General features: G+C 64.4%; 107 protein-coding genes and 2 pseudogenes (1 of these 109 cut by a window edge). 46 read left to right on the top strand and 63 right to left on the bottom strand.

The window, feature by feature from the left end:
• The 5 genes from E8M83_RS08490 to E8M83_RS08470 form a co-directional block, all read right to left on the bottom strand.
• Nucleotides 1-994: the 5' portion of a type II toxin-antitoxin system HipA family toxin gene (locus E8M83_RS08490; protein WP_137172933.1), read on the bottom strand. Its footprint begins 302 nt before the window's first position; only the first 994 of its 1,296 coding nucleotides appear in the window; its start codon is at nt 992-994; its stop codon lies off the left edge, out of view.
• 2 nt (nt 995-996) lie between these two features.
• The gene (locus tag E8M83_RS08485) at nt 997-1,245 is read right to left on the bottom strand and encodes a type II toxin-antitoxin system Y4mF family antitoxin (protein WP_137172932.1); all 249 of its coding nucleotides are present in this window, start codon (nt 1,243-1,245) and stop codon (nt 997-999) included.
• Nucleotides 1,246-1,382: 137 nt separating this feature from the next.
• Nucleotides 1,383-3,278, bottom strand: coding sequence for a gephyrin-like molybdotransferase Glp (gene glp, locus E8M83_RS08480; RefSeq protein ID WP_137172931.1), 1,896 nt, complete (start codon nt 3,276-3,278; stop codon nt 1,383-1,385).
• Nucleotides 3,279-3,289: 11 nt separating this feature from the next.
• Nucleotides 3,290-4,402, bottom strand: a complete 1,113-nt coding sequence (gene moaA, locus E8M83_RS08475) for a GTP 3',8-cyclase MoaA (RefSeq protein WP_137172930.1) — start codon at nt 4,400-4,402, stop codon at nt 3,290-3,292.
• Between the two features lie 134 nt (nt 4,403-4,536).
• Nucleotides 4,537-7,773: an Rne/Rng family ribonuclease gene (locus E8M83_RS08470; protein WP_137172929.1), complete on the bottom strand. Its 3,237-nt coding sequence runs from the start codon at nt 7,771-7,773 to the stop codon at nt 4,537-4,539.
• Between the two features lie 658 nt (nt 7,774-8,431).
• On the opposite strand from E8M83_RS08470, the gene E8M83_RS08465 reads away from it, so the two are divergent.
• From E8M83_RS08465 to E8M83_RS08450, 4 genes are read left to right on the top strand one after another with little or no spacing between them, the layout of a single operon-like run.
• Nucleotides 8,432-9,415, top strand: a complete 984-nt coding sequence (locus E8M83_RS08465; protein WP_170976737.1) for an RluA family pseudouridine synthase — start codon at nt 8,432-8,434, stop codon at nt 9,413-9,415.
• 59 nt (nt 9,416-9,474) lie between these two features.
• Entirely contained in the window at nt 9,475-10,134 is a 660-nt protein-coding gene (locus E8M83_RS08460) for an HAD-IIIA family hydrolase (protein WP_137172927.1), read from the top strand.
• Nucleotides 10,135-10,150: 16 nt separating this feature from the next.
• Entirely contained in the window at nt 10,151-10,528 is a 378-nt protein-coding gene (locus E8M83_RS08455; protein ID WP_137172926.1) for a Rieske 2Fe-2S domain-containing protein, read from the top strand.
• A gap of 24 nt (nt 10,529-10,552) precedes the next feature.
• Entirely contained in the window at nt 10,553-11,554 is a 1,002-nt protein-coding gene (locus E8M83_RS08450) for a S49 family peptidase (RefSeq protein WP_137172925.1), read from the top strand.
• Nucleotides 11,555-11,942: 388 nt separating this feature from the next.
• Here E8M83_RS08450 and E8M83_RS08445 read toward each other — a convergent pair whose 3' ends face one another.
• Nucleotides 11,943-12,389: a hypothetical protein gene (locus tag E8M83_RS08445; RefSeq protein ID WP_170976732.1), complete on the bottom strand. Its 447-nt coding sequence runs from the start codon at nt 12,387-12,389 to the stop codon at nt 11,943-11,945.
• A 213-nt stretch (nt 12,390-12,602) separates the two neighbouring features.
• On the opposite strand from E8M83_RS08445, the gene E8M83_RS08440 reads away from it, so the two are divergent.
• The 3 genes from E8M83_RS08440 to E8M83_RS08430 all read left to right on the top strand — a co-directional run bounded on the left by E8M83_RS08440 (nt 12,603) and on the right by E8M83_RS08430 (nt 15,635).
• Nucleotides 12,603-13,319 carry a pseudouridine synthase gene (locus E8M83_RS08440; RefSeq protein ID WP_137172923.1) on the top strand — a complete coding sequence of 239 codons (717 nt, stop codon included), beginning with the start codon at nt 12,603-12,605 and terminating at the stop codon, nt 13,317-13,319.
• A 152-nt stretch (nt 13,320-13,471) separates the two neighbouring features.
• Nucleotides 13,472-14,608, top strand: coding sequence for a phospholipase A (locus tag E8M83_RS08435; protein ID WP_137172922.1), 1,137 nt, complete (start codon nt 13,472-13,474; stop codon nt 14,606-14,608).
• A 37-nt stretch (nt 14,609-14,645) separates the two neighbouring features.
• Entirely contained in the window at nt 14,646-15,635 is a 990-nt protein-coding gene (locus E8M83_RS08430; RefSeq protein WP_137172921.1) for a fumarylacetoacetate hydrolase family protein, read from the top strand.
• 75 nt (nt 15,636-15,710) lie between these two features.
• Here E8M83_RS08430 and E8M83_RS08425 read toward each other — a convergent pair whose 3' ends face one another.
• Nucleotides 15,711-16,913 (bottom strand): hypothetical protein, encoded by a 1,203-nt coding sequence (locus E8M83_RS08425; RefSeq protein WP_137172920.1) that lies wholly within the window; start codon nt 16,911-16,913, stop codon nt 15,711-15,713.
• Between the two features lie 293 nt (nt 16,914-17,206).
• Between E8M83_RS08425 and E8M83_RS08420 the strand changes: the two genes are divergently transcribed.
• The 9 genes from E8M83_RS08420 (at nt 17,207) to E8M83_RS08380 (ending at nt 27,299) form a co-directional block, all read left to right on the top strand.
• On the top strand, nt 17,207-18,460 hold the full coding sequence (locus E8M83_RS08420; RefSeq protein ID WP_229491457.1) for a glycosyltransferase: 1,254 nt from the start codon (nt 17,207-17,209) through the stop codon (nt 18,458-18,460).
• Nucleotides 18,461-18,586: 126 nt separating this feature from the next.
• A complete protein-coding gene (flhB, locus tag E8M83_RS08415) occupies nt 18,587-19,762 on the top strand; it encodes a flagellar biosynthesis protein FlhB (protein WP_137172918.1) in 1,176 nt (391 codons plus the stop codon).
• A 20-nt stretch (nt 19,763-19,782) separates the two neighbouring features.
• The gene (gene flhA, locus E8M83_RS08410; RefSeq protein ID WP_137172917.1) at nt 19,783-21,897 is read left to right on the top strand and encodes a flagellar biosynthesis protein FlhA; all 2,115 of its coding nucleotides are present in this window, start codon (nt 19,783-19,785) and stop codon (nt 21,895-21,897) included.
• 325 nt (nt 21,898-22,222) lie between these two features.
• Entirely contained in the window at nt 22,223-23,617 is a 1,395-nt protein-coding gene (flhF, locus tag E8M83_RS08405) for a flagellar biosynthesis protein FlhF (protein ID WP_137172916.1), read from the top strand.
• A complete protein-coding gene (locus E8M83_RS08400; RefSeq protein WP_137172915.1) occupies nt 23,610-24,431 on the top strand; it encodes a MinD/ParA family protein in 822 nt (273 codons plus the stop codon). Before flhF ends, E8M83_RS08400 begins: the two co-directional genes overlap by 8 nt.
• Before the next feature lie 50 nt (nt 24,432-24,481).
• Nucleotides 24,482-25,210 (top strand): RNA polymerase sigma factor FliA, encoded by a 729-nt coding sequence (locus E8M83_RS08395; protein ID WP_137172914.1) that lies wholly within the window; start codon nt 24,482-24,484, stop codon nt 25,208-25,210.
• Entirely contained in the window at nt 25,192-25,935 is a 744-nt protein-coding gene (locus tag E8M83_RS08390; protein ID WP_137172913.1) for a flagellar motor protein, read from the top strand. The genes E8M83_RS08395 and E8M83_RS08390 overlap by 19 nt, the downstream gene beginning before the upstream one ends.
• A gap of 11 nt (nt 25,936-25,946) precedes the next feature.
• Nucleotides 25,947-26,702 carry a flagellar motor protein MotD gene (gene motD / locus E8M83_RS08385; protein WP_137172912.1) on the top strand — a complete coding sequence of 252 codons (756 nt, stop codon included), beginning with the start codon at nt 25,947-25,949 and terminating at the stop codon, nt 26,700-26,702.
• Between the two features lie 93 nt (nt 26,703-26,795).
• Nucleotides 26,796-27,299: a hypothetical protein gene (locus E8M83_RS08380; RefSeq protein WP_137172911.1), complete on the top strand. Its 504-nt coding sequence runs from the start codon at nt 26,796-26,798 to the stop codon at nt 27,297-27,299.
• Between the two features lie 66 nt (nt 27,300-27,365).
• On the opposite strand, the gene E8M83_RS08375 is transcribed toward E8M83_RS08380, so the two are convergent.
• Complete coding sequence (locus tag E8M83_RS08375; RefSeq protein WP_137172910.1) at nt 27,366-28,415, bottom strand: M35 family metallo-endopeptidase; 1,050 nt, start codon at nt 28,413-28,415, stop codon at nt 27,366-27,368.
• A gap of 322 nt (nt 28,416-28,737) precedes the next feature.
• Here E8M83_RS08375 and E8M83_RS08370 point away from each other — a divergent pair, with 322 nt between their 5' ends.
• The 5 genes from E8M83_RS08370 (at nt 28,738) to rfbC (ending at nt 35,040) form a co-directional block, all read left to right on the top strand.
• Complete coding sequence (locus E8M83_RS08370) at nt 28,738-31,296, top strand: EAL domain-containing protein (RefSeq protein ID WP_229491456.1); 2,559 nt, start codon at nt 28,738-28,740, stop codon at nt 31,294-31,296.
• A gap of 330 nt (nt 31,297-31,626) precedes the next feature.
• Complete coding sequence (gene rfbB / locus E8M83_RS08365; protein WP_137172908.1) at nt 31,627-32,703, top strand: dTDP-glucose 4,6-dehydratase; 1,077 nt, start codon at nt 31,627-31,629, stop codon at nt 32,701-32,703.
• Nucleotides 32,700-33,605 carry a dTDP-4-dehydrorhamnose reductase gene (gene rfbD / locus E8M83_RS08360; protein WP_137172907.1) on the top strand — a complete coding sequence of 302 codons (906 nt, stop codon included), beginning with the start codon at nt 32,700-32,702 and terminating at the stop codon, nt 33,603-33,605. Before rfbB ends, rfbD begins: the two co-directional genes overlap by 4 nt.
• Nucleotides 33,602-34,495: a glucose-1-phosphate thymidylyltransferase RfbA gene (gene rfbA / locus E8M83_RS08355; protein ID WP_137172906.1), complete on the top strand. Its 894-nt coding sequence runs from the start codon at nt 33,602-33,604 to the stop codon at nt 34,493-34,495. Before rfbD ends, rfbA begins: the two co-directional genes overlap by 4 nt.
• A complete protein-coding gene (gene rfbC / locus E8M83_RS08350) occupies nt 34,495-35,040 on the top strand; it encodes a dTDP-4-dehydrorhamnose 3,5-epimerase (protein WP_137172905.1) in 546 nt (181 codons plus the stop codon). Before rfbA ends, rfbC begins: the two co-directional genes overlap by 1 nt.
• A gap of 31 nt (nt 35,041-35,071) precedes the next feature.
• Here the strand turns inward: rfbC and E8M83_RS08345 are convergent, their stop codons facing one another.
• The 14 genes and pseudogenes from E8M83_RS08345 to flgA all read right to left on the bottom strand — a co-directional run bounded on the left by E8M83_RS08345 (nt 35,072) and on the right by flgA (nt 49,637).
• A complete protein-coding gene (locus tag E8M83_RS08345) occupies nt 35,072-35,671 on the bottom strand; it encodes a bifunctional 2-polyprenyl-6-hydroxyphenol methylase/3-demethylubiquinol 3-O-methyltransferase UbiG (RefSeq protein ID WP_137172904.1) in 600 nt (199 codons plus the stop codon).
• Nucleotide 35,672: 1 nt separating this feature from the next.
• Nucleotides 35,673-36,638 carry a hypothetical protein gene (locus E8M83_RS08340; RefSeq protein WP_137172903.1) on the bottom strand — a complete coding sequence of 322 codons (966 nt, stop codon included), beginning with the start codon at nt 36,636-36,638 and terminating at the stop codon, nt 35,673-35,675.
• On the bottom strand, nt 36,635-37,543 hold the full coding sequence (locus E8M83_RS08335) for a hypothetical protein (protein WP_170976731.1): 909 nt from the start codon (nt 37,541-37,543) through the stop codon (nt 36,635-36,637). The genes E8M83_RS08340 and E8M83_RS08335 overlap by 4 nt, the downstream gene beginning before the upstream one ends.
• A gap of 146 nt (nt 37,544-37,689) precedes the next feature.
• Nucleotides 37,690-38,670, bottom strand: a complete 981-nt coding sequence (locus E8M83_RS08330) for a hypothetical protein (protein ID WP_137172901.1) — start codon at nt 38,668-38,670, stop codon at nt 37,690-37,692.
• A gap of 113 nt (nt 38,671-38,783) precedes the next feature.
• Nucleotides 38,784-41,138 carry a glycosyltransferase gene (locus tag E8M83_RS08325; RefSeq protein ID WP_137172900.1) on the bottom strand — a complete coding sequence of 785 codons (2,355 nt, stop codon included), beginning with the start codon at nt 41,136-41,138 and terminating at the stop codon, nt 38,784-38,786.
• A gap of 15 nt (nt 41,139-41,153) precedes the next feature.
• Nucleotides 41,154-43,100 (bottom strand): glycosyltransferase family 2 protein, encoded by a 1,947-nt coding sequence (locus tag E8M83_RS08320; RefSeq protein ID WP_137172899.1) that lies wholly within the window; start codon nt 43,098-43,100, stop codon nt 41,154-41,156.
• A gap of 98 nt (nt 43,101-43,198) precedes the next feature.
• Nucleotides 43,199-44,236, bottom strand: coding sequence for a DUF4214 domain-containing protein (locus E8M83_RS08315; RefSeq protein WP_137172898.1), 1,038 nt, complete (start codon nt 44,234-44,236; stop codon nt 43,199-43,201).
• Nucleotides 44,237-44,664: 428 nt separating this feature from the next.
• On the bottom strand, nt 44,665-46,029 hold the full coding sequence (locus tag E8M83_RS08310) for a chloride channel protein (RefSeq protein ID WP_137172897.1): 1,365 nt from the start codon (nt 46,027-46,029) through the stop codon (nt 44,665-44,667).
• A gap of 80 nt (nt 46,030-46,109) precedes the next feature.
• Nucleotides 46,110-46,541, bottom strand: coding sequence for a hypothetical protein (locus tag E8M83_RS08305; protein ID WP_137172896.1), 432 nt, complete (start codon nt 46,539-46,541; stop codon nt 46,110-46,112).
• A gap of 135 nt (nt 46,542-46,676) precedes the next feature.
• Nucleotides 46,677-46,982, bottom strand: a complete 306-nt coding sequence (locus E8M83_RS26245; protein ID WP_307721852.1) for a diguanylate cyclase domain-containing protein — start codon at nt 46,980-46,982, stop codon at nt 46,677-46,679.
• Nucleotides 46,983-47,067: 85 nt separating this feature from the next.
• Nucleotides 47,068-47,229: pseudogene (locus E8M83_RS26525) on the bottom strand (GGDEF domain-containing protein); the annotation flags it as partial.
• Between the two features lie 787 nt (nt 47,230-48,016).
• Nucleotides 48,017-48,487 (bottom strand): flagella synthesis protein FlgN, encoded by a 471-nt coding sequence (locus E8M83_RS08295; RefSeq protein WP_137172895.1) that lies wholly within the window; start codon nt 48,485-48,487, stop codon nt 48,017-48,019.
• 3 nt (nt 48,488-48,490) lie between these two features.
• Nucleotides 48,491-48,805 carry a flagellar biosynthesis anti-sigma factor FlgM gene (gene flgM / locus E8M83_RS08290; protein ID WP_137172894.1) on the bottom strand — a complete coding sequence of 105 codons (315 nt, stop codon included), beginning with the start codon at nt 48,803-48,805 and terminating at the stop codon, nt 48,491-48,493.
• A gap of 130 nt (nt 48,806-48,935) precedes the next feature.
• Entirely contained in the window at nt 48,936-49,637 is a 702-nt protein-coding gene (gene flgA / locus E8M83_RS08285; RefSeq protein WP_137172893.1) for a flagellar basal body P-ring formation chaperone FlgA, read from the bottom strand.
• A gap of 170 nt (nt 49,638-49,807) precedes the next feature.
• On the opposite strand from flgA, the gene flgB reads away from it, so the two are divergent.
• From flgB to flgL, 11 genes are all read left to right on the top strand, one after another.
• On the top strand, nt 49,808-50,224 hold the full coding sequence (flgB, locus tag E8M83_RS08280) for a flagellar basal body rod protein FlgB (RefSeq protein WP_137172892.1): 417 nt from the start codon (nt 49,808-49,810) through the stop codon (nt 50,222-50,224).
• 14 nt (nt 50,225-50,238) lie between these two features.
• Nucleotides 50,239-50,640, top strand: a complete 402-nt coding sequence (gene flgC / locus E8M83_RS08275; protein ID WP_137172891.1) for a flagellar basal body rod protein FlgC — start codon at nt 50,239-50,241, stop codon at nt 50,638-50,640.
• Between the two features lie 13 nt (nt 50,641-50,653).
• A complete protein-coding gene (locus E8M83_RS08270; protein ID WP_137172890.1) occupies nt 50,654-51,370 on the top strand; it encodes a flagellar hook assembly protein FlgD in 717 nt (238 codons plus the stop codon).
• 41 nt (nt 51,371-51,411) lie between these two features.
• Complete coding sequence (locus E8M83_RS08265) at nt 51,412-52,947, top strand: flagellar hook protein FlgE (RefSeq protein ID WP_137172889.1); 1,536 nt, start codon at nt 51,412-51,414, stop codon at nt 52,945-52,947.
• 156 nt (nt 52,948-53,103) lie between these two features.
• Nucleotides 53,104-53,844 (top strand): flagellar basal-body rod protein FlgF, encoded by a 741-nt coding sequence (flgF, locus tag E8M83_RS08260; protein ID WP_137172888.1) that lies wholly within the window; start codon nt 53,104-53,106, stop codon nt 53,842-53,844.
• Between the two features lie 64 nt (nt 53,845-53,908).
• Nucleotides 53,909-54,691, top strand: coding sequence for a flagellar basal-body rod protein FlgG (gene flgG / locus E8M83_RS08255; protein ID WP_071361654.1), 783 nt, complete (start codon nt 53,909-53,911; stop codon nt 54,689-54,691).
• 10 nt (nt 54,692-54,701) lie between these two features.
• A complete protein-coding gene (locus tag E8M83_RS08250) occupies nt 54,702-55,349 on the top strand; it encodes a flagellar basal body L-ring protein FlgH (protein WP_137172887.1) in 648 nt (215 codons plus the stop codon).
• Nucleotides 55,350-55,361: 12 nt separating this feature from the next.
• Nucleotides 55,362-56,486, top strand: a complete 1,125-nt coding sequence (locus tag E8M83_RS08245; protein WP_137172886.1) for a flagellar basal body P-ring protein FlgI — start codon at nt 55,362-55,364, stop codon at nt 56,484-56,486.
• 19 nt (nt 56,487-56,505) lie between these two features.
• Nucleotides 56,506-57,483, top strand: a complete 978-nt coding sequence (flgJ, locus tag E8M83_RS08240; RefSeq protein ID WP_137172885.1) for a flagellar assembly peptidoglycan hydrolase FlgJ — start codon at nt 56,506-56,508, stop codon at nt 57,481-57,483.
• Nucleotides 57,484-57,573: 90 nt separating this feature from the next.
• The gene (flgK, locus tag E8M83_RS08235; protein ID WP_137172884.1) at nt 57,574-59,562 is read left to right on the top strand and encodes a flagellar hook-associated protein FlgK; all 1,989 of its coding nucleotides are present in this window, start codon (nt 57,574-57,576) and stop codon (nt 59,560-59,562) included.
• 26 nt (nt 59,563-59,588) lie between these two features.
• Entirely contained in the window at nt 59,589-60,818 is a 1,230-nt protein-coding gene (flgL, locus tag E8M83_RS08230; RefSeq protein WP_137172883.1) for a flagellar hook-associated protein FlgL, read from the top strand.
• On the opposite strand, the gene E8M83_RS08225 is transcribed toward flgL, so the two are convergent.
• Nucleotides 60,819-62,846, bottom strand: a complete 2,028-nt coding sequence (locus E8M83_RS08225; protein WP_137172882.1) for an AsmA family protein — start codon at nt 62,844-62,846, stop codon at nt 60,819-60,821.
• Between the two features lie 191 nt (nt 62,847-63,037).
• Here E8M83_RS08225 and E8M83_RS08220 point away from each other — a divergent pair, with 191 nt between their 5' ends.
• Together E8M83_RS08220 and E8M83_RS08215 are read left to right on the top strand one after the other, a co-directional pair.
• Nucleotides 63,038-63,919, top strand: a complete 882-nt coding sequence (locus E8M83_RS08220) for a CPBP family intramembrane glutamic endopeptidase (RefSeq protein ID WP_170976730.1) — start codon at nt 63,038-63,040, stop codon at nt 63,917-63,919.
• Nucleotides 63,920-64,000: 81 nt separating this feature from the next.
• Entirely contained in the window at nt 64,001-64,957 is a 957-nt protein-coding gene (locus E8M83_RS08215; RefSeq protein WP_137172880.1) for a bifunctional helix-turn-helix transcriptional regulator/GNAT family N-acetyltransferase, read from the top strand.
• On the opposite strand, the gene fliR is transcribed toward E8M83_RS08215, so the two are convergent.
• The 13 genes from fliR to fliF form a co-directional block, all read right to left on the bottom strand.
• Nucleotides 64,954-65,799: a flagellar biosynthetic protein FliR gene (fliR, locus tag E8M83_RS08210; RefSeq protein ID WP_137172879.1), complete on the bottom strand. Its 846-nt coding sequence runs from the start codon at nt 65,797-65,799 to the stop codon at nt 64,954-64,956. The two genes, E8M83_RS08215 and fliR, sit on opposite strands and share 4 nt — an antisense overlap.
• 66 nt (nt 65,800-65,865) lie before the next feature.
• On the bottom strand, nt 65,866-66,135 hold the full coding sequence (fliQ, locus tag E8M83_RS08205; RefSeq protein ID WP_005665867.1) for a flagellar biosynthesis protein FliQ: 270 nt from the start codon (nt 66,133-66,135) through the stop codon (nt 65,866-65,868).
• Between the two features lie 9 nt (nt 66,136-66,144).
• The gene (gene fliP, locus E8M83_RS08200; protein ID WP_137172878.1) at nt 66,145-66,882 is read right to left on the bottom strand and encodes a flagellar type III secretion system pore protein FliP; all 738 of its coding nucleotides are present in this window, start codon (nt 66,880-66,882) and stop codon (nt 66,145-66,147) included.
• The gene (gene fliO / locus E8M83_RS08195) at nt 66,872-67,624 is read right to left on the bottom strand and encodes a flagellar biosynthetic protein FliO (protein WP_373995039.1); all 753 of its coding nucleotides are present in this window, start codon (nt 67,622-67,624) and stop codon (nt 66,872-66,874) included. Before fliO ends, fliP begins: the two co-directional genes overlap by 11 nt.
• A 131-nt stretch (nt 67,625-67,755) precedes the next feature.
• Nucleotides 67,756-68,196, bottom strand: coding sequence for a flagellar motor switch protein FliN (gene fliN, locus E8M83_RS08190; RefSeq protein ID WP_137172876.1), 441 nt, complete (start codon nt 68,194-68,196; stop codon nt 67,756-67,758).
• Nucleotides 68,197-68,298: 102 nt separating this feature from the next.
• Nucleotides 68,299-69,282 (bottom strand): flagellar motor switch protein FliM, encoded by a 984-nt coding sequence (gene fliM / locus E8M83_RS08185; protein WP_137172875.1) that lies wholly within the window; start codon nt 69,280-69,282, stop codon nt 68,299-68,301.
• 24 nt (nt 69,283-69,306) lie between these two features.
• The gene (fliL, locus tag E8M83_RS08180) at nt 69,307-69,831 is read right to left on the bottom strand and encodes a flagellar basal body-associated protein FliL (RefSeq protein WP_137172972.1); all 525 of its coding nucleotides are present in this window, start codon (nt 69,829-69,831) and stop codon (nt 69,307-69,309) included.
• A gap of 218 nt (nt 69,832-70,049) precedes the next feature.
• Complete coding sequence (locus tag E8M83_RS08175; RefSeq protein ID WP_137172874.1) at nt 70,050-71,360, bottom strand: flagellar hook-length control protein FliK; 1,311 nt, start codon at nt 71,358-71,360, stop codon at nt 70,050-70,052.
• Between the two features lie 7 nt (nt 71,361-71,367).
• Nucleotides 71,368-71,811 (bottom strand): flagellar export protein FliJ, encoded by a 444-nt coding sequence (gene fliJ / locus E8M83_RS08170; RefSeq protein ID WP_137172873.1) that lies wholly within the window; start codon nt 71,809-71,811, stop codon nt 71,368-71,370.
• A 36-nt stretch (nt 71,812-71,847) separates the two neighbouring features.
• Complete coding sequence (fliI, locus tag E8M83_RS08165; protein ID WP_137172872.1) at nt 71,848-73,263, bottom strand: flagellar protein export ATPase FliI; 1,416 nt, start codon at nt 73,261-73,263, stop codon at nt 71,848-71,850.
• Nucleotides 73,263-73,997: a flagellar assembly protein FliH gene (gene fliH / locus E8M83_RS08160; protein WP_137172871.1), complete on the bottom strand. Its 735-nt coding sequence runs from the start codon at nt 73,995-73,997 to the stop codon at nt 73,263-73,265. Before fliH ends, fliI begins: the two co-directional genes overlap by 1 nt.
• The gene (gene fliG, locus E8M83_RS08155) at nt 73,997-75,001 is read right to left on the bottom strand and encodes a flagellar motor switch protein FliG (protein WP_137172870.1); all 1,005 of its coding nucleotides are present in this window, start codon (nt 74,999-75,001) and stop codon (nt 73,997-73,999) included. Before fliG ends, fliH begins: the two co-directional genes overlap by 1 nt.
• Entirely contained in the window at nt 74,994-76,694 is a 1,701-nt protein-coding gene (fliF, locus tag E8M83_RS08150) for a flagellar basal-body MS-ring/collar protein FliF (protein WP_137172869.1), read from the bottom strand. The genes fliG and fliF overlap by 8 nt, the downstream gene beginning before the upstream one ends.
• A gap of 189 nt (nt 76,695-76,883) precedes the next feature.
• Between fliF and fliE the strand changes: the two genes are divergently transcribed.
• A complete protein-coding gene (gene fliE / locus E8M83_RS08145) occupies nt 76,884-77,261 on the top strand; it encodes a flagellar hook-basal body complex protein FliE (RefSeq protein WP_137172868.1) in 378 nt (125 codons plus the stop codon).
• Between the two features lie 15 nt (nt 77,262-77,276).
• On the opposite strand, the gene E8M83_RS08140 is transcribed toward fliE, so the two are convergent.
• Both E8M83_RS08140 and sugE read right to left on the bottom strand, forming a co-directional pair.
• The gene (locus E8M83_RS08140) at nt 77,277-77,489 is read right to left on the bottom strand and encodes a DUF4287 domain-containing protein (protein ID WP_137172867.1); all 213 of its coding nucleotides are present in this window, start codon (nt 77,487-77,489) and stop codon (nt 77,277-77,279) included.
• 99 nt (nt 77,490-77,588) lie between these two features.
• A complete protein-coding gene (sugE, locus tag E8M83_RS08135; RefSeq protein ID WP_137172866.1) occupies nt 77,589-77,909 on the bottom strand; it encodes a quaternary ammonium compound efflux SMR transporter SugE in 321 nt (106 codons plus the stop codon).
• Between the two features lie 107 nt (nt 77,910-78,016).
• Between sugE and E8M83_RS08130 the strand changes: the two genes are divergently transcribed.
• Nucleotides 78,017-78,919, top strand: a complete 903-nt coding sequence (locus E8M83_RS08130) for a LysR family transcriptional regulator (protein WP_137172865.1) — start codon at nt 78,017-78,019, stop codon at nt 78,917-78,919.
• A gap of 140 nt (nt 78,920-79,059) precedes the next feature.
• Nucleotides 79,060-79,482 carry a hemerythrin domain-containing protein gene (locus E8M83_RS08125; protein ID WP_137172864.1) on the top strand — a complete coding sequence of 141 codons (423 nt, stop codon included), beginning with the start codon at nt 79,060-79,062 and terminating at the stop codon, nt 79,480-79,482.
• Between the two features lie 38 nt (nt 79,483-79,520).
• Here the strand turns inward: E8M83_RS08125 and E8M83_RS08120 are convergent, their stop codons facing one another.
• Nucleotides 79,521-79,970, bottom strand: coding sequence for an Rrf2 family transcriptional regulator (locus E8M83_RS08120; protein WP_137172863.1), 450 nt, complete (start codon nt 79,968-79,970; stop codon nt 79,521-79,523).
• Nucleotides 79,971-80,117: 147 nt separating this feature from the next.
• Between E8M83_RS08120 and E8M83_RS08115 the strand changes: the two genes are divergently transcribed.
• Complete coding sequence (locus E8M83_RS08115; protein WP_137172862.1) at nt 80,118-80,744, top strand: response regulator transcription factor; 627 nt, start codon at nt 80,118-80,120, stop codon at nt 80,742-80,744.
• A gap of 1 nt (nt 80,745) precedes the next feature.
• Here the strand turns inward: E8M83_RS08115 and E8M83_RS08110 are convergent, their stop codons facing one another.
• From E8M83_RS08110 to E8M83_RS08085, 6 genes are all read right to left on the bottom strand, one after another.
• Entirely contained in the window at nt 80,746-81,345 is a 600-nt protein-coding gene (locus E8M83_RS08110) for a hypothetical protein (RefSeq protein ID WP_137172861.1), read from the bottom strand.
• On the bottom strand, nt 81,346-81,990 hold the full coding sequence (locus E8M83_RS08105) for an SCO family protein (RefSeq protein ID WP_137172860.1): 645 nt from the start codon (nt 81,988-81,990) through the stop codon (nt 81,346-81,348).
• The gene (locus tag E8M83_RS08100) at nt 81,968-82,561 is read right to left on the bottom strand and encodes a cytochrome c (RefSeq protein WP_137172859.1); all 594 of its coding nucleotides are present in this window, start codon (nt 82,559-82,561) and stop codon (nt 81,968-81,970) included. Before E8M83_RS08100 ends, E8M83_RS08105 begins: the two co-directional genes overlap by 23 nt.
• Entirely contained in the window at nt 82,558-83,160 is a 603-nt protein-coding gene (locus E8M83_RS08095) for a cbb3-type cytochrome c oxidase subunit II (protein WP_137172858.1), read from the bottom strand. The genes E8M83_RS08100 and E8M83_RS08095 overlap by 4 nt, the downstream gene beginning before the upstream one ends.
• 16 nt (nt 83,161-83,176) lie before the next feature.
• Nucleotides 83,177-84,835: a cbb3-type cytochrome c oxidase subunit I gene (locus E8M83_RS08090; protein ID WP_137172857.1), complete on the bottom strand. Its 1,659-nt coding sequence runs from the start codon at nt 84,833-84,835 to the stop codon at nt 83,177-83,179.
• Nucleotides 84,836-84,996: 161 nt separating this feature from the next.
• The gene (locus E8M83_RS08085) at nt 84,997-86,433 is read right to left on the bottom strand and encodes a PLP-dependent aminotransferase family protein (protein ID WP_137172856.1); all 1,437 of its coding nucleotides are present in this window, start codon (nt 86,431-86,433) and stop codon (nt 84,997-84,999) included.
• A 241-nt stretch (nt 86,434-86,674) separates the two neighbouring features.
• On the opposite strand from E8M83_RS08085, the gene E8M83_RS08080 reads away from it, so the two are divergent.
• Nucleotides 86,675-87,226, top strand: coding sequence for an EF-hand domain-containing protein (locus E8M83_RS08080; RefSeq protein WP_137172855.1), 552 nt, complete (start codon nt 86,675-86,677; stop codon nt 87,224-87,226).
• Nucleotides 87,227-87,230: 4 nt separating this feature from the next.
• Nucleotides 87,231-87,554: pseudogene (locus tag E8M83_RS26520) on the top strand (transcriptional regulator); the annotation flags it as partial.
• Between the two features lie 54 nt (nt 87,555-87,608).
• Here the strand turns inward: E8M83_RS26520 and E8M83_RS08070 are convergent.
• Both E8M83_RS08070 and E8M83_RS08065 read right to left on the bottom strand, forming a co-directional pair.
• Nucleotides 87,609-89,117 carry an HD domain-containing phosphohydrolase gene (locus E8M83_RS08070; protein WP_137172854.1) on the bottom strand — a complete coding sequence of 503 codons (1,509 nt, stop codon included), beginning with the start codon at nt 89,115-89,117 and terminating at the stop codon, nt 87,609-87,611.
• A gap of 30 nt (nt 89,118-89,147) precedes the next feature.
• Complete coding sequence (locus E8M83_RS08065) at nt 89,148-89,606, bottom strand: carboxymuconolactone decarboxylase family protein (RefSeq protein ID WP_137172853.1); 459 nt, start codon at nt 89,604-89,606, stop codon at nt 89,148-89,150.
• Between the two features lie 243 nt (nt 89,607-89,849).
• On the opposite strand from E8M83_RS08065, the gene E8M83_RS08060 reads away from it, so the two are divergent.
• The gene (locus E8M83_RS08060) at nt 89,850-90,665 is read left to right on the top strand and encodes an SDR family oxidoreductase (protein ID WP_137172852.1); all 816 of its coding nucleotides are present in this window, start codon (nt 89,850-89,852) and stop codon (nt 90,663-90,665) included.
• Nucleotides 90,666-90,676: 11 nt separating this feature from the next.
• On the opposite strand, the gene E8M83_RS08055 is transcribed toward E8M83_RS08060, so the two are convergent.
• The 12 genes from E8M83_RS08055 to E8M83_RS08000 all read right to left on the bottom strand — a co-directional run bounded on the left by E8M83_RS08055 (nt 90,677) and on the right by E8M83_RS08000 (nt 103,472).
• Entirely contained in the window at nt 90,677-91,426 is a 750-nt protein-coding gene (locus tag E8M83_RS08055) for a flagellar brake protein (RefSeq protein ID WP_137172851.1), read from the bottom strand.
• On the bottom strand, nt 91,419-91,778 hold the full coding sequence (locus E8M83_RS08050) for an EscU/YscU/HrcU family type III secretion system export apparatus switch protein (protein WP_137172850.1): 360 nt from the start codon (nt 91,776-91,778) through the stop codon (nt 91,419-91,421). Before E8M83_RS08050 ends, E8M83_RS08055 begins: the two co-directional genes overlap by 8 nt.
• Nucleotides 91,771-92,904: a flagellar hook-length control protein FliK gene (locus tag E8M83_RS08045; RefSeq protein WP_137172849.1), complete on the bottom strand. Its 1,134-nt coding sequence runs from the start codon at nt 92,902-92,904 to the stop codon at nt 91,771-91,773. Before E8M83_RS08045 ends, E8M83_RS08050 begins: the two co-directional genes overlap by 8 nt.
• Before the next feature lie 15 nt (nt 92,905-92,919).
• Nucleotides 92,920-93,249, bottom strand: a complete 330-nt coding sequence (locus E8M83_RS08040) for a flagellar protein FliT (RefSeq protein ID WP_137172971.1) — start codon at nt 93,247-93,249, stop codon at nt 92,920-92,922.
• Nucleotides 93,250-93,263: 14 nt separating this feature from the next.
• The gene (fliS, locus tag E8M83_RS08035; protein WP_137172848.1) at nt 93,264-93,716 is read right to left on the bottom strand and encodes a flagellar export chaperone FliS; all 453 of its coding nucleotides are present in this window, start codon (nt 93,714-93,716) and stop codon (nt 93,264-93,266) included.
• Nucleotides 93,717-93,738: 22 nt separating this feature from the next.
• On the bottom strand, nt 93,739-96,363 hold the full coding sequence (gene fliD / locus E8M83_RS08030) for a flagellar filament capping protein FliD (RefSeq protein WP_229491453.1): 2,625 nt from the start codon (nt 96,361-96,363) through the stop codon (nt 93,739-93,741).
• A gap of 182 nt (nt 96,364-96,545) precedes the next feature.
• The gene (locus tag E8M83_RS08025) at nt 96,546-96,911 is read right to left on the bottom strand and encodes a flagellar protein FlaG (protein WP_137172847.1); all 366 of its coding nucleotides are present in this window, start codon (nt 96,909-96,911) and stop codon (nt 96,546-96,548) included.
• An 86-nt stretch (nt 96,912-96,997) separates the two neighbouring features.
• Nucleotides 96,998-98,467 carry a flagellin gene (locus E8M83_RS08020; protein ID WP_137172846.1) on the bottom strand — a complete coding sequence of 490 codons (1,470 nt, stop codon included), beginning with the start codon at nt 98,465-98,467 and terminating at the stop codon, nt 96,998-97,000.
• 254 nt (nt 98,468-98,721) lie between these two features.
• Nucleotides 98,722-99,954 (bottom strand): flagellin lysine-N-methylase, encoded by a 1,233-nt coding sequence (gene fliB / locus E8M83_RS08015; protein WP_137172845.1) that lies wholly within the window; start codon nt 99,952-99,954, stop codon nt 98,722-98,724.
• A gap of 62 nt (nt 99,955-100,016) precedes the next feature.
• On the bottom strand, nt 100,017-101,552 hold the full coding sequence (locus E8M83_RS08010) for a GGDEF domain-containing protein (protein WP_229491452.1): 1,536 nt from the start codon (nt 101,550-101,552) through the stop codon (nt 100,017-100,019).
• A 178-nt stretch (nt 101,553-101,730) separates the two neighbouring features.
• A complete protein-coding gene (locus E8M83_RS08005; RefSeq protein ID WP_137172843.1) occupies nt 101,731-102,378 on the bottom strand; it encodes a response regulator transcription factor in 648 nt (215 codons plus the stop codon).
• Entirely contained in the window at nt 102,375-103,472 is a 1,098-nt protein-coding gene (locus tag E8M83_RS08000; RefSeq protein WP_137172842.1) for a sensor histidine kinase, read from the bottom strand. The genes E8M83_RS08005 and E8M83_RS08000 overlap by 4 nt, the downstream gene beginning before the upstream one ends.
• A 101-nt stretch (nt 103,473-103,573) precedes the next feature.
• Here E8M83_RS08000 and greB point away from each other — a divergent pair, with 101 nt between their 5' ends.
• Both greB and E8M83_RS25895 read left to right on the top strand, forming a co-directional pair.
• The gene (gene greB / locus E8M83_RS07995; protein ID WP_137172841.1) at nt 103,574-104,140 is read left to right on the top strand and encodes a transcription elongation factor GreB; all 567 of its coding nucleotides are present in this window, start codon (nt 103,574-103,576) and stop codon (nt 104,138-104,140) included.
• A gap of 28 nt (nt 104,141-104,168) precedes the next feature.
• On the top strand, nt 104,169-104,753 hold the full coding sequence (locus tag E8M83_RS25895; RefSeq protein ID WP_170976729.1) for a biliverdin-producing heme oxygenase: 585 nt from the start codon (nt 104,169-104,171) through the stop codon (nt 104,751-104,753).
• 28 nt (nt 104,754-104,781) lie between these two features.
• Here the strand turns inward: E8M83_RS25895 and E8M83_RS07985 are convergent, their stop codons facing one another.
• The 4 genes from E8M83_RS07985 to E8M83_RS07970 all read right to left on the bottom strand — a co-directional run bounded on the left by E8M83_RS07985 (nt 104,782) and on the right by E8M83_RS07970 (nt 109,115).
• Nucleotides 104,782-107,022 (bottom strand): bifunctional (p)ppGpp synthetase/guanosine-3',5'-bis(diphosphate) 3'-pyrophosphohydrolase, encoded by a 2,241-nt coding sequence (locus tag E8M83_RS07985; protein WP_137172840.1) that lies wholly within the window; start codon nt 107,020-107,022, stop codon nt 104,782-104,784.
• Nucleotides 107,023-107,100: 78 nt separating this feature from the next.
• A complete protein-coding gene (gene rpoZ / locus E8M83_RS07980) occupies nt 107,101-107,304 on the bottom strand; it encodes a DNA-directed RNA polymerase subunit omega (protein WP_056443456.1) in 204 nt (67 codons plus the stop codon).
• Between the two features lie 84 nt (nt 107,305-107,388).
• A complete protein-coding gene (gene gmk / locus E8M83_RS07975; protein ID WP_137172839.1) occupies nt 107,389-108,036 on the bottom strand; it encodes a guanylate kinase in 648 nt (215 codons plus the stop codon).
• Between the two features lie 191 nt (nt 108,037-108,227).
• Nucleotides 108,228-109,115 carry a YicC/YloC family endoribonuclease gene (locus tag E8M83_RS07970; protein WP_137172838.1) on the bottom strand — a complete coding sequence of 296 codons (888 nt, stop codon included), beginning with the start codon at nt 109,113-109,115 and terminating at the stop codon, nt 108,228-108,230.
• Nucleotides 109,116-109,209: 94 nt separating this feature from the next.
• Between E8M83_RS07970 and E8M83_RS07965 the strand changes: the two genes are divergently transcribed.
• Genes E8M83_RS07965 through rph form a run of 3 tightly spaced genes read left to right on the top strand, consistent with a single transcriptional unit; the run spans nt 109,210 to nt 111,888 of the window.
• Nucleotides 109,210-110,205, top strand: a complete 996-nt coding sequence (locus E8M83_RS07965; protein WP_137172837.1) for a serine/threonine-protein kinase — start codon at nt 109,210-109,212, stop codon at nt 110,203-110,205.
• Nucleotides 110,206-110,207: 2 nt separating this feature from the next.
• Nucleotides 110,208-111,134 carry a PP2C family serine/threonine-protein phosphatase gene (locus E8M83_RS07960; protein ID WP_137172836.1) on the top strand — a complete coding sequence of 309 codons (927 nt, stop codon included), beginning with the start codon at nt 110,208-110,210 and terminating at the stop codon, nt 111,132-111,134.
• A 22-nt stretch (nt 111,135-111,156) separates the two neighbouring features.
• A complete protein-coding gene (gene rph / locus E8M83_RS07955) occupies nt 111,157-111,888 on the top strand; it encodes a ribonuclease PH (RefSeq protein WP_137172835.1) in 732 nt (243 codons plus the stop codon).
• The last annotated feature ends 181 nt before the right edge of the window (nt 111,889-112,069 follow it).

The following is a 112,069-nucleotide window of genomic DNA, read 5'->3' as shown; positions in this document are numbered from 1 at the left end:
TCGCCATCAGGTCATAGAACGGGGCGAGCCGCATACCTTTTCCGCTGGCGATCATCGACAGGTTCTTCGCGTGCGAGTCGTTGTTGCCGGTGTAGAGATTGAAAAAGAGCCAGCGCAAGAGATTCTGCCGGTCAGGCGCTGGCTGCGTGGATTGGCCCAGCAGGTCGAAGCAGTCCTTGAATCCGGGACCACCATCATGTTCGTATTTGATGGTCGACGCAATGCCAAGCAGTTGGCAAAAGTCGGCTTGCCAGATTCGCCGCAAGCGGCCATTGGCGAGTGGAATCCGGTCGTAGCGAGTGACCAGGCAGGACCGCGTCACGGGTTCATAAGTGACCGCTGCGACCGGCAGCCCGCACCAGCGCGCCAGCGTCATCATGATGGCTTCGTTAGCGGCCGATGCAAACACGCGGATATCGGTCCTGACGATATCCGGCTTCAGGATATGGGTCGAGGGAGAACTGCCCATGGGACGGTGCGGTGTCCCGTCGGCAGCGATGTACAGCAGCAGCTTGTGCTGCGCTCCAGATATCGACATGCGCGGCGTGGGCAGTCCGCGCGCGTCTCGCTCGATCTCCGCCAGTTCCTTGGCCTGCTTGCCGTCATTGTGGACAAGCGCGTTGACCTGCTGCCAAGTCAGTGCCTGGTAGATCGGTTCCTGTGGTTGCTCGCCTTGGGGCAGCAAGACGACCGATCCCGCGCTTTCCCCACCTACTTTGGACAGCAGTCCGTAGACGCTCGAGACCTGTTCGCGCATCGTGATGAGCTTGCGCTGATCGCCTTCGGGCAGCAAGTTTTCAAAGAACGCGGTGACGTAGCGAGAATGGCTGCGTCCTGGCTGCATTGGAATGTCCGGGTGTAGTGGCGCAGACTCGGAATTTCCCAGCCATTCTTGGCAGTAGGAAAAACTCAAGGGCTCGCCTGGATACAAGATCCCGATCTGTCCCTGCGGACCGAATACGGAGAGCGTGGGAGGCAATGCGGACTTGGCCACGGTCAGCGCTTCCGTATGATGAGCTCAAGGCCCAGCAAGTGAAGAACGTCGATCACCTTTTGTGCTTGGATCGTTTCCTTGCCGTGCTCGAGATCGATGATGAAGCGGTTGCCAAGTCCCGCCAGGCCAGAGATGTCTTGCTGGGTCATCTTCTGGCTTTTTCGCGTTTGACGAATCAGATTGCCAATCTCGCGTACCGAAGTGATGGCAATCTCATTTTCAACCCGCTCGGCAATTCGCGCGTTTTCCATTGCACAGTCCCTTCAGCCCGATCGGTAAGATTTAATGAAATTATGCCTGAATGACAGGCAAAAGTCACCGATCGGTAAGGATTGCAAGGAAATTCATCAAAGCTTGGATAATAGTACCGATCGGTAAGATCGGTAATTCAGAACAAGCCCTCGAACGGGAGAATGTCGACCATCTCCCCCGCCGCGACATTGCCCTGCCCATCATGCAGCACCACCATGCAATTGGCCTCCGACATCGAGCGCAAGATGCCCGAACCCTGCGATCCGGTAATGCGCACCTCGGGCTCCCCGTCATCCCCACGCGCGACGATCCCGCGCTGGTACTCGGTGCGCCCCGGCTTCTTGCGGATCGGGCTGTTTGATCGCGCGCGCAGCAGCGGCAGTGGCGCCTCGGCGCCCATCATCTGCAGCAGCGCCTCGCGCGCGAAGAAGTAGAACGACACCATCACCGCCACCGGATTGCCCGGCAGGCCGAATAAAAAGGCGCTGCGGCCGTTGGAGGACACGCGGCCGAAGGCCAGCGGCCGGCCCGGGCGCATGCCGATCTTCCAGAACGTCACATCGCCCAGCTGGCCCATCACCTGTTTGGTGTAGTCGGCCGCGCCGACCGAGACGCCGCCCGAGGTGATGATCGCGTCGGCGTTCTCGCAGGCGGTGCGCAGCGCTTCTTCGAGTGCTTCGGGGCTGTCGCCCACCACGCCCATGTCGATGATCTCGCAGCCCAGGCGGGTCAGCATGCCGTAGATCGTGTAGCGGTTGCTGTCGTAGACGCAGCCTGCGTCGAGCGCCTGGCCGATCGAGCGCAGCTCGTCGCCGGTCGAGAAGAAGGCGACCCGCAGGCGGCGCTGCACGGGAATCTCTGCAAAGCCGAGCGAGGCGCACAGGCCCAGGTCGGCCGGACGGATGATGCGGCCGGCCTTCAATGCGGCGCTGCCGGCCTTCAGGTCTTCGCCCGCCAGGCGGCGGTTGTCCCCTGGACGGATGGCGCCCGCGCGCAAGGTCACGGTGTCGTCGGTGGTGCTGTCGGCGAATTCCTGCGGCAGCACGCTGTCGCAGCCGGCCGGCATCACGCCGCCGGTCATGATGCGCACGCATTCTCCGGGCCGGATCGCAATGTCCAGCGGCTTGCCGGCATAGGCGATGCCGGCCACCCGCAGGGTCACCGTGCCTTCTGGCGGCAGGTCGGCGCCGCGCAGCGCGTAGCCGTCCATGGCCGAGTTGTCGTGCGCCGGCACGTCGATCGGCGAGACCAGGTCGCGCGCCAGCACGCGGCCGAGCGCAGTGCGCAGCGCGACCATCTCGACGGCGCGTACCGGCTGCACGAAATCGCGGATGATGCGCTGGGCGTCCTGCACGCGCAAGGCGTCCGGGTCGTAGCCGTTGATGCAGCTGGCCACCTGGGCCAGGCTGGCGGGGAAGGGCGGGGGAGCAGGAGGCGAGGAAGCGTCGAGGCCGCGCAGCTCGTCCAGCGTATTGATGTTGCGGAAGGCGTCGGCGTCGTCGAAGATCACCTCGACCGCCTTCAGGTCGCGGTACCAGCCGTCGACGCGGCGGCCGCCTTCACTCAGATACGAGGACAGCGCCGGCAGCCGGTCGACACGCACCAGGCAGAACACGGGATGCGGCTGCGCGCGCATGCCCGGCTCCTGGGTCGCGGCGTAGGCGACGTCGGCATCGGCCTCTTGCAGCGCGGCGGACAGGCGCGCTGCCAGGTCGGATGGCAGGAAGGGCGAGTCGCAGGGCACGGCCAGCAGGTAGGGCGTGGCGCAGTGGCGCAAGCCGGCTTCAAGACCGGCCAGCGGTCCCGGGAATGGCTCCAGCCCGTCGGCGATCTCGTCCGGCAGCACCATCACATCGAAGGCGCGGTAGGTATCGAGATTGCGGTTGGCGCTGATCGCCACCGGCCCGACCTGCGGGCGCAGGCGCGCCAGCACGTGCTCGACCATGGTGCTCGACCGGAAGGGCTGCAAGCCCTTGTCGACATTGCCCATGCGCGAGCCGCGACCGCCCGCCAATACCAGTCCGCTGATCATCCCTTGTTCCATCATCCGCCTATATAGGACATTTCAACCTTGCGTGCGCCGTCGCGCTGCCCGATGCCGGTCTCCGCCGTGCGGGTCTCGGAATAGCGGTCGGCCCGCCCGCGCCACAGCTGGGCGATGGCGCCGGACAGCTCCAGGTCGCTGCGCCCGGCGCGCAGCAGCGCGCGCAGGTCGTGGCCGCGGGTGGCGAACAGGCAAGTATACAGCTTGCCCTCGGTCGACAGGCGCAGGCGCGAGCAGTCGCCGCAGAAGGCCTGGGTGACGCTCGAGATCACGCCGATCTCGCCGCTGCCGTCGAGGTAGCGCCAGCGCGAGGCGGTCTCGCCGCTGTAGTTGGCCGCCACTGGCGCCAGCGGCAGCTCGGCCGAGATGCGCCGCACCACTTCTTGCGACGGCACGACCTCGCGCATATTCCAGCCGTTGGAGGCACCGACGTCCATGAATTCGATGAAGCGCAGGATCGTGGGCGAGCCCTTGAAGTGGCGCGCCATCGGCAGGATCTGGTCGTCGTTGGTGCCGCCCTTGACCACCATATTGACCTTCACCGGCCCCAGGCCGGCCGCGTGGGCGGCGTCGATGCCGTGCAGGACGTCGGCGACGGCGAAGTCGACGTCGTTCATGCTGCGAAAGACCTTGTCGTCCATCGCGTCGAGCGACACCGTGACGCGGTCCAGGCCGGCGTCCGCAAGAAGCTGCGCCTTGCGCTTCAGGATCGAACCGTTGGTGGTGAGCGTGAGGTCGAGCGGACGGCCGCTTGGCGTGGGCAGGGCGCGCAGCATCGCGACCAGGCGCTCGAGGTTCTTGCGCAGCAGCGGCTCGCCGCCGGTCAGGCGCAGCTTCTCGACGCCATGCGCCACGAACAGCCGCGCCACGCGCGTGATTTCCTCGAACGACAGCAGGTCGCCGTGCGGCAGGTATTGGTAATCCTTGTCGAACACTTCCTTCGGCATGCAATACACGCAACGAAAGTTGCAGCGGTCGGTGACCGAGATGCGCAGGTCGTGCAGGGGCCGCCCGAGCGCGTCGCTGAGCAGGCCAGTCGGGGCGTCAAGCACGGCCGGGACCTGCAGCGCGGATGAGCGCAGGTCATTGATCAGAATGATTTTTTCAGCCATTTCAGTACGATAGCACGGGGCCGATGAAGCTGCCCGTATCAGATCCAAATGGAAATACTGTTGCTTAATATAGTCCAATAAAAAACGCCGTTCCCGTCTGTGCGGGAACGGCGTCGGGTCTTGCCGGCTAACGCTTACTGACGCGTCGTATCGACCTGCACCAGCGGCTCATCGACCGGCGCCACCACCGGCTTGCGGGCACGGCCCAGGCGGACCGGGGTTGCCACGGCGGCTTCCTGGGCGGCGCGCAGTTTTTCAGGGTCGGTCGACGCCAGTTGCAGGCCGGCCTGGGCCAGCACGTCGTCCAGCTTGGCCGGTGCTTCGGCCGCAGTTGCCGGTACTTCGGCCGCAGTTGCCGATGCTGCGGCTGGCGCTGGCGCTGCCGGTGCGGCTGGCGCCGCAGCCAGGGCGGCGCCCGGCGCCGGTGCGCTGGCCTCAGGAGCGGCGACCGGCGTCGGTGCGACGGTGATGGCCGGTGCCGCTGCCGGCGCGGTCTCGACCGCCGACGCTGTAACCGGTTCCGCCACAGGCGCCGCTTCGACCACAAGGGCTGGCGCCGGAGCAGCCTGCGCCGCCGGCGCCTGCTCGACCGGAGCCGGAGCCGGAGCCGGAGCCGGGGCAGGTGCCGGCGCTGGCGCCGCTTCGGCAGCGGCAGCAGCACGTGCGGCAGCGACCGACGCAGCCGTTGGGAACATGTTCTGCTCGGCAGCAACCGAGGCTGCGGTCGGGAACGGGATCGCGTCGGCAGCAAGCGCTGCCGGTGCGGCAGGTGCCGGAGCCGGAGCGGCAGGCGCCGCAGCCTTCTCTTCGGCCGCCTTCGCAGCCGCCACCGACGCCGAGGTCGGGAATGGCCACGCATCGTGCGCCGCAGCGCGTGCCGGCTTGGCCTTGGCAGCCTTGGCGGCGGCAGCGACCTTGGCCGCTTCTTCATCGGCTACCGGGGTGAAGGCCGGTGCGTCGTCCGCACCTTCCAGCGTCTCGCCGCCCTCGACCTGGTCGCGGTCGCGACGGTTGCGGTTACGGCCGCCACGACGGCGGCGGCGGCGCGGCTCGTCGCCGTCGCCGTCGATTTCTTCGCCGTCCGGGCCGATGGTGGTCACCGACTTGATGACTTGCTGCACGACTTCTTGCGTGCCTTCGGGGCCGGTGGTGCTCACCGCGATGGTCTCGCTGGCCACGACCTGGCTCACGCTCACTTCATCGAGCTTGGCTTCGATGGCCTGGGTGGTGCGCTCGAGGCGTTCGGTACGCTCGCGCGGCTGGCGTGGCTGGCGCTCCTTGCGCTCGCCGCGCTCGGGACGCTCGGCGCCCTCGACGCGTGCTGCGCCTTCGACCAGTTCGCGTGGCTCGCGTGGTTCACGCGGCTTGCGTTCGCGTGGCTGGCGCGGCTGGCGGCCTTCGCGGGCTTCCTCGCCCTGCGGCGCCTTGGCGATTTCTTCGCCAGGGGCGCCCTTGGCGACGGCGTCGCGTTCTTCGCGCTCACGGCCCGGCTTGGCGCCACGTTCGCCATTGCGGCCGCCGTTGCGGCCACCCTTGTTGCGGTTGTTGCGATCGCCGCGCTCGGCCGGCGCAGGCGCGGCCGGCTTCTCGACCACGACTGGCGCTGCGACGGGCTCTTCCGGTGCGCCGAAGATGAAGTCGCGCAGGCGGGCGAAGAAACCTTTTTCGGCCGGCGCCGGCGCCGGGGCGGCGACTGGCGCGGCTGCAGGCTTGGCCGCAGCGGCTGCCGACTTTGCCGCTTCGCTGCGGTCGACCACCGGCGCCGGCTGGGCCGGGGTGATGGTCTTGACGACGGCTTCCTGGCGCGGTTTCGCTTCTTCTTTCTGGCGCTTGGCGTAGGCCATGTCGGTGTCGGCGGTCTCGGCCATCGCGTAGCTGGCGTGCGCGTCTTCGAGGCGCGGATCGTCGTGCTTGATGCGCTCGAGCTTGTAGTGCGGCGTGTCCAGGTGCTTGTTCGGGATCAGGATCACGGTGATGCGGTGGCGGTTCTCGATCTTGAGCACTTCGCCACGCTTTTCGTTCAGCAAGAAGGCGGCGACGTCGACCGGCACCTGGACGTGGATCGCGGCCGAATTTTCTTTCATGGCCTCTTCCTGGATGATGCGCAGGACTTGCAGGGCCGACGATTCGGTATCACGGATGTGGCCGGTGCCCGAGCAGCGCGGGCAGGTCACGTGCGAGCCTTCGGACAGCGAAGGACGCAGGCGCTGGCGCGAAAGCTCCATCAAGCCAAACCGCGAGATCTTGCCCATCTGGACGCGGGCGCGGTCGTGGTGCAGGGCGTCCTTGAGGCGCTGCTCGACTTCGCGCTGGTTCTTGGCCACTTCCATGTCGATGAAGTCGATCACGATCAGGCCGCCCAGGTCGCGCAGGCGCAGCTGGCGGGCGACTTCGTCGGCCGCTTCGCAGTTGGTGTTGAAGGCGGTGGTCTCGATGTCCGAGCCGCGGGTGGCGCGCGCCGAGTTGACGTCGATGGAAACCAGGGCTTCGGTGTGGTCGATCACGATCGCGCCGCCCGATGGCAGCGGCACGGTGCGCGCGTAGGCGGTCTCGATCTGGTGTTCGATCTGGAAACGCGAGAACAGCGGCACGTCGTCGCTGTAGCGTTTTACACGGTGCGCCATGTCCGGCATCACGTGGCTCATGAACTGCTGGGCCTGTTCGTAGATGTCGTCGGTATCGATCAGCACTTCGCCGATATCGGGCTGGAAGTAGTCGCGGATGGCGCGGATGACGAGCGACGACTCCTGATAGATCAGGAAAGCGCCGGCGGCCGATTTGCCGGCGCCTTCGATCGCGCGCCACAGCTGCATCAGGTAGTTCAAGTCCCACTGCAGCTCTTCGACGTTGCGGCCGATGCCTGCGGTGCGGGCGATCACCGACATGCCTTGCGGCAGGTCAAGTTTGTCCATCGTTTCGCGCAGTTCCTGGCGTTCTTCGCCTTCGACCCGGCGCGAGACGCCGCCGCCGCGCGGATTGTTCGGCATCAAGACCAGGTAGCGGCCGGCCAGCGAGATGAACGAGGTCAGGGCCGCGCCCTTGTTACCGCGTTCCTCTTTCTCGACCTGGACCATGATTTCCTGGCCTTCCTTGAGCGCCTCTTTGATCGTGCAGTTGCGCACGTCGACGCCCTCGCGGAAATACGAGCGGGCAACTTCTTTGAAGGGGAGGAATCCGTGGCGGTCTTCGCCGTAGGAGACGAAGCAGGCTTCGAGGGAGGGTTCGATGCGGGTGATGACACCCTTGTAGATATTGGACTTGCGCTGTTCGCGACCGGCAGTCTCGATATCGATGTCGATCAGTTTTTGACCGTCGACAATCGCTACGCGCAGCTCCTCTTGCTGCGTAGCGTTAAACAACATGCGTTTCATTTTTATAAACTCCGCGACCCGTGGGCCGTGTGATGGCTGCCCTCGCGGGCGGCGCAGCTACAGGGATGTATGCGGGGAAGGGAGATCAGGAGGGGGTATGCCCGGGCGTGCGAACCAGCGAAAACAACCGCTGTCGCAACAGGGCGCTGTGGGGCCGAACGTCATTGTCTACACACGCCGCGACCTCGGCCGGCCGATTGCCACCACGTTGGGGTTGGCACAGCGGCGAACGAAGGGGGCGTGCTAACAGCCAGCCGGACCGATGCCAGCAACCGTCCAGGACCTGGAGGCGAAGAGACAGCCTTGCTCAAGTCGTGAGGATGGTCCTGCATCGAGCCCGGCGAAAAACGACAAGCGTTATCGACACCATCACCCGACAAGCAAGATCTGCTTGCCGGTACTTATCCTTAAGAATCCTGACAATCCAATCCTGCATCTTTGCGCACAACCCGATTACAACTGCAGGTGCAACCCTGATCGGCGCAAGGATGTGCGTACACATTTCTTTCCATCGAATTTGCATTGAGCGGGGCCGATGGAGCGCGCCCCTGTGTAAAATATCGTTTTAATTCTTACACCAGCAGAGGTTTGACCGCCGCCTGTCGATTATATATTCAAAATGAAGGACTTACAGAGAATTTCTGGGAAGACAGAGCGAATGGCGACCCAAAACGATGTTGTTTCCCCTTCATCACAACAGGCGCTGCAGGCACAATTCGTGACAATCGGCGAAGAAGACGCCGGACAGCGCATCGATAACTACCTGTTGCGTGTCTGCAAAGGCGTTCCGAAGAGCCATATTTACCGCATCCTCCGTTCGGGTGAGGTGCGTGTCAACAAGGGCCGCATCGACCAGTTGTACCGCCTGGCCGAAGGCGATACCGTGCGCATCCCGCCGATCCGCATCGCCGAAAAAGCCAATAACGACACCGTGCCTGGAACCGAGTTCCCGATCGTGTTCGAGGACACGCACCTACTTGTCATCAACAAGCCGGCCGGCGTGGCCGTGCACGGCGGCTCCGGCGTCTCGTATGGCGTGATCGAGCAGTTGCGCGCCGCGCGTCCGCAAGCCAAGTTCCTGGAACTGGTGCACCGGCTCGACCGCGAGACATCGGGCCTGCTCTTGATCGGCAAGAAGCGCACGGCACTGACCAACCTGCACGACCAGATGCGCGACGGCACCACCGACAAACGGTATTTCGCCGCGGTGAAAGGCGACTGGCACAACAAGCGCCAGCACGTGAAATTGCCGCTGCATAAGTACACGACGGCGGATGGCGAAAAGCGCGTCGTGGTCCAGGCTGGCGGCCAGGAAGCGCATACCATTTTTAATTTGTTAAAAAAATGGCAAAATTTTGCCTTGCTCGAAGCCGAGCTCAAGACGGGGCGCACGCACCAGATCCGGGTCCACCTGGCATCTTCCGGCTTTCCGATCCTGGGCGACGAAAAATACGGCGACTTCGCGTTCAATAAACAGTTACACAAGGCGGGCGAGGGCCGCGGGGCGCTCAAGCGCATGTTCCTGCACGCGCACCAGATCACGTTCACCCACCCGGACAGCGGCGAGCGGATGACCTTGCGCGCGCCGATGCCTGAGGAATGCGAGCGGTTCTTGCTAAGCTTGAGGCAGCCGAGCGCATGACCGCACGACGCGCCAACAATCCATGGAGACCGGCGGCTGATGCCGCTGCTAAATAATTAATGGCAAGAAAACAATTTGACCTGATCGTGTTCGACTGGGATGGCACGCTGATGGATAGCACGGCGGCCATCGTCAAGTGCATCCAGGCGGCGGCGCGCGACCTCGGCCTGCCGGTCCCGAGCGATACCTCGGCCGCCCATGTCATCGGCCTCGGCCTGGCCGAGGCAATGCAGGCCGTGATGCCCGACATCCAGCCGGCACTCTACCCGCGCATGGTCGAGCGCTACCGCTATCACTTTTTGACGAAGGACCACGAACTCGTGTTGTTCAAGGGCGTACGCGAGATGTTGGCCGATCTTAATAATGAGGGCTATTTTTTGGCGGTGGCCACCGGCAAGAGCCGCGTGGGCCTGAACCGGGCCCTGAATGCGACCGGCCTGCTGTCGATCTTCGATGCCACCCGTTGCGCGGATGAGACATTCTCGAAGCCCCATCCCGCCATGCTGCAAGAACTGACCCGCGAGCTGGGCCAGGACTTGCGGCGCACCGTGATGATCGGCGACACCACCCACGACCTCATGATGGCGAACAATGCCGGCGCGTCCGGCATCGCGGTCGAGTTTGGCGCGCATCCGGTGGCCCAGCTACAAACCTGCAATCCGCTGTTCTCGGCGCGGACGATCCCCGAGCTGCATGCCTGGTTGCTCGAGCATGCCTGAACCCCGGGGCGTGTAAATGACGGAAGATGCCCGTTTGTTCGTGTGTGATGCCGACGCATTAGTCGATGCGGGCCGCGGCGTGCGCTTTGCGCTGCAGGCCTTCGGCCAGCCGGCGACCGGCTTCGCGGTCCGCCACGGCGGGCAAGTCTATGGCTACCTGAACCGCTGCGCCCACGTTCCGATCGAGCTCGACTGGAACGAAGGCGAATTCTTCGAGTCCGGCGGCCAGTACCTGATGTGCGCCACCCACGGCGCGGTGTACGAGCCAGACACCGGCAAATGCGCGGGTGGTCCTTGCCGCGGCGGGCGCCTGCATCCGATCGCGGTACACGAAGACGCGGGCAAGATATACTGGTTGCCCGACGAGCGGTTCCGCGCGCCTGCGCAGGGATAGCGCTCGCCCTCGACCATCCGACTTATGAGTGACCAAACGAGCCATGACCATCCCGGCGACAGCCGGCTCGCAGCAAATCCGACGGTAGGCAACTGGGAGCGCGAGACGCTCGAGAAGCTGGTGTTCGCCACCGTCCAGGAACGGCGCCGCGCGCGCCGCTGGAGCATCTTCTTCAAACTGAGTTTCCTCACCGTCGCCCTGCTGGCGCTGTGGGCGTACTACGACTTCAATTTCGGTAGCGGCGACACCGAAAACCTGGGACGTCATACGGCGTTAATCGAAATTAACGGCGAGATCGAAGCAGAAGGCAGCGGCGCGGCCGATACCGTGATCCCTTCGCTGAACAAGGCGTTCTCGGACCCCGGTTCGGCGGCGGTGGTGCTGCGCATCGACAGCCCGGGCGGCAGCCCGGTCCAGGCCGGCATCATCGTCGACGAGATCATGCGCCTCAAGCGCGGCTATCCCGACAAGCCGCTGTACGTGGTGGTGGACGAGATCTGCGCCTCGGGCGGCTATTACATCGCCTCGGCGGCCGACCGCATCTACGTCAACAAGGCCTCGATCGTCGGGTCGGTCGGGGTGCTGATGGACAGTTTCGGCTTCACCGGCACCATGGACAAGCTGGGCATCGAGCGGCGCCTGCTGACGGCCGGCGAGAACAAGGGTTTCCTCGACCCGTTCAGCCCGCAATCCGGGAAACACCGCGAACACGCCCAGGAGATGCTGGACGAGATCCACCAGCAATTCATCGCGGTGGTGCGCGCCGGGCGCGGCAAGCGCCTGAAGGAAACCCCTGAGACCTTCTCCGGCCTGTACTGGACCGGCGCCCGGGCGGTGGACATGGGCCTGGCCGACGCCTTCGGCACCGTCGACACGGTGGCGCGCGACATCGTCAAGGCCGAGGACATCGTCGACTACACGGCCCACGAAGGCCTACCAGAAAGAGTGCTCAAGAAATTTGGCGCGGCGGTCGGCGAAAGTGCGGTGAAGGCGGCGTATCACGGAGCCGTGCCGAAATTGCGCTGAGAACCTACCGGCTAGGTTCCAAGCACTTTGTCCTTGCATACAGACGCCCAGCGGCTATAGTGGAACGGTAGCGCGAATGGCAAGGGACGAAAGAGGCAGCCGCTTCGATCAACCGGGACCGCGACACGCTATCCCACTGCACGCTGTGCGGTTTTCGAGAGAATTCCATTCCTCATGGTAGTACGTCCCTGGGAGGCTTGCCAAGCATGCCTGCCGCAGGAACGGAAACGACGGCCTTGGCCGTCGTTTCCATTTATACGTTTCCATTTATACGTTTCCATTTATACGTTTCCATTTATACCGCTGCCTGCCATTGCCTCGTTTTTCCGTCAGCCTGTTCCCGGTCTCATCGGATGCCCCCGGCGTCCTGCCGGAAGGCTGCGCCGGTTCAGGTGCAAGTGCCGCACTGCCGGGCATCGCCATCGCGATCCGGGCGGCAGGGAGGCTGCGAATTCTGCTGCGAGTTTTGCTGGGAATGTTGCTGGGTACGGTAGTGGTTGTTTTGTTGAGAAACCTGCAATCCCGGTTGCAGTGCGCTGGCTGGTGGCGCTTGCCACATGGCCGGCTTTCGCAAAGGCGCCAGCTCGTCGTGCTGCGCAAAGCCGCCGCGGTCGAGCCAGGCCTGGTGGTTGCGCATGGTGCGCGCATACCAGGCGGCGCGCAGCGGCGGGTGACCGGGGTGCAGGTGGGGGAGGCCGCCGCCGCGCCAGCGCGCCATGGCGAGTCGGGTGGGAAAAAGCGCCGCCTGGTCCTTGGCGAGCCGTTGGCGCGCGCAGTACGCTTCTTGGGCGGAAAGCTTTCCATTTGCTGTGTCGAGATCGTCGTTCACGTTCATTCCTATCCTCTGGCTATGGCCACCCAGTGTCGCATGGCCGTAGGTGCCGTTAGGCGGATTCCTAACGTGTTGAAGTCTATCAATGCGAATTTCGAAAGGCTTGACGCTGCTCAAATGAACGGCTGCATGCAAAATGGGTCCGAGGTAACGCTACCATTGCCAGTATGATCGTGCTTTCCCAAGCCATCGGCGCATCTGGTAAAGTCTCGCCCCATGAGTAAATTGTCCCTAGACCGTATCCTGCAATCGCAGGGATTCGGTACCCGCAAATACTGCCGTGCGCTGATCGAGGACGGCGACGTCGCCGTCAACGGCGCGATCGTCGACAGCTACAAGGCCACCTTCGACACCGAGGGCCTGGTCCTGACCGTGTTCGACGAGGAGTGGCCTTACCGCGAACACGCCTACATCGCGCTCCACAAGCCGGCCAACTTCGAATGCTCGCGCAAGCCCAGCCACCATCCTGGTGTGCTGACCTTGCTGCCAGAACAGTTCACCTGGCGCGAGGTGCAACCGGTCGGCCGGCTCGACCACGACACCACCGGCATGTTGCTGATGTCGGACGACGGCCCCTTCATCCACGCCCAGTCCTCGCCCAAGCGCCACGTGCCCAAGGTCTACCAGGCCACCACGGCCGAGCCGGTGACCGACGAGCTGGTCGCCCACATGCTGGCCGGCGTGCAATTGAACGACGAACCGGCGCCATTGAAGGCGGTGTCCTGCGTCCAGCGCGGCGAGCACACCCTCGAGATCGTTTTGGAACAGGGAAAATACCACCAGGTCAAACGGATGCTGGCCGCTGCCGGCAACCATTGCAGCGCCTTGCACCGCTCCCAGATCGGCGGCCTGACCCTGGAATCGCTGGGGCTCGAAGAGGGCGAATGGTGCTTCCTCGACCAGGCCCAGCTCGACCTGCTGGTGCCCGCCTGACCGGCCGATCGGGAAAGTCCAATGGGCAGGGCGAACCAGCGCATGCCTGAATGCAATACGTGCGACATCGTTAACGAATTTCCGCGACACTTCGTCGCGATGACAACTGGGTAGCAGTTGTCGCACGAACGTTTTGATGTAAAACAATAAATATGCACGCTAATCGCCCAAGACTCCCCCATACCATCGCCCTGATTCCCCTCTTGCTGGCCCTGCCGGCGCTGGCCCAGACCGCACCGCAGACACTGGCCGATTGCACCGCCATCGTCGACGGCACGCAGCGCCTGGCCTGCTTCGATGGCGTCGCCACCGCCCAGGCGGCCGCTGCCGCCAGCACCGCGCCGGCCGCCGTGGCCGCGGCCACGCCGGCGAACCCGGCCGCCGTCGCGCCGGTGCCGACCACGGCGCCGGTCGCCGAAGGCGCCTTCGACGCGCCGCGCACCAGCGCGGTGGACCGCACCGCCTCGGTCGATCCGGTCGTGCAGGCGGCGTCCCAGTACACGCTGAGCAGTCACTGGGAACTGGACTCGCGCGACAAGCGCGGTGTGTTCAAGTTCCGTCCGCACCACCCGAGCTACCTGATCGCGACCCGTACCCATCGTCCGAACGAAGAGCCTTACCGCGATTTCTGGGAGGCCGATCCGGATGCCGAAGGCTTGTCGAAGGCCGAGCTCGAATTCCAGCTCAGCTTCAAGATGAAGCTGGCCGAGACGCTGTTCGAGATGCCGGTCGACGTCTGGTTCGGCTATACGCAGAATAGCTTCTGGCAGGCAGCCAATCACGAGGCCTCCAGCCCTTTCCGCGAAACCAACTACCAGCCCGAAGTCATGGCGGTGACACCGCTCGACTTCGCGCTGGCGGGTATCAATGTGCGCTTCCTGAACCTGGGCTTCGTGCACCAGTCGAATGGCCAGTCGTCGACCCTCTCGCGTAGCTGGAACCGTTTCTATGCCCAGGTTGGCCTGGAACGCGGTCCGTTGAGCATGACAGTCAAGGCCTGGAAGCGGGTCAACGAATCGGCCGAAGACGATAACAACCCGGACATCATCGACTACATGGGCCGCTTTGAACTGGCCGGCAATTACCGCCTCGGCGGCGGTCATGAGCTGTCGGCCCTGGTGCGCCGCAACTTCAGCACCGACAAGGGCGCGGTCCAGGTCGGCTGGGCCTTCCCGCTCGCGGGCCCGGTGAAGGGCTATATCAATGGTTTCGCAGGCTACGGCCAGAGCATGATCGACTACAACTACTTCCAGCGCAGCGTCGGCGCCGGTGTCATCGTCAAATATTGACCTGTAGAATGGCGGGCTCGATTCCCGGAACCCGCCCATGAAACTCGCCACGCTCGACGACGGCACCCGCGACGGCCAGCTGGCCGTGGTGTCGCGCGACCTCAAGATTGCCCACGTCGCCGACGGCATCGCGCCCAGCCTGCGCGCCGCCCTCGACGACTGGGCCTTTATTGCGCCCCAGCTCGATTCCCTCTATCGCCAACTGAACGAGGGTAAGGCGCGCCGTCCCTTCGACTTCGACCCGGCGCGCTGCATGGCGCCGCTGCCGCGCGCGAGCGAGTGCGTGGTCGGCGCCGCCTTCTTGCACCATCACGAGCTGGAGCGCCGCGCCGCGGGCGGCGAACTGCCTGCCGCCTGGCGCGAGACGGCGCAGCTGGCGCGGGCGGCGAGCGACGGCTTTGTCGGGCCGCGGCAAGACCTGGTGCTGGCGCGCGAGGAATGGGGCATCGACTTCGGCGCCGAACTGGCGCTCGTGAGCGGCGACCTGCCGCAAGGGGCGACGGCCGACGAGGCGCATGGGCACATTCGCCTGCTGTTGCTGGCCAACGATATCACCCTGCAGAACCTGGTGGCCGATGAGCGCGCGCTGGGCCTGGGCCTGCTGCGGGCAAAGCCGGCGACGAGTTTCGCGCCGGTGGCCGTGACCCCGGACGAGCTGGGCGAAGCCTGGCGCGGCGGCAAGGTCGAGTTGCCCTTGCGGGTGGTGTGGAATGGCAATCCGGTCGGGACGCTGGAGGCGGGCGAAGACATGGCCTTCAATTTCCCGCAACTGCTGGCAGCACTGGCCGGCAGCCGCAGGGTGACGGCGGGGACGATCGTCGGCGCGGGCGTGGTATCGAACCGCGCGACGCGGCGGCATACGCCGGGGTATGCCAGCATTGCGGCGCAGCGCTGGCAGGAAATCGTCGATGGGGGCGAGGCGGTGACGCCGTTCATGCGCTTTGGCGACACGGTGCGCATCGAGATGCTCGATGGGAACGGCAAGTCGCTGTTCGGTGCGATCGAGCAGACGCTCAAGGCACCGTAGGGCTGGCGGCTACGCCGCCGACGCGGTGATGGTTGGCGGCGAGATCATCCGGCACGAGATCGGCGCCGATAGCGATCACCGCGTCGGCGGCGAACCCGCCGACCCTACCTGCCAGAATGCGCCATCTGCCCCCTCACCACGCAACTCCACCTCCACCGGCCGGCTGACCCGGCGCAGCGCATCGGCGCGCAGCAGCCGGCCATCCGGCTCATGCAACCGGTACCAGAGAAAGGCCACGCCGGACAGGGCGAGGCGCTCGCCGCCGAACAGGTTGCCGCGCACCAGGCTCAGGCCCTCCAGCCGCAGATCGACGTCCAGCACCAGGGCGCCGCTGCTGCGCTCGGCCTGGCCGAGGTAGCGCGCCGCGGTGAACAGGGGACTCTTGTCGCTGGCCTCGCCCGCGCGCAGCCCTTCGGTGAAGGCGTCGACCGCCTTCAGCTGGGCCCTGGCGGCGGCCTCGACGGCCTGCAATTCCTTCTTGAGCTCGCCCTTGGCGCCATCGGCCAGCACCTCGAGCCGGGCGGCGTGCTGGGCCAGCACCGAGCGCTCCGTGCCCACCAGCCTGACCCGCTCGAGCAGATAAGCATGGCGCGCGGTGTCGAGTTCGCCCATATAGCCGCCGCTCAGGCCGGCCAGGCGCTCGGGGCAGCTGCGCGCCAGCGCGCTGGCGAACAGGGCGCGCGCGCCGTCGCCATAGGCGATGCCGGTCAGGGTGGCGTCGCTCTTGAACACGCCGGCAAGGTCGGCGCCGGCGCGCAGCAATACCGTGGGCGCCGTGAGCCAGATGAGCGGTATTACGCCGCGGCGGTCAGCCGATTCCGGGGTATGCGCGTTAATGTAGCGTTGCAGCTCGATATTACGCTCGGCCAACTCCTGCGCCGTGCGTCCGAGAGCGCCGTCGACGGTGCGCGCTGCCACCACGCCCTGGCTGACGATCGGGTCGTAGAGGGTGACGCGGCGCCCTGGCGGCAGGCTGGCGCAGACCTCGCCCGCCAGTTCCAGGGCCAGGTCGAAGGCGCGCGCCAAGCCGGCGGCGCCGAATTTGGCGGCCTCGACGTTGCCGGCCAGGGCCTTGGCCTGGGTGGGCGGCAGGCGCGCCAGCAGCTCGGCGCGCTCGGCTTCGGCCAGTGCCTGGCGGGTTTCCGCTTCCAGCAGGCGGGCGCGGGCTTCGAGTAATTCGGACGAGGATTGGGACCGGACTGGTTCGGAATAAAGAGTTATCAGGCATAAAACAATGCCGAAAATGAAAGGTTGGCGCTGTCGATTATGTTCTGCCATGGCTCCACCTTATTTGTGAACTGGAAATAAATCGATCCAAATTCCACTGCGGAAAAGTGTAACAAATTGTGGAGAAATATTAGGAGAAGTTTCAGGGCGATTGATTGGCTGATCGCAACCTCCCTAGAATCGTCGAATTGTTCTTGCACAATCAATGGCTTGCATTGCGGAACAGAGCATTTGTGACATTACGATAGAATCCCCGCCCAGGCACGTTTGCCGGATGATCAACGAGAAATGCGATAGAATTGACGAGTTAACAAAGTGGTTCTATGAGTATTAATAACCTTCCCATGGCCGGTCTCGAAATCGGCTTTCTCACATCGCTGATCTGCTCGCTCCTGCTCGTGTTCACCACGCGCTGGCACGGGCGCTATTCGCTTGACGCGACGCGCGGTGTGCAGAAGTTCCATATCACCCCCACGCCGCGCATCGGCGGCGCCGCCATCATGATCGGCCTGTGGATGGCGTTGGGCGTCTTGCCGCAAGCGCAGCAGGAATTGCTGCTGCCGGTCCTGGTGGCCGCCTTGCCGGCCTTCGTGTTCGGCCTGGCCGAAGACCTGACCCGTACCGTCTCGGTGCGGGCGCGCCTGCTGGCGACCATGGCCAGCGGCGCGGTCTGCTGGTTCCTGACCGGCGTCACCCTGCAGTACACCGGCCTGGCGCTGATCGACGGCCTGCTCGGCTGGCTGCCGTTCTCGGTGCTGTTTACCGCCTTCGCGGTGGGCGGCGTGGCCAATGCGGTCAATATCATCGACGGTTTCAACGGCCTGGCCAGCGGCACGGTCGTGATCGGCCTGGCCACCCTGGGCGTGATCGCCCTGGGCGCTGGCGACGTCCACCTGGCGCAATTGTGCTTCGTGATCTGCGCCGTGACCGCCGGCTTCTTCGTCGTCAATTTCCCATTTGGTAAATTGTTCCTTGGGGATGGCGGCGCCTACCTGCTCGGCTTCCTGCTGGCCTGGCTGTCGGTGATGCTGGTCTACCGCAATCCGTCGGTCTCGGCCTGGGCGCCGCTGCTGGCCTGCGCCTATCCGGTGTTTGAAACCGTCTTCACCATCATGCGCCGCCTGTGGTGCCGCCGCCATCCGGGCCATCCGGACAGCTGGCACCTGCACAGCCTGGTCAAGACGGCGATCACCGCGCGCTACCTGCGCATGCTGCCGGCGCCGCTGCGCAATGCCTGCGTCTCGCCGGTCTCCTGGAGCATCGCCCTGGTGCCGGCCGTGCTGGCCGTCAACCATGCGGGCTCGCCCGACGTGCTGATGCAGGGCGTGGTGGCCAGTTTCGCGCTCTACCTGGTCGTGTACGGCCTGGTGGTGGCTGCCTGGCGCGCACGCCGCCGCCATGGCCCGGTCGTCACCGCGCCGCTGGCGCCGGCCACCGTGGTTGCCGCCAAGGCATCCAAGCCGGTGGTCTCGCCCCTGGTCGCTCCGGTCATCGTTTCAGCCCGCGTCGCCAAGCCCGCCGCAGCCAACCAGGCCGCGCCGCTGGCCGACCTCGCCCGCGAACAGCCGGCCCCGGTCTTCGTCCGCCGCCGCATGTGATCTTCCCGGTCGCAGAACAGCGGCCGGTTTTCCTTCCTGCTTTCGATCTAGCCGCACGGAAATTCCGGCGATAATCTCTTTTGCGCGGTACAAAGGCGCTTGTGACATTGATTTGGCGGAGTAGGCATGTCGGAAGATAGCGACGCAGAGAAGACAGAAGACGCATCGCCCCGGAAGATCGAGAAGGCGCGCGAGGAAGGCGACGTTCCCAGATCGCGCGAACTGGCCACCTTCACGGTCCTGATGACCGCCGGCGCCTGCCTGTGGGCGTTTGGCGGCATGCTTGTCGGAAAACTCAGCCTGGCGCTCAAGTCAGGCCTGACGCTCGACCGCGAACAGGTCTTCAATCCCAACATCCTCTTCGAGCGCATCCTGAACGACCTGGTCGGCGTGCTGCTGGCCTGCCTGCCGATCGCGGGCGCCATCATGGTCATTGCCCTGGTCTCGCCGCTCCTGATCGGCGGCTGGCTGTTCTCGTCCAAGGTCTTCATGCCCAACTTCGGAAAGCTGAACCCGATCAAGGGCATTGGCAATATGTTCTCGAAGAATGCACTGGTCGAGCTGGTCAAGGCGATCGCCAAGACCCTCGTGGTGGGCGTGGTGGCCTATATCGTGGTCAGCGGCCAGAAGGAGGCGATGCTGGGCCTGGCGGTCGAGCCGCTCAACGAAAGCAGCGCCCACGTCGGCGAGATGATCGGCAAATCCTTCCTGTTCATGGTCGGCGCACTGGGCTTCATCGCCCTGATCGACGGTCCTTATCAGTTGTGGCATTGGAAAGACAAATTGAAAATGACGCGCCAGGAAATGATCCAGGAATCCAAGGAATCGGACGGCAATCCTCAGATTAAGGGGAAGATTCGCCAGATGCAGCGCGAAATGGCCCGGGGCCGGATGATGCAAAATGTCCCTACTGCTGATGTGATCGTAACCAACCCGACCCATTATGCAGTGGCGCTGAAGTATACAGATGGCAAGGGCGCGCCGCGGGTGGTGGCCAAGGGCATCGACGACGTGGCGGCCAAGATCCGCGAGCTGGGCCAGGAACACAAGGTCATGCTGATGGAAGCCCCGGCCCTGGCCCGCGCCCTGTACAAGCATACCGATATCGATGACGAGATCCCGGAAAAGCTGTACTCGGCGGTGGCGGAAGTGCTGGCCTATGTCTACCAGCTGCGCGCGTACAAGAAGGGCGAAGGGGACTACCCGGATCGCCCGACGAAGTTGAAAGTGCCTGACGAGATGGACCCGCTGAACCCGGCGTCGCAGCAGCAAGCGCCGCCCCAGCCAGGGGGACCGAATTGAACTGAACACGGAGTGAATGAATGACCAACAGCATGAAACTGCCAGCCTGGATGAGCGGCCTTGGTGCACAAGGCAGCAAGGCGGCGGCGCCGATCCTGATCATCATGCTGTTGGCGATGATGATCCTGCCGCTGCCGGCGTTCGTGCTGGACGTATTTTTCAGTTTCAATATCGCGCTGTCGATCATCGTGCTGCTGACCGCGCTGTACACGGTCAAGCCGCTCGACTTCCTGGCCTTCCCGGCCATCCTGCTGGTTTCCACGATGTTGCGCCTGGCGCTTAATGTGGCTTCCACTCGCATTGTGTTGACCGAAGGCCACACCGGCTCCGCAGCCGCCGGCAAGGTGGTCGAGGCCTTCGGCCACTTCCTGATCGGCGGTAACTACACCGTCGGTATCGTCGTCTTCATCATCCTCACCATCATCAACTTCTCGGTCGTGACCAAGGGCGCCGGTCGTATCGCCGAGGTTGGCGCACGCTTCGCCCTGGACGCAATGCCTGGCAAACAGATGGCGATCGATGCCGACCTGAACGCCGGCCTGATCGGCGAAGCCGACGCCCGCAAGCGCCGCCAGGAAGTCGCGCAAGAAGCCGAATTCTACGGCGCCATGGACGGCGCCTCGAAATACGTGAAAGGCGACGCCGTCGCCGGCATCATGATTACCGTGATCAACGTGGTCGCGGGCCTGATCGTTGGTGTGGTGATGCACGACCTGGCGGTCGGCGAAGCAACCAAGATCTACACCTTGCTGGCCATCGGTGACGGCCTGGTGGCCCAGATTCCTTCGCTGATCATCTCGATCGCGGCCGGTATGGTCGTGTCGCGGGTCGCCAACGACGAAGACGTCAGCTCGCAGCTGACCAACCAGCTGATGGCGCGTCCCGAATCGATGTACATCACGGCCGCCATCATCGGTGGCCTGGGCCTGATCCCGGGCATGCCGAACCTGGTGTTCCTGCTGCTGGCCGCTGCGCTGGCGGGCGCCGGCTACATGATCTCGAAGCGCCGCAAGGGCGCCCCGGCCAAGGAAGAAGCCGAGGCCGCGGCCGCCGCCGACGCCACCGCCGCGAAGCAGGCGCCAGCCGAGAGCGAAGAAGCGACCTGGCAAGATGTGATGCCGGTCGACACCCTGGGACTGGAAGTCGGCTACCGCCTGATCCCGCTGGTCGACAAGAACCAGGGCGGCGAGCTGCTCAAGCGCATCAAGGGCATCCGCAAGAAGTTCGCGCAAGAAGTGGGCTTCCTGGCGCCGCCGGTGCACATCCGCGACAACCTGGAACTGAAACCGTCGGCCTACCGCATCACGCTCAAGGGCGTCGAAGTCGGCAGTGGCGAAGCCATGAACGGCCAGTTCCTGGCGATCAATCCGGGCATGGCCAGCGGCACGCTGCCGGGCCTGGTGACCACCGATCCGGCCTTCGGCCTGCCGGCCACCTGGATCGAAGCCGGCCTGCGCGACGAAGCGCAGAGCATGGGCTATACCGTGGTCGACGCCGGCACCGTGGTCGCGACCCACCTGAACCACCTGATCACGCTGCATGCCTCGGAACTGCTGGGCCGCATGGAAGTGCAGGCGCTGCTGGACCACATGGGCAAGGAAACGCCGAAGCTGGTCGAAGACCTGGTGCCGAAGGTCGTATCGCTGTCGACCCTGCAGAAAGTGCTGCAGAACCTGCTGGTCGAAGGCGTGCACATCCGCGATATGCGCTCGATCATCGAGGCGCTGTCGGAACACGCGAACATGACGCAGGATCCGTCGGAACTGACCGCCGTGGTGCGCGTGGCCCTGGGCCGCGCGATCGTCCAGCAGCTGTTCCCGGGCGAGAACGAGCTGTCGGTGATGACCCTGGACAACCGCCTCGAGCGACTGCTGATGCAGGCGATGGGCGCCGGCGGCGACGGCACCGGCATCGAGCCGGGCCTGGCCGACACCATCGCCCAGCAGGCGGCCAACTCGGCCAACCAGCAGGAGCAGATGGGCCACACCCCGGTGCTGCTGGTGCCGGCACCGCTGCGCGTACTGCTGTCGCGTTTCCTGCGCCGCGCCGTGCCTCAGCTCAAGGTGCTGTCGCATGCGGAAGTGCCGGAGACTAAGACGATTCGGGTGACCAGCCTGGTGGGTGTGCCGATGTAATCCTGGTCTCCTGGCGTGCAAGCGCCCGCTGGTCGGGTAGGGTGGACGGCTCAGCCGTCCACGCGTTCAGGCAGACACCGCCATAACGCACTCTCGATGCGGATGCATGGACTGCCAAGCCTCCGCCTACGCGCGTCCTCCACGCGTCGTCCCAGAAATTCCTTGTCATTCAGTTAAAGAGTTTCGCTTTTACTGATTTCGGCGAAATAGACCCTTTTCCCCTTCCTTTTCCCTTGATGGTTTCCTGAGGGCATCGTCAATAATGCTTCCTATCGACAGGCATCGTGCCCGTCATGCAGAACCAGATTGAAGCGCGGAGAACCAGATGAAGGTTAAGAAATTTACGGCAGCAACTTCCCGGGACGCATTGCGCAAGGTGCGCGAAGCCCTTGGGCCGGATGCCGTCATCCTCTCCAACCGTCCAGTCGACGGCCAGGTCGAGATCCTGGCGCTGGACAACGATGACGTGGCCTCGCTGGCCGCCCCGGCCGCCGATTCGGAAATGGCCCAGCCGGCGCCGCAGCTGCAGCACCTCGACACGCCGGCCCCGGCGCCGTTCTTGTCGCGCCGCCTGCAGGATGCCGCGCCAGCCGCCGCACCGGCCTTCAGTGCACCGGCCGCTGCCGCCGCAGCCGCCTACGCCGAACCTGCCCCGACCTACGCCGAGCGCCGCGCCCCGGCCCCGGAGCCGACCATCGACATGACCGCCATGACCTCGATGATGAGCGCCGCCATCGCCCAGGCCAAGGAATCGGCCGCCGCCGAAATGAGCGGCATGATGAACGAGATCCGCGCCATGCGCGGCCTGATGGAAACCCAGCTGGCCGAGCTGTCGTGGAACGCCACCGCCCAGCGCGAGCCGCAAAAGGCCGCCGTGCTGCGCGAGATGCTGGCCGCCGGTTTCTCGGCCACCCTGGCGCGCTACCTGCTCGAAAAAATGCCGGCGACGAAAAATTCCGTTGACGCCATGCGCTGGGTAAAGACCGTGCTGGCCCGTAACCTGACCACCATCGGCAGCGAAGACGCGCTGCTGGAGCAGGGCGGCGTGTACGCCCTGGTCGGCCCGACCGGCGTCGGCAAGACCACCACCACCGCCAAGCTGGCCGCGCGCTGCGTGATGCGCCACGGCCCGGACAAGCTGGCCCTGATCACCACCGATGCCTATCGTATCGGCGGCCACGAGCAACTGCGCATCTACGGCAAGATCCTGGGCGTGATGGTGCACTCGGTGAAGGACGAAGCCGACCTGCGCATCGCCCTCAAGGAGCTGCGCAACAAGCACACCGTGCTGATCGACACCATCGGCATGTCGCAGCGCGACCACATGGTGGCCGAGCAGGTCGCGATGCTGTCCGGCTCGGGCGCCGACGTCAAGCGCCTGCTGTGCCTGAACTCGACCTCGACCAACGAGACGCTGAACGAAGTGGTGCGCGCCTATCAAGGCAGCGGCCTGCACGGCGCCATCATGACCAAGATGGACGAAGCCGCGTCGATTGGCGGCGTGCTCGACATCGTGATCCGCCAGAAGCTGAACCTGCACTACATCTCGAACGGCCAGCGCGTGCCGGAAGACCTGCACGTGGCCGACCGCAACCTGCTGGTGGACCGCGCCTTCCGCAACCGCGCCAACGCTATGAATGAAGCCGACCTGCCGCTGATGATGGCTGCAGCCGGCGAGGCAGCCCACGCCACCGGCGCCCGCGAGGTGAACCTTGGCTAGTTTCGATTTCGACCAGGCCGAAGGCCTGCGCCGCATGCTGCAAGGCCCGCGTCCGCGCGTGGTCACGTTTCTTTCCGCCACGCCCGAGGACGACAAGGGCGCCATGCTGGTCAACCTGGGCGCCTCGCTGGCCCAGGCCGGCAACGACGTGCTGATCGTCGATGCCTGCGAAGTGGAATACGGCGTCGCGCGCCGCCTCGGCATGAACCGCAGCGCCTCGCTGCTGCAGGTGGCGCGCCAGGAAAGCGCGCTGAACCAGGTGATCCGCCCGGCGCCGCAGGGCTTCTCGGTGGTACCGATGGGGTCGCCCGAAACGGCCGCCGATGCGCGCCGCCTTGGCAATACCTTCGATGTGCTGGCCACCCAGGCGGGCATCGTGATCGTCGACGCCGAACTCGGCCCGGACGGCGAGTTCCCGCTGGCCGCGATGGCCGGTTCCGAGATCGTGGTGCAGGTCTCGACGGGCGCGACCTCGATCACCAATGCGTATTCCCTGATCAAGCGGCTGTCGATGCACCTGGGGCGGCGCCCCTTCGGCATCCTCGTTACCGGTGCGACAGAGGCAGAGGCCAAGGTGGTATACGATAATATGTCAGCAGCAGCAACACGCTACCTTGCCGTCAAGCTCAGTTTCATGGGCTCGGTGCCGGCCGACGAATACCTGCACCGGGCCGCGCGCCTGGGCCGGGCCGTGGTCGACGCCTTCCCGCTGGCCGGCGCCTCGGTGGCGTTTCGCCAGCTGGCAGGCAAGTTCGCGCTGCACGCCATGCCGCAGTTCGGCCAGCAGGGGAGCGCGGCCCACTTCGGTTCTTGATCGACAACGGCAACACATAGCACACGCACAGAGAAAAGACTCACACCAGCATGTACACGGTCAAAGGGAAAGCGGACAAGAATTCTTTGCTGACGGAGCATATGCCGTTGGTAAAGCGTCTTGCCCACCACATGAAGGCCAAGCTGCCGCCTTCGGTGGAAGTGGATGACCTGGTGCAAGCTGGCATGATCGGCCTGCTGGATGCGATCAACCGCTACGAAGACAACCACGGCGCGCAGTTCGAGACCTATGCGGTGCTGCGCATCCGCGGCGCCATGCTGGACGAATTGCGCAGCAGCGACTGGATGCCCCGAAGCACGCGCCAGAACATGCGCAAGGTCGAGAGCGCGATGCACGAGCTGCAGCAGCGCCTGGGCCGGCCGCCGAGCGAATCCGAAGTGGCGAAATCGCTCAAGCTCTCGCTCGAGGATTACCAGGACATCCTGGCCGACTCGGGCGGCCACCAGCTGGTGTATTACGAAGATTTTCGCGACGACGATGGCGACGGTAATTTCCTCGACCGCTATGCGGTGGACGACAGCGATCCGCTGCGCGGCCTGATGGAAACCGACTTCCGCCATGCGGTGATCGAGGCCATCGACAACCTGCCGCCGCGCGAGAAGCTCTTGATGGGCCTGTACTACGAAGAAGAGTTGAACCTGAAGGAAATCGGCGCCGTCATGGGCGTTTCTGAATCGCGGGTGTCGCAGCTGCACACCCAGGCCGTCGCGCGCCTGCGCACCACCTTGCGGGAGCATATATGGACTGGGCCAGCGTAATCGGCCTGGTGCTGGCGATGGCCGGCATCTTTCTTGGCTACACACTCGACGGCGGCAGGTTTGCATCGCTGATGCAGCCGGCCGCCTTCGCCATCGTCGTCGTCGGCACCTTCGGCGCCGTGCTGCTGCAGAGCGAGTCGCGCACCTTCTTGCGCGGCCTGGGCATGCTGCGCTGGGTGTTCGTGCCGCCCAAGAATGGCCGCCTGAAGCTGTCGCGCGACATCACCCTGTGGAGCCAGACGGCGCGCCGCGACGGCCTGCTGTCGCTCGAACAATTCATGACCCGCGCCGATCCTTTCGTCGCCAAGGGCTTGCGGCTGGTGGTGGACGGCATCGCGCCCGACAAGCTGCGCAGTTTGCTGGAACACGATATCAACGGCTATGAATTCGCCCAGCGCCAGGCGGCGCGGATCTGGGAATCGGCGGCCGGCTATGCGCCGACGATCGGCATCCTGGGCGCCGTGCTGGGCCTGATCCACGTGATGGAAAACCTGTCCGACCCGGCGCGCCTGGGTTCCGGCATCGCCATTGCCTTCGTGTCGACCGTGTACGGCGTCGGCCTGGCCAACCTGTTCTTCTACCCGGTCGGCAACAAGCTCAAGGCCATCGTCAACGACAGGGTCTCGCAGTACGAGATCCTGGCCGAAGTCTTCGCCGACCTCGCCAGCGGCGACCATGGCCGCGTGGTCGACGAGCGCGTCGCCAGCCTGCTGGCGCGCCACTGACAGGTCAGCCCATGGCCCGCAAGCGCTACGACGACGACGTCCCGCAAGAGCACCACGAGCGCTGGCTGATCTCCTACGCCGACCTGATCACCCTGCTGTTCGCCTTCTTCGTGGTGATGTATGCGATCTCGATCGTCAACGAGGGCAAGTACCAGGTGCTGTCCGACGCCCTGGGCGACGCCTTTGGCGGGCGCGGCGCGGCCACGCAAGTCAATACCAATGTCGAGCCGGTGCTGCCGCTGTCGCACATCATCAACCGCAAGCGTAACGAGGCCGCGCGGCGCGAGCAGGAGCGCATGGGCGCGATGGCGCGCGAGCTGTCGGCGACCCTGCTGCCGCTGGTGAAGTCGGGACAGGTGCGGGTGACGCAGAATGCGCGCGGGATCAGCGTCGAGATCAATGCCAGCGTGCTGTTCGAGCAGGGCCAGGCCGCGCTCGACCCCGAGGCGCGCGAAGTGCTGGGCGCGGTGGCCGGCCTGCTGAAGGACGATACCCACCGCATCGAGGTCGAGGGCCATACCGACGACCTGCCGATCGCCAGCGCAATCTATCCGTCGAACTGGGAGCTGTCGACCGCGCGCGCATCGAGCGTGGTGCGGCTGTTCGTCGACAGCGGCCTGCAGCCGGCGCGGCTGTCGGCGATCGGCTTTGCCGACACGCGGCCGGTGGCGCCGAACACGGACGTAGCCGGGCAGACCCGCAACCGGCGGGTGGCGGTAACCATCCTGGCGGCCTTGCCTGAAACAGGCGGTAACATACTGCCCTGAACGGTTTTGCGAGTCGTGTCATAATCGCATGGCGACCGCCGCACAGGCAGCCGCTCGATCGAACCACATGGCCCCGTGTCGGAAGGAGTAGAGATGCATGTCAAACGAAGCATGCCGGCGACCGCGCTGGCAACGCTGCTGGCGCTGGGCGGACTGGCCGGCGCCGTCAAGGCCGTGGAGGCCAAGGTGAACGTGCATCACCGGCTCGAAGTCGAGACCGGCGCCACGTCGGTGAAGGTGCGCGTGCTGATCGAGAACCGCGGCGACCAGTCGGTATGGATCCCGCGCGAGATCGCGCTGGGCGACGACCTGACCGCCCCGCGCTTCAACCTGCGCACGCCCGAGGAAGAGGTGGCCTACACCGGCCGCATGGTCAAGCGCGCCGCGCCGGGCCTGGCCGATTACCTCGAGGTCAAGCCGCAGACCACGCACCTGAACACGATCGACATCACCCAGTCCTATGCCTTCAAGCCGGGCCAGCACAGCTACGAGATCCGCTACGCGGGGCCGTGGCTGGCCAATCCGGGCAAGCTCGATGCGGCCAGCATCAAGAGCAGTCCGGCGATTCCGGTGAAGTTTTCGTTTACGCAGCGGTAAAACCCGGTTCGCCTGGACCGCAGGGTCGGCGGCGTAGCCGCCAACCCTGCGCGTGTCACGTCACTGTTATTGCTGCACCGGCGTATTCTCGCCAAAATACTCATGTGAATCGGCGTTGTTGATCGCCCGTTCCGGCGCCGAGCGCGCCAGTTCGGCCGCGCCGGCCTGCCCATACACATGGTCATCGGTCGCCGCCACCACATCGAAATGGCTGAGCTCGTGCAGCAGGGTGCCGCCGCGCGAGTCGGTGCCGGTCACGGCCGCGGCCCAGAACGCCCGGCAGACCCACACGGTATAGGGCCGCGCCGGATACACATAGGCGAAATACGGCTCGTCGCAATCGCAATCGATCTTGACTGGCTTACTCTCGAGGGCATCCTTGATGGCGGTGAAATTGCTGGTGACCCTGGCGCCGCGGGCGGCGTCCAGCGCCCCGAACCAGGTCGTGTAGCGCTCGCCATACTGCTTGCCAGCCGTCAGGTAGGCATGGCTGTCAACGGTCATCGCGCGGCCCGCATCCATCGCCGTCGCCAATTGCTCCTGCTGGGCGTTCGAGCAGTTGGCGTAGCTGAGGCCGGCGCCGCCCGGCTCGGGCGCCATGGCGGCCGGCTTGCTGCCGCGCGCCAGGCGGCCGTTGACCCAGATGCTCACCGGGCTCGAAACCAGCTCGCCCACCACTGCCTGGACACCGGCGCCCGGCGCCGGCATGGCCGGGCTGCGATAGCGGATCGTATAGCTCCCGGTCACGCTCATTTCGTACAGCCTGGACAACTCGACCGTCTTGCTGAGCGAGGCGCCGGGATCGAGCCGCACATAATCCGCCGGCCCCGGCGGCGCGCGCTTGATGCGCCGGCCGAGGTAGCGCACCGGCTGGCCGTCGCGGCGCACCTCGAACAGGGGCGACTCCACCCCGTCGAGCGGTGTGCGCCAGCGCAGCAGGTGCTGGGCCGTGCTGGACGAATTGGTCAGCGTGACGCGCACCATCACATCGTCGCCACGCTCGACGGTCGGCTTCTCCGGGGCCACGGTGACGTCGACGGCGGCCGCCGCGATGGCGGACCAGGACAGGACCACGGCCGCAAGCGCGGCCCGGGGAAGAAGTGGACGGAGGGACATGGGAGACTCCTGAAGGGATGGCGATTCCCCACTCTCACCCCATCCATGCGCCGCATTTTGCGGTCGTGCAACGTCTATCGCTTCTGTTCTTAAACCAGGTTAATTAGCCGGCAGACACTAGGGCAAATAAACAACAGACGCGGAACAAGTGCCAGACTCTGCATAGTGAATTTGCTATCATGCAACTAAAATATCCAGATGGTTATTAATTCTTGGTCAAGTGACCAGTGGCGTTTCCGATGAATACCCAGAAGAGAAGTGGTACGACCCAGCCCATGCAGTCTCTGCAGCCAGGGGAGGCGGCATGAGGGAAACGCGGGAAATGATCGACGCCCTTGCGCGCGAGATCGGGCTGGACGAACAGGAAATCGCGGCGCGCAAGGGCTTCCTGCAATTCGGGGAACGCGATGCCGCCGTATTGCGCGAGGTGCACGCGCTGCTGGAGCAAGACGGCGCCGCCTTCGCGGACAGTTTCTACGAGCACTTGCTTGCCTTCCCGCGCATGCGCGAACTGCTGGGCGACAGCGACGCCACGGCCCGCTTGCGGCGTGCGCAAGCGGGGTATTTCAGCAGCCTGACCGCCGGCGACTACGACGACGCCTATATCCGCGAGCGCCTGCGCGTGGGCGCGGCGCACCAGCGCATCGGCCTGGATCCGAAATGGTATATCGGCGCCTATCGCAAATACCTGTCCGAACTGTCCAGCATGCTGTGGGACAAGCTGCATGGCGAGCCTGCGCGTTTCATCGAGGCTTGGGATGCAGTGCTGAAAGTGGTTTGCTTCGACATGGGCCTGGCGCTGGACACCTATGCCCACGCCGACCAGCGCAATGTGCGCCAGAACCGCAATTATCTTGAGCAGGTGATCGATGGCATGCCGGCCGGCCTGGTGGTGGTCGACGCCAACCGCAAGGTGCGCTCGATGAACCGCACCATGGCCGACCTGATCGGCGCGCCCGACGAAGCGATCGCGGCCGGCCATCCGCTCGAGCAATTGCTGCCCGACCCGGAACTGGCGGCCCGCGTCGACGAGGCGCTGCGCACCGGCGCGCCGCAGGACAATGTACTGGTGACGCTGGACGGCCGCGCCGACGGCGTGCGCTACGTCGAGTTCAACGTGCGCCGCACCCAGCAGGATGGCGGCCACATGCTGCTGTTGATCGGCCAGGACATCACCTTCCGGCGCAAGGCGCGCCTGCGCCTGCAGGAGAGCGAGGAATTCTTCCGGCTGACCTTCAGCCAGGCCGCGGTCGGCATCGTGCTGCTGGGCCCGGACGGGCGCCTTCTGCGCGTGAACCGCAAGATGGCGCAGATCCTGGGCTATAGCGAAGTGGAGCTGCTGCAGCGCTTCTTCCAGCAACTGACGTTTGAGGACGACTTGCCCGACGAGCTGGCGCTGGTCAAACGGCTGCGCGCCGGCGAGATCGGCGACTACCAGCGCGAGCGGCGCCTGCTGCGGCGCGACGGCACGTCGATCTGGGTGAATGTGAGCGTCTCGATGATGCGCGACGCCAACGGCAACCAGCGTTTCATCTCGGTGGTCGAGGACATCTCGCGCCGCAAGGGCGCCGAGGAAGCGCTGCTGCGCATGGCCAACCACGACGCTTTAACTGGCCTGCCGAACCGGGTGCTGCTGCAGGACCGCCTGGCGCAGGCGATCGTGCACGCCCACCGCGCCGGCACGCAGGTGGCGGTGATGTTCATCGACCTGGACCGCTTTAAACACGTCAACGACAGCCTGGGCCACGACGCCGGCGACCAGATGATCGTCGAGATCGCGCGCCGCTTGTCGTCCAGCCTGCGCGAGAGCGACACGGTGGCGCGCCAGGGTGGCGACGAATTCGTGGTGGTGCTGCCCGAGCTGGCCGGCGAGGGCGACGCAGCGAAGGTGGCGCACAAGCTGCTCGACAACCTGTTCCAGCCGCTGCTGCTGTGCGGGCAGGAAGTCTTCCCGACCGGATCGATCGGCATCGCGATGTACCCGCGCGACGGCCTGGACGCCGCGACCCTGCTCAAGTGCGCCGACAGCGCCATGTACCAGTCAAAAGGCACGGGCGGCAACCACTACAGTTTCTACGCGGCCGACATGGGTGCGCAATCGGCCGAGCACCTGCGGATGGAGGGCGCGCTGCAACGCGCGCTGCAGCGCCAGGAATTCCTGCTGCACTACCAGCCGGTGGTCGACATCGCCACCGGCAATGTGAGCGGCGTGGAAGCGCTGCTGCGCTGGAAGCCGCATGGCGGCCCGATGGTGGCGCCGGCCGACTTCATCCCGCTGGCCGAGGAAACCGGCCTGATCGTGCCGATCGGCGACTGGGTGCTGGAAACCGCGATGGCGCAGCAGCGTGCCTGGCTGCGCCAGGGGCTGCCGCCCTTGCGCATGAGCGTGAACCTGTCGGCGCGCCAGTTCCTGGGCCAGGACGTGGCCCAGCGCGTGGCCGCGCTGCTCGCCAAGACCGGCTGCGATCCGCGCTACCTGACCCTGGAAATCACCGAGAGCGTGTTGATGCAGAACCCGGCCGCCGCCGCCGAGACCATGGCGCAACTGGCGAAGATGGGCGTGCAGCTGGCGATCGACGATTTCGGGACCGGGTATTCGAGCCTGGCGAGCCTGAAGCGCTTTCCGATCCACAGCCTCAAGATCGACCGCAGTTTTGTCAGCGACCTGACCCGCGATGCGGACGACGCGGCGATCGTGAACGCGGTGATCGCGCTGGCGCATTCGATGAAGCTGAACGTGATCGCGGAAGGGGTGGAGACGTCGGAGCAGCTGGCGTTCTTGCATGAGCATGGGTGCGATCAGATGCAGGGGTATTGCTTCAGCAGGCCGGTGGAGCCGCAGGGGATCGAGGCGTTGTTGAGGGCGGCGAAGGCGGCGTGAACCCGGGTGAAAATCCGAGCATTTTCATGCGCTGACATTTGACGGGGTGGGAATCTGCGCATTTTCATGCACCTGACATTTGCTAGCATGTAGAGTGGACGGCTCGGCCGTCCACGCGGTGATAGTTGACGGTCGATATGCCGGACTCGAAAACGACGCCATTCTCTATGCGACAGCTTGGCGGCCCGATCACTCTGCAAACACCGCGCCCGCGTAGCCGGCACATTGACAATCCGGCCAGATCACGCCGAAAATGGTGCGGTAATCCTCGGGCTCGGGTATGCGCCCTGGCGCTACCGACCATCAATACATCTACCAGGAAACGCAGGAATGACCATCCTCGTGACGGGCGGAGCGGGCTTCATCGGCTCAAACTTCGTCATCGACTGGCTGGCCCACCACGACGAGCCAGTCGTCAATCTCGACAAACTGACCTACGCCGGCAATCTCCAGAATCTAGCCAGCCTGGAAGGCAATCCACGCCACCATTTCGTGCGCGGCGACATCGGCGACGGCGCTCTGGTGGCGCGCCTGCTGGCCGAGCACCAGATCCGTGCGGTACTGAACTTCGCGGCCGAAAGCCACGTCGACCGCTCGATAGAAGGCCCCGGCGCCTTCATCCAGACCAATATCGTCGGCACCTTCAATTTGCTAGAGGCAGTGCAGGCCTACTGGAACGGCCTGGCGCCAGAAGCGCGTGCGGCATTTCGCTTCCTGCATGTGTCGACCGACGAAGTGTACGGTTCGCTGTCGGGCGAGGCGCCGGCGTTTGACGAGCAGCACCGCTACGAGCCGAACAGCCCATATTCTGCCAGCAAGGCGGCATCCGACCATCTGGTCCGCGCCTACCATCACACCTATGGCTTGCCGGTATTGACGACCAATTGCTCGAACAATTACGGCCCCTATCACTTCCCCGAAAAACTGATTCCCCTCGTGATCCACAATGCCTTGGCCGGAAAGCCGCTGCCGATCTATGGCGACGGCCAGCAGATCCGCGACTGGCTGTACGTGACCGACCACTGCAGTGCGATCCGCCGTGTGCTGGCCGAGGGCCGCCTGGGCGAGACGTATAACGTCGGAGGCTGCAACGAGAAGGCCAATATCGACGTGGTGCGCACCTTGTGCGCGATCCTCGACGAGTTGCGCCCGCGCGGCGATGGCGCGCCGTATGCGGCGCAGATGACGTTCGTGAAGGACCGTCCCGGCCATGATCGCCGTTATGCGATTGATGCCGGGAAGCTGGAGCGCGAGCTTGGCTGGCGTCCGCTTGAAACCTTCGAGACCGGCATCCGCAAGACGGTTGCGTGGTACCTGACTAATGGCGAGTGGGTGCACAACGTCACCAGCGGCGCCTACCGCGAGTGGGTCGACAGGCAGTATGGCGATGGACGGGCCGGCGCATGAAGATCCTGTTGCTCGGCAAGGACGGCCAGGTAGGCTGGGAGCTGCAGCGCGCGTTGGCGCTGTTGGGCGAACTGCGCGCCTGTGCCCGCAACGATGCCGACTTCACCGATCCGGAATCGTTGCGTCGACTGGTGCGCATGGAGGCGCCCGACGTCATCGTTAACGCCGCCGCTTACACGGCGGTGGACAAGGCTGAGGGCGATAGAAGCACTGCACATGCAGTCAATGCGGCCGCGCCCGGTGTGCTGGCCGAGGAAGCAGTAGCGTGCGGTGCCTGGCTTGTACATTACTCGACCGATTATGTATTCGACGGATCGAAGGAAGGCGCGTGGGTCGAGACCGACACGGCCAATCCACTGTCGGTGTATGGCCGCAGCAAATACGAGGGCGAAGAGAAGATTCGCGCCAGTGGCGCGCATCACCTGATCCTGCGCACCAGCTGGGTATTTGCTACGCGCGGCGGTAATTTCGCCAGGACGATGCTGCGCCTAGCGAAGGAACGCGACGCCTTGGACGTGGTCGCGGACCAGCATGGCGCGCCAACCGGCGCAGAACTGCTGGCCGATGCAACCGCGCTGGCGCTGCATCGTATCGCGGCGCTAGGAGCGGACGGGCGCGGCTTATCCGGAACCTATCACCTGGCGGCTAGCGGCAGTACCACTTGGCATGCCTACGCCCGGCACGTGTTGGTGCTCGCTCAGCAGCATGGGGCGCTCCTGAAAGCGGAACCGGAAGAGGTGCGGGCGATTGCCTCCAGTGCTTTCCCGACGCCAGCGATGCGGCCGGCGAATTCGCGCCTCGATTGCAGCAAGTTCTGTAAGAATTTCGGCCTGGTACTGCCCGACTGGCGCCATCACGTGGGCCGTTTGATCGCCGAGCTGGCGGCGCAAGGAAACCTATGAGTGAATCCACAAAACGCAAAGGCATCATTCTCGCGGGCGGCAGCGGCACCCGCTTGCATCCGGCCACGCTGGCAATCTCGAAGCAGTTGCTGCCGGTGTTCGACAAACCGATGATTTATTACCCGCTCAGTACGTTGATGCTGGGCGGGATTCGCGACATCCTGATCATTTCGACGCCGCAGGATACGCCGCGTTTCCAGCAATTGTTGGGGGATGGCGCTCGCTGGGGCTTGAACCTGTCGTATGCCGAGCAGGCATCACCGGACGGCCTGGCGCAGGCCTTCCTTATCGGCGAGCGGTTCCTTGGTGATTCGGCTTCTGCCTTGGTTTTGGGGGATAACCTGTTTTACGGGCACAGCCTCAACACTTTGCTCGACAGCGCGGATGCACGGACTGATTGCGCAACTGTCTTCGCGTATCACGTTCAGGATCCAGAACGGTATGGCGTGATCGAATTTGATCGCGAAGGCAAGGCAGTGAGCCTTGAGGAAAAACCGGTGGCGCCACGTTCGAACTACGCGGTTACTGGCCTATATTTCTATGACGAGAACGTGGTGCGGATGGCGCGCACGCTCAAGCCATCCGCGCGCGGAGAGCTCGAAATCACGGACTTGAACCGGCTGTACATGGAGATGGGCAAGCTACATGTCGAGATCATGCGGCGCGGATATGCCTGGCTCGATACTGGTACCCATGAGTCGTTGCTCGATGCGAGCCAGTTTATCGCGACGATTGAACATCGGCAGGGCCTGAAAGTGGCATGTCCGGAAGAGATCGCCTTCCGTAAGGGGTGGATCGATTCCTCCCAACTGGAAATGCTGGCTGACCCCATGAAGAAGAACGGCTACGGTCAATATCTGTTGCGTGTTTTGAAAGAACCGGTATTTTGATGAAAATTACCCGCTTGGCCATTCCTGATGTATTGCGTATTGAACCGCGTGTTTTCGGCGACGAACGCGGATTCTTCTTTGAGAGTTTTCATCAAGCACGATTTGAGGAGGCAGTTGGACGAGAGGTTACTTTCGTGCAGGATAACCACTCTAAATCGGCGCACAACGTACTGCGGGGTCTACATTATCAAATACGCCAGCCGCAAGGCAAACTAGTACGCGTCGTCGCTGGCAGCGTATTTGATGTAGTGGTGGATTTACGTAGGTCGTCCCCGACCTTTGGTCATTGGATAGGCGAGGTTCTGAGTTCAGAAAATAAAGCGCAAATATGGGTGCCGGAAGGCTTTGCTCATGGTTTTATTGTGCTATCGGAATCAGCTGAGTTCGTTTATAAGACGACTGATTATTATGCGCCAGAAAACGAGCGTTGCATAATTTGGAATGACATAACCTTGGCGATCCCTTGGCCAGGGTCCCCGTCCCCTATTGTATCAGTCAAGGACGGAAACGGTTCATCGTTCGAATCAGCTGAGATATTTGATTAAGCTGCAGTTTCCACATCGGAATTCCCAGCTGTTATTTTTTTAATATGTTACTTTCCGAGAATATAAGTTGCCCCGATTTTTTCGTTCCCTTGACAATTGAGACATTGCTCTCTGGCAAGGATAAATTGTGCTTAGCGAAAAAATCTGCATTCTTTATTTTATGCACCCAAAGATAGCAAGCAGCATCATTTTTTAATAAATTTGTAATATTACCGAGGGCGACCCCAAATCTCGGAGCATCAAGGTGCTCAAAAACATTTATTGATACAATAATGTCAAATTTCTTTGTTATATCTTGAATATTTGAAGTAAATAATTTCGGTTGCCGAGGAAACATCTCTACACGTTTTCCTTCTGCATCAGACTCGGTAATGCACTCTGGCACAGGGTCATAGCCGTATACCTCCCCAAAAATCATAGAAAAGAAACGAGCGACCCGCCCAGTGCCACAACCGTAATCCAGGAGGCTCATCCCACGCGCTTTTCCAGCCGATATATCAGAGGCCCGCAGGAATTCCGAAAAGAGGATTCCTGCATGATAAACGTAGCCGTAATCATCATCTGCGAAACGATTGGCAATTGTTTTTCTTGGTGAGCTCCAGTGACCTTCTTTGAAAAAATTCATCGCCATATTACTTTCCTTCGATATAAGGTTTCAGAGCTGCCAAATGCATTTCTGCCAAGCGTCTCTCTGATAGATACTTTTCTGCATATTGATGAGAAAGCGCTGAATGCTTATCAATTGTCTCATGTAAATATCTGCTTGAGAAGAGTTCTGCAGCCTCATCCATATTCGAAACTGACAAGAATGGCGGTGGTGGGGCGCCGATCGCGTCGCAGAACTGAGAGATTGCTGAAATATCAGCACCGGATAAGACAGCACATCCAGCCTTTAACCCCTCTAGTGCACTTTGGTGAAAAAGGCCAGTGTTAATATCGTCGACGACAACACGAACGGAATGCATGAACATCCACACTTCTGTAGGTGTTACGCTATCGCGCCCGAACGCAGTTTTAATATCCTTAAAAGTGAAGCTCTTCCTAGCTGCCAACGCCCGAAGAGTCACTTGGTCTTCCGCGGAGAGCTTACTAGACCATCGATGCTTCGTAACGCGCATGTGTGGAGCAAAGACAACATCTTTTCGCTGTATCTTTACCGGAAATTTAAAATCGGGAACGATGTTAGGTACCGGGATGGCGTTTTCGATAAACCGACAATGCCCCTGCGCAACCCCCAGTATCCCATCAATTTTTTTATGATTTAGTGCGTAATAGTCAAACTGTGGAGGCTCCATAGGAGGTGAGTGAAACTGATACAGAAGCGTGGATTCTTCTCTCTTGCTTCCAGTGATGAGGTCGAGCAATCCCTGATTCACAATGTTATGAATGATAATCGTATCAGCTTTGTGTACAGCCTCCGCAACTATTCCTTCCCATCCTGGAATTGCACCGATCGAACCACATCTCGGAGAAAACGCGTTATTTGGATAATTAGAGCGAATCAGAGCGTAGCATTCAATACCGGTGAGCTGTTCGATCCAATAAGCGATTCGATCGACTGTGCCGGCTACTGGGGTTTCTGCTAATAGTAAAATCATTCGCCATCCTTGTTGATTATGGAAATGCGAATGCCACGCATTAACGCAGTCTTAATCAAGTGCAAATTTGATTCATTCATTGCATCAAGAATATATTTCAAAGCGTTGAGACGTACAAATGTTACACAATTTTGATCATTAATCTGGTTCAAATGAGAAATTTTTATATTCTCTTTTGTGAAAATTAATATATCTGAGCTATTGGTGCGCTCAATGGCTCTTCTTACTCGTTCGCGCATCCAAATCTCAGTACTGCCGGAATGATAGGTGTATAGCAGATTTTGGGAGTCGAAAAAAAGATCGGAATAAGTTACAAACGTAGTGAAAAATCGTAACATCCAAATTGCATCCGTTGTTGCAAATCTGGCGTCGGGCGGCATGAGTGAGTTGGCCACACTGAAAATCCCCGAAAAATCGCGGCCGTTCGTACTTTCGCTAAGGATTGCATGATCCCGATTGCATAGGATGGAGTTCGAGATTTTGTAATCGCGATACGCATTGTCTTCTATAAGGAATATGTGATCTCCTTTGCCGACCGAAAAGCCACCTTTTTGTATTTCGCCAGAACTCAAAAATGAAAATGAAACTCCAGATGAGTAACCTTTGCTGAAATAGTTTGAGTTCCAGTTATGAATCTTCGAGATTGCTCTGTGAAGCCAACTTTCAGGCGTGTAAATCACGACCACTTCACGGCTTCCTCTTTGGTTAAGAAAGGGGGTGATTTGAATTTCAGATGCTGCGCTGATGCTTGACGTGAATGTACAGTAATCCCATACAATATTACCTTCATGGATTAGTGCATAGTCATCTGGAAGGTCATTTAGTTCGTCGCTTAGATTAATCCGAAATCCAACGTTTGCTTCTTTTGGTAAATTTGCAGCCGTATTCACGTCTTGACGGCTCACTGCTCTCACTGCCACCTCGGTGGAATCCCTCTTGTTGAGAAGGCGAAGGTTTGGGAACTCTTGAGTTTTGTGGTCTATAGCCCAGCCGAAGATAGTGGTTCGCGACGCAAAATCAACGATTAATGTGATATTTGATGAGGTAAGCATTATAAGTAATTTAGATTTGATTCTGCGTCGAGAGCTTCAAAGTTAATTCTAAATTTTCTTATCTCTTCCATAGCTCGTCTGGCATTTTTTAATTGTGTGGCGTGCACATATTCTGGCATATGGTTACTTCCATCGATGCGAGCATAAGATTTCGGTGGTGATAATAATACTCCACAAGACTTAATGTTTTCATAATTCAGTGTATAAGAGCAAGCTGTCTGAAGGGCTGTGAAGAAAACAGAGCACCCATGATAGACCTCGCCTAATTCCCGGCTAAAGCCATCTCGACCGAGCGATTTTAAGACGTAAGCGTTGATTTTCTTTTCTCTAATTGGATCAAGATTTACAGTGTCGATCGTGATAAGGTCGCAGCAGGGCGAGGAGTTAATTTCACTGCGTCGTTTCTTCAGGAATCTGCTGTCGGTGACTACTGCTGCATCAATTCTAATTCCATGTTGTTCTACGTGCATCCAGGCATCGTTCAGGGCCCATATGTCTCCATCGAATTTTTTAATCAATTCCATGTGATGGGTTAATGTAGGAGCACTACCCACAATGAGTAGTTCTTTTTTCTTTGAAACGATGTTTCGTAATGTTTCAATCTCAGGTAAAACTAGGTTGCCCTGCGGCGTATTTGTTGTTTTTCGGTGCGGAATTTTTAGCTCGTGGCGCCTCATTCGGGAGGGTGCACCTGCTTCAAAAATTAACACTGATTCGATGCTTTGAGAAACTGGATAGCTAATCTCAAAGCCAAATACCTCTAGCTTCGATGTTAACTTTAGGCTTTCGCTAACATCGGGACGTAGATGTGTACTCACTCGCGGCTGTGCGTTTGTCTTCGTGAGTGATATTTTTATCTCGCCGGCTTTCCAGCCGGTAATTTTCACATCGTCGGTGATATATATGGACTCGATCATGAAGGCCGTAGATATTTCTCCGGATTCGGTGTAATCAACGATTGGTTTAAAAGCCAAATTCACGATATGTTCTCTAGAAATTTTTTATGTAAAAGATGCGAACTGATCAGTTTGAGCGAAGTCAGGATATGAAGAGACATACGCATGCCAATCTCTGATTGGCATGCGGAACGAGCTCAAGTATTTTTAAATTGTTTTTTGGGAAGATTTCCGTTGCGGGGAAGTCTGGTGCGAGGCGGTAAAGCAAAACCGTTGAATGAATGGGAGTTGGGATCCAAATTTAAACTGGGGTGATAAGCTGGATCATGTGTTAATATTGAATCCCAGCGATCGCGTAATTTTTCAACCTCGCGTAAAGCCCGAGCACGTTTTTGAGCAGTGTCTTCCAGGCCTCGGCTAGCGGATTCTGCATGCAATAATTTTGCACTCGGGGTCCAAACAACCGCTTTGCCCGCAGCGCGTATTTTCAAACATAGATCGACGTCGTTGAAAGCGACAGGAAACTCAGCAGAATTCATCCCGCCGATGTCGAAAAAGTCTTGCCGGCGTAGGAAGAGGCATGCGGCCGTACAACCGCTTACCTGCTGTGCCAGTTGATTCCGTCCATGATTGCCCCAATCTCCGTCGGCCAATCGGTTTCCGAAATGCCCAGCTACATTCCCCACGCCTAAGAGCACTCCACCATGTTGCACCATGCCATTCGGCCAGAGCAATTTCGCACCGACTGCTCCTACTTCTGGCCGGAGTAACTGCGCCACGATTTCTTCCAGCCATCCTTCATGCAGTGCTTCGATGTCGTTATTGACTAAGCCGACAATCTCGCCGCTCGCCTGCGCAATCGCTCGGTTGTTCAAATCCGCATAGTTAAACGGCCCTGGCATCGGCAATACACGCACACCTTGCCGCGCGATTTCGGCAAAGTACGCGTGGGTCGCTTCATCCACCGAACCGTTGTCGATCACGATAATCTCGAGTTTCGACCATGCGGTGAACTGCTGGATCGTGCTGATGCAACGCTGCAGCAAATCGACCCGATCACGGGTTGGAATTACCAGGCTGACGGTCGTCTCGCGCAAACTCTCCGGCAGCGGATAGCGCACGCGGCGAGCAGCATGCGTCACGCCCGCCGGCAGCTTGTCCAGCTCTTCGATATGCGCCTGCGGTTCCACAGCAGACAAGGCGCGCGATACTGCGGCAAAACGCGCAACGCGCTCATCTGCGCTCAGTGGCGACAGCATCCGGTACAACACACGCGGCACATGGATCACGCTGGTCGCTCCCTGTGACCACACTGAGGCCAGCGCGGCCCATGCGAAATCGGCAGGCGTGTGCACTTCTTGCAAACCCTGCGCCACGTTGCGGCGAACCAGCAGCAATTCGAGTGGATAGTCGCTGGCCAGTGCATAGTCGGGATTCCACGCAGGCTTGAACCACGGCGTGTCCTCGTTTTCGCTGTCGGTATACACCACCTGCGCCTGCGGCAGCGCGAAACCTTCCAACGCCCAAGCCAATGCATGCGGCGCCAGCGTGTCCCCAGCGCGCACACAGCAAACCACGTCGCAGTTTGATTCCAGCGCCTTTGCCAACAGGGCAGCGAACGGCTGCCCGGAGAACGCCCGCACGGTCATGCCTTGCTGCGATTCCAGGCTGGCAAGCGTACGCTCCAGCGCAGCCACATCCGAATCACCCGTCACAATCACAGCGGTGGTCAGTGCAGGCAGCACGGCCGGCCCTTCGCTATCGAAATGCGCCTGCCATTCCGGCCAGGCCGACATCGGCAAACTACGCGGCAAATGCCGCTGATAGATATCTGCTACCTTTACCAGCAGCTCGTCCGCATCCTCCGGCAACAACCCAGCCAGGCCATCCATCGCGCAGCAAATCGTCAACGGACTCCCATTCAACGGCCGTCCTTCATCATCCACCACGCGCACGCTATGCACCGCGCCATCCGCCAGCGACGCCGGCAAGGCCAGGTCAAAGCCATGCGCACCATCCACATACCCGCGCATCGACGGATGGATGATATTGGCGGCGGCCTGCGCCACCATCTCATTGCCGACAAAGGCACGTACCGTCACGGTCCGTTTCGCATCTGCAGGATCGAGCGCCCAGCCATGCAGGCGCAGGCCGCCGTCGCCAATGACGGTATTGATGGCCGCCGCGGGCGGCGACCTCGGCTCATCCAGCCGGAAGCTGCCGGCCAGCGTGATCCCGGTGTTGGCCACGCGCGCCGATATCACGCCCCCCGATGAAGAGGGAAGCGCGCCGAGATCGGCGACAAAGCCGTGGCACACGTCTGGCGCCCCAAGCCTCTCCAGCTCGGTCGCCAGGTCGGACCGCGCCACATCGGCCAGGATGCAGGCGAATGGCATGTCGTCGCGGCAAATCTCCACGATGACGCGCGCGTCGGGATGCGTGCGATCGAGCGCCCAACCGTACACCAGCTGTTTATGGATGCCATCGACGGCGCCATGCCAACGCGCGGCGCCGACAGTCGCCTCATCAAGAATTTCGGATTCGTTTTTCATTCAGCAGAGCAGGTATCAGGCGGCCTTGCCGCCTGCGTTGCGGGTAAGCCAGTCATTCAGCCAGTGAGCAGCATCAAAAGCAGGGTCGAGCAGTACAGGGCGCAGCTTGGATGGCAGGCCGGCCGGATCATCAGTCAGTACGGTGCGGCAGCCAGCGACCTGCAGCAGGCGCGCATCGTCCAGCAGCGGCAGCGCGTCGCCGTCGAGTTGCGGCACGTGGTCGACCACGCCAGTGTGCAGCAGCGCGTCGCTCGCGCCGCCAATGACCAGCAGCCGCAACCGCAGCTGCGGACGGCTGGCCAGCATGCGCGCCAGCGAAAGCACTTGTTGCGCCGCCGGGGACAGCGGATCATGCCGCCAGACGGCAATGCGCTGCGATGCCGATGGCAACGCCGGCAAGGTCGCCGGCAAGGGTTTTTTCGCCACGGTCTGCGGCAGGGCGGCGGTATGCTGCGCCGCATCGGCCTTGCGCAGCCAGCCGGCCGCTTTCGACTTGTCCAGCGCATCGCGCAAAGACGCGCGCGCGCCGGCCAGCGGATCGCTGCGCTGGAACGCGGTAAATTCGGCGTAATAGTCGGGATAGCGCGCCACCACCACGCCGCGATTCTGTGCGACGCGCAGGGTCTTTTCGGCGCGGAACGACACCGTGCCCTCGTGGGCAACGAACACGCCGGTCGCTTGCAGGTGCCGCCAGCCAGCCGCGCGGGCGCGCATGCACCAGTCGACTTCCTCGCCGTAGCCGCGGATCAGTGTCGTACCGTCGAGCATGCCGATGGCGTCGAGTACCGTGCGCCGGATCAGCATCGTGAAGCCGCAGCACGACGGCAGTTCGATGTCGGCGCCCCCCGGCGCGGCGCGCACTTCGGCGGCGACCTGGTCGAGCAGCGCGAGCTCGCGCGTGTCCGGGGCAGGCGCGGCCTGGCTCATCACCGGGAAACTGCTGATCTCGCCGTTATTGGTCCACGGCGTCACCGAGGCGATATCGGGCGTCGCATACAGCGCGCGCGCCAGGCGGTCGATCCAGTCGCCGTGCACCTCGGTGTCGGCGTTGAGCAGCAGCACGTCGTGGTCCGCGAACATGCGCATGCCGCGGTTGACCGTCTCGATGAAGCCGAGATTGCAGGCATTGCGCAGCAGCGTGATGGCGCCGGCAGCGGCCTCTTTGTCGAGCCAGGCCGACAGGGCGGGCTCGGGGCTGCAGTCGTCCACCACCACGATCCGGGCCGGGGTGCGGTTGAGCGGCAGGCTGGCCTTCACGCTCTCGATGCAGGCGCGCACCAGCGCCAGCTCGCGGTAGACAGGGATCACGACCGATACCGGCCGGATGTCGGTATCGGCGGCGTTCGTCGCGGCCGGCTCCGCGCCGGCGCGGATGGTTGGCGTCTCGTGGAACGCCAGCGGAGAGCCGGGCAGCAGTTGCCGGCGTCCGTCGGGTTGCAGCAGCGTGATCGACCACACGGCGCCGGGGCGTGGCGGCGTCAAGCGTACACGGCTGCCGTCGCCGGGCAGCTCGAACTGGTATTGGGTGGTCTCGTCAGACAGCAGCAGGGTGGCGCGTGGCGCCGTGCTGCCGGCGGTGCCGAGGAAGACCATCGCTTCGATCGCCTCGCCGTTCTTCCAGCAGGCGCCGGTGTGCGCGACGCCGGCCGCGCGCAGGATGGGCAGCAGGCTCTCATGGCGCCCGGCGCGGCAGCGCGCGGGCAGGAAGGCCGGGCCCAGGCTGGCGACGTCGGCGCGGCCGCCGTCCTTCAGCCAGGCCTGCAGCATGACGTCCTGCAGCAGCGGATTCTCGGCTTCGCTCAGCCATGCGGCGTGCCAGGCGCGGGCGGCCATGAAGGGATAGGCCGTGTGCAGGATCTTGGCGCGCAGGATGGCAGGAATGCGGTTCATGGGCAAGCGGCGGCATACGTACTCGGCGGCCAGCAGGGCGTCGGCGTGCTGGCCTGCCGCGAACAGTTCCACGGCTCGCGTCAGGAGTGCGTCGTCCCGCAAGCGGGGCGCGCACGTAGAGAGGAAAAAGGGGGCAGGGCCCCCTTTTGGGTGTTGCATGTTGCTACAGCTTACGCGGTCGGATCGAGGATCGTGACCGAACCGACGACGTCCACCTCGGTGCCGTCGACCGACGCTTGGGCGAAGGCGACCAGCACGTCGGCGCGCGACACGCCGCCGTCCAGCTGGGTGTTCCAGAAGGTGACGCCACTCGTATCGGCGTCGCGCTCCAGCAGGTTCTCGTACAGCGCATCGATGAACTGCTCGTTGGTCTGCGTATCACCGGTGTACTCGGCCGAGTCCAGGAAGGCCTGGGCAATACGCTGCATCGAAATGCCTTCCTCGACGCGGTCGTACCAGAATTCCAGGCCGCTGTAGTCGGCGTTACGACCAAGCACCGCGTGGTACAGGTTCGCCACGGCAGCTTCATCTTCGGTGTCCGCGAACACCAGCGCATCGCCGTCGTCCAGCGTCACCAGGTTCACATCGTTCAGCTCGACCGACACACCGGTTGCGCTGTTTTCGATGCTCGCAACGCCATCGGTCACGGTGACGGTGAAGTCGCCTTCTGCGCCGGTTGCCTGGACCACGGTGTTGCCACCGCCGTTGACGGTGCTGCTGCCCTGGGCTGCGATCACGATCGTGTGGCCGGTGCCTGCATTGACCACATCGCCGTCGCCAGCGACGACCTGGGTGTTCTTGCCATCGACGATGGTGATGGTGTCGGCGCCTGCGGTGCCAACGACAACACGCTCGATCTCGTCGCCTGGAATGACCGCCGCCGACGAGTTACCGCTCGCGCTCGACGCTGGAGCGTTACCGATGCTGGCATTGACGCCGCCAGCGCCCTGGAAGAAGACGGCCGGGATGTCGGCGGTCACCGAGACATTGGTGCGCTCGGTAGCCGAGGTCTCGACGAATACGATATCGACGCCGTTGGATTCGCTGATGATGGTGTTGTTTGCAGCTTGAACGTTGTTGGCAACGATCGTGTTGTTGTCCGGCGTGGAGATCAGTTCAAGGATGCTGCTGATCGTATCATCGCTGAAGAATTGTGCCGAGGTAGCTTTCAGCTGATTGCTGATCGCGGTGGCGTTGGTATCGTACATGTACTACTCCTAAAAAGGATCAAAATTTCCCGGCATGACCGGACGCTCCAGGTGCACAAGCATTGCCTGGGACCTTGCTTGCGCACCTTATCGTGGCCCGTCGTGACTAGGGGGCGGTTCCCGAGGCAATAATGCAAACGGGAAATTCGATACAAATCGAAGAGTTCGGCACGAGCTTCGCCGTCTTTGCTACGAGCCAGGTTGAAAGCGCTATCAAGGCCTGCAATCTTGACCCCACCGATTCACGGAGTTTCCATGATGCAGTGCGCAATCGTTCGGATTCTACATGGCTCATTCTTCAACAAAACTCTCCGATTGTTTCATGGACATAAAATGTATTCAATTGTGCGACATGTATTTACGCGCAAATGCCACATAATTATGAACAGAAACGTGCATGATACCAATAATGTTTCTTTTGTGAAACATCATTTGAGAGATTGTTGTTGTCCGTGAGTTACCAAGTCGGTAGCAGGCTGGCGCGGCGGCAATTGTATCGCCGCCAGCGCCCCATACAACGGCGGCCCCAGCACGCGCGACACCGTACTGGCCACCACCGCGCACGCCATCAGGCTCAGCACCATGCCATGCCCGTCGACCATTTCCATCACGATAATGAAAGCCGTCAGCGGCGCCTGGGTCGCGGCCGCGAGGAAGCCCACCATCCCCAGCGCGATCAGCGCCGGCGCATGCGGATAGCCGGTCAGCAGGGCGATGTCGTGGCCCAGGGCGGCGCCGATCGACAGCGATGGCGCGAAGATCCCGGCCGGCACGCCCGACCAGGCGGTCAGCCAGGTCGCCACGAACTTGAACAGCGCGAAGGCGACCGGCACGCTGGCCTCGTTTTCCAGCAGGGCGCGCGTAGCTTCGTTGCCGCTGCCATAGGTGGCGCCGCCACTGGCGATGCCGACGATGGCGACCGCCAGGCCGCAGCCGAGCGCAAAGCGCACCGGGTAGCGCGCGCGCCAGCGGCTGGGCAGGTCGGGCGAGACGCCGCGCAGGCTGGCCAGCAGCACCCGCGCGAACAGGCCGCCGGCGAAGCCGCAGGCCACGGCCGCCAGCAGCCCCGGCCACAGCAGCGACAGGCCGATCGGACCCGGATGGATCACGCCGAAGTGCGGGCCGTTGCCGTGGACCGAGACCGCGATCAGGCCGGCCAGCACGATGCCGGCCACGATCAGGCCGCTGTTGCGCTGCTCGGGCGTGCGCGACAATTCTTCGATCGCGAACATGATGCCCGCCAGCGGGGTGTTGAAGGCGGCCGCGATGCCGGCGGCGCCGCCGGCCACCAGTAATGCGTGGGCGCTGATGCCGCTGCGGCGCGGCAGCCAGCGCCGGGCCGACAGCATCACACCGGCCGCGATCTGGACCGACGGGCCTTCGCGGCCGAGCGACAGGCCGCCCAGCAGCCCAGCCGAGGTCAGGCCGATCTTTGCCAGGCTCAGCTTGAGCGAGACGAGCAGGGGGCGGCGCCCGCCCGACAGCGCCGGATCGAGCGCCGCCATCACTTGCGGGATGCCCGAGCCGCCGGCGCCGCGCGCATAACGGCGGGTTACCCAGACGATGGCGGCGCAGCACAGCGGTGTCCAGATGAGCGGCGCCCACCAGGCCAGTGTGTTCAGTTGCTGGAATTGCCCGAAGGCGGATTCGGCGAGCCAGGTGAAGGCCACCACCACCAGGCCGGCGATGGCGGCCATGCTGACCACGACGATCCGGGTGCGCCAGAGATGAGGGGATGCGAACTCGCGCTGGAAGGCGGAGCGGACGTCGTGCGAAGAGGGTTCGGGCGGCATGATGGCCGATCAGGTGTCGAGGCCATCATTATATACATTTGTACGAATGTATTGCTGCCCGCAGCCGTGCTGGGGCGATGCTAGCGCGGCCCGTCTCCCGGCGTACCCGAACTCTCGGCGCCGTCGGCCAGCCGCTCGCTGATCTTCTCGTTGCTGGCGCGTCCCACATAATCCTGGGCCGCCCGGTCCAGGTGGGTGCCAGGCGAGCCGCCGGTGGCCGCGCCGCCGATGGCCGACTGGCCATCCTGGCCGGCCTCCGCCTTGCCCAGCACGCCGCCCGCGACCGGTCCGGAAGCATTGCCATGGCTGCTCTGGGCCGCGCCCGCCGGGCCGACATTGCTTTCCGGCGAAGCCTTGGCAAAGTTGCTCTGGATACCGGACTGGCTGTTGCCGGCGCCGATGCTCGAATCGCCGGCGTCGTCGTCGGCCACGAAGCCGGCGTAGGAATCGACGCGGCCCTGGCGCAGGCCGGTGTCGCGCTGTTGTTCGTCCTTCGGTTTCTTGTCGTCCATGATGATCTCCCTGTGTCGGTGACAGAATGATCATGTGGCGCTGCGCAGCGCCGTTCCAATCGGAGCAAAGGCCGTGACTGCGTAGGATTTCTCGCGCACAGGTGGCGCGCAGAGGCCGGACTGGCCGGCCTGGCGTCAGCCGGCCTGGCGCGCGCGCGCCGGCTGCAGCTGCGGCGCCAGCGCGATCACCTTGTCGCGGCCGGCCGACTTGGCCGCGTACAGCGCGGCGTCGGCGCGCGCCAGCGTGGCCTTGAACGGCTCGTCGACCTGGGTCGCGGTCACGCCGATGCTCAGGGTGAGGGGGGAATGCCCGCCGTTGCCTTGCAGGTTGGCAGCCAGGACGCGCAGCTCGGCCTGCAGCTTTTCGCCGACCGTGCAGGCCTGGGCCAGCGAGGTTTCGGGCAGCAGCACCGCGAACTCGTCGCCGCCCAGGCGCGCCATGCAGTCGGCCGCGCGCAGCGAGGCGCACCAGTTGCAGGGCGACGTCGCCTGCCTCGTGGCCGCCGCTGTCGTTGATCTGCTTGAAATGGTCGAGGTCGATCAGCATCAGGGCCAGCGGCTGGCCGTTGCGCCGGCTGCGCGCCAGTTCGCGTTCGGCGAGCTCGAAGAAGGCCTTGCGCGACCAGGCGCCGGTCAGGTGGTCGTGGTTGGCGATGTACTCGGCCTGGTGCACGATGTAGCGGTGCATGGTGAGCAGGCCGCCCAGGGCCAGGGCCGGCAGCGCCAGCGCGGCGGCGGTCAGGATCGCCAGGCTGGCGCTGCTCGGCTGCAGCAGCGAGCCGGGTGGCTCGGCCGCCAGCAGCAGCCAGGCCATGCGCACCGCGTGACCCGTCACGACCAGGCCGCACATGAGCAGCACGAAGCGCTGCACCTTGTTCGGCGCCGGCCGGTCCTGCTGCGCCGGCGCACCGGCCTGCGGCCGTGCCGGCCCGGGGCCGCGGGCCAGCACGCTGCGCGCGATGTCGATGCAGACGGCGGCCTGGAACAGCGAGGCCACGGCGCTGCGCGCCAGGAAGGAATCGACACGGTAATGGAAGAAGGCGATCGCCAGGCCCGCCGCGCCGACCAGCAGCGCCAGCGGCTTCAGACGGGGCGGCAGGCCGGCCAGCTGGCGGTAGCCGGCCGCCAGCGCCGCGCCGGCGCCGGCATAGGCCATGTTCGCCACTTCATAGGCCAATAGTGGCGGCAGCTCGCGCCCGAAGGCATACAGCAGGTTGCCCACCAGGCCCAGCAGGGCCGAGGCCAGCATGGCGCGCATGCCCCGCAGATTCCCGGATCCCGCCGCCAGCAGGGCCAGGAAGACGAGGAAGCAGAGCAGCGAGGCGATCAGGAAAATCTGCTGGGTGGCGAGCATGTGGACAGGCCTGTGCGCGGCGGCACAATAGGTAAGACAACCGGGGTGGTCCGGTATTATGCCCCGTTATATTGCTATGCGGAATGCTTATTATTCGATGGCGTTTGCCATCGGAGGTGGCTTATCCCACCACGTACCGCTTCGACGCCCCCAGCCCCACGGTCTGGCCGCTGGCGCCATAGATCGCGCCGGTCGGCGCGTTGGTCGGAGTGCGCAGGGCGTTGAGCACGCCCTGGTTGTGCGCCAGTTGCTTGCTGATCAGCATGCCGTTGACGCGATTGAGTTCTTTTGCTTCGCGGGCCGCATGCAGCATGCGTTCCCAGAGTGCGCGGCCTGCGTCGTCCTTGCTGGCGCTCAGCCACGGTTCCATGCCCGCTTCCGATCCTTCGCATCCGGCTGCCTGGAGCGCCGCGTGGCGCTGCTGCGACAGGTTCGACAGGCTGGCCAGCAGGGCGTTCTTTTGCGTGGTCAGGCTGGACAGCTCGTCGGCGTCGAGCGTGACCAGCGATTGCTGTTCCTGTTTCATCAACGCCACGAGGGCGTCGAGGTGCTGGTGTTCGGCGGCGATGGTCTGGGTCGGGCTGGGAGTCATGGTTTAGCGTTGTCTCGAATGGAGCAAGTCGCGTACGGTTTCTAGCAAGCCGTCCGCCACTTTCTCGGAGTTGACTTGGAACTGGCCATCGGCGATGGCCATCTTGATGCGTTCGACTTTCTTCGCGTCGAACACCTGCGCACCGCCGCCCACCGCATTGGCCATGGCCTGGCCCTGCGAGGACAGCCGTACGCTGTCGGTCTGCGCCTGGGTCGCCGGCGCCGTCGTTGCTGCCTTGTCGGCGCCACGCGCGGTGTTGGCCGGCGTGGTCGCGGGTTGAAGGCCTGGGTTGCCCTTGAGCGTATCGTTGATTTTCACAGCGTCATCCTTCTCGGTTCGAAGCTACAAGCTCCGGTATCTGCTTGATGTAACGGCTGCGCCTTTACAAACTTTAGCGATCGAACACGAAATCGGTGCGACAAAATCGACAATTACTTCAGGGCATTATTCATAGTACGATTTCGACCATCCCGCCGTTGCGCGCCAGGCCGCTGACAACGGTGCCGGACTGGGTCCGTACCTGCACCACCTGGCCGTCGCTGGCATTGTTGATCGCCTTGGCCTCGCTCGATACCGAGAAATTCGATCCGCGCGATACCAGCCTTACCGCCTGGCCCTGCTTGATCACCTGCTGGCTGCGCAGCGTATCCGTACGCAGTGCGGTACCGGCCGGCAGCGAAACAGTCGGGGTACGGCCGATCGCCTGCGCCATATCGGTGATGATGCCGTTTGGCATGGCGGCGATATCGGCCTTCACCAGCACCAGCTGGCCCTGGTCGACCGGCTGGCCCTGGGCCAGCGGCACCGCCGCGGCCACGTAATCGGCGACCACGCTCACTTGCGCCTGCAAATAGAGCGACCAGGCCGGCGCATTGCAGCGCACGCCGACCGTGGTCTTGCCCCAGGGGCGGGCGCCTGGCTGCAGGAAGGCTTCCGGCGCCGGGCAGGCGGGCAGGCTCAGGCGTGGATCGACGCCGCCGACCTTCACGGTCACCTGGCCCGGCAGGCCGGCGCTCTGTGTCTTGAGGAATTGCTCGGCGACCGAGCGCACGGCTTCCGGCTTCTGGCGCTGGGCGGTGGGCGCCTGTTGCGCCTGCGCGCCGCCGATCGCCAGGGCGAGCAGCGCAAAAGCGGCAAATTGCTGTTTCATACCGTGAAACTCCAGTGGTGGGGGATTCGGGAATGCTGCCATCTTAGGTTGAATGATTCCGTAGCGAAACATTGAATAGCGGGGGATTTCCACCTCCTTATCCGTCGATTGGCTTGTGGGGAGGGACCGTATGATCGCTTCTGTCCCAACAAGCCCATCCCGGAGGCAGCATGATCGGCAATCTCGACAACTACCTGCGCTTCAATGAAACCGCACTGTCCCTGCGCTCGCAGCGCCAGGAGCTGCTGGCATCCAATATTGCCAATGCCGACACGCCCAACTACAAGGCGCGCGACATCGATTTCGCCAGCGCCCTGCAGAACGCGATGGCGGGCGGCAAGAACGGCGGCGCCATGAACACCACCAATAACAACCATATGGCGCGCGGCGCCGCGACCGGCGACACCCTCGCCAACGGCACGCCGGTGCAATACCGCGGCGTGGTGCAGGGCAGCGTCGACGGCAATACGGTCGACATGGACGTCGAACGCAACCAGTTCGCCGACAACGCGCTGCGCTACGAGGCCGGGGTCATGATGATCAACAGCCAGCTCAAGGGCCTGATGACGGCGCTGCAGAGCCAATAAGGGACTGATCGATCATGTCGCTATTTAATATCTTCAATGTGTCGGGCTCGGCGATGAGCGCCCAGGCCCAGCGCCTGAACACCACCGCCAGCAACCTGGCCAATGCCGACAGCGCCACCTCGCCGAATGGCGAGGCGTATCGCGCCAAGGCGGTCGTGTTCGAGGCGACGCCGACCGCCTCGGGCGCCACCGGCGTGCGGGTGCGCGAAGTGGTCGAAGACCCGTCGCCGCTCAAGCAGGTCTACGATCCCAAGCATCCGATGGCTGACGACAAGGGCTATGTATCGATGCCCAACGTGAACGTGGTCGACGAGATGGTGAACATGCTGTCGGCCTCGCGCTCTTACCAGACCAATGTCGAAACCATGAACGCAGCCAAGACCATGCTGCTCAAGACCTTGACCATCGGACAATAATTTTCTACTCACTATGACTAGCCCGATCAGCCCCCAGAGCGCAGCCAACAATATCTCCGACCTGCAGGCGGCGATGAACGCCAAGCCGAAGCCCGAGACCGACAGCGTCCAGGCCGACACCGACAAGTTCATGACCCTGCTCGTGACCCAGTTGCAGAACCAGGATCCATTGAACCCGATGGACAATGCGCAGATGACCAGCCAGCTGGCCCAGCTGCAGACCGTGACCGGCGTGAACAAGCTGAACACGACCCTGGAGTCGCTCAAGGCCAGCTACCAGTCGACCGAGTCGCTGCAGGCGACGCAACTGATCGGCGCCGGCGTGCTGGTCGAGGGCGAAAACATCCTGCTGCACAAAAGCCAGGCGATCCTGGGCCTGGAACTGGAAACCCCGGCCGACAAGGTCCAGATCACCATCGTCGACGCCAAGACCGGCAAGGACGTCGCCTCGATCGAACTGGGCGAGCAGGAGGCCGGCATCCTGCCGATCGCCTGGGACGGCGTGCCCGACCCGAGCAAGGTCGACGCCGACGGCAAGCCGATCGCGCTGCCCGACGGCGCCTATACCTTCCGCGTGGAGGCGTCGCGCGGCGGCGAGAAGCTCAAGGACATCAAGACCCTGTCCTTCGACAGCGTCGCCAGCGTCACCACCGGCGGCAAGGATGGCGTCAAACTCAATCTTCCTGGCAAGGGCGCTGTGACCCTCGCCGACATCAAGCAAGTCATGTAAGCCGGGCCGCTTACACCCTTTACTTATTCAGGAGTATTACCATGTCTTTCCAACAAGGCTTGAGCGGCTTGAACGGCGCTGCCAAATCGCTTGACGTCATCGGCAACAATATCGCCAACGCCAGCACGGTCGGTTTCAAGGGTTCGACCACCCAGTTCGCAGACGTCTACGCCAACGCGCTCAACGGCGCTGGCGGCATTTCGGCCGGTATCGGCGTGAAGGTTGCGGCCATCGCCCAGCAGTTCAACCAGGGCAATATCGAAACCTCGGGCAATCCGCTCGACATCGCCATCAATGGCGCCGGTTTCTTCCGCATCGAACAGGCCGGCGTGGTGCAATATTCGCGCAATGGCCAGTTCTCGCTCGACAAGCAGGGCTTCATCGTCAATGCGCAGGGCGCGAAACTGACCGGCTACGGCCTGGGCCCGAACGGCCAGCTGGCCGCCGGCGCGCCGGTGCCGATCAAGATCGACACCGCGGACCAGCCGCCGAAGGTCACCGAGAATATCTGGGCCGAGATCCAGCTCGATTCGCGCAGCGAGCCGCCGAAGAACAAGCCGTTCAATGCGGCCGATCCGTTCTCGTACAACAAGCAGAGCTCGATGTCCGCGTATGACACGCTGGGGAACCCGCATACCTTGCAGCTGTATTACGTGAAATCCGAAGCCGGCACCTGGGATGTCTATACCAGCATGGGCGGCACCGAGAAGACCGCGCTTGACGTGGCCGGCGTCACGCTGACCGACGGTCCGACGCAGACCGCGCGCACGGCATGGGACAACGCGGCTCCGGCTGGCAAGGCCGGCGCGCTCGGTACCTATGCTACCGCCGCTTCTGGCGCCGTATTGACCCGCGCGCTCGCCGCCTACGCGGCCGCTGGCACCACGATGAGCCAGGACGACCAGGACGCCATCGCTGCCGCGGCCAATGCAGCCGCCGCCGTGCCAGGTACGACGCCGGAGCAGGTCGATGCGGCCATCCTGAAGGCGCTGAAAGTGCCTGCGTCGAAGCTCGGTACCCTGAATTTCAACACCAGTGGCGCCCTGAACATGGCGACCAGCGGCACCGCGCCTGGCTTCAATGGCAAGTTCGCGACCAGCCTGCCGGTGGTGCCGGCCACCGGCGCCGAACTGCAGATTCCGGTCACCTTCGACTTCACCAACAGCACCCAGTACGGCGGCCCGACCAGCGAGGGCCGCCTGGATCAGGATGGCTACAAGCCGGGCGCGCTGCAGCGCTTCACGACCGGCGCCGACGGCGTCATCGTGGGCCAGTACAGCAACGGCCAAACCAAGGCGCTGGGCCAGGTTGTGCTGGCTAACTTCACCAACCCGAACGGGCTCGAGTCGCTGGGCAATAATGCCTGGGCCGAATCTGCCGCCTCGGGCACCGCGCTGATCGGCACCGCCGGCACCGGCGGCATGGGCGTGATGCAGTCGGGCTCGGTCGAAGCATCGAGCGTCGACCTGACCGCCGAGCTGGTCAACATGATCACCGCGCAGCGCGTCTACCAGGCGAATGCGCAGACCATCAAGACCCAGGATTCGGTGCTGCAGACGCTGGTGAACCTGCGTTGATCACCGATGATGCCGGCGTGATTTGAACGCGTCGGCAAGGGACTTGCCGACCCTACGTAGGGTTGGCAGCTCCGCTGCCGACGCGTTCAACGCACGCTCGCAACACCAAATACGCAACACGACGCCGCACCACCGCACTAAACAAAGGACCACACCATGGACCGCCTGATCTACACCGCCGCCTCCGGCGCCAAGCACATCCTCGAGCAGCAGGCCACGACCTCGAACAACCTGGCCAACGTCAGCACTACGGGCTTCCGGGCCCAGATGGACGTGTTCCGCGCGGCGCCGGTGCAGGGCCCCGGCCTGCCGACCCGCGCCTTCGTGGTCGATTCGACCGCCGGCAACGATTTTTCGTCGGGCGCGCTGCAGGTCACGGGCCGCGACCTGGACGTGGCGGTGAAAGGGCAGGGCTGGCTGGCGGTGCAGATGCCCGACGGTACCGAGGCCTACACCCGCAACGGTTCGCTGCAGATGAGCCCGAACGGCGTGCTGCAGACGGCTTCCGGCCAGACGGTCGCCGGCGAGGGCGGTCCGATCACCATCCCGCCCGACGCCACCGTGACGGTCGGCGGCGATGGCACCATCTCGACCATCTCGAATGTCGATGCGCCGGCCGCGCCGGCCGTGCTGGGCCGCCTGAAACTTGTCAATCCGCCTGAAGGCGAGCTGGTGCGCGGCGACGACGGATTGTTCCGCCTGAAGGATGGCGGCACTGCCCAGCCCGACCCCGCGGTGCAGGTGGCCGGCGGGGCGCTCGAGGGCAGTAATGTGAATCCGGTCGATTGCATGGTCGACATGATCTCCTTGGCAAGGTCGTTCGACACACAAATGAGCCTGTTGAAGAACGCCGAGAATAACGCCGCAAAAGCGACCCAGATCCTCGCTTTGAATTGATAGTTGCCCCGGCATAATTCTATTGTGCGTGGCGGTGTTCGCCTGCCACCAATAGGAGAATGCCATGATTCGTTCGCTGTACATCGCCAAGACCGGTCTCGAAGCCCAGCAGACCAACCTGGACGTCATTTCGAACAACCTCGCCAACGTCAGCACCAACGGCTTCAAGAAGTCGCGCGCGGTGTTCGAGGACTTGCTGTACCAGAACGTGCGCCAGCCCGGCGCCCAATCGTCGCAACAGACCAACCTGCCGTCGGGCCTGCAGATCGGCACCGGCGTGCGCACCGTCGCCACCGAGCGCATCCACACCCAGGGCAATCCCCAGTTGACCGGCAATGACAAGGACGTCATGGTCAACGGTCCCGGCTATTTCCCGGTCCTGATGCCGGACGGCACCCAGGCCTACACCCGCGACGGCTCCTTCCAGAAAGACCAGAACGGCCAGCTGGTCACCTCCAGCGGCTTCGTGGTCCAGCCGGCGATTACCGTGCCGGTGAACGCCGAGTCGATCAGCGTCGGCCGCGACGGCACCGTGTCGGTCAAGATCGCCGGCGAAGCCGCGATGACCCAGATCGGCGCCCTGCAACTGGCCACCTTCATCAATCCCGCCGGCCTCGAGTCGCGCGGCGAGAACCTGTACGTCGAAACCACCGCCTCCGGCGCGCCGAACCTGAACGTGCCTGGCACCAATGGCGCCGGCAACCTGATGCAGGGGTATGTCGAAGCGTCGAACGTCAATGTGGTCGAAGAGATGGTCGCCATGATCCAGACCCAGCGCGCCTACGAGATCAACAGCAAGGCGATCACGACGTCCGACCAGATGCTCCAGAAACTGTCGCAGCTTTAATCCAGTCTCCATGAAAACTCTGTCTTTCCTCGCAGCGATCGCGCTGCTCGCCGGTTGCAACACCGCCCCCACGACCATCGTGCAGGGCCCGACCAGCGCCCGTCCGATGCTGGTGGACATGTCGCCGGCCAGCGACGGCGCCATCTTCAACGTCAACAGCTACCGCCCGATGTTCGAAGACCGCCGCGCACGCCATATCGGTGACCTGCTGACCGTCAATATCAGCGAGCGCACCTCGGCCACCAAGGCCGGCGCCAGCTCGGGCAACAAGACCGGCAGCGCCAGCTTCACCGCGCCTGGCCTCTTGGCCGGCACCATCGGCGCCGGCGTCGACCTCGAGTCGGGCACCAAGTATGCCGACGGCGACAACCAGAGCGCCTCGAACAACTTCACCGGCACCATCGGCGTGACCGTGACCGAAGTGCTCCCGAACGGCAACCTGATCGTGGCCGGCGAAAAACAGGTCGCGATGAACAAGGGCACCGAGTTCATCCGCTTCTCGGGCATGGTCAGCCCGGACACCATCCAGGCCGGCAACATGGTCTCGTCGGCGCTGATCGCCGATGCGCGGGTCGAATACCGCACCAACAGTCGTCTCGACCGCGCCGAGGTGACCTCGATGCTGTCGCGCTTCTTCCTGTCGATGCTGCCGTTCTAAGAGATATCATTCATGCGTAAGATCACCTCCTTTATGCTGCTCGCCGCTGCCCTCGCCGGGGTTGGGCTGACTGCGGCCCCACTGGCCCAGGCCGAGCGCCTGAAGGACCTGGCGACCATCGCCGGCGTGCGCCAGAACCAGTTGTCCGGCTACGGCATCGTCGTGGGCCTGGACGGCACCGGCGACCAGACCACGCAGACCCCGTTCACCGTGCAGTCGATCAAGGCGATGCTGCAGCAGAAGGGCGTCAACCTGCCGCCCGGCGTCCAGCTGCAACTGAAGAACGTGGCGGCCGTGATGGTCACCACCTCGCTGCCGGCCTTCGCCCAGCCGGGCCAGACCCTGGACATCACCGTGTCGTCGATCGGCAATGCGAAAAGCCTGCGTGGCGGCACCCTCTTGATGGCGCCGCTGCACGGCGCCGACGGCCAGGTATACGCGATGGCCCAGGGCAGCCTGGTGGTCGGCGGCGTCGGCGCGCAAGCCCCGGGCGGCGGCGCGCAAGTGCAGGTGAACCACCTGTCGGTGGGCCGCATCTCGGGCGGCGCGACCGTCGAGCGCGCGGTGGCCTCGAACCTGGGCGCCGACAACCAGATCCGCCTGGAGCTGAAGGAAACCGACTTCGCCACCGCCGCCCGCGTGGTCGAGGCCGTCAACGACCAGTTCGGTCCTGGCGTCGCGACTGCCCTCGATGGCCGCGTGGTGCGCGTGCGCACCCCGTCGTCGAGCGACCAGCGCGTGGCCTTCCTGGGCCAACTGGAACAGATCGACGTCAAGCAGCCGCTGGCCTCGGCCAAGGTGATCATGAACGCCCGCACCGGCTCGGTGGTGATGAACCAGGCCGTGATGCTGGACGATTGCGCGATCTCGCACGGCAACCTGTCGATCACGATCGGCAACGAGACGCAAGTGAGCCAGCCGAACCCGGGCACCCTGGGCGCGACCGTCGTCACCCAGAACCCGAGCGTCGAGATCAGGAAGGAACCGGGCCAGGTGCTCAATGTGAAGGGCGGCGCATCGCTGGCCGAAGTGGTGAAGGCGATGAATTCGATCGGCGCCACCCCGCAAGACCTGCTGGCCATCCTGCAGGCGCTGAAGGCCGCCGGTTCGCTGCGCGCCGAACTCGAAATCATCTGACCCACTTGCCGAGCCACGCATGATCGCTTCGAAAATCTCCGCCGACCAGACCGCCAAGCTCGCGCTCGATACCAACAGCCTCAATGGCTTGCGGCAGAGCGCGAAGGACGGCTCGCCGGCCGCCCTCAAGGAAGCGGCGACCCAGTTCGAGGCGATGTTCATCAATATGATGATGAAGAGCATGCGCGACGCCAGCGGCCAGGAAGGCCTGATGGACAACCAGCAGACCAAGACCTTCACCACCATGCTCGACCAGCAGACCAGCCAGAACCTGGCCAAGCGCGGCGTCGGCCTGGCCGACGTGCTGGTGCGGCAGCTGAACTCGCAGACCATGGGCCAGCAGGCGCTGGCGATCGGCGCCGATGGCGTGAGCGCAGGTGCGGCGGCCGGCCTCGGCGCAGGCGCCACCGGCGGCATCAAGGGCCTGCCGACGGCGATGAACGCCGCCGCCATGTACAAGAACGGCGCCCTGAGCGGCGCCGACGCGGGCAGCAAGGCGCCGCCGCTGCCGGCCACGACCGAGAGTGGCCGGGTGCAGGCGCCGCACGTTCGTGCATTCCAGGAAAAGCTGCACGAACACGCCCATGCGGCCGAGCAGACCACGGGCGTGCCGGCCAAGTTCATGCTGGGCCAGGCCGCGCTCGAGACCGGCTGGGGCAAGCGCATGATCAAGAACGCCGACGGCAGCAGCAGCAACAACCTGTTCGGCATCAAGGCCGGGGCTAGCTGGAAAGGCAAGGTCGCCACCGCCGTGACCACCGAGTATGTGAACGGCAAGCCGCAGACCCGGGTGGAGAAATTCCGTGCCTACGATACGCCCGCCGATTCGTTCCGCGACTACGCCAGGCTGATTACCAACAACCCGCGTTACGAAAAAGTCATCGCCAATGGCGGCGACGCCGAGTCCTTCGCCAAGGGCCTGCAGCGCGCCGGCTACGCGACCGACCCGAACTACGCGGCCAAGCTGACCCGTTTGATCAAGAATTCGCTGGCCTAATACCACGGCTCGAAACATGTCCTTACAACTGACCGTCAAGTTTTCCCGAAAGCTGCCGTAGACGGTATTGTCAAAGAGAGAAAAACAGTCATGAGCAGCCTTCTCGCCATCGGTAAAACAGGCCTGTACGCAGCGCAAGCGGCCCTGTCCACTACCGGCCACAACATCACCAACGCCAACGTGGCCGGCTATAGCCGCCAGGTAGTGGTGCAGGCGACTGCCGCTGCGCTCAACACGGGCGTCGGCTTCATGGGGACCGGCACCCAGATCTCGCAGATCAAGCGCTACAGCGACGATTTCCTCAATACGCAGGTGCGCAGCGCCCAGGCCAGTACCAGCGGCCTGGAATCATATTATTCGCAGATCAAGCAGATCGACAATCTGCTGGCCGACACCACCTCGGGCCTGACCCCGGCGACCCAGGGCTTCTTCAAGGGCATCCAGGACATGGCCGCCAACCGCGCCTCGGTGCCGTCGCGCCAGGCGATGCTGTCGAGCGCCGAGACGCTGGCCACGCGCTTGAACGACCTCGATGCGCGCCTGGGCCAGATCCGCGACGGCGTCAATTCCGAGATCGAGTCGAGCGTCACCGCGATCAATACCTACGCCAAGCAGATCGCCAAGCTCAATGACCAGATCGGCAACTACGCTTCGTCCGAGCAGCGCCCGCCGAACGACCTGCTGGACCAGCGCGACCAGCTGGTGCTGGAGCTGAACAAATACATCAAGGCCGATGCCCGGCCGGGCGACAATAACAGCCTGACCGTATCGATCGGCAATGGGCAGCCGCTGGTGGTGGGCCAGGATTCCTTCCAGCTGGCGGCCATCGCGTCGCCGACCGACCTGAGCCGCCTCGAAGTGGGCTACCAGATAGGCGGCAATGTATCGATGCTGCCGGACGGCGCCCTGCCGGGCGGCAAACTGGGCGGTGCGCTCGAATTCCGCAGCACGACCCTCGACAAGGCGCAGAGCCAGCTGGGCAAGATCGCGGTCGGCCTGGCCTTCGAATTCAACAAGCAGCACGAGCTGGGCCTGGACCAGAATGGTCAGCCGGGCAAGCCCTTCTTCCATGTCGCGGCGGGAGTCGTCGGCGCAAGCATCAATAACGCCAAGGGCACCACCGACGATCCCGCCGCCGAGGTGAAGGCCAAGATCGTCGATCCGAGCAAGCTGAGCGACAACGACTACGAGGTCAAGTTCAAGGACGGCAAATATAATGTGGTCAGCCTGCCGGGCCGGCAGGGGGTCGGTTCGGTCGAGCCCGATGCCGACGGCAATGCCACGCTGGTCGTGAACGGCGTCGAACTCACGTTCTCGGAACGTCCGCGCGAGGGCGATACCTTCATGGTGCGTCCGACCATCAATGGCGCCGCCGATTTCAAGGTGTTGATCAACGACGTGTCGCAGATCGCGGCCGCGGCCCCGATCCTGGGCGAAGAACTCAATAGCAACACCGGCACCGGCAAGATTTCCGAGACCAGGGTCGACAGCGATTTCCTGGACACGCCGCCGGCGCTGCCGATCACGCTCACCTTCAACAAGGGCACGGCCGGCCCGCCCGCCACGCCCGACACGCTGACCGGTTTCCCGGCCGGCGAGACCATCTACAGGGTGGACGACAGTGGCAACAAGACCGAAAGCCCCGCCCCGGTCGAATTCGAGAACGGCGCCACCTACAGCTTCGGCGGAATCAGCGTGACCATGACCGGCGCGCCAAACGGCGGCGACCAGTTCACCATCAACGACAACAGCAGCGGCGTGGGCGACACCCGCAATATCGCGGCGCTGGGCCAGCTGCAGACCAGGAACATCTTCAACGGCGGCACCGCGACGCTGCAGTCGTCGTATGCCCAGATGGTCAGCGAAGTCGGCAACAAGACGCGGGAAGTCCAGATCAACGCCGCGGCGGGCAATGCCCAACTGGCGCAAGCTCAGGGCGCGCAGGCCGATGTCTCCGGCGTCAACCTGGATGAGGAAGCCACCAACCTGATCAAGTACCAGCAGGCCTACCAGGCGGCCAGCAAGGTAATGCAGATCGCCGGCACGATCTTCGACTCGCTGCTGTCAATCAGCCGCTAATGCCCGGAACCTGAGCAGAGAACATCATGCGCATCAGTACCCTGAACCTGTATAACACCTCGACCAACCAGCTCAACAATCTGCAATCGGCGCTGGCGCGCACGCAGATGCAGCTGTCGACCGACCGCCGCCTGTTGACCCCGGCCGACGATCCGGTGGCCTCGGCGCGCGCGCTCGAGGTGACCCAGTCTCAGAACATCAACGCCCAGTTCGCGACCAACCGCAGCAGCGCGAAGTCGTCGATGGCCCACGTGGAGTCGGCGCTCCAGAACGCCGGCGACCTGCTTCAGGAAATCCAGGAGCTGGCGGTGGAGGCCGGCAACGGCATCATGCTGCCGGCCGACCGCGAGAAGCTGGCGACCGAGCTCGAAGGACGCCTGACCGACCTGCTGGGCGTGGCCAATACCGCCGACGGCGTGGGCGGCTACCTGTTCTCGGGTTTCAAGACCACCACCCAGCCGTTCACGGCGACGCCGAACGGCGCCGCCTACCAGGGCGACGGGGGCGTGCGCCAGCTGCAGGTGAGCGACTCGCGCAAGGTGCCGTTGTCGGCCGCCGGCAGTACCGTGTTCGAGTCTATCCCGACCGGCAATGGCGTGTTCACGACCAAGGCCGATGCCGACAATACCGGCGCCGCGATCATCTCGTCGGGCTCGGTCGTCAACCGTCCGGGCCTGCAAAATTTCAAGTATGAGATCGAGTTCGGCATGAGCGCGGACACGCCGCCGGTGCCGACCTATTCGGTGTACAACACCAGCAACGATCCGCGCACCGTCTTGCCGGACCAGCAGGACCTGCCCTACAAGGAAGGCCAGAACATTGCCTTCGGCGGCATGTCGATGGACATCAAGGGCGTGCCGGCCGCCGGCGACAAGTTCAGCGTCGAGCCGAGCCAGAAGCAGTCGGTGTTCACCACCGTGACCGACCTGATCAAGACGCTGCGCTCGCCCACCGATGGCTCCACCGGCAAGGCGGCCCTGACCAACCAGCTGAACTCGGCGATCGACAATCTCAAGAACGCCCACGACAACGTGCTGACGGTGCAGGCCTCGGTCGGCGCCCACATGAACGAGCTCGACTACCTGGACAGCGCTGGCCTCGACCTCGACATCCAGTATGCGAGCACGCTGGACGACCTGCAGGGACTCGACACGGTCAAGGCGATCTCGGACTTCTCGCAGCAGCAGCTGACCTTGCAGGCGGCGCAAATGTCGTTCAAGACGATGTCGGGGCTGTCGCTGTTCAACGTCATCTGATCAACGCGCCGCCGCCGGCTTCGGCGGCGTCTTCGCATTCACCTTCGGCGGCTTGGTCGCGGCGGCGATCTCGGCGCCGCAATTGGTATCCGGCGCCTTGTCGACATTCACCAGCGGCAGCAGGGCAGCGAGCGGATTCACGGCTGCCAGCGCCACGGCGGCCCCAGCCTTGAGCGCCAACGGACCCACGTGCGGCCCGACCTCCGGATCGGTGAAGGTGCCGCGCGCATACAGCGGCGTGCGCAGGGTCAGGATGCGCGCACCCTTCGATTTGGGACGCACGTCCACGTCGAGGCTTTCCCTGGCCAGGTCGACGTAGCCCGAGACATTGACCACCGCATCCTCGCTGTCGAGCACGAAGCGGTCGATATTGGCGCGGCCATTGCGCACCGTCGTCTGCGCCGCCACGCAGTTGAGCATGGTCTGCTTGTCGCCGAAGATCTTGGCATACACGGCGTTCGCCACGTTGAGGCCGGCCAGTTCGAGGATGAACTGGCTGACCGTGCCTTCGGTAACCACGGCATTGATCTCGCCCTGCGAGGTGCCGAGCATGGCGGCCACCGTATTGCCCTTGCCGGCCAACACGCCATCGCCATTGACTTCGCCGAAGCTGGCCTGCATCGATTGCAGCTTGGGGAACAGTTCGCGGATCTTGAGCCCGCGCGCCGCCAGGCGGGCCGAGGCGTCGAGCGTCTTGCCGCTGCCGTCGAGGCGGATATTCGAGGTGATGCGGCCGCCCGCCATGCCGAAGCTCAGCGGCGTGAGGGTGAGCACCTTGTCCTTCATGCGGATCGTGGTCTCGATATCGCGCAGCGGAATGTCGTTGGTCCGCACGATGCGCTTGCCCGAGAATTTCACTTCGGCGTCCAGCGCATCCCATTTCTCGGTATTGAAGCCTTCCGCCGGCAAGGCCTTGCCGGGCGGCGGCGCCTTCACGCGGCCGGCTTCCCTGGTGCCGGCCCCGGTATCGGCGCCGATGGTCGGGCCCAGGTCGGCCAGGCGCAGCTGCTGCGAGGTCAGGGCGCCGCTCAGGAACGGCCGCGGCTTGCGCTGGGCATAGGACAGGGTGCCGGCGATATCGCTGGCGCCTACCTTGCCGGTAAAGTCTTTATACGTGAAGTTCCAGAACTCGCCATCCTTCTTGCCCAGCAGGTCGCCGCGGGTGGAGAAGGGCGGCGTCTCGGGCAGCAGCACGCCGGTCAGGCCGTACAGGTCGGCCATGCTGGCGCCGGCCAGTTCCATCTTGAGGGCAAAGCCGGACGGCGAGCGCGGATCGCGGACCACGCCGCGCAGGCCGAGCTTGTTCTGGCCGGCGCTGGCCTCGGCCTCGATCGGGAAGGTGATGTCGTCGCCGGTGAGCGAGAGCACTGCGCCGGCCTTGCCGCCGCCAGTGATCTTCGCCTTGTTATAGGTACCGGCCAGGGTGAAGGCCAGGCCATATGGCGGCACGCCGGCAGCGGGCGCCGGCTGCTGGCCGTCGATCGTGCGCGCATCGGCGCGCAGGTCGATGCCGAGCGGCTCGTCCAGGTAGCGCAGCTTGCCGCTATTGAAACTCAGGCGTCGGATATCGACTTCCCATTGCGACGGGCCGTTATCCTTGAAGGTCCAGGAATTGCGGCCATCCTTGCGCCGCTCGACGGCGATGTCCGGCCCGGCCAGGCGCAGGTCGGTGATGACGACGTGCTTGCGCAGCAGCGGCAGCACGTTCACGCCCACGTCGACGCGCTCGGCATTGGCCATTTGCGGGCCGACGGTGCTCCAGCTCGGGTTGCTCATGTATACGTCGTTGGCGCTGACATAAGGGCGCGGCACGTAGCGCCGCCAGCCGGGTTCGCTGTCCAGGCCGCGGTGGAATTTGACATCCAGGTCGCCGCGGATCGCGAATTCGCGGCCAGTGGTCTCGGACACCTTGCGGTTGATATAAGGCCGCAACATATTCCAGTCGAACAGCAGGAAGAACAGGATCACTACAACCGTAATTCCGAGCAGGATCCAACCGGCAATCTTTAAGGGTTTTGATGTTTTCATTGTCGATAGCGGCCAACGCGTGGCTTGGCGGATTGAGGCGCTGCTACGCCCTGGGACCTTCAGGCTACCCCTGCCATGGGGTTTTGTTTGTTGGCTAAGTAGCATTACGGCGCAATTTGGCCTGGATTGTCTGCTGTCCTCCACCAAAGGAGATGCTGTTACGCAATTGTGTCCCACATATAATTGCGCGTATGACAATCGCCCTGCCTATCCTGCTTACGTTCGGCCTGCTGGCCCTGACCGTCGTCCTGCTATGGGCGCCACTGCCTGGCGTTCGCGGCAATCGAGCCTTGCCCTGGTGTGGCGGGCTCGTGCTGGCGATTGGTGCCGGCCTGTATGGCGGCATCCTCGACTGGCGCGCGCCATTGTCGATCGCTGTCTTCGCCGCGCTCGCCTGGGGCGCGCGCGAAGCGGACAACAAGTATGCGCGGGCGCTTTTGCTGGTGCTGACCACCGTCGCGGCGCTGGCGCTGGCCCTGCACAAGGCGCCGGGATTCCACAATCCAATGCTGGCCGAAGGCATCCGTTTTTCGAGCGACGGCGCCTTGTTCTCGCTGTGGGCCAACTTCGACAAGGCGGTGGTCGGCATCGTGCTGGTGGGCGTGTTCTGCGAGCGGATCGGCTCGCGCGACCAGTGGCTGGCAATGCTGCGCCGCATCGCGCCGATCGTCGTGTCGACGCTGGTCGTCGTGCTGGGCCTGGGCTTGCTGCTGGGCCAGGTCCGGCCGGATCTCAAGTGGACGCCGTATTCGGCCTGGTTCCTGGCTTCCAATCTCTTGATTACCTGCGTGGCCGAAGAAGCGTTCTTCCGCGGCTTCCTGCTCGAGAAGATGGCCGGGGCCATGCGCGGCTGGCGGGGAGGGGTAGTCGTGGCCACGCTCGTCACCACCATCCTGTTCGGCCTGGCGCACCTGGGCGGCGGCCTGCTGCTGGCGCTGCTGGCAACGGTCGCGGGCCTGCACTATGCGGTAGCCTACCTGAGGTCCAAGCGGGTCGAGGGAGCGATCCTGACCCACTTCGCCCTCAACGCGGTGCACTTCCTGGCCTTTACGTATCCGGCACTGGCAGGTTGAGCTCCGATCGTCCTGAACGAGCACATTGACGGTCCCCTGCTACGAATATACACTGTTATATATCGTGTTATGGAGATTGTGATGTCGGATTTATTGAAGGGCCTGGGACCGACCTTCCTGGGCAGCCGCCTCAAGCGCCTGGGCGAACGGATGCAGGCTGGCGCCGCCAAGGTCGCATCCGATGCCGGCCTGCCGGTGCAGCCGGCCCATATGCCCCTGCTGGCCGCGCTCGACGGCCAGGCGCTGACCGTCGGGCAACTGGTGCAGGCGGTGGGCATCAGCCAGCCCGGCATCACGCGCGGCATCGGCCAGTTGGTCGACCTTGGCCTGGTCGAATCCCAGCAAAGCCAGGAAGGCGATGCGCGCCAGCGCACGATCTCCCTGACATCCGAAGGAAACGCCGTGCTGGCGCGCGCCAAGCTGTATGTCTGGCCGCAGATCGGGGAGGCGGTCAAGGCTTTGTTTGGCGGCCAGCCACAAGACTTCATGGAACAGATCGCGGCGGTCGAGGCAGCGCTGGCGGAAAACTCCATCGATGTGCTGGCGGCGCAGTCGACGCCGCAGATTCTCACGATTCACGAGTTCAGCGACGAGCTGGCCAGCCACTTCCATGACATCAACGCCGAGTGGATCCATGCCATGTTCCAGCTCGAAGCGACCGACCGCGAGGTGCTGGAAAACCCGCGCGCGAAGATCGTCGATCCGGGCGGCGTGATCCTGTTCGTCGAAGCGCGCGGCCTGGGCATCGTTGGCACCTGCGCGCTGCAAAAGACCGGCGCGCGCAGTTTCGAGCTGACCAAGATGGGCGTGCGCGAAAGCGCGCGCGGCCTGAAGGCCGGCGAATTCCTGCTCGAGGCGGTCATCGCGCGCGGCATGCAGTTGGGGGCCGAGCCGCTTTATTTGCTCAGCAATGCCAAGTGCGCGGCCGCCATCCACTTGTACGAGAAGCTGGGCTTCGCGCACGACGCCGGCATCATGGCCGATTATGGCGCGCGCTATGCGCGCTGCGACGTCGCGATGCGGTACAGGCCGCGCTAGCCGGGCGCTGGCGTCACCGGCGCCGCCTCGGCCGGTTGCGCGCCCGGCGTGCCCGGCTGCGGATTACCGGCCCGCGGCAGCGAGCGGGTGGTTTCGATGCCCTGGTTGAACAGGTTCACGATCGGCGCGCCGAGGTAGGGCAGGACCAGGCTCAGGGTCAGGAAGCCCACGCCCAGGGTGATCGGGAAACCGATGCCGAAGATGTTCAGCTGCGGCGCGGCGCGGGTCAGGATGCCGAGTGCGACTTGGGTGATCAGGAGGGCGGCGATGACCGGCATCGCGAGCTGCAGCCCGGCCGAGAAGATGCGGCCGCCCCAGCGCGCCAGTTCCAGCGCTGCGTTCGAGGAAAACGGCGTTTCGGTGATCGGCATGGTGATGAAACTTTCGGCCAGCGCCTCCAGCAGCACCAGGTGGCCGTTCACGGCCAGGAAGGCCATGGTCGCGACCAGCGCCATGAACTGGCTGACGGCCGACGAGCGTCCGCGCGTGGTGGGGTCGAAGAAGACCGCGAAACCCAGGCCCATGGTCTGGCTCGCGACCTCGCCAGCGTATTCGATCGCGGCGAACACCAGGCGCATGGCGAAGCCCATCGCCAGCCCGATGATCATTTCCTTGACCAGGATGAGCAGGCCCGCCCACGAGGTGGGATCGGCGGCCGGCAGCGCCGGCACCAGCGGCGCGATCACCAGCGCCAGGAAGACCCCCAGCAATACCTTGACCCGCATCGGCACGCCGGCATTGCCGAACAGCGGCGCCGCCGCGATCAGCCCCATGATGCGCGACAGCGGCCATAGCAGGCCGGCGATCCAGGCATTGATCTCGACCGAGGTTAATGTCAGCACGGCCGGCGCCCCGCAGGGTTGGCGGCTGCGTCGCCGATGCGTCCAACGGAGGTCCGCATGCCCACGCTACCCGATCAGTCCCGGAATCCCGGTAAACACCTGCCGCATATAGTCGAGCATCACCGACAGCATCCACGGTCCGGCCACCACCAGGGCGACGAACACGCCGACCAGCTTCGGGATGAAGGACAGGGTCGCCTCGTTGATCTGGGTCGCGGCCTGGAAGATACTGATGATCAGGCCGATGATCAGCGCCACCAGCAGCAGCGGCGCCGAGATCATCAGGGTCACCTCCATGGCCGTGCGGCCCATCGTCATCACGCTTTCGGGCGTCATGCCGCCTCCCTAGTAGAAGCTCTGGGACAAGGAGCCCAGCAGTAGTTGCCAGCCGTCGACCAGCACGAACAGCATCAGCTTGAACGGCAGGGCGATCACGGCCGGCGACATCATCATCATGCCCATCGCCATCAGCACCGACGCCACCACCATGTCGATGATCAGGAACGGTATGAAGATCGCGAAGCCGATCTGGAACGCCGTCTTGAGTTCGCTGGTGACGAAGGCCGGGATCAAGACCCGCAGCGGAATGTCTTCTGGCCCCTGCAGCGCCTCGGAGCGCGAGATCTTGACGAACAGCGCCAGGTCGGACTGGCGGGTCTGCTTGACCATGAATTCCTTGAGCGGCACCGCGCCGCGTTCCATGGCGGCGGTCATCTGGATCTCGTTGCGCTGCAGCGGCAGGTAGGCTTCGCTGTAGATGCGGTCGAAGGTCGGGCCCATCACGAAGAAGGTCAGGAACAGCGCCAGCCCCACCAGCACCTGGTTCGGCGGCGCACTCTGGGTGCCCAGCGCCTGGCGCAGTAGCGACAAGACGATGATGATGCGGGTAAACGCCGTCATCATCAGCAGCGCGGCGGGCAGGAAGGTCAGCGAGGTCAGCAGCAGCAGGGTCTGGACCGGCAGCGAATAGGCGGTGCCGCCGCCCGCCGCCGGGCTGCTCTGGAATGCCGGAATGCCGGGCTGGGCCGCCGCGATCAGCGGCAGGGCCAGCGCACCGGCCAACAAAAGGGTTTTAGCGCGCATTGCGTTTATCGATCGTCTTCTTGAGCCAGTCCGAGAAATTGTTGGCGGGGCCACCGCCGTGCGCGCCCTGGGTGGCGGCCGGGGCCAGTTCGCCCTCCTGGCGCGGCATGGTGTGCAGGGCGTTGACCCGGCCGGGCGCGGCGCCGACCACGATCCACTGGTCGCCGACTTCGACCACCATGATGCGTTCGCGTCCGCCCAGGTTCAGGGCGCCGACCACGCGCAGGTTGGCACTGCCGCCGCTCATCTTGGGACCATAGCGCTTCATCACCCAGGCCAGGCCGGCCAGCAGGCCGAGCACCAGCATCAGGGCCATGATGGTCTTGAGCAGGCCACCCGCGCCGGGGCTGGCGCTGGACGCGGTCGGCATCGAGGCGGGCAGCGACACGCGCGGGGCTTCGCCCAGCGGCGCGGTGGAGGTGGGCGAGACGGGTGCGGTGGAGACCGGCGGGGTGGTGTCGGTGGCCGCGGCACTGTCGCCGGGCAGCGGCGCCGTCGGCGGCGGCTTGGCGCTGGGCGTGGTGGCCGGGGCCGGGACGGCTGGCGCCGGTGGGCGGCCGGTGGTGGTTTCGCCGGGACGGCGCGGCGTCTCGGAATCTTCGTGGGCTGCCGGGGCAGGCGTAGTGGTGGCGCCTGGCGCCGCCGGTTGCTGGGCAAATGCGAGCAGGGGCGCAAACAGCAATGCCGCCAGTAGGGTTGGCGGCTTCGCCGCCGACGCGGTGATGGTTGGCCGCAAGATCATCCGGCGCGACATCGGAGCCCTCGACGATCGACGCGTCGGCGGCGTAGCCGCCAACCCTACGCCTACGACCGGGCGATCATGTGCGTTGGGCGATGTGCGATCGAAGACAGGAGCGAGAGCGCGCGGCGGGGTCATTTATTCAGTTTTCGAATCCGTTCAGATGGCGTGATGATATCAGTGAGCCGGATCCCGAACTTGTCATTCACGACCACGACCTCGCCCTGGGCGATCAGGCAGCCATTGACCAGCACATCCATCGGCTCGCCGGCCAGGCCATCGAGTTCGACCACCGAGCCCTGCGCCAGTTGCAGCAGGTTCTTGATGGCGATCTTGGTGCGGCCCAGTTCCACCGTCAGCTGCACCGGGATGTCGAGGATGAAGTCGATGTCGTTCGGCGTCTCGTTGCGCGCGCCCTTGTTCGAGAAGTCCTTGAACACGGCCGCCGCCGCGGCCGGGGCGGCCGCCTGCTGCTGCTGGCGCTCGAGCGCCGCCGCTTCGGCCGCTGCCTGCTCGGCGATCGCCGCACCCCAGTCGTCGTCGATGTGTTCCTGGTCTTCTTGATTGTCAGACATGGTGTTCTCCCGTTGCTTCAGGCCGGCGCCGTGCGCCCTGCCAATATACTGTTTAAGTGCTCGCGTACGGCGCGCGGCCTTTGGCCGCCGTGCGCCTTTCGCTTATTTGCTGAATGTGTCGCTATTGGCGAGCAGCCGCTCGACCTTCAGCGCGTATTGTCCGTTGTGCACGCCATACGTGCATTCCATTACTGGCACGCCGTCGACCGTGGCTTCCAGCATCTCCGGCACCGCGATCGGGATCACGTCGCCGATCTTCATGTTCAGGATCTCGTCGAAATTCGCCTTGCCATGGCCCAGCACGGCGACCAGTTCGACCTCGGCGACCTGGATCTGCTGCGTCATCAGGCGCACCCAGCGCTTGTCGACTTCGAGCGCCTCGCCCTGGATGCTCGAGGTCAGCGCATCGCGGATCGGCTCGATCATCGAATACGGCATGCAGAAGTGGATCTGGCCCGACACCGAACCCAGCTCGACCGTGAAGGTGCACGACACCACCACCTCGTTCGGGGTCGCGATATTGGCGAACTGCGTGTTCATCTCGGAACGGATGTACTCGAACTCGATCGGGTACACCGGTTCCCACGACTTGGCATAGGCCTCGAACACGATGTCGAGGATGCGCATGATGATGCGCTGCTCGGTCTGGGTAAAGTCGCGGCCTTCGACCCGGGTGTGGAAGCGCCCGTCGCCGCCGAACAGATTGTCCACCAGCAGGAACACCAGGCCCGGATCGAACACCATCAGGGCGGTGCCGCGCAGCGGCTTCATGTGGATCAGGTTGAGGTTGGTCGGGACTACCAGGTTGCGGATGAACTCGCTGTACTTGGAGACCCGCACCGAGCCCACCGACACCTCGGCGCTACGGCGTAGAAAGTTGAACAGGCCGACCCGCAAATACCTGGCGAAGCGCTCGTTGATGATCTCGAGCGTCGGCATGCGGCCGCGCACGATGCGCTCCTGCGTTGCCAGGTTATAGGTGCGGACTCCCGAGGTGTCTTCAGGCGTCGCAATGTCGTCCTGATCGCCGTTGACCCCTTTTAAGAGGGCATCGACTTCTTCCTGTGAGAGGAAATTATCGGCCATGTTTCTCGGTATTTACTGGATGCTTTATTGGATGATAAACGAAGTGAATAATACGTCCGACACTTCCTGTTCGTCGCCTTGTTTCTCGAACGGTTCGGTAATCCTTGCCTGGATCTCGGAAGCCAGTTGCTGCTTGCCTTCCACCGTATTGATTTCAGACGCTTTTTTGCTCGACAACAGGAGCAGCACGCGGTTGCGCACGATCGCCATATTGTCTTTCACCAGGGTCGCCTGTTCCGCGCCCGCGACCTGCAGGGTGAACTGTACCTGCAAATACTGTTCGCCGTTTTCAGGCTGCAGGTTGACGGTGAAGGCTTCGATCGGGACGTATTCAGGCTTGACCGCCGGGTCCTTCTTTTTCTTCTTCTTGCTTTCCTTGGCCGGGGCGTCTTCTTCGCCATGGGCCGCCGATGACTGGCTGAAATACCAGCCGCCGCCGGCGCCCGCGCCAAGCACGAGAACGGCAGCGAGGATCATGATGATCAGCTTTTTCTTCGAGCCGGCCGGTGCCGCTGCTGCAGCCGGGTCCGCTTTCGGATCAGCCTTCATTTTCGGATTCGCTTTCAATGGATGTCTTCAGTGCTGGTTAATCGGTACAACATTATGGCATTGTCGCGGAAAGATGCATCCGGGCAAGCCTAGAAAAGAGGGCAGAAGAGGCAGTAAATCCGGAATTGTTGCAGGCGCGCGATGACGGAATGAAAAAAGGGCGGCAGATATGCCACCCTTTGCGCTGGTTGAACGCGTGGACGGGGGACCCGCCCAGCCTACGCAAACAGGTCGACCATGCCGCGCTCGCCCAGCCCCACGGTGCGGGTACGCGGCGCCACCTCGTTCACTGCCGCCTCGGCCTCGGCGCCAGTGCCGTTGCCGGCCAGGTTGCCATTGGCCCCCTGGCTGCCCGGCGCCCGCCGCTCGCCATCCTGCTGCTGGCGCGTACCGGCGTCCACCGTCGCATTGTTCAGTGCGATGCCGCTCTCGCTCATCATCTCGCGCAGGCGCGGGAGGGCGTTTTCAAGGGCCTGGCGCACCTCGAGCTGCTCGGCCGAGAAGGCCACGGTGGCCTGGTCGTTGCTCACATTGAGCACGATCTGGACCGGGCCCAAATCTGGCGGGTTCAGGGTCAGGGTGGCGGCCTGCTCCTTGCCGACCATGTAGACGATGCGCTGGCTGACCTGGTTGTCCCAGGCCTGGCTGCCGACCCGGGCAGGGATGCGGTCGCCCGGCACGGCGGCCTGACTGCCGACCGCTTCCGCCATCCTGGTGGCCTGGGCTTGCAGCTGGGCCAGCGGGGCCGGTGCTTCCTCGGCCGCTGGCGCCGCCTGCTGCTGGCTATCGCGCAGCTGGGCCTGGAACTGGGCGCCATCCTGCTGGCTTTCAGGCAATGCCTTGCCCTGGGCCGCATTCGGATCGACCGGCGCGCGCTGCACGCCGGCTGCCGGCGAGACGCCTTTGCCGAGCTCGTCGGTGACGGCGGCCGCGCCGCTCGCGGCGTCATCCGTGGCGCCAGCCGCGCCCAGCTGCTCGAATGCGCTCTCCAGCGCCGTCAGTTCCGGCTCGCCGGCCGCTGCCGCGGCGTCGGTCGGGATGGCGGCGGCGTCAAGCGCGGCGGTCGCCGGCTTGGCCAGGCTGGCCATGAAGGCCAGCATATCGGTGACCGGCGTGGTGGCCGCAGCGGCGGCCTCGGCCGCCTGGGCAGCGGCCTCGGCTGCGCCGGCTTCTTCGGTACCGTCGGCGGCGCCGGCCTCGGCGGTCTTGCCCGGCTTGGCGTCGCCTTCGTGGCTGGCCGGCTTGGCGCCGGCCTTGCTGGCCTGCTCGCGCACCGGTTCGCGGGTGGCCGGCTTGTCGGCCGCATTCGGCTTGGATTGCTGCTGGGCCGGCTTTGACTGCTGGGCGGCAGCGGCTTGGGGAGCCGCCTGCGGCGGCTGCTGGCGTGCCGCCAGCTCGCGCGTCAGGGTGGCGCCGAAAGCGCCATTGGCGCGGGCGCTCTCGGCCAGCCGGTCCGGACTCGGGCTGCGCGGCGCCGCGGCATTGGCGCCATTGGTCTGGAACAGGAGATTGGTGGTCTGCGTCGTCATGTTTCGCTCAGCGTTGTTTGTAGCGGGCGCCACGCGCCGCGTGGTCGTCCATCAGTTTCTGGTCGCGCTTGTTTTGCACCTTGAGCGCCTCGCTCGCGGCGCGCTCGTTCAGGGTGCGGTAGGACAGGCGCTTGCGCTCGCTTTCCTGCAAAGTCGTGCGCTCGGTTTCTGCCTTGAACTGTGCGTGTTTCAACACCTCGCGCTGGCCGTTCAAGGCATTGTCCAGCTTGCCAATAAAGGCAACGAAGTTGTGGTACGCGAAAGGCGTGATGCCGGCCACCTGGGCCGCATCGAGCTTGCGCGCATATTCGTCGCGGTAGCCGACCAGCATTTCCAGCTTCTGTTCGGCTTCCTCGACCAGTTTATTGGCCACGCCCAGGCGCTTGGCGGCAGCATCGGAATCCTTCTGCGCCAGGTCGATCAGTGTTTCAAGTGCGGATAATTGGGCCATGGTGCAGCGATTCTAGCGCCGGGCTCCTCGAATCGATCAGTCGAATAGCGAGGAAAGTTGCCCCAAGCTCTGGGGAAGCGTGGCGTTGTCGTGGATTTCCTGGCACAGGAATTCCTCGATCACGCCATGCTTGGCGATGGCCTGGTCGAGCACCGGATCGCTGCCGGCGGCATAGGCGCCGACATTGATCAGGTCGCGCGAGCGCTGATAACGAGAATACAGTTGCTTCAGTTTGCGCGCCGCCAGCTGGTGCTCGTGGGTCGTGATCGAGTGCATCGCCCGTGAAATGGATTGTTCGATGTCGATCGCCGGATAATGCCCGGCCTCGGCCAGGTGGCGATTGAGCACGATGTGGCCGTCGAGGATACCGCGCGCCGCGTCCGCGATGGGGTCTTGTTGATCGTCGCCCTCGGACAGCACGGTATAGAAGGCCGTGATCGAGCCGCCGCCTTCCAGGCCGTTGCCGGCCCGTTCGACCAGCACCGGCAGCTTGGCAAAGACCGATGGTGGATAACCCTTGGTGGCCGGCGGTTCGCCGATCGCCAGCGCGATCTCGCGCTGCGCCATCGCATAGCGGGTCAGCGAATCCATGATCAGCATCACATTCTTGCCCTGGTCGCGGAAGTGTTCCGCGATCGCCGTGGCATAGGCGGCGCCCTGCAGGCGCAGTAGCGGCGGCGAGTCGGCCGGGGCCGCCACGACGGCCGAGCGGGCGCGGCCTTCGGGCCCCAGGATCTGGTCGATGAATTCCTTGACCTCGCGGCCCCGTTCGCCGATGAGTCCGACCACGATCACGTCGGCCTCGGTATAGCGCGCGATCATGCCGAGCAGCACCGATTTGCCGACGCCGGTACCCGCGAACAGGCCCAGGCGCTGGCCACGGCCCACGGTCAACATCGCATTGATGGCGCGCACGCCGACGTCGAGCGTGTACTTGATCGGCGCGCGGTCGAGCGGATTGACGGGGCGCGCATTGAGCGGGCCGACCTCGGTCGTGCCGAGCGGGCCGAGGCCGTCGAGCGGCCGTCCGGCGCCGTCCACCACCCGGCCCAGCAGCTGCATGCCGACCGGCAGGTGGCGCGCGCGGTCTTGCGGACGGCGGCGCCCGTGCGGTACCGTGCCCGGTGGCGGCAGCACGCTCTCGACCGGAAATACGCGCGAGCCGGGTACCACGCCTTCGGTATCGCTTTGCGGCATCAGGAACAGGCGCTCGCCTTCGAAGCCGACCACTTCGGCCTCGATGAAGCCGCTGGCTGTCGGTATGGTGGCGGCGGCGCCGACCGCCAGGCGCAGGCCGACACATTCCATCACCAGGCCGGCCACGCGCGTGACGCGGCCCGAGACTTGCAGCGGATCGGCGAAGCTGACCAGGGTGTCGCAGTCGCGCAGATAGGATTGCCAGCGCGCGGTGTGCGGGTTGCTGCTGTCGTGTTGCGGGACGTGGTCGTCCATCAGTCGCCCAGCCAGTCGACGTTGGCGCCCAGCGCGTGGGTGAGGCGATTCCAGCGCGCCGCGGCCTGGGCGTCGATCTGGTTCGTTGCCGTCTCGACCCTGCAGCCGCCGCGCGCGATGGAGCCGTTCTCGATGATGCGCCAGCCGCCCTTGGACAACTCTTCGGCCATGCCATGGCGCACCAGTTCGGCGTCTTGCGGGTGCAGGGTGAGCACGGCCGGCTGCTGCAGCACGGGCAACTGGTCGATGGCGTCGCGCACCACCGACAGGATGAGTTCGGGACGTACATCGAAACCGGTGCGCACCATGCCGCGCGCCAGGCGCAGGGCGAGGTCGAGCACGTCGCGCGCGATGGTTTCGTCGGCCTGGGCGATGGCGTCGCCGAAGCTGGCGGCGACCTGGCGCATCTGCTCGAGTTCGGCGGCGGCTTCGCGCTGGCCGGCTTCGGCGCCTTCGGCATAGCCCTGGGCATGGCCTTCGCCATGGCCCTGGGTGCGGCCTTCTTCCAGGCCTTGCGCGTAACCTTCGTGGCGCGCCGCTTCGCGCATCGCTTCGAGTTCTTCGACGCTCGGCAGGTTGTATCCCGGCGGCAGGGCAGGAGCGTTGTCAGCAGGGGCGGGAGGCGTCGTGGCAGCCTCGGCCGCGCGGCGTGCGAGCGTGCTGGGACGCTCGTCGCCGAACGACGCCATTTCCCAGCGCTGGTAGGCGCTCTGCTGTTCTTTCGGTATTGCCATCAGACGAAGGAATCCTCACCTTTACCGCCCAGCACGATCTGGCCTTCGTCGGACAGGCGACGCACGATCTGCAGGATCTGTTTCTGTTGCGATTCTACTTCGGACAGGCGCACCGGACCTTTCGATTCGAGGTCTTCGCGCATCATCTCGCTGGCACGCTGCGACATATTCTTGAAGATCTTCTCGCGCAGATCCTGCGAGGCGCCTTTCAAGGCGACGATCAGCATCTCGGACTGCACTTCACGCAGCAGCAACTGGATGCCGCGGTCGTCGATGTCGATGATATTGTCGAACACGAACATCTCGTCCATGATCTTCTGCGCCATGTCGTTGTCGTAGTTCTTGATATTGTCCATCACGGCCTGCTCTTGCTCGCCGCTCATGAAGTTCAGGATCTCGGCCGCGGTGCGCACGCCGCCCAGCGAGGACTTCTTGATGTGTTCATTACCCGACAACAGCTTGGTCAGCACGTCGTTCAGCTCGCGCAGCGCGGCCGGCTGCACGCCGTCCAGCGTGGCGATACGCAGCACGACGTCGTTGCGCAAGCGTTCGCTGAAGTTTGCCAGGATTTCGCAAGCCTGGTCGCGCTCGAGGTGGACCAGGATGGTGGCGATGATCTGCGGGTGCTCGTTGCGGATCAGCTCGGCCACCGAGACCGAGTCCATCCACTTGAGGCTCTCGATGCCCGAGGCGTCCTTGCCGCCCAGGATGCGATTAAGCAAAACAGCCGCCTTGTCGTCGCCCAGCGCCTTGGTCAGCACCTGGCGGATGTATTCGTCCGAATCGAGGCCGACGGTCGAGTGCAGGTTGGTTTCTTCGACGAACTCTTCGAGGACGGTGACCACCTGGCCATGCTGGACCGCCTTCATCTGCGCCATCGCGGCGCCCAGCTTGAGCACTTCGCGCGGGCCAAGGTATTTCATCACCTCGGCCGCTTCGGCTTCACCCAGGGCCAGCATCAGGATCGCTGCCTTGTTCGTGCCGTCCTTGTCTTTATCACTCATTTGAACCCAACCATGCTTTGATGACGTTTGCGACGATGCGCGGATCTTCGTTTGCCAGGTCTTTCGCCAGCTTCAGGTTGGCGCGGTAACCCATGTCCCGGCGAATCTTCTCTTCTTCCTCGAGGTCTTCCTCGTCTTCTTCGGCTCCTTCTTCGCCGTCCTCGCCTTCGGCCATCTCGTCTTCTTTCGGTTCTTCGGGCACGGCGGTCGCTTCGTCGAACTTCTTGATCGCCGGACGCAGCAGCGGGCGCAGGAAGCGGAAGTACAGGAAGGCGATCACTGCGGCAACAAAAGCGTAGCGGGCCAGGTCCTTGAACAGCGGCATATTCGCCGGGTCGCGCCACCATTCCGGTTCTACCACTGCTTCGGCCGGCTTGTCCACACCGTCGAACGGTGCGTTGGTGACGTTCATGGTGTCGCCGCGTTCCGGGTTGAAGCCCATCGCCTGCTTGACCAGCTCGTTGATCTGGGCCACTTCATTGGCCGCCAGCGGGCGCACGGTGACCTTGCCGGTGGCCGGGTCGACGATGCGGCGGTAGTTGACCACGACGCCGACCGTCAGGCGCTTGACGCCGCCCATCGGGCGCTGTTCGTAGCGGATGGTCTTGTCGACTTCGAAATTGGTGGTCGAGTTCTTGGTGCTCGGGCCGGTTGGCGCGGCCGCTTCGGCCGGCGGCTCGCCGTCGATCGGCGCCGTGTTCACGCCCGGCGGCTGGTTCGACAGCGCGCCCGGGATGCCCGACGCGCCGGCGCCGGCGCCTTGCGTTTCCGAGGTCTGCTGGCTGCGGATCGCCTGCGGCTCGGGCGGCGAATTCGGCTTGTACATCTCGGCCGCGGTGTCGACCTGGGCGAAGTCGATCTCGGCGGTCGCCTGGGCGCGCACATTGCCTTCGCCGACCAGCGGCTTGATCATCGCCTCGACCTGCTTGATGATGTTTTCCTGGACCTGGTCCACGTATTTCAGCTGGGTAGCGTCGAGCATCTTGTTGCCCGCGGCTTTGCCGGCCTGTTCCGACAGCAGGGCGCCGGTCTGGTCGACCACGGTCACGTTGCCGAAGGTCAGTTCAGGCACGCTGGAAGCGACCAGGTGGACGATGGCATTGACCTGGCCCTGGTCGAGGGCGCGGCCCGGCTGCAGGTTGAGCAGCACCGAGGCGGTCGGCTTTTGCTGGTCGCGCACGAACACGGACGGTTTCGGCAGCGCCAGGTGGACACGCGCGGCGCTCACCGAACCGAGCGACTGGATCGAACGCGCCAGCTCGCCTTCGAGCGAGCGCTGGTAATTGACCTGTTCCAGGAATTGCGAGACGCCCAGCTTCTGGTTTTCCATCAGCTCGAAGCCGACATTGCCGCCCTTCGGCAGGCCTTGCGCGGCCAGCTTCAGGCGCAGGTCGTGGATCTGCTCGGCAGGCACGAGGATCGCGTTGCCGCCTTCGGAGAATTTGTATGGCACACCCATCTGGTCGAGCGAAGCGGTGATCGCGCCACCGTCGCGGTCGCTGTAATTCGAGAACAGCACGCGGTATTCAGGCGCCTGGCTCCACATCCAGACAGCGATCATCAGCGCCAGGATGAGCGCGATGCCACCGCCGACGGCGACGCGCTTGCCCATGGTCGTCTGGAAAAACGACGGGGGCGCAGCCGGAGGCTGGCCCTGGGTGGTGTCGAGAAGGTCTTCCGCAGTTGCTGCCATGTTGGATGGTTTCAGGTGAATGGGTGGGAACAGGCAGCATTATGGAGCTATGGGGCAACATTCAAACCCCGAAATAGGGGATGTTTACCGGCCTAACTCGAAGGTGAAATTGGTGCCTGCGCTGATATTCTGCTTTCCTGAGTGCATTTGTAGATGATTCTACAAGGCAATAACATGCAGGAGGGTAACATGAGTATTGGCGGTATCGGCGGCATCGACACTAACCGCATCCAGGCCATGATGGAGCAGTTGAAGGCCGCGGCCACCAGGCCCGAGTCGGCGGGGCCGGTTGCGCCTGCCGGATTGGGCGGCGCCAGCGCGGTAGGCGGCAAGTCGGCGGTCAAGCTCGACTTCGCGGAAGCCCTGCATCAGTCCCTGCAGGGCGTGAGCAACCGCTCGGCCGAGGCGCAGGCGCTGAGCAAGCGCTTCACGATGGGCGACGATACCGTCAGCCTGTCGGACACCATGGTCGCAATGCAGAAATCGAGCATCGCCTTCCAGGCAACGGTGCAGGTACGCAACAAGCTGGTGTCGGCGTATCACGACATCATGAATATGCAGGTGTGATTATTGCTGGCGGACTCAAGCCCCGCCATTGCGCAGGTGATGGGCTACCAGGGCATTCGCATGTCCGTGGCCCAGCGCGTGCTCGCTCTTTAGCCAGTTCACCAGTTCCATATGCTTCATCGGGGGCTGGGCGGCGAGCAGGGTCAGCCAGTGGGCGATCGGCTGGCCGTATTTCTTCTCGATCGATGGGAAGTAAGAGGCGGGGCCTGTTACGGTTTCTTGTGTCATTGCTCGCTCCTGAAGTAAAGGGGACGGCCAGGCCGCACGGCCTGGCGCATCCCTACGACGAATAATGCCCCAAGAAATCGACATGATTCCAGGAAAACTTCAGGCCGGGCTGGCGAGCTTCAACCCGATGATACCGGCCGCGATCAGGCCGATACAGGCAATGCGCGCCAGGTTGGCCGATTCGCCGAACAGCAGGATGCCGACCAGCGCCGTGCCGACCGCACCGATGCCGGTCCAGATCGCGTAGGCCGTTCCCAGCGGTAGTGTCTTCATCGCCTGCGACAACAGGCCAAAACTGACGGCCATTGCGGCGATGGTGCCGACTGTCGGCCACAGGCGCGTGAATCCTTCCGTGTATTTCAGGCCGACAGCCCATACGATCTCGAACAACCCCGCCAAAAACAACACCAGCCATACCATGATTTCTCTCCTCGATGAAATGCGGCAACGATCGCCGCTGTTGGTGAACGCATCATATGTGAATCGAGATGATGGAAAAAGTCAGAAGCTATCAGTATGATTGATAGATGGCTTTCGATCTCGATCATCTGCGCATCCTGCTTGCCGCCGTCGACAACGGCTCGTTCTCGGCCGCCGCGCGCTCCTTGGGGCGCGTCCCCTCCGCCGTCAGCATGGCCATCGCCAACCTTGAAGCCGAGCTCGGCCTGGAACTGTTCGACCGCAGCGGCCGTGAACCGCGCCCGACCGGGCATGCGATGGCGTTGCTGCCGCAGGCGCGCCTGCTGGTCGAGCAACTGCGCCTGCTGAACCAGCACGCGCTGTCGCTGAGCCAGGAGCTGGAACCATCGTTGACCCTGGTACTGGTGCCCGAGCTGATGGCCGCCGCCCCCTGGCACGACGCACTGCGCGCGCTGTCCGACGAATTCCCCTTGCTGGAAGTGAATGTCTTGAGCGCCGCACAAGCCGACGCCCTGGCGATGTTGCAGGACGGCCGCGCCGACCTGGCGCTGGTATTTGAGCGCTATGGTATGGACCCGCGCGAAGGCTTCCAGGAAGTCGCCCACGAAACCCTGGTGGCGGTGCTGGCGCCCGATCATCCATTACTGCAGCGCATGCCGGCCGGTACGATCCGCGACCAGCACCTGCTGGGCGAGCGCCAGATCGTGATGGCCGGCCGCCACGCCGACCAGGTCGACAAGCGCATCGCCATGTCACGCCTGCAATGGAAGACCGACAACCCGGTCGCCGCGCTGAGCCTGGTGACGGCCGGCCTGGGCTGGGCCTGGCTCCCAGCCGGCTTCGTGCGTGCGCCGTTGGCCGATGGCCAGCTGGTGCACATCCCTTCCGCCAATTTCACCAACGTGATGCGCTTGTTCGTCGATGTGGTGTGGGCCAATGCCCGTCCCCAGGGGCTGGCGGCGCGGCGTTTCGTCGCCCTGCTGAACGAGCGCCGCACCCTTATCGGCTGACGCACGCACATGGGCCAAGATGTGTTCGTCGTCGCGGTCCATTGGAAAAACAAGCATAACGTTTGCATCTTTAATCGAGTCGCATTACACTTGGTCAACTGCTGAGCGCAAGCCTCGGTAGACAGACGAAGGAAGCGATCATGAACATCGATAAATTCAAGCATCAGCACCTCGACATCCTCGACAGCATCGACCGCCTGCGCGCCAGCAGCCAGGAAGGCGTGGCCGAACACGCGGACGAGATTGCCGCCCAGATCGTGGCGATGAGCGGGGTGGTGCGGCTGCACCTGGCGGTCGAGAACGAGACCCTGTATCCGGCGCTGGCCAGGGGCGAGCTGCGCCTGGCGCGCATGAGCCAGGCCTACCAGAATGAAATGGGCGATATCGCTGCCGAGTACCTGGCGTTCGCCGGACGCTGGAACCTGGCCAGCCGGCTGGCGAAGGCGCCCGAGCAGTTCAGGCAAGAGGCGAACCGGGTGCTGCGCAATCTGTACCAGCGCATCCGGCGCGAAGACCGGGAATTCTATCCGGCAATCGAATCCGGAGCGCCGTCGCCAGCGTAGATACAGGGGGCGGCCAGCGGCCCGATCTGCTGCCGATCCTAGGCGGCCTTGCGGCGGTGCACGGTAACCGGCACTTCGCGCGGACGCGGCTCGGGCAGCAGGGAAGCCAGGGTGTGACGGTCGAGTTCGGCCAGATAGGCGGCGGTGGCATTGCCCAGCACGCCCTTGAGGCCGCACGCCTTGACCAGGCCGCAAGGCGTGCCGTTGGGGTCGAAGCACTCGGCCATGTAGAAGTCGCTCTCGCTCATGCGCACGATGGCGCCGACATTGATGTCCTTCGGCTCGTGCGCCAGGCGGAAACCGCCGTTGCGGCCACGAATGGTTTCGATGGTGCCGTTGCGCGCGAGCTCGTTGACCACCTTCATGAGGTGGTTTTTAGAAATGTTGTGCAGGTCCGCGATCTCCTGGATCGTCACCAGGCGACCGGGGTTGCTGCCCAGGTGCAGCAGCGTGCGCAACGTGTAATCGGTGAAGGAGGTCAGACGCATGATCGCCCAAGTATAACGCATCCAACGTAGCACCGACCGATACCCGGCGGCGCAATTTTTACATGTATTAACTTGCCGGACTTAACTTGCCGTTCCAATATGAACGAACGGGTAGCAAGCCCGACGCTGCTAAATCAGGAGTACACCATGCCTACCATTCCATCCGCCGTTCATATCATCCACACCGATCCGGTGATGACCGCCGGCCTGCACGCCATCCTCGCCGACCGCGCCGAATTGCGCGTCAGCACCCACTTGAGCCAGCCCGAGGCGCGGCAGGTGGCGCGCGTGCTGGTCGCCGACTACGACACCGGCCTGGCACTGGCGCGCCAGCCCGAGCATTCCGGCTTGCGCCGGCCCAGCGTGCTCATCGTCACCCAGCTCGACAAGGAGTGGGAAGTGCGCATCGCGATGGACGCGGGCGTGCATGGCTATGTGCTGCAGTCGTGCAGCCAGGACGAGCTGCTCAAGGCGGTCGCCTCGCTGGCCCAGGGCCAGCGCTACCTGAGCGAATCGGTGACGCGCAGCGTGGCCGACAGCCTGAGCCGCGAGAACCTCACCGGCCGCGAGACCGATGTGCTGCAATTGCTGGCCGAAGGATGCTGCAACAAGTCGATCGCGCGCAAGCTGGGCATCGGCGTGGGCACTGTCAAGACGCACGTCAAGGGCGTGATGAGCAAACTCGACGCCACCGCGCGCACCCATGCGGTGGTGGTCGCTACCCAGCGTGGCCTGATCCGTCCCGGCAGCGGCATCCGCAGCGCCTATAACTGACTCATCCACCACTCCGGTCCGGCGGACCAGGCTGCTGTGGCGGGTCGGCGAAGTGGCGGGCATTGACGATGCACCAGGCTATGCCCAGCACCAGCGCCAGGCCGACCAGCCAGCTGCCGGTGACGTCCTGGTCATCGAGCAGGTAGGCATTGCACAGGCGCTGCGGCAGTTCGCGGTACAGCATGCCGGCGATGGCCATCATGGCGCAGATATTGGCAACAAAAAACAGCTGGACCACGACGTGGGCGCGCCGCATGGCGCCGGGCAGCAGGGCGCCCAGTAGCAGCAGGCTGGCGAATTTCATGGCGTTCGCGAACGGTTCGTCGAGAGCCTGTTCCAGCGCGCGCGGAATCATCCAGTAGCTGGTGATAAATGCCGCGGCGCTGAGGGTGGCCAGGCCCTGCGCATCCCAGCGCAGCGCGCCCGGCGGCAGCCGCAGCCATGGCCGCAACAAGGCGCCGCAGGCAACCAGCAGCGGCAGCTGCACCAGCATATGGCGCCACATGGTCGCTTCCAGCGGCGCCCGGGTGGCCAGCAGCCCGGCCAGCAAGGCGGGGCCGATCCAGCGCGCCAGGCGCGCGCGGTGCATGTCGATTGCCATCTACGCTCCTTCGACGGCGCGCGCCAGCGCAGCCGCCAGTGCGGCGTCCGGTTCGGTGTAGTCGACGATGCGCACCAGGCGCCCGCTGCGGTCGACCACGTGGAAGGCCGCGTTGTGCTCGAATTCGCCCAGCGGCGCCGGCACCACGATCACGCCGAAGGCATCGAGCAGGCCTTGCCGTTCGCCGGCGTCGGGGATGCCGTACAGGCGCCACACGCCGGGATCGGTCTTCATCATGCGGCCATACCCGTCCAGCGCGCGCGCATCGTCGCGCGGGTCGAAGCTGATCGTCACCAGGCGCACCTTGTCGCCTGCGCCGTGCGCCAGGATCTGTTCCTGCATCGTCTGCAGCTCGGTGCCGACCACGCGGCAGACCGACTGGCAGCGCGCATAAATAAAGGTGACCAGGGCGATGCGGCCGTCGCGCGCCAGTTCGTCGGCCAGGAGGATCGTGTTGCCGTCGGCGCCCGCCAGGCGGGCCGGCGGCGCGGGGACGGGGCGCTCGGCCACCGCGATGCGGCGCGCGCCCTCGGTCGAGATCGCGCGAAAGCCGCTGCTGCCATGGTACAGGGCGGCGCTGCCGGCAAGTACCACGGCCAGCACGGCCAGCAGGGTCGGCTTGCTACTTGAACGCGGCGAGTTCATCGTCGCCTTGCCATGGCGCCGTGCGCGCGCTGCTGGCGCTGCGGGCCTCGGCGACCAGTTTGGCGTCGACCGCGTCGGCGCGGTTGCCGAACTGGCTGCGGATATGGGTCAGCAGCGCCGCCATCTCGGCATCGTCCAGCTTGTCCTTGAACGGCGGCATCATGCCGTTATAGGCGGCGCCTTTCACCGTCAGCGTGCCCGAGACGCCGTGCAGCACGATCTGCGCCAGGCGGTTCGCGTCGCCCGTCACCCATTCGGATTCGGCCAGCGGCGGGAACACGCCGGCCAGGCCCAGGCCGCTGGCCTGGTGGCAGGCCACGCACTGGGCGTTGTAGATCTGGGCGCCGTCGACCTTGGCGCCCGGCGCCGGCCCCTGCAGGGTGGACAGGGTGCGGTGGTCGCCGAAGGCGGCGTCGTCGTTGCTCTGCGTGATATAGATGTAGCCGATACCCCAGGCCACCAGGCCGATCACCAGGGCCAGCAGCGGTTTCGGGAACGGGCGCTCGCCCTCGGTCGGATCGGGGTTCTCGCGTCGCTGGGCGCGTTCATGGTCATGCTGCTGCTGGCTCATTTGCGTTCCCTCTGCGTGCCGATGGTCTCGACCGCCGGATAGGTATGGTCCAGGCCCACCAGGTAGGCCACCAGGTCGAGCGCTTCCTGGCGCGCCACCACGACCTTGCCGGCCGGCGTGTAGCCGCGCGGCAGCGTCACCACGCGGTCGCCTTCCTCGGCCTTGTCCTTGACCTCGAACAGATAGGGATAGGCCGGCATGATGGAGCCGGCCACATACGCCCGCGGCTGGTACATATGGCCCAGGTGCCAGTCGACGCTGGGCTGGCGCGCGCCGATGTTGAACAGGTCGGGCCCGGTGCGCATGGTGCCCAGCAGGTGCGGCTTGTCGTAGAAATAATCGGCCGCCACCGAGGCGCGGCCCCAGCCGCGCTTGTCGTCCGGCGCCTGTACGGGATCGCGCGGTTGCTGCGAGTGGCAGTAGATGCAGCCGTTGGCGATGTACACCTGGCGTCCGCGCAGCTCGGCCGAGGAATACGGCTTCAGGCCCGGCGGCGGCTCGCCGCCCTTGAGCTGCATGTGCGGGATCACCACCAGCGCCGATGTCGCCAGCGCCAGCGTCACCATCGCGCCGCCCAGCAGTTTGAGTTCGTCCTGCATGGTAGTCCCTTTTTCTTCAGGCGGCCTTGGGGACCGCGGTCTGTTTCGGATAGTCGTTCAGCAGCGCCGCGCCTTCGCGCGCCACGCCGCGGCGGGTCGCCATCAGCACGAAGTGGATCGCGAACACCAGGTGGCCCAGGCCCATGATGGAACCGCCCACCGAACGGCTTTTGAGCCAGGGGATGGTCACGTTGACCGAATCCATGAACGGGCGCGTCGCGTCCAGCATGGCCAGGCCCTGCAGCCAGCCGCCGATCGACAGGCCGACGAAATAGATGCAAAAGCCCACCGTCACCAGCCAGAAGTGCAGCGAGATCAGGCCCGGATACGGCCACTCCCAGTCCATCACGCGCGGCATCACGAAGTACACGGCGCCGAACATGACCAGGGTGAAGAAGCCGTACATGCCCAGGTGGGCGTGGGCCACCGTAAAGTGGGTGAAGTGCGCCACCGTGTTCACGCTGCGCAGCGCCTCGATCGAGCCCTGGATCGAACTCAAGGTGTACATCATCCCGCCCAGCACGATGAAGCGCAGCGTGGGCGAATCCCACAGGCGCTTGAAATTGCCCTTCATGGTCAGGTGCTGGTTGATCGAGAACGCCAGCACCGGCACGATCATCATCACGCTCTGCACGATCGATAGCGTGATCAGCCAGCCCGGCACCGGGCCGCCGATCAGGTGGTGGCCGCCGACCTGGCCGTAGAAGAAGGCCAGGCCCCAGAAACCGACCAGCGACAGGTTGTACGACTGGATCGGGCGGCCGATGATCTTCGGTAAAAAGTAATACACGCAGGCCAGGGCCATCGGCGTGTAGAACAGGCCCAGCACGTTGTGGCCGAACCACCAGTTCATGGCCGCCTGCTGCACGCCGAAGTGCATCGCCGGCAGGTTCCCGACCAGGAACAGGGTAGGGAACCAGAACAGCGCCGCGCCCATGTACCAGACCGAGACATACAGGTGGCGCACGGTGCGCGCCTGCAGCGTGTACACCAGCGGCAGGCCCACCAGGGCGCCGCCGAGCACGAACAGGAAGTCGACTTGCCATGGGATCTCGAGCCACTCCATGCCATCGCTGATGCCGACCGCGATGCAGCCCAGGCCCGCGATCAGGGCCGCGTTCCACACCATGGCGCCCGCGATCGCGTAGCGCGCGCCGGCCAGCGGCGTCTTGAGCAGGCGCGGCAGCAGCCACATCGCCAGCCCCAGCGCCGCCGTCGGCGCCCAGCCATAGGCCACAGCGTTCAGGTGGATGGTGCGCATGCGGCCGAAGGTGAGCCAGGCCTGGTTCACCAGCAGGTCGGGCTCGTGCAGCTTGATGGAGCTGAGCAGGCCCGCGGCGGTCGCCACCAGCAGCCAGACCACGGAGCTGGCCAGGAACAGGAAGGTCACGAGGGAACTCGAGCGGTCGGCCTCGACCCGTGCCTGCAGTTCTTCCTCGAGCTGGCGCGCCTGGTCAGGGCTGAGCGGCGGCGCGGCGTCGCGCGCGGCCTGGGCGGCAGCCTGGCTGGGGGTCGCGGCGGGGTCGTCGCTGCGGCCGATCTCGCCTTCCGAGAAGATGGTGCGGGCCGCGGCGGGACTGGCCTCGAACAGGCGGTTGCGCAGCGACCAGATGAAGATCGCCAATCCCGTCACCGAGAGGATGAACGAGGACAGCAGGATGGTCATGGTATTCATGGCGGGTCCGGGCGAGAGGGGTTCGGCCCAGGCGCGAACGCGCAGGCCAGTAAAAAGATGCTTCAAAGATACGAAATGGGGAGGTGCGCGGCAATATGGCATAGGGTAGAGCGCACCGCCGCGGCCGCTGCGTTACCCTCGCGCGCAGCGGAGAATCCGCTTTATGGGGTAGGGCGCTCCAGCGCCTGCGCCACGCGCCGCGCCAGCTCTTCGGCATGAACGCTGCTGGCCACATTGGTGAAGTTCATCAGGAGCGCGCTGCGGGTGGGCGTGCCGGCGTAGAAGTCGGCCAGCGGCAGCGGCGCCAGGCCATGCTCGCGCAGGCGCGCGGCCAGCAGGCGGTCGGCGCCGGGCGCGACTTCGGCCACCATGTTCAGGCCGCCGGCCTGGGGCAGGATCGTGGCGTGCTCGCCGAAGGCCGGCGCCAGCGCCCGCGCCGTATGCTCGCGCCGCTCGGCGTACAGGCGGCGCATGGCCTGCACATGGCGCACGAAGTGGCCGTCCTGCATGAATTCGCACAGGATGCCCTGGGTGAGCGCCGGGCAGCCGTTGCTGACCAGGCAGGCGGCGTCCTCGAAGCGTTCGACCAGCTCGGGCGGCACCACCACATAGGACAGGCGCAGCCCTGGGAACATCACCTTGCTGAAGCTGCCGCTATAGATCACGCGGCCGGCGCGGTCCATGCTGGCCAGGGCCGGCGGCGGGCGGCCGCTGTAGCGGAACTCGCCGTCGTAGTCGTCCTCGACGATCCAGGCGTCGTGGGCGCCGGCCCAGTCGAGCAAGGCCTGGCGCCGCGCGGGCGGCATCCCGACCGTGAGCGGGCACTGGTGGCCCGGCGTGACCACCGCCATGCGCGCGCCGGGCGCCAGCAGCGCGGCGCGCGCCACGTCCAGGCCGTGCTCGTCGACCGGCGCCGGGCGCGGTACATAGCCCAGGCCCGCCAGCAGGTGGCGCGTGGGCGGAAAGCCCGGCTCCTCGGTCCACACCATGTCGCCGCGCGCCAGCAGCGCATGCGCGACCAGGCCCAGGGCTTCGCGGTAGCCGGCGCAGACGAATACCTGGCATGGCATGCAGTCGATGCCGCGCGAGAGCTTCAGGTAGCTGGCGATGGCGGTGCGCAAGGCAGGGGCGCCGAAGGTCGATTCCTTCAGCAGGTGGCGGGTCTGCAGGGAGCGCGCGGTGCGCGCCGCCATGCGCGCCCACACCTTGCGCGGGAAGGCGTCCAGCGCCGGCAATCCCATCTGGAACGGCAGCGGCGCGACGGCGCTGCTCGCATCCAGCGGCAGCGGCCGCGCGCGCGGCGCCACCTTGGCGCGCGCCACGGGGCCCTGCTGGGGCGTGCGGCGCGCGATCACCGAGCCGGCCGCGCCGCGCACTTCCAGGTAGCCTTCGGCCGACAACAGGGCGTAGGCGGCGGCCACCGTTCCGCGCGCCAGGCCGAGCTCCCCGGCCAGCACGCGGGTGGCGGGAATGCGGTCGCCCGCCTTGAGCATGCCGGTGTCGACCGCCTCGCGCACGCGGGCGTGGATCTGGCGGTACAGCGGGACCGGGCTGCTGGTATCGAAGGTCAGGTAGTCGCTGACGGACAAGTCTTGCATTGGAATCGATTCCCTCCTCAGCAGGCGATTATGCACTTGGACCGGTAGTCAAGGAAGCGCGAACTGGTCCAAGATGGGCTTGGTTCATTGTAATAATCCGATCTTGGCCCAGGAGGCCGGTAGCGCGCCATGCGACTTTCCATCGGCGGCGCGATGGCCCCAGCGCTTGGCCCGATCTTGGCTCTTTATCCGGTGCGCATTACGGGAGACGATGGCAGTCCCGATCCATGATGGAGCAACCATGCAGATTTCATCGAAGCTGCCGTCGCTGGCGGCGTCCGGCGGCCAGGGCGCCAGGCCTGCGGGCTCGCGTATCCCATTCGACATCGCCAGCGCGCGCGCCGATTCGAACGAAGACCGGCGCCGTCTCGAAGAAAACGCCGCGCGCCACGCCGACGCCATTGCCAGTTTCGCCAGCCAGGGCCTGAAGTTGACCCAGGGCTCCTACACCATGCTGTTCAAGCAGGAGCTTGCGAGGTCGATCGATGCCGACAGCGACGGCACGATCGGCGTCGACGAACTGGCGGCAGGGCTCGGCGGCGGGCAGGACCTGGAGCGCGCCGGCCGCCTGCATGCGCTGCTCGACATCGACGGCGACGGCAGCCTGGGACTGGAAGAATTCGGCGACAGCGTGCGCGACCCCTTCCGCGATCCCGACTTTCGCCGCCAGCTCGAACAGCGCGGCCCGATGGACCCCGCTGCCCTGGGCGCGCTGCACCGGCGCCATGCGGCCCAGTACGACGCCGCGACGGTGCTGGGCGCGATGATGCGCGCGGTCGATACCGTGGCTTGATGATGTGCGGCGCGCAGCAGGCGCGCCTTGCAGGAGAAGAATCGTGAAAATTGGTTGGCGCATCGGACCATGCGCGCTGTTTCCGCGGCGCCGGCGGCTCGAATCCGGCGGTTGCGAAGTGACGCTCGGTTCGCGCGCCTTCGACCTGCTGGTGTGCCTGGTACGGCGCGCCGGCGAGGTGGTGGGCAAGGAAGAACTGCTGCGCACGGTGTGGTCGGGCGTGGTGGTCGAGGAAGCGAATCTGCGGGTGCACGTCTCGAACCTGCGCAAGGCGCTGGCCGCGGTGGCGCCTGGAGCAGGCGACTGGATCGTCAACGTGCCGCTGCGCGGCTACATGTTCCGCGGCCCCGTCGAGCGCATCGGGCCGCAGTCATCTGTCGCGCTAGATGAGCCCGAGCGTGAGGGCCTTGAGGGTGGCGGCAGCGCGGGTGGAGCAATCGAGCTTGCGAAAGATGCTCTCGACGTGGGTGCGCACGGTGCTGGGGCTGATGCGCATCGCGCGCGCGGCCTCCTTGTTGCTCTCCCCGAGGCTGATGCGCTGCAAGACCTCGGCCTCGCGCGCCGACAGCGTGGCGCGTACCGGCGCACCGGCGCCAACGGCGCCGCCCGGCGCGGCGCGAACGCCCGCCGCCGCGGCCAGGACGGCGTCTACCGCTGCGCGGTCGAAGCGCCCGCCCGTCACCTGGGCTTCGAGCAGGGCGGTGGCCGCCGCCGGCTCATGGGCCGCGCGCCAGGGGCGGGGCGAGCGCAGGGCTACCTGGGCGGCGGCCGCCCCCAGCAGGCGCTGCGGCGCACCGAGCATGCCCGCGTCCAGGCTCCTGAAATAACCGCTGCCATCGAGCCGTTCATAGACGTGCGACGCCAGTTGCGCATCCGGCCCGAGCCCCGGGATATGGCTGCCGGCGCGCGCGGTCCAGTAGGGCACCAGGCGCACGGCTTCCCAGTCGGCGGCGCTCAGTTTGCCGTTTCTCTCCCACACCGTGTTGGCCACGGCGGCGCGTCCGATCCCGTGCAGCAGGGCGGCGCGCGCCAGGCCGCGCTGCTGCGCCTCGGGCAGGCCGGCCAGCTGCGCGGCCTCTTGCGCCAGCACGGCGACGCGGCGCGAATAGCCGGCCAGCCAGGGCAGCTTCAGTTCGATCATGTCGGCCACCAGGGTGAGCGGCACCGAAACCGGAAGAAAATCCGGCTGTGGCGCCTGCTCCTCCACGGATTCCAGCTCGTCGAGCCAGGCGCGCGCATGGGGCGCCACCAGGGCCACCAGGCGCGCCGGATACTTGACGTCGCCCAGCTGCGCGACCATCTCCAGCGCGCGCCCGGCCCCGTGCACGCGCGACAGGATTTCGAGGTCGCCAGCCAGGTTGGCATGAAAGACCACGTCGGGCACCGCGTCGCCGCGCAGGCGATGCGGATTGCCGTTGCCGTCAAATTGCTCCCATACGTTGCGCAGGCCGCTTTCGACCGCGGCCGGCAAGCCCATCATGGCGGCGATATCGCCCGAGACTTCGCAGTGGATCTCGGCCAGCACGGTGGTGTCGGCCAGTTGCGTCGCCTGCTGCGGGTTGAGGGTGCGGCTGACCAGCGCATGGCGGCCGCCCACGTCGTCGCCCATCAGGGCGGCAAAGCCGGTCGCATTGGCGGTGCAGCCCGACCAGCGCAGCAGCGCCACCATGCGCGCGTGCTCGCAGGCCGCGGCGTCGCCGCCGGCGGCGGCGGCCACCCGCGCGGCCAGGCGCGCCGCACGCGCCGAGCCGTCGATCGGCTGGCCCATGCTCAGGTCGCCCACGATGGCGAGCAGGCCCATGGCCTGCGCCAGGGTCGCGGTGTCGTGGCCGTGCAGCGAAGCTGCGGGAAGCGACAGGGAAAAAGTGGTTGCGCGCGCGGCCGTGTCCATCGTTCCTCGTTCAATGAACCATGATTCCCTCTACATCCCCGGGGCGGGATGCACCGGAATCTGGTTGCGCAGACTCAGGTTGAGGAGGTTCCAACCGCGAATCGCGGCGATAGTATAGCCAAGTTCGGCGATCTCGTTCTCGCTGAAATGCTCGCGCAGGGCCGGCCACGCGGCATCGGTATCGTCGCGCTGCGGCAGCGCATTGACGGCGTCGGCCCAGCCCAGGGCGGCGCGTTCGCGCTCGCTGAAGAACGGCGATTCGCGCCATGCGGCCAGCGAATTCAGGTGACGCGGATCGGCGCCCTGCTTGACTAGGTCGCGCCAGTGCATGTCGATGCAGACGCCGCAGCCGTTGAGTTGCGAGACGCGCAGCTGGACCAGCTCGAACAGGCGCTCGCCGATCGAGCTCTGGCGGTTGGTCATCGACAGGTTGATCAGGGCCTTGAGGTTGGCGGGGGCCTGGGCGAACAGGTTGAGACGTGCGGACATGATGGGTTCCTTTCAGGTGGCGAGGACGCACTGTGCGGCCTTCTTGCAGATAAGACGAGTCACGCTGCGCGGGTGTGACATGGGCGCCGATCTTTTTGCCGCTATCCCTTTGGAGGCAAGTCAATTCCATGGCCTGCCGATGTGCCATGCCGGCCTCTCCCCGATTAAATAGGTATTTGAATTGAATCTTTAATCGCGGCTCGCTACACTTGTCCCGGCCAACAACTTGAAAGGGACATCCAAATGACGCAAGCAGCAAGCAAGGGGACCGCCGTGATCACCGGCGCATCGACGGGCATGGGCGCGGTGTATGCCGACCGCCTGGCGCGCCAGGGATATGACCTGATCCTCGTCGCGCGCGACGAAGAGCGCCTGGCGCGCGTCGCCAACCTGGTGAGCGCCGCCACCGACCGCCGGGTCGAGGTGCTGGTGGCCGACCTGACCGATGCCGGCGCGCTGCGCCGCGTCGAGGCGCTGCTGCGGGTGCGCGCCGACGTCGAGCTGTTGGTGAACAATGCCGGCATCGGCTCGGTCGCGCCGCTGGAGGGGGGCGACGTCGAGGCGATGGACCGGATGATCGCGCTGAACGTCACCGCGCCGACCCGCCTGACCTATGCGGTGGCCCCTGGCATGGCGGCGCGCGGCGCCGGGACCATCGTCAACGTGTCGTCGATCGTCGCGGTCGCGACCGAGATGATGAATGGGGTGTATGGCGCCAGCAAGTCCTATGTGCTGGCGTTTACCCAGGCGCTGCAGCACGAGTTCGGCGCCAAGGGCTTGCGCGTGCAGGCGGTGCTGCCGGGAGTGACCGCCACCGGCTTCTGGGACACGCTGGGGCATCCTTTGGAGCGTTTGCCGGCCGGGATCATCATGAGCGTGGAAGACCTGGTCGACGCCGCGCTGGCCGGCCTGGCGCAGGGCGAGCAGGTCACCATTCCGGGCCTGCACGATAGCGAAAAGTGGACCGCGTTCGATGCCGCGCGGCGCGAGCTGGCCGGGATGTTCGGCAATGCGGCGCCGGCGCCGCGCTACACCGCCGTGGCGCAGCCGGCTGCCTGATCCGCGACGATTTACGCCAGGCCCGCCAGCTTGGCGTTGCGCTCGCGTTCCAGCTTGGTGATATAGCGCTGCACGGCGGCCAGGGCGCCGCGCGAGATGTCGACGAACTGGCAGCCCAGGCGGCGGCTGGTCTTGTGGTTCAGCAGGGTGAGGTCGAGCGAGTTGCGGATCTCGAGCGAGGTCGCGATCGGCCCGATCTCGGGCAGCTCGATGCGGCAGCCTTCGATCACGCGGCCGACGCCGGTGCCCAGCTGGAGCTTGTTGTCGAGCAGGGCGATGCCGCCGACGCTGATGTCGTGCAGCGGGAATACGCCCATGCCGCCGCCGGCGTCGATCGGCACCGGGATCAGGGCGCGCACCGGATTGCTGACCGGGGTCGGCATCCGGTAGTACTCGCGCCGCTGCAGGCGGATCAGGGTGGGCGGGATGTCGGCGCGCAGCGCGGGCTCGCCGCGCCAGGTGGTGGTGGCCAAGCCGTCGGCGCCGAACAGGATGCGGATCTTGTCGAGCGTGGTTTCGCACTTGACGCGGCCGGCGGCCACGATGCGCTCGTTCTGGGCGCGGTCCACCGAGCGGTCGAGCACCACGGTGCCGCTGTCTTCGTCGACCGCCAGGATCGAGGTCACGCAGACATCGGCCTCGCCCTTGATCAGCATGCGAATCAGCTGGTTCTTTTCGCCGATCTGGCGCAGCAGCGCCACGACCTCGCGGCGCGATCCGACTTCGTAATCGTGCCAGTCTTCCAGTTCTGCTTCATTCATTGCTTGCTTCTGTCCTTGCCGCTGGTGCCAATGGGAGGTGGGGCGTCGGATCGGGCGCGGGAGGCAACAGCCCGCCATGTTGTCGAGCCGACTCTATATGATATAGCCATGCCAACAGTTCCGCAATCGCCCGGTACAGGGCCGGTGGAATCTCGCGGTCGAGATCGACCTGCATCAGCAGCGACACCAGCTCCTTCGATTCGTGCACGAACACGCCGGCGTCCTGGGCGCGCCGGATGATCTGCTCGGCGACCAGCCCCGATCCCTTCGCCACCACGGTCGGCGCCCGTTCGCCGGCGCCGTAGGCCAGCGCCACCGCGTTCTGGCGCCGCTTGTCGGCCGAATCAGTCATCGCCCTGGTCCTTCGCCTTGGCCGCGGCTGCGCGTGCATGCGCTTCAAACCCTGCCAGCGGCGTGCCCACCGCATCGAGCGCCCCGGCCAGTTCCGGCATGTGCCGGCGCAGCAGGTCGGCGGTAGCGTCGTCGGCCGCCGCGAACTGCACCTGCAGGGCGCCGTTCACCATGCGCAGCTGCGCCTCGAGTTCGCCCAACTGGGGAAAGCGCAGGCGCAGGCGCGAGTGCCAGATCGCTTGCTCGCCGTCTCCATCGCCGCCATGGGCTTCGCGCTGCACGTCCCACTCCATCGGCTGGCCCGGCCACAACTGGCCCTTCCAGGCCAGGTGCGACTGCTCCTGGGCTGCCAGCTGCATGCTGATGAACTGGGCGGTGGCGGGATCCTGCGGATTCGGGCGCACGCCATCGCGTGCGGCCTGCTGCTGCGGCTCGCTGGCCAGTTCGGACAGGGGCAGGGCGCCGCGCGCCCATTCGGCCACATGCGATTCGTAGAACAGGCCGCTCTTGCCGAAGGCCTGCTGCAGGCCGGCGGCAAGCAGGGCGGGATCGGCCCCGGGGCCGGCCATCAGCGGCGCGCGGCCGACGATGCTCGACAGCTGGCTCTCGGCCTTCTGGGCCGCGGCCAGCACGCCGGCCAGGGCCTGGGCGGTGGGGCTGAGGGTGGTGTTCTTCGCTTCGGTGCCGCCGGCGAAGGCTTGCGCGGCCATGGCGCCGCTGGACGCGAGCAAGGCGCTGGCACGGCCGACGGCGGCGCCCTCGCGGTACGACAGCGGCGCGTGCGCGGCGTCGGCATCGTCCTGCGGCGCGGGGCCGGCTTCGGCGAAAGCGGTGGTCGTTTGCGAACCGACCTGGAAGGTGGGCCGCGGATGCAGGCCGACCAGGGTCAGCGGCACGTCGGCGCCGACCTGGGCGCCGGGCGGCAGCTGCATGCGGGCCTGGGTCTCGGCGAACTTGACGACGAAGCTGCCGTCGGTGAGCCGGGCCTGGATCGCGCCGTGGAGCGCCTTGCCCAGCAGCGGAGCGACTTCGCGCGCGAAGGCTTGCTGGCGCGGATCGGCGGCCGGTTCGGCCGGCCGCGCCGGGGTGACAGGCGTAACGCTGCCGACGAGTTCACGCGGCAGCATCCCGCCCCTCCATCATCAGACGCCGTAGGCGCGCACCACGCGGCGTTCGGTCGAGGTGCTCTTCATCATGGAGGCCAGGTGCGCCATCCATGGCATGGTCAGGTCGCGGATCTGGCGGTCGAAATCGAGCATGCGGCGGATCGCGTCGACCTTGCGCAGGCGTTCCGGGCCCGCCAGCGGGGCGCCGCCTTCATTCGCCTTCAGGCGGTTTGCATGGCGCGCGCATTCCTTTTCCAGCTCGGCCAGGCGGTCCCACTCGTTGGAGGTGGCCGCATCGAGCATGCGCTCGGTGATGCCGACCATGGTTTCATACACCGTCACGACTTCCTGTCCGCTCATCGTCATCGTCATCATTCTCTTTACGCGCTCATCAGGGTGGGGGCTTTCTGGATCGCCGGCAGCATCGGCTCGGACGCTTCCTGCTGCTCGCCGATCTGGACCCAGGCGCCGCGCAGGTCGGCCATCAGGCCGTGGATTTCTTCGACGATCGCTGCATCGTTCTTGATGTTCGCTTCCAGCAGGCGGCGGCTCATGTAGTCGTACAGCGAGTCCAGGTTGACAGCGATCTCGCCGCCGGCCTTCTTGTCGAGCGAGGCGCGCAGGCCGTTGTCGATGATCGTGATGGCCTTCGAGATCGAGGCGCCCTTAATGGCGATGTTCGACGACTTGATGCCGTTGATGGCGCTGAGCAGGGCGACGATCACGCCGTCGTACAGCATCACGACCAGCTTGTGCGGCGAGGCGGCGGCGACGCCGGTTTCCAGGCCGACCGTGGCGTAGGCGCCAACACCGCGTTTAGGGGTTCCAAACATGTGATTCTCCAGTAATGCTCAATTAACCCCAGTTGGCGGAGAGAGTCGCCAACTGCTGGGTAAGGTAGGTAGACGTGTTCGCCATCGAGCTCATCATGGCGTCGAGTGCGACGAACTGTGCCCGGTAGCGCTTTTCGATGCTCTCCAGGCGCGTCTCGAAGCGTTCACGCTGCGAGGCGATCGACTTGATCGAGACGTTCAGGCCATCGGTCTTGCTCTGCAGCAGGCTGTCCTTGCCGACGAAGCCCGCGGCCAGGTTGGTCAGCTGGTGAGCGAAACCTTGCGAGAAGGTGACGCTGCCACGTTCGCCGACCAGGCCGCCGGTAACCGAGACCTGGATGCCTTCGGCGGGAGAGCCGGCGGCGGCGGTCAGCGCCTGGCCGTTGCCGGTCGCGGCGACGCCGCCGATGGTGCCTTCCACGTCCGTGCCCTTGGTGGGCGTGGCGCCGCCGAAGATGCTGTCGACCGGGCTGCCGCTGATGGCGGAAATCGAGATATTCGACAGCTCGCCGTACTTGCTCGACGACAGCGTCAGGCGGCCATCGTCGCCCACCTCGGCCTCGACCGTGTCGCCCGCGCCGGCAAAGGTGGAGTTGCCGTTGATCGCCGAGCGGATCAGGGCGGCCAGGTCGTCCTTGTTGTAGGTGCCGGCCTGGAGCTTGATCTCCTGGGTCTTGCTTTCAGTGACCGGGTCGGTCTGGTTCAGGGTGACGCTCCACACCGTATTGGGTGCGATCGTGGTCGTGGCGCCCAGCGCGGCGCTGCTGACCAGGTTGCCGCGGGTCGCCAGGCTGGTGATATTGATCGCATAGGTGCCCGCCTTGGTGGCCGCGCTCGACTGGTCGAACTTGATCAGGTTGTCGGTAGTGGAACCCATTGCGGCGAACAGGCCCCCGAAGTCGGCGGCGTTGTCCGTGATTGCCTTGTTGAGCTTGGTCGAATTGACTTGCAGGCTGCCATCTTTCTGGAAGCTGATGCCGATCTGGCTCAGCGAGGTCAGCTTGCCGCCAGTGCCTTCCATGACCGCGCTGATCTGCTTGCGCAGCTGGCTCTGGATCGCGCGCACGCTGGCGTCGCCCTGCAATACCGCGCCCTTCTCGGTCTCGGTGTTGTAGGCGGTCAGTCCGCCGATCGTCTTGTTGAGCTCATTGTAGGCCTTGACGAACTCGTTGACCGAGGCGGTGATGGCCGCCGTGTCCTTCGACACCGTCAGCGTCGAGCTGCCGATCGCGGTCACATCGAGCGTCACGCCCTGGATCGCCTCCGAGACCGAGTTGCTGTCGCTCTTGATCTCGATGCCGTTCATGTTCAGCTTGGTGCTCTGGGCGCCGGCGGTCTGGGTCATGTTCTGCACGCCGGCCGGATCGTAGCCGAGCATGGCGGCGATGGTTGGATCGCCCGCCGCACCGTCTTCGCCGCCGACGCTGATCTTCATGGTCGTCGCTTCGCCGGTCTTGTTCGAGGTCAGCACCAGGTGGTAGGGCTTGGAACTGCCATCGGACACGATGGTGGCGGTCACGCCCATGTCACCCTTGTTGATGGCGTCGCGGATGCCTTGCAGCGACTGGTCGCCGGCGCCGAGCGTGATGGTCTTGCTGTTGATGGCGCCATTGAGCGAAAAGCCCGCGCCCATATGGGTGCCGACGCTGCCGGCGGTAAAGCCGGCAGCGGCCGGGTTGGTACCGCCGACAACGATCTGGTTGCCGTCGTTCGAGCGCAGCGAGATGCCGGCGGTCGCCGTCACGGTCGAGCCGGTATTGGCCACGGTGTCGGCGCGCCCAATACCGCCGCGTACGGTGCCGGTCACGGTCTCGGTCACGTCGATGGTCGAACCGTCGGCGGCGCTGAACTGCAAGGTGCCGTCGACGGCGCTGCCGCTGACGGTGATATTGGCCGCCGCCAGCGCATTGCGCACGCCGGCGCCTGCCAGCGCCGTGTCGAGGCTGGCGTCGGTGAAAGGCGCGCTGCCGGGCGTCAGGTTGGCCAGCTGCACGCCGCCCACCGACAGGGCGTAGCTGGAACCGGCATTCACGCTGACCTGGCCGAAATTGTCGAACATGCCGGCGGTCGTGCTGGTGGCGCCGGCCGTGGCGACCACGCCGGTCTTGTCGGATTGCGCATTGATCGCTTCGGCCAGGGCACGCGCGCTGCGCGTGGTCGGGCCGGTGCCGATCGCGACGCCGTTCAGGCTCAGCGAACCGTTGCCGATGCCGCTCGATGCCGCGGCCAGGCCCAGCGCATTGCCGGTGGCGCCGAAGGTGCCGCCGGTCGCGGTGCCGAACTGGAAAGTCAGCGTGGTCGGCGCACCGGCGCCGATGGTCGAGGTCGTGCTAGCGTAGCCATTGGTCTTGAGGCTCTGGGCCTGCGCCAGCTGGGTGACGTTGATCTTGTATTTGCCCGGGACGGCGCCGGCGCCGGCGGTGCCGGAGAGGACGTCCTTGTTGCTGGCGGAGGTGCCCAGACCCTGGAAGGTGGCGGGAGTGTTCAGCTTGGTGAGGGCGCTCTGGAAGGTACCGACCGCGGCGCTGACCTGGCTGTACGCGGCGCTGCGCGATTGCAGCGCCAGCGTTTTCTTGTCGTAGTTGGCCAGCGGCGCAGACTCTTGCTGCATCAGCTGTGAAACCAGGCCATTGATGTCGAGTGCCACTTGTTTCTCCCCGTGAAAGCGATAATGTAAGTGATTATCGGCAGAAACAAACGGTACTTAAGAGCGGTAAATGTGGCTTTATTTTGATTTTGCGAAACAGTCATGGCGCGATGCCGGGCTTGACCATGAAAAAAGCGCCACATCCTCGCGAATGCGGCGCTTCCTGGCCAGGCATCGGCCGATCAGGCGGTTTGCCGGATCAGCAATCCCTGCATCTTGTCGATTGCCTTGGCCATTTCCAGTGCTTCCTTGCTCGGCATCTGACGCACTACTTCCCTGGTGCTCTGGTCGACGATCTTGACCACGATTTCCTTGCTCTCCTCGTCGATCTCGAATTCCAGCGACTGCGCCGAGGGCGGCATCGCTTCGTTGAGCTTCTTGACCGCTGCCGATACTTCATCCTTGCTTGGCAGCGCATCCGGCGTATCCGGGGCATCTGGCGCATCGGAACGCACCTGGCGCCCGGCGACCGGGCCCGCCGGCGCTGCAGCGGCCGGACGTTCCTCCGGCTTGGCGATGGCGGGCGTACCAATTGACTGGATCTGCATGTCGCACTCCCTAATGAAAATTCCCCGGCCAGATTGCTCTGGCCGAGGAACTGCTTACTTCGCGGTGTTGTTACCGCTCTTGGCGATTAGCCACGCAGCAGTGACAGGACACCGTTCGGCAGCGAGTTGGCCTGGGCCAGCATCGAGGTACCAGCTTGTTGCAGGATCTGGCCACGGGTCATCTTTGCGGTCTCAGCAGCGAAGTCGGTGTCGACGATGCGGCTGCGCGATGCCGACAGGTTCTCGGTCGACGACGACAGGTTCGAGATCGCCGATTCGAAGCGCGATTGCAGTGCGCCGTATTCGGCACGCTTGCTGTTGACCGATGCCAGTGCGGCGTCAGCGGTCTTGATGGCAGCCTGGGCGCCATCGAAGGTGCTGATGTCCAGGTCGGCCACCGATTTCAGCTTCGACGAACCGTTACCGCCACCGGCATTGGCGAGGGCAAAGCCGCTGGTGTCCGTGACCGAGAAGCTCTGTTCGGAGTCCATGGCGATACGACCGATCGCGGTGGCGCCGTTGGTGCCATCGGTGGTGACCGGGGTGCCAAGTGCCTTGCCATCCGTACCGTAGGTGCCCAGGGTCGCCTCGGCGGTGGTCACGGTCGAGACGTTCTTCAGGTTGATGTCTTCGCCATCGGCATTGGTCAGCTTGAGACCCTGGCCAACCGAATCGTACGACGCGGTCACACCAGTCTTGGCCGACTGCGCGTTGAACGCGCTGATCGCCGCGGCGTAGCCATTTGCGTCGTTGCCGCCGGTCGAGAACGAAATCTTGACGGCATCGGTGTCATTGTTCGACTTCATTTCGAAGGTGAACGATTTGTTGGCATCGGCCTTGAGCAGCGCTTCGGTCTTGGCGGTTGCCGTCACGCCGGTGGCGCCGCTGGCGTTATTGATGGCGGCAGCGGTTTCCTTGGCGGTCGCGTTGATGGCGACTTTCACCTCTTCCGAACCGTTCGAACCGTTGACGGTGATGGTGCCCGCGACCACGCCGTTGGTGGCGGCCGAAGCGGCTTGCACCGAGCTCGAGTCCAGGCGGTTGTTGCCGTAGGTGTTGGTGTTGAAGTTCGAGCCGGTCATCGAGATCAGCTGGCCCGCATTGGCGCCGACCTGGAAGTTCGCGGTGCCCATCGAGCCGTCCATCAGCTTCTGGCCGTTGAACTCGGTGGTGTTGGCGATACGGTTCAGTTCCGAGGTCAGTTGGGTGACTTCGGTCTGCAGGGCTTTGCGGTCGCTGGCCGAGTTCGACGAGTTCGACGACTGCACTGCCAGTTCACGGATACGCTGCAGGATGTCGCCCGAGCTCGACAGGGCGCCTTCAGCGGTCTGCGCCATCGACACGCCATCGTTGGCGTTGCGGGTGGCTTGGGTCATGCCCTTGATTTGCGAGTTCATGCGATCGGAAATCGCGAGGCCGGCGGCGTCGTCCTTCGCGCTGTTGATGCGCATACCCGACGACAGGCGTTGGATCGAGGTGTTCAGCTGCGACTGCGAGGTCGACAGGTTACGCTGCGAATTCAGGGAAGGAACGTTGGTATTGATTACGGATGCCATGGTGTCTACTCCAGAGACGTGGTCTTGCGGGGTGCAGCGACCTTGCTGCTGTGTACTTTGGTCCGTCGCGCTGTTCCGTGACGTTCAAACCGCTGTTGTTGCTGGTAACGGTGCCCTGTGGAAAAAGTTTAGGGACCATTTTTAAATTTTTGGTGAAAAACCTTCGGCGCAGGGGGAACCGTCCGGTCTTGGCGGCAAGAAAAAATAGAACTTGAGGGCAAAAAAAGATTTTTTTGCGGGGCAGGTCCTTGCCCTCAAGTCCTGAGCAGCATGTACAGTTTGCTCATTTCCGCCCAGCCGCTCTCGTAAAGCGACTGCTTGACACGCCGTGCGTAGTTCGGGTCATGCTGGAAGCGGCGGCAATGCAGCTGCACGGTGGACGTCAGCATGACAGGAGGGACTTCTTCCTCGGTATTGCATTGAATCGCCAGCAGCAAACGCAACAGGCCAAAGCGTGCGACCAGTTGCAGGAAGCTGTCGTAGGGCGTGAGGCCGCCGAAAGGGACGAGCTGCGAGAACATCTCGTTCATGACATAATTTTCAAGCAGCCAGGGTGTTTGTGCCGTGGCCTGGTCCAGCCGGACGAGGCCGCGACGGTAGGCGCCGACCAGCGCTTCGGCGCTGACCTGTCCGCTGGCGTCCGCACCGAACCTGGCGGAGATCTGGTTCATCAACCCTTGCTGGAACGGCGAGGTGGATTCGAATCCCTTGGTCGCCCACAGCGTGGCGAACACCATCGCCTGGGCGTCATGGTCCGGCTGGATCACGTCGAGGGTGGCAGTCAGTTCGCCGCTGCCGACCGCGCGCATGAAATCGTCGATCAGTACCGGAATGTCGGCTTGCCGGTTCTGGGCGCAAGTCAGGGTCAGGGCTTCGCAGAACGTGCCGAGCAGCGCCAGGCGCTGCCACAACGCCAGCTCGCGCGTACGCATCAGGTTCAGGCAGAAAATGCGGACCTCGGCCATCATGGCGGGTGTGACGCCGTAGCAGGTACCTACCTCGACCATGGCGGACTCGCGTAACTGGATCGGCGCTTCGACGAAGTCGAAGGCGTCTTCGGCCAGCAAGGCCAGCCGCGCGGCTTCGGGGCACGACAAGGTGATCATCTGCTCGATCTGGCCATCCATGCGCCGGTTGGTGCGCGGGTAGATATGGCAGACGTTGGGCAGGTAGGACTCGCCAAGACTCGCCTGCACCGAGCATATGCCGTCATCCAGGGCAGGGCATTGCTTCTGCGGACCGAGCGTCCCGATCGCAGCGAAGGCGTTGCTGTCCGATCCCTGGTCGTCGAGGCGGATCATGTTCGCCATCAGCCGGTCGAGTGCCGGCGCGGCTTCCTTGCGGTAGGCCTTATAGGTTTTTTTGTCGACCAGGACCTTCCAGCCTGAGCAGCAAGTGTCTTCGCAAGCCGGTCCGATGCAGCTGAAGCGCTGTACGAAACGCGGCATGAGCGCGGGGAGGGTCCGGGTGCGGTGCAGGATGGGCATGGGCGTGGGCAGCTGATCTCAGGATAACAACGTAGCGCAGTGTAAATCCCGCGCCACGATGTTCAATCCGCGATCACCACCCGATTCTTGCCGCTATTCTTGGCTTGGTACATCGCCTTGTCGGCCCGCGCCATGAGCGAGGCCTGTTCTTCGTTGGGCAACCTGAGCGCCACCCCGCATGAGAATGTGATCAACATCTTCTCGTTATCGTGCAAGAAGAAATGCCTGGTCAATTCCCTTTGTACCCGCACCATGGCCGCCGCCGCCGCATCGACCGAGGTCTCGGGCAGCAGGATCAAAAATTCCTCGCCGCCGAAGCGGGCGATCACATCCACCGCCCGCAAGGTGTCGCGCACCACTTTCACCAGGTGCTTGAGTGCGGCGTCACCGGCCATATGGCCATAGGTATCGTTCAGGCGCTTGAAATTATCGAGGTCGAGCAGGGCCACGCACAGCGGTGTCTTGCGCCGGTCGGCGCGCGCGCTTTCGCGCTCGAATACATCGTCCAGGCCGCGGCGGTTGAGGCTGCCCGTCAGCTGGTCTTCGCGCACCAGCTCGCTCATATGCTGGAGTTCGGCTTCCAGTTCGCGGATGCGCTGTTCGGCTTCCTGCACCTCTTTATGCGCGTTGACCATGCGGTCGCGCGAGGCCAGCGCCTCGTCCTGGGCATTGCGCATCTCGCGCAGCACCTCGTCGAGCACGCCGTTGATCTCGTTGACGTCGGTGGCATTGCCAATGCGCTCGGAAAAGCCGCCCAGCCTGGCGTGGTAGTCGCTGGTGGCGGCAGCGGCCGAGCCGAGGCGGTCGATGAAGGTCATCATCATGTTCTTCATGGTCGCCCGCACGTCGTCGATGCCGTGCTTGAGGTGGCCCTGCTTGATGATCACGTCCTTCAGGCCGCGGGTGGCGTCTTCGAGCGCGCGCGTATCGAGCGGGCCCTTGATCAGATCTTGCACCACCAGCACCTGGCCGCGCATATAGTTGTCGTCGTCGAGCAGGCCTTCGATATTGTCGAGCAGCAGGCCGAACAGGCGCAGCAGCAGTTCCTGCTGCTCGGCGCCATCGTCCTTGCGCAGCTCGATCTGGTAGCACAATTGCTTCAGGCGCGCGGCAATGTCTTGCAGCTCGGCTTCGCCGACCGCTGTCTTGACCGCCGCGCCGAGCGCTTCGGCCTCGGCCGACAATTCCTTGTCGCCGCCCAGCAGCGAGGCGCAGGCGAAGGACAGGGTGCGCGCCAGCATCTCGCGCAGCAGGACCGTATCGGGTTCCTCGTCGCCCAGGGCCATTACCGGCGTGTTGCGGCGCAGGTGGCGCTCCGCCATCTGGCCCAGCGCCTGGGTATAGCCGGTCCAGTCCTCGAGCTTCACCGCGCGCGCCATGCGCCGGCCATATTCGGACAGCTCGCCCGGCGTCTCGGCCATGCGGCGCGCGAAACCGGCGAGCACCTCGGCCGCCCCCGGGTCGGGCGCCGGAGCCGGCGGCGCCGGAGGGATGCCCGCGATCTCGTCATAGATCGCGCGGTAGGCATCCGGCGTCGGGGCGATGCGGCGGGTGGCGAGGCGGCGGAAGGCCTCGCGGGCGATGTCAGCGGGATTCATGGCGGAAGCCGCAGCCGGAACGGCGGGAGGAGGCGAGATGGACATGGGTTGCGGCGCTGTGACGTATTCGCGGGATTGGCGACATGATAATCAGCTTTTTTGCCGTATATCAATTAAAAAACGGTAACACAGCCCTTGAGCGCGCCGGTTGCCGTTCCTGAGCAACAGAATGTCACATTCAGTCCACCAAACCGTTACGGATGGCGTAGGTCGTCAGCTCGGCGCTGGTCTTGAGTTTCATTTTGACTAACAGCCGTGCGCGGTATTCGCTGATGGTCTTGACCGACAGCGACAGCTCGCGCGCGATCTCGCTTACCGTCATGCCCGAGGCGATCATGGTCAGGGTCTGGTATTCGCGGTCGGACAGGCCTTCGTGCACCGCCGCCTCGTGGTCTTCGCCGATCGAACTGGCCAGCGTCTGGGCCAGCGCGGCGCTCACGTATTTCTGGCCGCCGGCCACCTGGCGGATCGCCGTGACCAGCTCGCGCGGCGCGCTCTGCTTGGTGAGATAGCCGGACGCGCCGGCCTTGAGTGCGCGGATCGCGTACTGGTCTTCGCGGTGCATCGACAGCATCAGGACCGCCAGTTCGGGCCGGTCTTTTTTTATCTGCTTTAATACGTCGATGCCGTTGCGATCGGGCAGCGAGATATCGAGCAGCATCACATTGGCCTTCGACTTGCCCACCAGGCGGGTGGCGTCGAGGCCATTCTCGGCCTCGCCGGCGACATTGATGTCGCGCTGCTCGGCCAGGATCTGCTTGAGTCCTTCGCGCACGATGGCATGGTCGTCGGCGATGAAAACACGGATGGTAACTTTGTCGGTCATTCGGATTCTTGTTGTTCTTGCTCGACCGCGGCCTGCGCCGCAGGCGCCAGCCTGGTCTTGATGGTCACCATCGTGCCACCTCCGGGCGCTGCCGACAAGGCCAGCGTGCCGCCGAGGGCGCTGGCGCGCTCGCTCATGCCTCGCAAGCCGAACGATTGCGGCTTGAGCCGGTCGGTGGCCTGGATCCCGCGCCCGTTGTCGCAGATCGACAGGGTCAGGAGTCTGCGCTGGCGCCGCAGCGACACCGTGACCCGGGTCGCGCCGGCGTGCTTGGCGATATTCGTCAGCGCTTCCTGGAAGATGCGAAACAGCGCCGAGGCGTGATCCGGCTCGAGTTCGAGGTCTTTGTCGGGGCAGCGCATGACGACGGCGATCCCCATCTGCTTCTCGAATTCGCGCGCCTGCCATTCGAGGGCAGCGACGATGCCGAGGTCGAGCGTGGTCGGGCGCAGGTCGAGCGAGATGCGGTGCACCGCCTCGATCGTGCGGTCAACCAGGTCGTCGACATAGTTCGCCTTGTCGAGCAGGGCCGGCTGGTCGGCCGGCAGGCGCGCCGACAGCATGGCCAGCGCCATCTTGATCGCGGTGAGGTTGCCGCCCAGGTCGTCATGGATCTCGCGCGCGATGCGGGTGCGCTCGTCTTCCTTGGCCTGCTCGATGTGGGCAGTCAGCTCGGCCAGGCGCTCGCGCGAGCGCTGGGATTCTTCGTGCTCGTGCTTGCTCGCAGTGATATTGGTCATGATGCCGTCCCACTGCACCGCGCCGTCTGCGCGTGCCTGCGGGGTGGCGCGCAGGTTGATCCACTTGACGTCGTTCCAGGCCGGGATGCGGATCCGTCCTTCCCAGTTCCAGGCCGCCAGGGCGGCGGCGGACATCTGCATCGCCTCTTGATAGGCGCGGCGGTCTTCGGGCAGGATCAGGCCTTCGAACAGCGCCGGATCGGCCTGCAGCTCGCCTGGCGCCAGGCCGAGCAGGAAGCTGCAGCCCTCGTTCAGGCAGGGGAAGCTGGTGCTGCCGTCGGGATGCAGGACGAACTGGTAGACCAGGCCGGCCGTGGGGGGATGCTCGGTGGGGAAAGAGGAGGGCAGGCTCATTGTTGTTGGTCTCGTGGCGTCTCTCTGGGCATCGCATCAAGGTTGACGCATGATACGTGAATCCCGGCGCAGGCAGCGCCAAGTCTCGTTACAATGAGGTCATGAATAAGGCATTTGTTAAAGAGTCCGACAATGAGGACGATGAAGACGCATTGGCCCTGGCGCAGGCAATTCCCGCCGGCGCCAAGAACTACATCACCCCGGCCGGCTACCAGCGCATCAAGGATGAACTGCTGCAGCTGATCGACGTCGACCGGCCCGAGGTGGTGCGCATCGTGCACTGGGCGGCCTCGAACGGCGACCGTTCCGAGAACGGCGACTATATCTACGGCAAGCGCCGCCTGCGCGAGATCGACCGCCGCATCCGTTTTCTCACCAAGCGCATGGATTCGGCCTTCGTGGTCGACCCGACTGTTCATTATGGCAACGACCAGGTCTTTTTCGGGGCCACGGTGGGCTATATCAACAAGGCGGGCGAGGAACACCTTGTCACCATCGTCGGCGTGGACGAGCTCGACCCCTTGAAGGGCAAGATCAGCTGGGTGTCGCCGGTGGCGCGGGCGCTCACCAAGTGCCGCGAGGGCGACGTGGTGCCGCTGCAGACGCCGCTCGGCATGGACGAGTTGGAGATCATCTCGGTCGCGTATCCCGAGCCGGTGGCCGACTAGGATCTTGTATCGCTGCTAAGATGGGGGCATGAACCGACCTCACGATACCGCGTCCGGGATGGACGCCCTGGCCGCGCTGCGCGCCGCCACTTCCGAACGCCACGAACGGCTCGACAGCGGCTTGCCGCTGTCCGGGGCCGCTCCCGATCTGCAAGATTACGCCCAGCATTTGACGCTGGTGCGCGACTGGCTGGCGCCGTTGCAGGCATGGCTGGATGGTTTCGACAATGGCCCGCAGAAGGTCTTGCCGGAGCTCGAGCGGCTGGCTTCGATCGATGCCGATTTGAATGAACCGGGCATGCCGCCGCTGGCCACGCCTTCAATACCGCATGTATGGCCGCACGATGCCAGCGCCGCCTACCGCTGGGGCGTGGCCTATGTGATCGAAGGCTCTCAGCTGGGCGGCAAGGTGCTATACGGGAAATTGGCTGAGCGGCTGGCGCCGCATCCGCTGCGCTATTTGCGCGGGGCTGACGACGGCCCCGGGCCGCGCTGGCGCACCTTCATGCTGGCCTTGATAGAACACGTGAAGTCGCCCGACGAGATCGCGGATGCCTGCGCGGGCGCCTGCGCGGCGTTCGACAGCATCCTGGAGCTTGCGCCGTTGCGGTAACCCATCCACCGGGCGGCGCGCAACGCGTTTACGACCGTTCGCGCTCCACCCGATTCACGCCCGCAACCCTGCGCAGATTGCGAATCAACTGCGCCAGATGCACCCGATCCGTGATCTGGATCGTGAAGCGCAGTTGCGTCATGCTGTGTTCATCGTCCTCGTCCATGCCCACATAGGTGATGTTGGCGTCCGACTCGCCGATCTCGGCGGCCACGCGGGCAAGAATGCCTTTTTCGTTGTTGATCAACAGGCGGATGCGACAGTCGAAGCGGCGATTGAGGTCGTCGCCCCATTGCACCGCGATCCAGCGGTCCGGTTCCTTGGCCTGCAGGCGCTTGGCCGGCAGGCAGTCGCAGGTGTGCACCACCAGCGCCTGGTCGCGCCGCAGCTGGCCGGTGATCTGGTCGCCCGGGATTGGCAGGCAGCACGGCGCCAGCTGCACCGCCACGCCTTCGCTGCCATAGATCGTGACCGGCGCGATATCGCTGGCCGGCAGCGGCTTGTGCGACGGCAGCAGGTCGGGATCGCCTTCCATCAGGCCAAAGATATGGCGCGCCACCAGGGCCGGCATGCGCTTGCCGATGCCGATGTCGGCATACATTTCCTCCATCGACTTGGCCGAGGTCTCGGCCAGCAGGCGTTCGATGACGGCGTCTGACAGCTCTGGCTTGATATTGCGCACCGCCAGTGCGTGCGCCAGCAATTCCTGGCCCAGCTCGACCGATTCATGGACGTCGATCGCGCGCAGGTGGTGGCGGATCGCCGAGCGCGCCTTGCCGGTGCGCACGAAGGTGAGCCAGGTCGGGCTCGGGCGCGATTCGGGATCGGTGATGATCTCGACGATGTCGCCATTGTGCAGCTCGGTGCGCAGCGGCTGTTCTTCGTTGTTGATCTTGACGCCGACCGTGTGGTCGCCGATGCCGGTGTGGATCGAGTAGGCGAAATCGAGGGCCGTGGCGCCGCGCGGCAGGGCGATGATCTTCGACTTGGGCGTGAACACATAGACCGAATCGGGGAACAGATCGACTTTCACGTGCTCGAGGAACTCGGCCGAGTCGCCGGTCTGCTGCTGGATATCGAGCAGCGACTGCAGCCAGGCATGGGTGCGGTGCTGCAGGTCGGAGATGTTCGAGTCGCCCGTCTTGTACAGCCAGTGCGCCGCCACGCCGCTCTCGGCGGTGCGGTGCATCTCTTGCGTGCGGATCTGGAATTCGACCGGGGTGCCGTAGGGGCCGATCAGGGTGGTGTGCAGCGACTGGTAGCCGTTGATCTTGCCGATCGCGATATAGTCCTTGAACTTGCCCGGCATCGGCTTGTACAGGGCGTGCAGGGTGCCGAGCGCCACATAACAGTTGGGCACGCTGTCGACGACGACGCGGAAGCCATACACGTCCAGCACCTGCGAGAACGACAGGTGCTTGTTGCGCATCTTTTTATAGATGCCGTACAGCGTCTTTTCGCGGCCGTCGACCTCGAACTGCAGGCCGCTCGACTCGAGCTGGGCCTTGACCGCCTCGAGGATCTTCTTGACCACTTCGCGGCGGTTGCCGCGCGCGGCCTTGATCGCCTTGGAGAGGGTCTGGTAGCGCACCGGATACAGGTGCGAGAACGACAGGTCTTGCAGCTCGCGGTAGATGTTGTTGAGGCCGAGGCGATGCGCGATCGGCACATAGACTTCCATCGTCTCGCCGGCGATGCGGCGCTTCTTGGCCGGCACCATGACACCCAGGGTGCGCATATTGTGCAGGCGGTCGGCCAGCTTGATGAGGATCACGCGCACGTCGGATGCCATCGCGAGCAGCATCTTGCGAAAATTCTCGGCCTGCGCTTCGAGCTGGCTCTGGAATTCGATCTTTTCGAGCTTGGACAGGCCGTCGACCAGGTTGGCGACCTGGGCGCCGAAGCGCTCGATCAATTCGTCTTTCTTGACGTCCTGGTCTTCGATCACGTCGTGCAGCAAGGCGGCCATGATGGCTTGCGCATCGAGTTTCCACTCGGCGCAGATCTCGGCAACGGCAATCGGATGGGAGATATACGGTTCGCCCGACTTGCGGACCTGGCCCAGGTGCATCTCGTCGGAGAAGCGGTAGGCTTCCTTGACTTTTTTCAGTTCGGCGGGCGTGAGGTATTCGGACAGCTTGCTGATCAGCTGTGTGACCGAAGCGACGCCGGGTGCGACTGTTTCGACATAGTCCGGCGGACGATTGTCGGCGCGCCTCTCGCGAGGAACGGGGTTGCGTGGAGTGGTCGAATCTGGAGACAGGTTCATTACGTTAAGTCGTCAAGCCGTAGTAGGAACAGAATAACAGAAGACGGGATAACGCCAATCCAGCAACCCCGAAGGGTATTACATCGGCACTTTTTTCAGCATTTCCAGGCCGACCTTGCCGGCAGCGATTTCGCGCAGGGCGACGACGGTCGGCTTGTCCTTGGCTTCGACTTTCGGGGTGTGGCCTTGCAGCAACTGGCGAGCACGGTAGGTAGCGGCCAGGGTCAGCTGGAAGCGGTTCGGGATGTTCTTGAGGCAGTCTTCGATGGTGATGCGGGCCATGTGTGTGCTCCTGATATGCAAAAAATTCAGTGTAAGACGCGCGGACAACGACAACGGTGAAAGCGCGCCACAATGGCGCGCTGATCAGGATTGAGGTTGATGCGCGTGGATTCCCAGCTGGGCAAACAGCGTAGCGTTGCGGGCGGCTTGTTGGGCGAACCGACAACGTGTCGCTTTGACAATCGCCTGCAGCTCGGCCAGGGCGACGTTAAACTCTTCGTTGATGATAGCATATTCGAACTCCGGCGCGTGAGCCATCTCGCCGCCCGCGGCCAGCAGGCGGCGCGTGATGATGTGCGGCTCGTCGGTGCCACGCTTGTGCAGGCGTTCTTCCAGTGCCTCGATCGACGGCGGCAGGATAAAGATGCCGGCCGCATCCGGGAACAGTTTTTTTACCTGGCGCGCGCCCTGCCAGTCGATCTCGAGCAAAATGTCGGTGCCGTTCTTCATTTCTTGTTCGACGGTCAGGCGGCTGGTGCCGTAGTAATTGCCATGCACCTCGGCCCATTCCAGGAATTCGCCGCGTTCGGCGCGGGTGACGAAATCCTCGGCACTCGTAAAGTGGTAGTGCTCGCCATCCTGCTCGCCCGGGCGCGGCCGGCGCGTGGTGGTCGAGATCGACAGCTTGATGCCGGGTTCCTGCGCCAGCAGGGCATTGACCAGGCTCGACTTGCCGGCGCCGGACGGGGCGGCGACGATGAACAGGCTGCCGGAGAAGGCGTGTGGGAGCATGGTGGTTCCTTTGTCAGTACGTTTGTTGCGGCGTGGCCGCGGTAGTTCATTGTTGCAGCACGGGCCGCGTTCGTTCATGTAAACGTTGAACGCGTCGGCGGCGAAGCCGCCAACCCTACGTAGGGTTGACGGGTTTCCCGTCAACGCGTTCAACCGGCCCTGAATCGACCGAAAATTCTTTTACTGCCGGATCACTCCAGGTTCTGCACCTGCTCCCGCATCTGCTCGATGAGCAGCTTGAGCTCCATCGATGCATCGGCCAGCTCCTTGACCGAGGCCTTGGCGCCGAGCGTATTCGCTTCGCGATTGAGCTCCTGCATCATGAAATCGAGGCGCTTGCCGACCTGGCCGCCTTTTTTCAGGATGTGGCGGGTCTCGTTCAGGTGCGCCGACAGGCGCGACAGTTCTTCGGAGACGTCGATCCGGATGCCGTACAGCGTCACCTCTTGCCGGATCCGCTCCAGCACTTCCTGGCGCGTGAGCGTCGATGGATTGCCGTGGCCGGCCAGGCCCAATGCATCCTGCATACGCTCGATGGCCTTGTGCTGGAATTGCGAGATCACTTGCGGGATCAGTGGCGTGATGCGCTTGACGATCGCTTCCATCGATTCGATGCGCGACTGCAGCATCGTTTCGAGCGCCGCGCCTTCGCGCTTGCGGCTGTCGACGAAAGCGGCGATGGTGGTGGCGGTGAGGGCGGCGACGTCAGCCTGCAGCGACTCTTGCCCGATGGTCGATTCTTCGATCACGCCGGGCCAGCGCAGCAGCTCGGCCACCGTCATCGGGGTGGCTTGCGCGAAGTGGCGGGTGACTTCGCCCTGCAGGCGGGCGAGGTCGGCCAGCAGTTCCTGGTTCAGCGCCGAGGAGCCGCCGCTGACCTTGCGGCCGAACGACAGGCGCACCTCGACCTTGCCGCGCGTGATCGCGGCCATGATCGCCGAACGCAGGTCGGGTTCCAGCGCGCGCAGTTCGTCATTGATGCGGAACTGCAGATCGAGAAAACGCGAGTTGACGCTCTTGATTTCGATCGTCAGGGTTCCGGCAGCGCCTTCGCTGGTGGCGACCGCATAACCTGTCATGCTTGAAATGCTCAATGGGATCCCCGGTTTTTATTCTTTACAAAGCCGACATTTATCCACACAATCGCCCTGTTTAGCAAGGAAACCCACTTGGATGGCTGCACAGAATAACGCTCCCCTGCCCGATGGGCTGGACATTGCCGGATACCGCATTGTAAAGAAAATTGCGTCCGGTGGGTTCAGTATTGTTTACCTTGCCTATGACGGCGAGGGCAATGCGGTCGCCATCAAGGAGTATTTGCCGAGTGCGCTCGCGCTGCGCCAGCCGGGCGAACTGGTGCCGGTCGTGGCCAGGCCGCACCTGGCCGTGTTCCGTATCGGGCTCAAGTGTTTCTTCGAAGAGGGCAGGGCGCTGGCGCGCATCGTGCACCCGAACGTGGTGCGGGTGCTGAACTTTTTCCGGGCCCACGACACCGTGTACATGGTGATGGCCTATGAATCCGGCCACGCGCTGCAAGAGCACATCGCGCGCGCCGCGGCCAAGGGCAGCCGCCCCGGCGAACGGTTCGTGCGCCAGGTATTCATGGGCGTCTGCGCCGGCCTGCGCGAGGTGCACGCCAACAAGCTGCTGCACCTCGACCTCAAGCCGGCCAATATCTACCTGCGCACCGACGGTTCGCCCTTGCTGCTCGACTTCGGCGCCGCGCGCCAGACGATCCACAGCGATGCGCCGATGCTGGCGCCGATGTACACGCCGGGCTTTGCGGCGCCCGAGCTGTCCACGCGCGGCGCAACGCTTGGGCCGTGGACCGATATCTACAGCCTGGGCGCGGCCATGCTGGCCTGCATGAGCTGCGCGACCCCGCAATCGGTCGAGGCGCGCCGCGCCGACGACAAATTGCGCGACCAGCTCGATCAACTGGTGGGCCGCTATTCACCCGAGCTGATCGACCTCGTGCAATCCTGCCTGGCGCTCGACCCGCTCGCGCGTCCGCAGAGCGTGTTCGCGATCCAGAAGGCGCTGCAGGCCAGGCCGGCGGCGCAGCCGGGCAAGGCACAGGCGCCCAGGCAGGCAGCGCAGGCCGCGGCGCGCGGCGGCTGGCGCGGGCTCGTCGATCGACTCGGCGCATTCGGGCGCGGCCAGGGATAAGCATGCAATTTTCCGTCTACCAGCAAAGCCTCATCGGCGGCCGCAAGGTCAACCAGGACCGCATGGGCTACTGCTTCACCCGCGATTCGCTGCTGCTCCTGCTTGCCGATGGCATGGGCGGGCACATGAAGGGCGAGATCGCCGCCACCATCGCGCTGCAGACGGTGTCGATGATGTTCCGCATGCAGGCGCGCCCCTACGTGAAACGGCCCGAGCGCTTCCTCGAAGAAGCGCTGCTGCAGGCCCACCACGACATCCAGGCCTATGCCGCCACCCACGGCCTGCCCGAGATGCCGCGCACCACGGTGGTGGCCTGCCTGATCCAGCACAACTGCGCGGTCTGGGCCCACGCCGGCGACTCGCGCCTGTACTGGATGCGGCGCAACCAGGTGCTGGCGCGCACTCGCGACCATTCGCATTTCGAGTACCTGGTCGACCGCGGCCGCGCCGACCCGCGCGAACGCGCGACGCACCCCGACCGCAACAAGCTGTATAACTGCCTCGGCGCCTCGAGCGCACCCAGGATCGAGCTGTCGCACCAGGTCAGCCTGCAGCCGGGCGACCTGCTGCTGCTGTGCTCCGACGGCCTGTGGTCGATGCTGCCCGAGACCGAGATCGTGCACCGCCTGGCGACGAACGGCGTGGTGCAGGCGGTGCCCGAGCTGGTGCAGATGGCCGCCACGGTCGGCGGCGCCCAGGCCGACAACACCACCGCGCTGGCGATCGCCTGGCAAGGCGCCGACACCGCGCAGGGCGAGCTGCCCAATGTGATCTCGACCCAGATGCTGGGCGAGGACATGGTCAGCTCGACCATCGTCGCGGGCGACGCCGCGCCGGCCGGGGCCGACGCCCTCGGCGACGACGAAATCGAGAAAGCGATCGCCGAGATCCGCGCCGCGATCGAAAAATCATCCCAGGTCATCAAATAAGCAGACAAGAAAGAACAGCACCATGACATTTGAACAGCGCCCCAGCGGCCGCGCGGTCGACCAGCTGCGTCCCGTTTCCATCACCCGCAGCTATACGCGGCACGCCGAAGGCTCGGTGCTGATCGAGTTCGGCGACACCAAGGTGATCTGCACCGCCAGCATCGAAGAAAAGGTGCCGGGCTTCCTGAAGGGGAAGGGCCAGGGCTGGCTGACCGCCGAATACGGCATGCTGCCGCGCTCGACCCACTCGCGCATGGACCGTGAAGCCGCGCGCGGCAAGCAGAGCGGCCGCACCCAGGAAATCCAGCGCCTGATCGGCCGCTCGCTGCGCGCCGCCTTCGACCTGGAAGCCTTCGGCGAGCGCACCCTGCACCTCGATTGCGACGTGATCCAGGCCGACGGCGGCACCCGTACCGCGGCGATTACCGGCGCGATGGTGGCGGCGTATGACGCCTTCGGCAAGCTAGTGGCGGCCGGCCTGATCCCGGCGCTGCCGGTGCGGCACTTCGTGGCGGCGGTGTCGGTCGGCGTCTATCGCGGCGAGCCGGTGCTCGATCTGGATTATCCCGAAGACTCGGATTGCGATACCGATATGAATGTCGTGATGACCGAGGCGGGCCATTTCATCGAAGTGCAGGGAACGGCCGAAGGCGCGGCCTTCGATCGCACCGGCATGAACCGCCTGCTGGACCTGGCGCAGCAGGGCATCGCTGACCTGATCCTCATGCAGAAGCAGGCCTTGCAGCTGTCTTGATCGGCGCTGGCGGCGAAAACACCAACACCGGGGTCACAACACCGGGGTCACACAACACCGGGGTCACAACACCGGGGTCAGGTCTGACAATCGGACACGATCTCAGCCGTAAAAGCGATCATTGCAGAGGCCGTGTCCGAATGTCAGACCTGACCCCGCCGTTAATCCGAAGCAGGCCTTG

It is taken from the genome of Massilia sp. HP4, from assembly GCF_005222695.1.
Taxonomy (GTDB): domain Bacteria; phylum Pseudomonadota; class Gammaproteobacteria; order Burkholderiales; family Burkholderiaceae_D; genus Telluria.
The sequence above is the reverse complement of the archived record's forward strand: the minus strand, read 5'-3'. Positions and strand labels throughout refer to the sequence as shown.

What these genes read in the sequence shown, in the direction of transcription:
- E8M83_RS08440 (WP_137172923.1), top strand. Translation starts at nt 12,603, where the DNA reads ATGAGTAAATTGTCCCTAGACCGTATCCTGCAATCGCAGGGATTCGGT.
- flgG (WP_071361654.1), top strand. Translation starts at nt 53,909, where the DNA reads ATGATTCGTTCGCTGTACATCGCCAAGACCGGTCTCGAAGCCCAGCAG.
- E8M83_RS08340 (WP_137172903.1), bottom strand. Translation starts at nt 36,638, where the DNA reads ATGATTTTACTATTAGCAGAAACCCCAGTAGCCGGCACAGTCGATCGA.
- fliB (WP_137172845.1), bottom strand. Translation starts at nt 99,954, where the DNA reads ATGCCCATCCTGCACCGCACCCGGACCCTCCCCGCGCTCATGCCGCGT.
- fliO (WP_373995039.1), bottom strand. Translation starts at nt 67,624, where the DNA reads ATGATCTTGCGGCCAACCATCACCGCGTCGGCGGCGAAGCCGCCAACC.
- E8M83_RS08055 (WP_137172851.1), bottom strand. Translation starts at nt 91,426, where the DNA reads ATGAATGAAGCAGAACTGGAAGACTGGCACGATTACGAAGTCGGATCG.
- E8M83_RS08460 (WP_137172927.1), top strand. Translation starts at nt 9,475, where the DNA reads ATGGCAAGAAAACAATTTGACCTGATCGTGTTCGACTGGGATGGCACG.
- E8M83_RS08010 (WP_229491452.1), bottom strand. Translation starts at nt 101,552, where the DNA reads ATGAATCCCGCTGACATCGCCCGCGAGGCCTTCCGCCGCCTCGCCACC.
- E8M83_RS08380 (WP_137172911.1), top strand. Translation starts at nt 26,796, where the DNA reads ATGCATGTCAAACGAAGCATGCCGGCGACCGCGCTGGCAACGCTGCTG.
- E8M83_RS08020 (WP_137172846.1), bottom strand. Translation starts at nt 98,467, where the DNA reads ATGGCATCCGTAATCAATACCAACGTTCCTTCCCTGAATTCGCAGCGT.
- E8M83_RS08435 (WP_137172922.1), top strand. Translation starts at nt 13,472, where the DNA reads ATGCACGCTAATCGCCCAAGACTCCCCCATACCATCGCCCTGATTCCC.
- E8M83_RS08125 (WP_137172864.1), top strand. Translation starts at nt 79,060, where the DNA reads ATGAACATCGATAAATTCAAGCATCAGCACCTCGACATCCTCGACAGC.
- E8M83_RS08430 (WP_137172921.1), top strand. Translation starts at nt 14,646, where the DNA reads ATGAAACTCGCCACGCTCGACGACGGCACCCGCGACGGCCAGCTGGCC.
- rfbA (WP_137172906.1), top strand. Translation starts at nt 33,602, where the DNA reads ATGAGTGAATCCACAAAACGCAAAGGCATCATTCTCGCGGGCGGCAGC.
- fliP (WP_137172878.1), bottom strand. Translation starts at nt 66,882, where the DNA reads ATGCGCGCTAAAACCCTTTTGTTGGCCGGTGCGCTGGCCCTGCCGCTG.
- E8M83_RS08395 (WP_137172914.1), top strand. Translation starts at nt 24,482, where the DNA reads ATGTACACGGTCAAAGGGAAAGCGGACAAGAATTCTTTGCTGACGGAG.
- E8M83_RS08315 (WP_137172898.1), bottom strand. Translation starts at nt 44,236, where the DNA reads ATGTACGATACCAACGCCACCGCGATCAGCAATCAGCTGAAAGCTACC.
- fliN (WP_137172876.1), bottom strand. Translation starts at nt 68,196, where the DNA reads ATGTCTGACAATCAAGAAGACCAGGAACACATCGACGACGACTGGGGT.
- E8M83_RS08110 (WP_137172861.1), bottom strand. Translation starts at nt 81,345, where the DNA reads ATGGCAATCGACATGCACCGCGCGCGCCTGGCGCGCTGGATCGGCCCC.
- E8M83_RS08325 (WP_137172900.1), bottom strand. Translation starts at nt 41,138, where the DNA reads ATGAAAAACGAATCCGAAATTCTTGATGAGGCGACTGTCGGCGCCGCG.
- flhB (WP_137172918.1), top strand. Translation starts at nt 18,587, where the DNA reads ATGTCGGAAGATAGCGACGCAGAGAAGACAGAAGACGCATCGCCCCGG.
- E8M83_RS08025 (WP_137172847.1), bottom strand. Translation starts at nt 96,911, where the DNA reads ATGCAGATCCAGTCAATTGGTACGCCCGCCATCGCCAAGCCGGAGGAA.
- flgJ (WP_137172885.1), top strand. Translation starts at nt 56,506, where the DNA reads ATGATCGCTTCGAAAATCTCCGCCGACCAGACCGCCAAGCTCGCGCTC.
- gmk (WP_137172839.1), bottom strand. Translation starts at nt 108,036, where the DNA reads ATGCTCCCACACGCCTTCTCCGGCAGCCTGTTCATCGTCGCCGCCCCG.
- E8M83_RS08445 (WP_170976732.1), bottom strand. Translation starts at nt 12,389, where the DNA reads ATGAACGTGAACGACGATCTCGACACAGCAAATGGAAAGCTTTCCGCC.
- E8M83_RS07960 (WP_137172836.1), top strand. Translation starts at nt 110,208, where the DNA reads ATGCAATTTTCCGTCTACCAGCAAAGCCTCATCGGCGGCCGCAAGGTC.
- E8M83_RS08215 (WP_137172880.1), top strand. Translation starts at nt 64,001, where the DNA reads ATGTCGGATTTATTGAAGGGCCTGGGACCGACCTTCCTGGGCAGCCGC.
- fliJ (WP_137172873.1), bottom strand. Translation starts at nt 71,811, where the DNA reads ATGGCCCAATTATCCGCACTTGAAACACTGATCGACCTGGCGCAGAAG.
- fliS (WP_137172848.1), bottom strand. Translation starts at nt 93,716, where the DNA reads ATGTTTGGAACCCCTAAACGCGGTGTTGGCGCCTACGCCACGGTCGGC.
- E8M83_RS08295 (WP_137172895.1), bottom strand. Translation starts at nt 48,487, where the DNA reads ATGACTCCCAGCCCGACCCAGACCATCGCCGCCGAACACCAGCACCTC.
- E8M83_RS08120 (WP_137172863.1), bottom strand. Translation starts at nt 79,970, where the DNA reads ATGCGTCTGACCTCCTTCACCGATTACACGTTGCGCACGCTGCTGCAC.
- fliL (WP_137172972.1), bottom strand. Translation starts at nt 69,831, where the DNA reads ATGAAGGCTGATCCGAAAGCGGACCCGGCTGCAGCAGCGGCACCGGCC.
- E8M83_RS08090 (WP_137172857.1), bottom strand. Translation starts at nt 84,835, where the DNA reads ATGAATACCATGACCATCCTGCTGTCCTCGTTCATCCTCTCGGTGACG.
- E8M83_RS08095 (WP_137172858.1), bottom strand. Translation starts at nt 83,160, where the DNA reads ATGCAGGACGAACTCAAACTGCTGGGCGGCGCGATGGTGACGCTGGCG.
- flgL (WP_137172883.1), top strand. Translation starts at nt 59,589, where the DNA reads ATGCGCATCAGTACCCTGAACCTGTATAACACCTCGACCAACCAGCTC.
- flhA (WP_137172917.1), top strand. Translation starts at nt 19,783, where the DNA reads ATGACCAACAGCATGAAACTGCCAGCCTGGATGAGCGGCCTTGGTGCA.
- E8M83_RS08085 (WP_137172856.1), bottom strand. Translation starts at nt 86,433, where the DNA reads ATGCAAGACTTGTCCGTCAGCGACTACCTGACCTTCGATACCAGCAGC.
- E8M83_RS08245 (WP_137172886.1), top strand. Translation starts at nt 55,362, where the DNA reads ATGCGTAAGATCACCTCCTTTATGCTGCTCGCCGCTGCCCTCGCCGGG.
- E8M83_RS08485 (WP_137172932.1), bottom strand. Translation starts at nt 1,245, where the DNA reads ATGGAAAACGCGCGAATTGCCGAGCGGGTTGAAAATGAGATTGCCATC.
- E8M83_RS07965 (WP_137172837.1), top strand. Translation starts at nt 109,210, where the DNA reads ATGGCTGCACAGAATAACGCTCCCCTGCCCGATGGGCTGGACATTGCC.
- rfbB (WP_137172908.1), top strand. Translation starts at nt 31,627, where the DNA reads ATGACCATCCTCGTGACGGGCGGAGCGGGCTTCATCGGCTCAAACTTC.
- flgA (WP_137172893.1), bottom strand. Translation starts at nt 49,637, where the DNA reads ATGAAACAGCAATTTGCCGCTTTTGCGCTGCTCGCCCTGGCGATCGGC.
- fliQ (WP_005665867.1), bottom strand. Translation starts at nt 66,135, where the DNA reads ATGACGCCCGAAAGCGTGATGACGATGGGCCGCACGGCCATGGAGGTG.
- E8M83_RS08050 (WP_137172850.1), bottom strand. Translation starts at nt 91,778, where the DNA reads ATGACTGATTCGGCCGACAAGCGGCGCCAGAACGCGGTGGCGCTGGCC.
- E8M83_RS08225 (WP_137172882.1), bottom strand. Translation starts at nt 62,846, where the DNA reads ATGAAAACATCAAAACCCTTAAAGATTGCCGGTTGGATCCTGCTCGGA.
- E8M83_RS08345 (WP_137172904.1), bottom strand. Translation starts at nt 35,671, where the DNA reads ATGGCGATGAATTTTTTCAAAGAAGGTCACTGGAGCTCACCAAGAAAA.
- E8M83_RS26245 (WP_307721852.1), bottom strand. Translation starts at nt 46,982, where the DNA reads ATGGCGCGCCTGGGCGGCGACGAGTTCGCGGTGCTGCTGCCCGAAACC.
- E8M83_RS07970 (WP_137172838.1), bottom strand. Translation starts at nt 109,115, where the DNA reads ATGACAGGTTATGCGGTCGCCACCAGCGAAGGCGCTGCCGGAACCCTG.
- E8M83_RS08305 (WP_137172896.1), bottom strand. Translation starts at nt 46,541, where the DNA reads ATGGACGACAAGAAACCGAAGGACGAACAACAGCGCGACACCGGCCTG.
- E8M83_RS08270 (WP_137172890.1), top strand. Translation starts at nt 50,654, where the DNA reads ATGACTAGCCCGATCAGCCCCCAGAGCGCAGCCAACAATATCTCCGAC.
- E8M83_RS08040 (WP_137172971.1), bottom strand. Translation starts at nt 93,249, where the DNA reads ATGACGATGAGCGGACAGGAAGTCGTGACGGTGTATGAAACCATGGTC.
- E8M83_RS08390 (WP_137172913.1), top strand. Translation starts at nt 25,192, where the DNA reads ATGGACTGGGCCAGCGTAATCGGCCTGGTGCTGGCGATGGCCGGCATC.
- fliI (WP_137172872.1), bottom strand. Translation starts at nt 73,263, where the DNA reads ATGGACGACCACGTCCCGCAACACGACAGCAGCAACCCGCACACCGCG.
- flhF (WP_137172916.1), top strand. Translation starts at nt 22,223, where the DNA reads ATGAAGGTTAAGAAATTTACGGCAGCAACTTCCCGGGACGCATTGCGC.
- E8M83_RS25895 (WP_170976729.1), top strand. Translation starts at nt 104,169, where the DNA reads ATGAACCGACCTCACGATACCGCGTCCGGGATGGACGCCCTGGCCGCG.
- E8M83_RS08425 (WP_137172920.1), bottom strand. Translation starts at nt 16,913, where the DNA reads ATGGCAGAACATAATCGACAGCGCCAACCTTTCATTTTCGGCATTGTT.
- E8M83_RS08370 (WP_229491456.1), top strand. Translation starts at nt 28,738, where the DNA reads ATGATCGACGCCCTTGCGCGCGAGATCGGGCTGGACGAACAGGAAATC.
- E8M83_RS08420 (WP_229491457.1), top strand. Translation starts at nt 17,207, where the DNA reads ATGGCCGGTCTCGAAATCGGCTTTCTCACATCGCTGATCTGCTCGCTC.
- rpoZ (WP_056443456.1), bottom strand. Translation starts at nt 107,304, where the DNA reads ATGGCCCGCATCACCATCGAAGACTGCCTCAAGAACATCCCGAACCGC.
- E8M83_RS08070 (WP_137172854.1), bottom strand. Translation starts at nt 89,117, where the DNA reads ATGGACACGGCCGCGCGCGCAACCACTTTTTCCCTGTCGCTTCCCGCA.
- E8M83_RS08005 (WP_137172843.1), bottom strand. Translation starts at nt 102,378, where the DNA reads ATGACCGACAAAGTTACCATCCGTGTTTTCATCGCCGACGACCATGCC.
- fliM (WP_137172875.1), bottom strand. Translation starts at nt 69,282, where the DNA reads ATGGCCGATAATTTCCTCTCACAGGAAGAAGTCGATGCCCTCTTAAAA.
- fliE (WP_137172868.1), top strand. Translation starts at nt 76,884, where the DNA reads ATGAGTATTGGCGGTATCGGCGGCATCGACACTAACCGCATCCAGGCC.
- flgC (WP_137172891.1), top strand. Translation starts at nt 50,239, where the DNA reads ATGTCGCTATTTAATATCTTCAATGTGTCGGGCTCGGCGATGAGCGCC.
- E8M83_RS08130 (WP_137172865.1), top strand. Translation starts at nt 78,017, where the DNA reads ATGGCTTTCGATCTCGATCATCTGCGCATCCTGCTTGCCGCCGTCGAC.
- moaA (WP_137172930.1), bottom strand. Translation starts at nt 4,402, where the DNA reads ATGGCTGAAAAAATCATTCTGATCAATGACCTGCGCTCATCCGCGCTG.
- rph (WP_137172835.1), top strand. Translation starts at nt 111,157, where the DNA reads ATGACATTTGAACAGCGCCCCAGCGGCCGCGCGGTCGACCAGCTGCGT.
- E8M83_RS08310 (WP_137172897.1), bottom strand. Translation starts at nt 46,029, where the DNA reads ATGCCGCCCGAACCCTCTTCGCACGACGTCCGCTCCGCCTTCCAGCGC.
- E8M83_RS08470 (WP_137172929.1), bottom strand. Translation starts at nt 7,773, where the DNA reads ATGAAACGCATGTTGTTTAACGCTACGCAGCAAGAGGAGCTGCGCGTA.
- E8M83_RS08065 (WP_137172853.1), bottom strand. Translation starts at nt 89,606, where the DNA reads ATGTCCGCACGTCTCAACCTGTTCGCCCAGGCCCCCGCCAACCTCAAG.
- greB (WP_137172841.1), top strand. Translation starts at nt 103,574, where the DNA reads ATGAATAAGGCATTTGTTAAAGAGTCCGACAATGAGGACGATGAAGAC.
- E8M83_RS08080 (WP_137172855.1), top strand. Translation starts at nt 86,675, where the DNA reads ATGCAGATTTCATCGAAGCTGCCGTCGCTGGCGGCGTCCGGCGGCCAG.
- E8M83_RS08250 (WP_137172887.1), top strand. Translation starts at nt 54,702, where the DNA reads ATGAAAACTCTGTCTTTCCTCGCAGCGATCGCGCTGCTCGCCGGTTGC.
- E8M83_RS08220 (WP_170976730.1), top strand. Translation starts at nt 63,038, where the DNA reads ATGACAATCGCCCTGCCTATCCTGCTTACGTTCGGCCTGCTGGCCCTG.
- E8M83_RS08140 (WP_137172867.1), bottom strand. Translation starts at nt 77,489, where the DNA reads ATGACACAAGAAACCGTAACAGGCCCCGCCTCTTACTTCCCATCGATC.
- E8M83_RS08115 (WP_137172862.1), top strand. Translation starts at nt 80,118, where the DNA reads ATGCCTACCATTCCATCCGCCGTTCATATCATCCACACCGATCCGGTG.
- glp (WP_137172931.1), bottom strand. Translation starts at nt 3,278, where the DNA reads ATGATCAGCGGACTGGTATTGGCGGGCGGTCGCGGCTCGCGCATGGGC.
- flgB (WP_137172892.1), top strand. Translation starts at nt 49,808, where the DNA reads ATGATCGGCAATCTCGACAACTACCTGCGCTTCAATGAAACCGCACTG.
- E8M83_RS08045 (WP_137172849.1), bottom strand. Translation starts at nt 92,904, where the DNA reads ATGCTGCCGCGTGAACTCGTCGGCAGCGTTACGCCTGTCACCCCGGCG.
- E8M83_RS08465 (WP_170976737.1), top strand. Translation starts at nt 8,432, where the DNA reads ATGGCGACCCAAAACGATGTTGTTTCCCCTTCATCACAACAGGCGCTG.
- flgK (WP_137172884.1), top strand. Translation starts at nt 57,574, where the DNA reads ATGAGCAGCCTTCTCGCCATCGGTAAAACAGGCCTGTACGCAGCGCAA.
- E8M83_RS08455 (WP_137172926.1), top strand. Translation starts at nt 10,151, where the DNA reads ATGACGGAAGATGCCCGTTTGTTCGTGTGTGATGCCGACGCATTAGTC.
- flgF (WP_137172888.1), top strand. Translation starts at nt 53,104, where the DNA reads ATGGACCGCCTGATCTACACCGCCGCCTCCGGCGCCAAGCACATCCTC.
- rfbD (WP_137172907.1), top strand. Translation starts at nt 32,700, where the DNA reads ATGAAGATCCTGTTGCTCGGCAAGGACGGCCAGGTAGGCTGGGAGCTG.
- fliH (WP_137172871.1), bottom strand. Translation starts at nt 73,997, where the DNA reads ATGGCAATACCGAAAGAACAGCAGAGCGCCTACCAGCGCTGGGAAATG.
- E8M83_RS08100 (WP_137172859.1), bottom strand. Translation starts at nt 82,561, where the DNA reads ATGAGCCAGCAGCAGCATGACCATGAACGCGCCCAGCGACGCGAGAAC.
- fliF (WP_137172869.1), bottom strand. Translation starts at nt 76,694, where the DNA reads ATGGCAGCAACTGCGGAAGACCTTCTCGACACCACCCAGGGCCAGCCT.
- sugE (WP_137172866.1), bottom strand. Translation starts at nt 77,909, where the DNA reads ATGGTATGGCTGGTGTTGTTTTTGGCGGGGTTGTTCGAGATCGTATGG.
- E8M83_RS08000 (WP_137172842.1), bottom strand. Translation starts at nt 103,472, where the DNA reads ATGAGCCTGCCCTCCTCTTTCCCCACCGAGCATCCCCCCACGGCCGGC.
- E8M83_RS08105 (WP_137172860.1), bottom strand. Translation starts at nt 81,990, where the DNA reads ATGAACTCGCCGCGTTCAAGTAGCAAGCCGACCCTGCTGGCCGTGCTG.
- motD (WP_137172912.1), top strand. Translation starts at nt 25,947, where the DNA reads ATGGCCCGCAAGCGCTACGACGACGACGTCCCGCAAGAGCACCACGAG.
- E8M83_RS08375 (WP_137172910.1), bottom strand. Translation starts at nt 28,415, where the DNA reads ATGTCCCTCCGTCCACTTCTTCCCCGGGCCGCGCTTGCGGCCGTGGTC.
- E8M83_RS08175 (WP_137172874.1), bottom strand. Translation starts at nt 71,360, where the DNA reads ATGACGACGCAGACCACCAATCTCCTGTTCCAGACCAATGGCGCCAAT.
- E8M83_RS07985 (WP_137172840.1), bottom strand. Translation starts at nt 107,022, where the DNA reads ATGAACCTGTCTCCAGATTCGACCACTCCACGCAACCCCGTTCCTCGC.
- fliG (WP_137172870.1), bottom strand. Translation starts at nt 75,001, where the DNA reads ATGAGTGATAAAGACAAGGACGGCACGAACAAGGCAGCGATCCTGATG.
- rfbC (WP_137172905.1), top strand. Translation starts at nt 34,495, where the DNA reads ATGAAAATTACCCGCTTGGCCATTCCTGATGTATTGCGTATTGAACCG.
- E8M83_RS08265 (WP_137172889.1), top strand. Translation starts at nt 51,412, where the DNA reads ATGTCTTTCCAACAAGGCTTGAGCGGCTTGAACGGCGCTGCCAAATCG.
- E8M83_RS08450 (WP_137172925.1), top strand. Translation starts at nt 10,553, where the DNA reads ATGAGTGACCAAACGAGCCATGACCATCCCGGCGACAGCCGGCTCGCA.
- E8M83_RS08060 (WP_137172852.1), top strand. Translation starts at nt 89,850, where the DNA reads ATGACGCAAGCAGCAAGCAAGGGGACCGCCGTGATCACCGGCGCATCG.